This window comes from Thiovibrio sp. Mzg5 (assembly GCF_055379285.1).
Genome location: NZ_AP022872.1, coordinates 1,937,959 through 2,053,301, shown reverse-complemented (window position 1 = coordinate 2,053,301; position 115,343 = coordinate 1,937,959). Strand labels below are relative to the sequence as shown.

101 protein-coding genes and 5 tRNA genes (2 of these 106 only partly in view) are annotated in these 115,343 nt (G+C 57.1%); 85 read left to right on the top strand and 21 right to left on the bottom strand.

The genetic code is table 11. The annotated features are described in order from the left end of the window. The 3 genes in view from ACZ46D_RS09415 to ACZ46D_RS09405 are tightly spaced (at most 21 nt apart) and all read left to right on the top strand, a layout consistent with a single transcriptional unit that may run on beyond the window. A protein-coding gene (locus ACZ46D_RS09415; protein ID WP_464927183.1) for an LPS-assembly protein LptD crosses the window boundary here: on the top strand, positions 1-2,134 show its 3' portion. The gene continues 299 nt to the left of window position 1, outside the view; 2,134 of the gene's 2,433 nt are visible here — the last part of the coding sequence; the start codon falls outside the window, past its left edge; its stop codon occupies positions 2,132-2,134. 21 nt (positions 2,135-2,155) lie between these two features. Next, on the top strand, positions 2,156-3,118 hold the full coding sequence (locus ACZ46D_RS09410) for an acetyltransferase (protein ID WP_464927182.1): 963 nt from the start codon (positions 2,156-2,158) through the stop codon (positions 3,116-3,118). An 8-nt stretch (positions 3,119-3,126) separates the two neighbouring features. Further along, positions 3,127-4,221, top strand: a complete 1,095-nt coding sequence (locus tag ACZ46D_RS09405; protein WP_464927181.1) for a lytic murein transglycosylase — start codon at positions 3,127-3,129, stop codon at positions 4,219-4,221. 33 nt (positions 4,222-4,254) lie between these two features. On the opposite strand, the gene ACZ46D_RS09400 is transcribed toward ACZ46D_RS09405, so the two are convergent. Both ACZ46D_RS09400 and acs read right to left on the bottom strand, forming a co-directional pair. Further along, entirely contained in the window at positions 4,255-5,577 is a 1,323-nt protein-coding gene (locus ACZ46D_RS09400; RefSeq protein ID WP_464927180.1) for an alanine/glycine:cation symporter family protein, read from the bottom strand. A 208-nt stretch (positions 5,578-5,785) separates the two neighbouring features. Then, positions 5,786-7,777 (bottom strand): acetate--CoA ligase, encoded by a 1,992-nt coding sequence (acs, locus tag ACZ46D_RS09395; protein ID WP_464927179.1) that lies wholly within the window; start codon positions 7,775-7,777, stop codon positions 5,786-5,788. Positions 7,778-8,023: 246 nt separating this feature from the next. Between acs and mltA the strand changes: the two genes are divergently transcribed. The 3 genes from mltA to ACZ46D_RS09380 all read left to right on the top strand — a co-directional run bounded on the left by mltA (position 8,024) and on the right by ACZ46D_RS09380 (position 11,337). Beyond that, positions 8,024-9,217, top strand: coding sequence for a murein transglycosylase A (gene mltA / locus ACZ46D_RS09390; protein WP_464927178.1), 1,194 nt, complete (start codon positions 8,024-8,026; stop codon positions 9,215-9,217). A gap of 85 nt (positions 9,218-9,302) precedes the next feature. After that, complete coding sequence (locus ACZ46D_RS09385) at positions 9,303-10,481, top strand: type IV pilus twitching motility protein PilT (protein ID WP_464927177.1); 1,179 nt, start codon at positions 9,303-9,305, stop codon at positions 10,479-10,481. Between the two features lie 67 nt (positions 10,482-10,548). Continuing rightward, complete coding sequence (locus ACZ46D_RS09380) at positions 10,549-11,337, top strand: zinc ribbon domain-containing protein (RefSeq protein WP_464927176.1); 789 nt, start codon at positions 10,549-10,551, stop codon at positions 11,335-11,337. Between the two features lie 34 nt (positions 11,338-11,371). Here ACZ46D_RS09380 and ACZ46D_RS09375 read toward each other — a convergent pair whose 3' ends face one another. The 11 genes from ACZ46D_RS09375 to ACZ46D_RS09325 all read right to left on the bottom strand — a co-directional run bounded on the left by ACZ46D_RS09375 (position 11,372) and on the right by ACZ46D_RS09325 (position 25,879). After that, on the bottom strand, positions 11,372-13,435 hold the full coding sequence (locus ACZ46D_RS09375) for a GGDEF domain-containing protein (protein ID WP_464927175.1): 2,064 nt from the start codon (positions 13,433-13,435) through the stop codon (positions 11,372-11,374). Positions 13,436-13,558: 123 nt separating this feature from the next. Continuing rightward, complete coding sequence (gene cbiB, locus ACZ46D_RS09370) at positions 13,559-14,527, bottom strand: adenosylcobinamide-phosphate synthase CbiB (protein WP_464927174.1); 969 nt, start codon at positions 14,525-14,527, stop codon at positions 13,559-13,561. Next, positions 14,524-16,014 carry a cobyric acid synthase gene (locus tag ACZ46D_RS09365; protein ID WP_464927173.1) on the bottom strand — a complete coding sequence of 497 codons (1,491 nt, stop codon included), beginning with the start codon at positions 16,012-16,014 and terminating at the stop codon, positions 14,524-14,526. The genes cbiB and ACZ46D_RS09365 overlap by 4 nt, the downstream gene beginning before the upstream one ends. A 5-nt stretch (positions 16,015-16,019) precedes the next feature. Then, positions 16,020-16,703: a 16S rRNA (guanine(527)-N(7))-methyltransferase RsmG gene (gene rsmG, locus ACZ46D_RS09360; RefSeq protein WP_464927172.1), complete on the bottom strand. Its 684-nt coding sequence runs from the start codon at positions 16,701-16,703 to the stop codon at positions 16,020-16,022. Beyond that, complete coding sequence (locus ACZ46D_RS09355) at positions 16,700-18,664, bottom strand: glycoside hydrolase family 17 protein (protein WP_464927171.1); 1,965 nt, start codon at positions 18,662-18,664, stop codon at positions 16,700-16,702. The genes rsmG and ACZ46D_RS09355 overlap by 4 nt, the downstream gene beginning before the upstream one ends. A 104-nt stretch (positions 18,665-18,768) precedes the next feature. Then, on the bottom strand, positions 18,769-19,707 hold the full coding sequence (locus tag ACZ46D_RS09350; protein ID WP_464927170.1) for a cation diffusion facilitator family transporter: 939 nt from the start codon (positions 19,705-19,707) through the stop codon (positions 18,769-18,771). Further along, complete coding sequence (locus ACZ46D_RS09345; RefSeq protein ID WP_464927169.1) at positions 19,704-20,537, bottom strand: mechanosensitive ion channel family protein; 834 nt, start codon at positions 20,535-20,537, stop codon at positions 19,704-19,706. The genes ACZ46D_RS09350 and ACZ46D_RS09345 overlap by 4 nt, the downstream gene beginning before the upstream one ends. A gap of 116 nt (positions 20,538-20,653) precedes the next feature. Then, positions 20,654-21,235, bottom strand: coding sequence for a CAP domain-containing protein (locus ACZ46D_RS09340; protein WP_464927168.1), 582 nt, complete (start codon positions 21,233-21,235; stop codon positions 20,654-20,656). Beyond that, positions 21,214-21,408, bottom strand: a complete 195-nt coding sequence (locus ACZ46D_RS09335; RefSeq protein WP_464927167.1) for a hypothetical protein — start codon at positions 21,406-21,408, stop codon at positions 21,214-21,216. The genes ACZ46D_RS09340 and ACZ46D_RS09335 overlap by 22 nt, the downstream gene beginning before the upstream one ends. Positions 21,409-21,622: 214 nt before the next feature. Continuing rightward, complete coding sequence (locus ACZ46D_RS09330; protein WP_464927166.1) at positions 21,623-24,730, bottom strand: efflux RND transporter permease subunit; 3,108 nt, start codon at positions 24,728-24,730, stop codon at positions 21,623-21,625. An 18-nt stretch (positions 24,731-24,748) separates the two neighbouring features. Then, positions 24,749-25,879, bottom strand: coding sequence for an efflux RND transporter periplasmic adaptor subunit (locus tag ACZ46D_RS09325; RefSeq protein ID WP_464927165.1), 1,131 nt, complete (start codon positions 25,877-25,879; stop codon positions 24,749-24,751). Positions 25,880-26,327: 448 nt separating this feature from the next. Between ACZ46D_RS09325 and ACZ46D_RS09320 the strand changes: the two genes are divergently transcribed. From ACZ46D_RS09320 to ACZ46D_RS09310, 3 genes are all read left to right on the top strand, one after another. Beyond that, the gene (locus ACZ46D_RS09320; protein WP_464927164.1) at positions 26,328-27,962 is read left to right on the top strand and encodes an ammonium transporter; all 1,635 of its coding nucleotides are present in this window, start codon (positions 26,328-26,330) and stop codon (positions 27,960-27,962) included. Positions 27,963-27,975: 13 nt separating this feature from the next. After that, complete coding sequence (locus ACZ46D_RS09315) at positions 27,976-28,314, top strand: P-II family nitrogen regulator (protein ID WP_464927163.1); 339 nt, start codon at positions 27,976-27,978, stop codon at positions 28,312-28,314. A 92-nt stretch (positions 28,315-28,406) separates the two neighbouring features. Next, positions 28,407-29,126: a type 1 glutamine amidotransferase gene (locus ACZ46D_RS09310; RefSeq protein ID WP_464927162.1), complete on the top strand. Its 720-nt coding sequence runs from the start codon at positions 28,407-28,409 to the stop codon at positions 29,124-29,126. A 69-nt stretch (positions 29,127-29,195) separates the two neighbouring features. Here ACZ46D_RS09310 and nifA read toward each other — a convergent pair whose 3' ends face one another. After that, complete coding sequence (gene nifA / locus ACZ46D_RS09305) at positions 29,196-30,803, bottom strand: nif-specific transcriptional activator NifA (protein WP_464927161.1); 1,608 nt, start codon at positions 30,801-30,803, stop codon at positions 29,196-29,198. Between the two features lie 481 nt (positions 30,804-31,284). Here nifA and nifH point away from each other — a divergent pair, with 481 nt between their 5' ends. From nifH to ACZ46D_RS09260, 9 genes are all read left to right on the top strand, one after another. After that, entirely contained in the window at positions 31,285-32,109 is an 825-nt protein-coding gene (nifH, locus tag ACZ46D_RS09300) for a nitrogenase iron protein (protein ID WP_464927160.1), read from the top strand. A gap of 90 nt (positions 32,110-32,199) precedes the next feature. Further along, entirely contained in the window at positions 32,200-32,556 is a 357-nt protein-coding gene (locus tag ACZ46D_RS09295) for a P-II family nitrogen regulator (RefSeq protein ID WP_464927159.1), read from the top strand. Beyond that, a complete protein-coding gene (locus ACZ46D_RS09290; RefSeq protein WP_464927158.1) occupies positions 32,553-32,927 on the top strand; it encodes a P-II family nitrogen regulator in 375 nt (124 codons plus the stop codon). Before ACZ46D_RS09295 ends, ACZ46D_RS09290 begins: the two co-directional genes overlap by 4 nt. Before the next feature lie 20 nt (positions 32,928-32,947). Beyond that, positions 32,948-34,588, top strand: a complete 1,641-nt coding sequence (gene nifD / locus ACZ46D_RS09285; protein WP_464927157.1) for a nitrogenase molybdenum-iron protein alpha chain — start codon at positions 32,948-32,950, stop codon at positions 34,586-34,588. A gap of 46 nt (positions 34,589-34,634) precedes the next feature. Continuing rightward, positions 34,635-36,008 (top strand): nitrogenase molybdenum-iron protein subunit beta, encoded by a 1,374-nt coding sequence (nifK, locus tag ACZ46D_RS09280; protein WP_464927156.1) that lies wholly within the window; start codon positions 34,635-34,637, stop codon positions 36,006-36,008. 164 nt (positions 36,009-36,172) lie between these two features. Beyond that, positions 36,173-37,303: a NifB/NifX family molybdenum-iron cluster-binding protein gene (locus tag ACZ46D_RS09275; protein ID WP_464927155.1), complete on the top strand. Its 1,131-nt coding sequence runs from the start codon at positions 36,173-36,175 to the stop codon at positions 37,301-37,303. Positions 37,304-37,335: 32 nt separating this feature from the next. Continuing rightward, complete coding sequence (locus ACZ46D_RS09270) at positions 37,336-37,638, top strand: (2Fe-2S) ferredoxin domain-containing protein (protein ID WP_464927154.1); 303 nt, start codon at positions 37,336-37,338, stop codon at positions 37,636-37,638. A gap of 23 nt (positions 37,639-37,661) precedes the next feature. Beyond that, positions 37,662-38,114 (top strand): N-acetyltransferase family protein, encoded by a 453-nt coding sequence (locus ACZ46D_RS09265; protein WP_464927153.1) that lies wholly within the window; start codon positions 37,662-37,664, stop codon positions 38,112-38,114. Positions 38,115-38,128: 14 nt separating this feature from the next. After that, complete coding sequence (locus ACZ46D_RS09260; RefSeq protein WP_464927152.1) at positions 38,129-38,557, top strand: hypothetical protein; 429 nt, start codon at positions 38,129-38,131, stop codon at positions 38,555-38,557. A 150-nt stretch (positions 38,558-38,707) separates the two neighbouring features. On the opposite strand, the gene ACZ46D_RS09255 is transcribed toward ACZ46D_RS09260, so the two are convergent. From ACZ46D_RS09255 to ACZ46D_RS09240, 4 genes are all read right to left on the bottom strand, one after another. Beyond that, a complete protein-coding gene (locus ACZ46D_RS09255) occupies positions 38,708-38,971 on the bottom strand; it encodes a hypothetical protein (RefSeq protein WP_464927151.1) in 264 nt (87 codons plus the stop codon). Between the two features lie 140 nt (positions 38,972-39,111). Continuing rightward, a complete protein-coding gene (locus ACZ46D_RS09250; RefSeq protein WP_464927150.1) occupies positions 39,112-39,420 on the bottom strand; it encodes a type II toxin-antitoxin system RelE/ParE family toxin in 309 nt (102 codons plus the stop codon). Between the two features lie 2 nt (positions 39,421-39,422). Continuing rightward, positions 39,423-39,692, bottom strand: a complete 270-nt coding sequence (locus tag ACZ46D_RS09245) for a type II toxin-antitoxin system Phd/YefM family antitoxin (RefSeq protein WP_464927149.1) — start codon at positions 39,690-39,692, stop codon at positions 39,423-39,425. Positions 39,693-39,786: 94 nt separating this feature from the next. Continuing rightward, positions 39,787-41,814 carry an AsmA family protein gene (locus tag ACZ46D_RS09240; protein ID WP_464927148.1) on the bottom strand — a complete coding sequence of 676 codons (2,028 nt, stop codon included), beginning with the start codon at positions 41,812-41,814 and terminating at the stop codon, positions 39,787-39,789. Positions 41,815-42,227: 413 nt separating this feature from the next. On the opposite strand from ACZ46D_RS09240, the gene nifE reads away from it, so the two are divergent. The 14 genes from nifE (at position 42,228) to ACZ46D_RS09170 (ending at position 59,558) form a co-directional block, all read left to right on the top strand. Further along, complete coding sequence (gene nifE, locus ACZ46D_RS09235) at positions 42,228-43,592, top strand: nitrogenase iron-molybdenum cofactor biosynthesis protein NifE (RefSeq protein WP_464927147.1); 1,365 nt, start codon at positions 42,228-42,230, stop codon at positions 43,590-43,592. Further along, positions 43,585-44,943 carry a nitrogenase component 1 gene (locus ACZ46D_RS09230; protein ID WP_464927146.1) on the top strand — a complete coding sequence of 453 codons (1,359 nt, stop codon included), beginning with the start codon at positions 43,585-43,587 and terminating at the stop codon, positions 44,941-44,943. Before nifE ends, ACZ46D_RS09230 begins: the two co-directional genes overlap by 8 nt. A 72-nt stretch (positions 44,944-45,015) precedes the next feature. Then, complete coding sequence (gene nifB / locus ACZ46D_RS09225) at positions 45,016-46,290, top strand: nitrogenase cofactor biosynthesis protein NifB (protein WP_464927145.1); 1,275 nt, start codon at positions 45,016-45,018, stop codon at positions 46,288-46,290. Positions 46,291-46,537: 247 nt separating this feature from the next. Next, positions 46,538-47,314, top strand: coding sequence for a TorF family putative porin (locus ACZ46D_RS09220; RefSeq protein ID WP_464927144.1), 777 nt, complete (start codon positions 46,538-46,540; stop codon positions 47,312-47,314). Between the two features lie 126 nt (positions 47,315-47,440). After that, positions 47,441-47,851 carry a winged helix-turn-helix domain-containing protein gene (locus ACZ46D_RS09215; RefSeq protein ID WP_464927143.1) on the top strand — a complete coding sequence of 137 codons (411 nt, stop codon included), beginning with the start codon at positions 47,441-47,443 and terminating at the stop codon, positions 47,849-47,851. 39 nt (positions 47,852-47,890) lie between these two features. Then, on the top strand, positions 47,891-48,652 hold the full coding sequence (modA, locus tag ACZ46D_RS09210) for a molybdate ABC transporter substrate-binding protein (protein ID WP_464927142.1): 762 nt from the start codon (positions 47,891-47,893) through the stop codon (positions 48,650-48,652). 26 nt (positions 48,653-48,678) lie between these two features. Continuing rightward, positions 48,679-49,347 carry a molybdate ABC transporter permease subunit gene (gene modB / locus ACZ46D_RS09205; RefSeq protein WP_464927141.1) on the top strand — a complete coding sequence of 223 codons (669 nt, stop codon included), beginning with the start codon at positions 48,679-48,681 and terminating at the stop codon, positions 49,345-49,347. After that, entirely contained in the window at positions 49,344-50,135 is a 792-nt protein-coding gene (locus ACZ46D_RS09200; RefSeq protein WP_464927140.1) for an ATP-binding cassette domain-containing protein, read from the top strand. Before modB ends, ACZ46D_RS09200 begins: the two co-directional genes overlap by 4 nt. Before the next feature lie 10 nt (positions 50,136-50,145). Next, positions 50,146-51,264, top strand: coding sequence for a LeuA family protein (locus ACZ46D_RS09195; protein ID WP_464927139.1), 1,119 nt, complete (start codon positions 50,146-50,148; stop codon positions 51,262-51,264). Positions 51,265-51,313: 49 nt separating this feature from the next. After that, on the top strand, positions 51,314-52,612 hold the full coding sequence (locus tag ACZ46D_RS09190; RefSeq protein WP_464927138.1) for a hypothetical protein: 1,299 nt from the start codon (positions 51,314-51,316) through the stop codon (positions 52,610-52,612). 232 nt (positions 52,613-52,844) lie between these two features. Beyond that, complete coding sequence (locus ACZ46D_RS09185) at positions 52,845-54,749, top strand: pentapeptide repeat-containing protein (protein ID WP_464927137.1); 1,905 nt, start codon at positions 52,845-52,847, stop codon at positions 54,747-54,749. A gap of 393 nt (positions 54,750-55,142) precedes the next feature. Then, the gene (gene selA / locus ACZ46D_RS09180; protein ID WP_464927136.1) at positions 55,143-56,582 is read left to right on the top strand and encodes an L-seryl-tRNA(Sec) selenium transferase; all 1,440 of its coding nucleotides are present in this window, start codon (positions 55,143-55,145) and stop codon (positions 56,580-56,582) included. Continuing rightward, positions 56,579-58,711, top strand: a complete 2,133-nt coding sequence (locus tag ACZ46D_RS09175; RefSeq protein WP_464927135.1) for a tetratricopeptide repeat-containing diguanylate cyclase — start codon at positions 56,579-56,581, stop codon at positions 58,709-58,711. Before selA ends, ACZ46D_RS09175 begins: the two co-directional genes overlap by 4 nt. Positions 58,712-58,874: 163 nt before the next feature. Further along, positions 58,875-59,558 carry an LOG family protein gene (locus ACZ46D_RS09170; protein ID WP_464927134.1) on the top strand — a complete coding sequence of 228 codons (684 nt, stop codon included), beginning with the start codon at positions 58,875-58,877 and terminating at the stop codon, positions 59,556-59,558. A 102-nt stretch (positions 59,559-59,660) separates the two neighbouring features. Here the strand turns inward: ACZ46D_RS09170 and typA are convergent, their stop codons facing one another. After that, entirely contained in the window at positions 59,661-61,445 is a 1,785-nt protein-coding gene (gene typA / locus ACZ46D_RS09165; RefSeq protein ID WP_464927133.1) for a translational GTPase TypA, read from the bottom strand. 434 nt (positions 61,446-61,879) lie between these two features. Here typA and mraZ point away from each other — a divergent pair, with 434 nt between their 5' ends. From mraZ to ACZ46D_RS09080, 17 genes are all read left to right on the top strand, one after another. After that, the gene (gene mraZ, locus ACZ46D_RS09160; RefSeq protein WP_464927132.1) at positions 61,880-62,356 is read left to right on the top strand and encodes a division/cell wall cluster transcriptional repressor MraZ; all 477 of its coding nucleotides are present in this window, start codon (positions 61,880-61,882) and stop codon (positions 62,354-62,356) included. Positions 62,357-62,362: 6 nt separating this feature from the next. Continuing rightward, complete coding sequence (gene rsmH / locus ACZ46D_RS09155) at positions 62,363-63,250, top strand: 16S rRNA (cytosine(1402)-N(4))-methyltransferase RsmH (RefSeq protein ID WP_464927131.1); 888 nt, start codon at positions 62,363-62,365, stop codon at positions 63,248-63,250. A gap of 1 nt (position 63,251) precedes the next feature. Further along, on the top strand, positions 63,252-63,599 hold the full coding sequence (locus ACZ46D_RS09150; RefSeq protein ID WP_464927130.1) for a hypothetical protein: 348 nt from the start codon (positions 63,252-63,254) through the stop codon (positions 63,597-63,599). 8 nt (positions 63,600-63,607) lie between these two features. Then, positions 63,608-65,617, top strand: coding sequence for a PASTA domain-containing protein (locus ACZ46D_RS09145; protein WP_464927129.1), 2,010 nt, complete (start codon positions 63,608-63,610; stop codon positions 65,615-65,617). A gap of 22 nt (positions 65,618-65,639) precedes the next feature. Then, complete coding sequence (locus ACZ46D_RS09140) at positions 65,640-67,235, top strand: UDP-N-acetylmuramoyl-L-alanyl-D-glutamate--2,6-diaminopimelate ligase (RefSeq protein ID WP_464927128.1); 1,596 nt, start codon at positions 65,640-65,642, stop codon at positions 67,233-67,235. Between the two features lie 83 nt (positions 67,236-67,318). Then, complete coding sequence (locus ACZ46D_RS09135; protein WP_464927127.1) at positions 67,319-68,770, top strand: UDP-N-acetylmuramoyl-tripeptide--D-alanyl-D-alanine ligase; 1,452 nt, start codon at positions 67,319-67,321, stop codon at positions 68,768-68,770. Between the two features lie 11 nt (positions 68,771-68,781). Next, on the top strand, positions 68,782-69,861 hold the full coding sequence (mraY, locus tag ACZ46D_RS09130) for a phospho-N-acetylmuramoyl-pentapeptide-transferase (RefSeq protein ID WP_464927126.1): 1,080 nt from the start codon (positions 68,782-68,784) through the stop codon (positions 69,859-69,861). Positions 69,862-69,883: 22 nt separating this feature from the next. Next, positions 69,884-71,308: a UDP-N-acetylmuramoyl-L-alanine--D-glutamate ligase gene (murD, locus tag ACZ46D_RS09125; protein WP_464927125.1), complete on the top strand. Its 1,425-nt coding sequence runs from the start codon at positions 69,884-69,886 to the stop codon at positions 71,306-71,308. 81 nt (positions 71,309-71,389) lie between these two features. Continuing rightward, positions 71,390-71,581 (top strand): hypothetical protein, encoded by a 192-nt coding sequence (locus ACZ46D_RS09120; protein ID WP_464927124.1) that lies wholly within the window; start codon positions 71,390-71,392, stop codon positions 71,579-71,581. 21 nt (positions 71,582-71,602) lie between these two features. Beyond that, positions 71,603-72,679 (top strand): undecaprenyldiphospho-muramoylpentapeptide beta-N-acetylglucosaminyltransferase, encoded by a 1,077-nt coding sequence (gene murG, locus ACZ46D_RS09115; protein ID WP_464927123.1) that lies wholly within the window; start codon positions 71,603-71,605, stop codon positions 72,677-72,679. 27 nt (positions 72,680-72,706) lie between these two features. Next, positions 72,707-74,098: a UDP-N-acetylmuramate--L-alanine ligase gene (murC, locus tag ACZ46D_RS09110; RefSeq protein ID WP_464927122.1), complete on the top strand. Its 1,392-nt coding sequence runs from the start codon at positions 72,707-72,709 to the stop codon at positions 74,096-74,098. Beyond that, on the top strand, positions 74,085-75,086 hold the full coding sequence (murB, locus tag ACZ46D_RS09105) for a UDP-N-acetylmuramate dehydrogenase (RefSeq protein ID WP_464927121.1): 1,002 nt from the start codon (positions 74,085-74,087) through the stop codon (positions 75,084-75,086). The genes murC and murB overlap by 14 nt, the downstream gene beginning before the upstream one ends. 28 nt (positions 75,087-75,114) lie before the next feature. Next, positions 75,115-75,933, top strand: coding sequence for a cell division protein FtsQ/DivIB (locus ACZ46D_RS09100; RefSeq protein ID WP_464927120.1), 819 nt, complete (start codon positions 75,115-75,117; stop codon positions 75,931-75,933). Between the two features lie 99 nt (positions 75,934-76,032). Beyond that, positions 76,033-77,265 (top strand): cell division protein FtsA, encoded by a 1,233-nt coding sequence (gene ftsA, locus ACZ46D_RS09095; protein ID WP_464927119.1) that lies wholly within the window; start codon positions 76,033-76,035, stop codon positions 77,263-77,265. A gap of 67 nt (positions 77,266-77,332) precedes the next feature. Then, the gene (gene ftsZ, locus ACZ46D_RS09090; protein ID WP_464927118.1) at positions 77,333-78,502 is read left to right on the top strand and encodes a cell division protein FtsZ; all 1,170 of its coding nucleotides are present in this window, start codon (positions 77,333-77,335) and stop codon (positions 78,500-78,502) included. A gap of 270 nt (positions 78,503-78,772) precedes the next feature. Continuing rightward, a complete protein-coding gene (locus ACZ46D_RS09085; protein ID WP_464927117.1) occupies positions 78,773-80,500 on the top strand; it encodes a radical SAM protein in 1,728 nt (575 codons plus the stop codon). Further along, the gene (locus ACZ46D_RS09080; RefSeq protein WP_464927116.1) at positions 80,493-81,941 is read left to right on the top strand and encodes a two-component system sensor histidine kinase NtrB; all 1,449 of its coding nucleotides are present in this window, start codon (positions 80,493-80,495) and stop codon (positions 81,939-81,941) included. Before ACZ46D_RS09085 ends, ACZ46D_RS09080 begins: the two co-directional genes overlap by 8 nt. On the opposite strand, the gene ACZ46D_RS09075 is transcribed toward ACZ46D_RS09080, so the two are convergent. Beyond that, on the bottom strand, positions 81,942-82,910 hold the full coding sequence (locus tag ACZ46D_RS09075) for a YkgJ family cysteine cluster protein (protein WP_464927115.1): 969 nt from the start codon (positions 82,908-82,910) through the stop codon (positions 81,942-81,944). A 126-nt stretch (positions 82,911-83,036) separates the two neighbouring features. Beyond that, entirely contained in the window at positions 83,037-83,369 is a 333-nt protein-coding gene (locus tag ACZ46D_RS09070; protein WP_464927114.1) for a hypothetical protein, read from the bottom strand. A gap of 170 nt (positions 83,370-83,539) precedes the next feature. On the opposite strand from ACZ46D_RS09070, the gene aprB reads away from it, so the two are divergent. The 36 genes from aprB to rplN all read left to right on the top strand — a co-directional run. Continuing rightward, entirely contained in the window at positions 83,540-83,968 is a 429-nt protein-coding gene (gene aprB, locus ACZ46D_RS09065) for an adenylyl-sulfate reductase subunit beta (RefSeq protein ID WP_464927113.1), read from the top strand. Positions 83,969-84,019: 51 nt separating this feature from the next. Then, complete coding sequence (gene aprA, locus ACZ46D_RS09060; protein WP_464927112.1) at positions 84,020-86,035, top strand: adenylyl-sulfate reductase subunit alpha; 2,016 nt, start codon at positions 84,020-84,022, stop codon at positions 86,033-86,035. Between the two features lie 196 nt (positions 86,036-86,231). Further along, entirely contained in the window at positions 86,232-87,494 is a 1,263-nt protein-coding gene (locus ACZ46D_RS09055) for a CoB--CoM heterodisulfide reductase iron-sulfur subunit A family protein (protein ID WP_464927111.1), read from the top strand. A 5-nt stretch (positions 87,495-87,499) separates the two neighbouring features. After that, positions 87,500-89,758, top strand: a complete 2,259-nt coding sequence (locus ACZ46D_RS09050) for a hydrogenase iron-sulfur subunit (RefSeq protein ID WP_464927110.1) — start codon at positions 87,500-87,502, stop codon at positions 89,756-89,758. Positions 89,759-89,899: 141 nt separating this feature from the next. Then, entirely contained in the window at positions 89,900-91,114 is a 1,215-nt protein-coding gene (qmoC, locus tag ACZ46D_RS09045) for a quinone-interacting membrane-bound oxidoreductase complex subunit QmoC (protein WP_464927109.1), read from the top strand. A gap of 142 nt (positions 91,115-91,256) precedes the next feature. Then, a tRNA-Thr gene (locus tag ACZ46D_RS09040) sits at positions 91,257-91,332 on the top strand. A 72-nt stretch (positions 91,333-91,404) separates the two neighbouring features. Further along, positions 91,405-91,489, top strand: a tRNA-Tyr gene (locus tag ACZ46D_RS09035). Positions 91,490-91,573: 84 nt separating this feature from the next. Next, a tRNA-Gly gene (locus ACZ46D_RS09030) sits at positions 91,574-91,649 on the top strand. A 71-nt stretch (positions 91,650-91,720) separates the two neighbouring features. Continuing rightward, positions 91,721-91,796: transfer RNA gene (locus ACZ46D_RS09025), tRNA-Thr, on the top strand. Positions 91,797-91,877: 81 nt separating this feature from the next. Then, positions 91,878-93,068, top strand: a complete 1,191-nt coding sequence (gene tuf / locus ACZ46D_RS09020; protein WP_464927097.1) for an elongation factor Tu — start codon at positions 91,878-91,880, stop codon at positions 93,066-93,068. 38 nt (positions 93,069-93,106) lie between these two features. Beyond that, positions 93,107-93,256: a 50S ribosomal protein L33 gene (rpmG, locus tag ACZ46D_RS09015; protein ID WP_307632905.1), complete on the top strand. Its 150-nt coding sequence runs from the start codon at positions 93,107-93,109 to the stop codon at positions 93,254-93,256. A gap of 5 nt (positions 93,257-93,261) precedes the next feature. Then, a tRNA-Trp gene (locus ACZ46D_RS09010) sits at positions 93,262-93,337 on the top strand. Between the two features lie 148 nt (positions 93,338-93,485). Next, a complete protein-coding gene (secE, locus tag ACZ46D_RS09005) occupies positions 93,486-93,746 on the top strand; it encodes a preprotein translocase subunit SecE (RefSeq protein WP_464927108.1) in 261 nt (86 codons plus the stop codon). A 33-nt stretch (positions 93,747-93,779) separates the two neighbouring features. After that, positions 93,780-94,310, top strand: a complete 531-nt coding sequence (gene nusG / locus ACZ46D_RS09000) for a transcription termination/antitermination protein NusG (RefSeq protein ID WP_464927107.1) — start codon at positions 93,780-93,782, stop codon at positions 94,308-94,310. Positions 94,311-94,538: 228 nt separating this feature from the next. Further along, a complete protein-coding gene (rplK, locus tag ACZ46D_RS08995) occupies positions 94,539-94,964 on the top strand; it encodes a 50S ribosomal protein L11 (RefSeq protein WP_464927106.1) in 426 nt (141 codons plus the stop codon). A gap of 89 nt (positions 94,965-95,053) precedes the next feature. Then, complete coding sequence (gene rplA, locus ACZ46D_RS08990; RefSeq protein WP_464927105.1) at positions 95,054-95,764, top strand: 50S ribosomal protein L1; 711 nt, start codon at positions 95,054-95,056, stop codon at positions 95,762-95,764. Between the two features lie 276 nt (positions 95,765-96,040). Next, complete coding sequence (rplJ, locus tag ACZ46D_RS08985) at positions 96,041-96,568, top strand: 50S ribosomal protein L10 (protein ID WP_464927104.1); 528 nt, start codon at positions 96,041-96,043, stop codon at positions 96,566-96,568. A gap of 28 nt (positions 96,569-96,596) precedes the next feature. After that, positions 96,597-96,980, top strand: coding sequence for a 50S ribosomal protein L7/L12 (gene rplL, locus ACZ46D_RS08980; protein ID WP_464927103.1), 384 nt, complete (start codon positions 96,597-96,599; stop codon positions 96,978-96,980). Positions 96,981-97,238: 258 nt separating this feature from the next. Beyond that, positions 97,239-101,339, top strand: a complete 4,101-nt coding sequence (gene rpoB, locus ACZ46D_RS08975) for a DNA-directed RNA polymerase subunit beta (protein ID WP_464927102.1) — start codon at positions 97,239-97,241, stop codon at positions 101,337-101,339. Positions 101,340-101,399: 60 nt separating this feature from the next. Continuing rightward, the gene (gene rpoC / locus ACZ46D_RS08970) at positions 101,400-105,461 is read left to right on the top strand and encodes a DNA-directed RNA polymerase subunit beta' (protein WP_464927101.1); all 4,062 of its coding nucleotides are present in this window, start codon (positions 101,400-101,402) and stop codon (positions 105,459-105,461) included. 123 nt (positions 105,462-105,584) lie between these two features. Next, on the top strand, positions 105,585-105,956 hold the full coding sequence (gene rpsL, locus ACZ46D_RS08965) for a 30S ribosomal protein S12 (RefSeq protein WP_464927100.1): 372 nt from the start codon (positions 105,585-105,587) through the stop codon (positions 105,954-105,956). A gap of 35 nt (positions 105,957-105,991) precedes the next feature. Continuing rightward, the gene (gene rpsG, locus ACZ46D_RS08960; protein WP_464927099.1) at positions 105,992-106,465 is read left to right on the top strand and encodes a 30S ribosomal protein S7; all 474 of its coding nucleotides are present in this window, start codon (positions 105,992-105,994) and stop codon (positions 106,463-106,465) included. A gap of 118 nt (positions 106,466-106,583) precedes the next feature. Further along, positions 106,584-108,668 carry an elongation factor G gene (gene fusA / locus ACZ46D_RS08955; RefSeq protein ID WP_464927098.1) on the top strand — a complete coding sequence of 695 codons (2,085 nt, stop codon included), beginning with the start codon at positions 106,584-106,586 and terminating at the stop codon, positions 108,666-108,668. Between the two features lie 34 nt (positions 108,669-108,702). Then, positions 108,703-109,893, top strand: a complete 1,191-nt coding sequence (gene tuf, locus ACZ46D_RS08950) for an elongation factor Tu (RefSeq protein WP_464927097.1) — start codon at positions 108,703-108,705, stop codon at positions 109,891-109,893. A 15-nt stretch (positions 109,894-109,908) separates the two neighbouring features. Continuing rightward, positions 109,909-110,217 (top strand): 30S ribosomal protein S10, encoded by a 309-nt coding sequence (rpsJ, locus tag ACZ46D_RS08945; protein WP_307634065.1) that lies wholly within the window; start codon positions 109,909-109,911, stop codon positions 110,215-110,217. A 69-nt stretch (positions 110,218-110,286) separates the two neighbouring features. Then, positions 110,287-110,916, top strand: coding sequence for a 50S ribosomal protein L3 (gene rplC, locus ACZ46D_RS08940; protein WP_464927096.1), 630 nt, complete (start codon positions 110,287-110,289; stop codon positions 110,914-110,916). A 42-nt stretch (positions 110,917-110,958) separates the two neighbouring features. After that, positions 110,959-111,582: a 50S ribosomal protein L4 gene (gene rplD, locus ACZ46D_RS08935; protein WP_464927095.1), complete on the top strand. Its 624-nt coding sequence runs from the start codon at positions 110,959-110,961 to the stop codon at positions 111,580-111,582. Further along, entirely contained in the window at positions 111,579-111,869 is a 291-nt protein-coding gene (locus ACZ46D_RS08930; protein WP_464927094.1) for a 50S ribosomal protein L23, read from the top strand. Before rplD ends, ACZ46D_RS08930 begins: the two co-directional genes overlap by 4 nt. Before the next feature lie 72 nt (positions 111,870-111,941). After that, positions 111,942-112,763 (top strand): 50S ribosomal protein L2, encoded by an 822-nt coding sequence (gene rplB, locus ACZ46D_RS08925; protein WP_464927093.1) that lies wholly within the window; start codon positions 111,942-111,944, stop codon positions 112,761-112,763. 14 nt (positions 112,764-112,777) lie between these two features. Then, a complete protein-coding gene (gene rpsS / locus ACZ46D_RS08920) occupies positions 112,778-113,053 on the top strand; it encodes a 30S ribosomal protein S19 (protein WP_464927092.1) in 276 nt (91 codons plus the stop codon). Positions 113,054-113,102: 49 nt separating this feature from the next. Then, positions 113,103-113,435, top strand: a complete 333-nt coding sequence (gene rplV / locus ACZ46D_RS08915; protein ID WP_464927091.1) for a 50S ribosomal protein L22 — start codon at positions 113,103-113,105, stop codon at positions 113,433-113,435. Between the two features lie 69 nt (positions 113,436-113,504). Beyond that, the gene (gene rpsC / locus ACZ46D_RS08910; protein WP_464927090.1) at positions 113,505-114,152 is read left to right on the top strand and encodes a 30S ribosomal protein S3; all 648 of its coding nucleotides are present in this window, start codon (positions 113,505-113,507) and stop codon (positions 114,150-114,152) included. 54 nt (positions 114,153-114,206) lie between these two features. Continuing rightward, on the top strand, positions 114,207-114,623 hold the full coding sequence (gene rplP / locus ACZ46D_RS08905; protein WP_464927089.1) for a 50S ribosomal protein L16: 417 nt from the start codon (positions 114,207-114,209) through the stop codon (positions 114,621-114,623). After that, the gene (gene rpmC / locus ACZ46D_RS08900) at positions 114,620-114,808 is read left to right on the top strand and encodes a 50S ribosomal protein L29 (RefSeq protein WP_464927088.1); all 189 of its coding nucleotides are present in this window, start codon (positions 114,620-114,622) and stop codon (positions 114,806-114,808) included. The genes rplP and rpmC overlap by 4 nt, the downstream gene beginning before the upstream one ends. A gap of 79 nt (positions 114,809-114,887) precedes the next feature. After that, a complete protein-coding gene (rpsQ, locus tag ACZ46D_RS08895) occupies positions 114,888-115,148 on the top strand; it encodes a 30S ribosomal protein S17 (RefSeq protein WP_464927087.1) in 261 nt (86 codons plus the stop codon). A gap of 73 nt (positions 115,149-115,221) precedes the next feature. Further along, positions 115,222-115,343 carry the 5' end (the start) of a 50S ribosomal protein L14 gene (gene rplN / locus ACZ46D_RS08890; protein ID WP_464927086.1) on the top strand. The gene runs 247 nt beyond the window's last position, so the window shows 122 of its 369 coding nt (coding positions 1-122); the start codon lies at positions 115,222-115,224; its stop codon lies beyond the right edge, outside the window.

Genomic DNA, 115,343 nt, shown 5'->3' with positions numbered 1-115,343 from the left:
TTGGGCCCGTTATGATAAGGAGCGCGGCACGGTCAAAGCCCGGGGCAATGTCTACATCCTCTCGGGCCGCGACGAGATCACCGCCAACAGCGCGGATCTCAATCTTGAGGCCGAGACCGGCACCTTCACCGATTCCACCATCTTCATGGCCGAAACCCATATGTATGTCACCGGGCAAGAGGTGGTGAAAACAGGGGAGTTCAGCTACATCTTGAAAAAAGGTTGGGCCACCGCCTGTAAACCTGAAGAGGGCAAGAGTCCGCCCTGGTCGTTTACCAGCAGCACGACCAATCTCACGGTGGACGGCATGGCCCAGATGACCAACGCCGTCTTTCATGTCAAGAATGCACCGCTGGCTTACACCCCGTATTTCACCTTTCCCGCCAAGACCAAACGGGAAAGCGGCGTGCTCTTTCCGGAATGGTCGCATTCCACCCGGAGCGGGTTCGGCCTCATGGTCCCGGTTTTCCTCAATGTCTCCCCCAGCACGGATATCACCCTCTATCCCGGCTATCTCTCCGAGAGGGGCGTCCAATACGGGGGGGAGTTCCGCTATGTGAAAGGGCCTGAGTCCTACGGGACCTTCATGCTCAGTTATATGCACGATGATCTTGTCGACGGCGCGGATCTCACCAATGAATATAAAAGCGATGGGCTTATCCGGCGAGAGGCCAATCGTTACTGGTTGCGGGGTAAGGCCAACCATGATTTCGGCGACCACCTGACCGGCAGGCTTGATCTTGACCTTGTTTCCGACCAGGATTACCTGCAGGAATTCAAGGAAGGCTCCATGGGCTATACGGCGAGCAATCTCTTGTTTCTTGACCAGTTTGGCCGGGATCTGCGGGAGGAAACTATTTTTGAGCGGGAGTCTTCCTTGCAGCTGATCAAGGTTTGGCCGAACATGGTTGCCAGCGGGGAACTGCGGACCAGGCAAAATACGGCCAACGATATCCAGCTTGGCGCGGATAACGGAAATAACGTGCTGGAGGCGGGGGAATATTCGATTTTGTCCCGGACAACCAGCCCCTTGCAGGCGTTGCCCCGGCTTGATTTCACCGGGCGCATACCCATCAGCGGCACACGGATGAGCACCTCCTGGGAGTCGGAGTACGTCAATTACTGGCGGGAAGAGGGGGTCGGGACCCAGCGGTTGGATCTGCATCCCAAGCTGATCTCCTTTCTGCCCCGGGGCGGATGGGTCGAGGGTAAGGTCAGCGGCGGGGCACGGGAAACGGCGTACCAGCTTGAATCGTACGGGGATTCCTCTTGGGATAAGGATCATTTCCAGGACAGACAGGCCTATGATTTTACCGGAAACATGGCCACCATCCTTCTGCGCGATTTTGAGCTGGGGAATAGCGGTTGGCTTGAGCACATGGTGCGGCCCAACCTTTTGTATGAATACCTAACGAGAACCCAGGAGTTGGCAAGTTTTGGTGAAAACCCAACCTTTCCTGATAATACACCTGGTTATTTCGACAGCACGGACCGGTTGGAGAGAAGAAACTGGCTGACCTGGCAGCTCAATAATTATTTTGAAGTTGGCGGTAGCAGCGAGCGTGGAGGCTTTTGGAACCGCAATCTCGGGTTGTTCAAGATCTTGCAGACCTACGATTTGCGGCAGGAAAACCCGGAAAGTTTAGGCTTGACTGGGGAAGGCAAGCGGTATGACTGGTCCGATCTCAGATTTGAGGCGACAGTGTCTCCGGTGTCGAACTGGGCGCTCGGCTATCAGACCAACGTGAGTATGTACGGGAAAGGCGTGACTCGGTACGAGTTGCTCAATCAGTATAATTTTGCCGGCGGGCATACGCTTGGCCTCAATTACCGGTATCTGAAGGACAGCGGGATGATCGCCCCCTATTTTTATACCGATCTCGGAGAGTCGACCCATGACCTGATCGGCATGGCCGGGACGCGGCTGACCGAAACCCTCTCGGCCACCGCCTATCTGAACAAGTCATTTTCCGAGAAGCATACGGTGGAATCCCGGGTTATTCTGACCTATCAGCCCGCCTGCTGGATGATGGAGCTGGAGACAAGCAGGACTCCCGATGACCAGCGGGTGATGCTCATCTTCTCCCTTGATGGTGTCGGCCGCATTGCTCGCTGGGGTAAGGGCAATCTCTGATTCCGAGAGCAGGATGGCGGCATGACCACGGCGTATTACGACATCTTCAACGGCGATGCGGACGGCATCTGCGCCCTGCATCAGCTCCGGTTGGCCGAGCCCCGGGAGGCCACGCTGGTGACCGGGGTCAAGCGGGATATCCGGCTTCTTGACCAGGTGGCCCAGGTGCGGGGGGCTGAGCTTACCGTGCTGGATATCTCCCTGGACAGCAACCGGCTCTCCTTGCTGCAACTGCTTGAGTCCTGCCGGGTTTTTTACGTGGATCACCATTACGCCGGTGATTTGCCGCACAGCCCCAACCTGATTGCCCACCTTGATCCCAGCCCCGAGATCTGCACCTCCCTTATCGTCGATGGCTTGTTGGGCGGCCGTTTCCGGGGATGGGCCGTGGCTGCCGCCTTTGGCGACAATCTGCATGCTTCGGCCCGTAAAGCCGCAGCCACCTTGGATTTGACCGAACACCAGGTGGAGCGGTTGCGGGAACTGGGCGAGTTGATGAACTACAACGGCTATGGCCAAAAGGTGGCGGATCTGCATCTGCCGCCCCAGGCGCTCTATGCGGCGGTACAGCCCTATGTCGACCCCCTGGCCTTTTGTGAAGAGGCGGAGATTCTCGCCTTGCTGCGCCAGGGTTTTGCCGATGACCTGCGGCGGGCCAATGCGGTGAAGCCCTGGCGGGAAACAGCCCATGGCCGGATTTTCGTCTTTCCTGCGGAAAAATGGGCCAACCGGATAGCCGGGGTGTTCAGCAACGAAAAGGCCAGGGAAAAGTCGGACATGGCCCACGCCCTCTTGGTGGACAATGGCGACGATACCTTTATGGTCAGCGTGCGTGCGCCCCTTGTCCGGCGTGCCGGGGCCGACAGCCTGTGTCGCGCTTTTGCCACCGGCGGCGGCCGGGCTGCGGCGGCCGGGATCAATGCCCTGCCTGCCGTCCAGGTTGAGGATTTTTTTCAGAAATTTTTCGAGGTGTTTTCCCCATGAGGTTTTTCGTGTTGCATAGAACCGTTGTTGTTTTGTCTCTTCTCCTGTCCTGCACCATCGTGTCCTGTCGTCCGCCGAGTTTGGTCGGGACCGAGGCCAGGGAGCCGTCGCCGTTGGCTATTAAGCCGTCGCCGCTGCCAGCCGCCAAGCCGCCGTTGCTGCCTTCCGGGCGGGTTGAGGACGGGCAGGCCATCGATCTTACCACCCCGCGCTATCAGGAGTTGTTCCAGGAACTAGTGACGCACCACGGCTTCAGCCAGGAAGAGTTGGACCGTCTCTTTGCCGGGGTCACCATCAAGAAACGGGTGCTGGAGCTCATGGATACCCAGTGGGAGGCCAAGCCCTATTTCGAGTATTCGCCGCGTTTTATTACCCCGCAGATGATCGAACAGGGCAAGAGGCTTCTTTGCGAACACCGGGAGGTGCTGGACCGGATTGAAAAAGAGCTGGGGGTCGAACGGGAGGTTGTCGTGGCCATCTGGGGCATCGAAACTCAGTTTGGCAAGCATAAGGGGGCCTTCAGCATGTTTCAGACCCTCAATACCATGTTTGACGCCTATCCCCGCCGCAGCAAGTTCTATCGGGAGCAGTTGATCGAATACCTCCTGCTCTGTCGGGAAAACGGGGTTGATCCGCTGATCATCACCGGCTCCTATGGCGGGGCCTTTGGCCAGACCCAGTTCATCCCCTCAAGTTTTCGCCTCTACGCCGTGGATTTTGACGGGGATGGCCGCCGCGATGTCTGGGAATCCGTGCCCGATGTTCTGGCCAGCATTGCCAATTATCTCCATAGATTCGGCTGGACCTTCAAGGCTCCGATCTACCGGGAAATTGGCAAGAAGCTGAAGGGGGGGAAGCTGGAAAAAGCCTATGCCAAGGGGCGGAAAGGCTTTGTTTCTTGCGCGGAGGTGAAAAAGATTCAGGGGGTTGACCTGCCGCCGTCCCCGGAGAACAAGGAGCTTACCATTGTCGGCCTTGAGCTGCGGGACGGTGGCCTGCGGTATGTTGCCGGCTACCCGAACTTCCAGGCCATTACTAAATGGAACAACTCCAACCGCTACGCCATGGTGGCCGCCGAACTGGCGGAAAAACTCAAGGAATAGCGGGGTTGTTCTCTGTGGTCACCGGTCTGGAGTCTAGCCCTTAAAATACCGCTCGGTTTCTGCCTTGACCACCTGGGAGAGCAGCAGCAAGCCGACAATGTTGGGGATGGCCATCATCCCGTTCATCAGGTCGGAGAAATTCCAGACGAATTCCAGTTTCATCATCGCGCCCACGACCACCACCGCGACGAAGACCACCCGGTAGGGGGCAATGGCGCGGCGACCGGCCAGATATTCGATGGCCTTTTCCCCATAGTAATTCCAGCCGATCAGAGTGGAGTAGGCGAAGAGTGCCGTGGCAACGGCGACAATCACTACGCCGGCATGGCCCAGAGTTTCGCCGAAACTGACGCTGGTCAATTGCCCCGGCGCCACCCCTTCCAGCCAGGCGTGACTGGTCAGGATCACCATGGCGGTCATGGTGCAGACCACCAGGGTATCGATAAAGGTCTGGGTCATGCTCACCAGCGCCTGTTTGACCGGATCGCGGGTTCGGGCGGCGGCAGCGGCAATGGGGGAGGAACCCAACCCCGACTCATTGGAAAAGACGCCGCGCGCGATCCCGTAGCGCATGGAGGCGGCGACCACCGAGCCGGCAAAGCCGCCGGAGGCTGCGGCAGGGGTGAAGGCGTGTTGGAAAATTAGTCCCAGGGCGTGGGGGATTTCGCTGAGGTTGAGTGCCAGCACCACCAGGGCAGAGCCGGTGTAGCCGACGATCATGAACGGCACCAAAAGCGAGGTGAACCTGCCGATGGACTTGATGCCCCCCAGGATTACCAGCCCGGTGAGGAGCATCAGCACTGTGCCGGTGAGCCAGGGTTCGACGCCGAAGGTCGATTGGAAAATGGTGGCCACTGCATTGGCCTGGGTCATATTGCCGATGCCGAAGGTCGCCAGGGCGGTGAACAGGGCGAAGAGCCAGGCCAGCTTCGGCAGGCCCGCGCCTTTGGCCAGATAGTACATGGGGCCGCCGCGCATGCCGTGTTCGCCTTTTTCCCGGTATTTCACGGCCAGCACCGCTTCCGCGTATTTGGTGGCCATGCCGACCAGGCCGGTCATCCACATCCAGAATACCGCCCCAGGCCCGCCGAGGGTGATGGCGGTGGCCACGCCGACGATGTTGCCGATTCCCACCGTAGCGGCCAGGGCCGTCATCAGCGCGGCAAAATGGCTGATGTCGCCGTCGCCGGCGTGCTCCTTGTGCCAGATCAGGCGCAGGGCATGGGGCAGGGCGCGAAACTGCATGCCACGCAGGATTATGGTCAGGTACAGGCCGGTCCCCACCAGCAGCACCAGCATGGGTGGTCCCCATACCCAGCCGGAGAGGGTGGAAATCAATAATTCGATGGAAGCCATGGATGCGCCTTATGTGAAGGTTCTTGACGGGCAACGTGAATCTGCCCGGTCAAAATACCTGAAAAGGCGGGGGAAGCAAAGGGGATAAAGCGGGGGGTGTATGACTTGGTAAATATTCTGAAAGGTTGGGCGGGAAGCGCCAACAAAAAAGGAGCCGGGGAATTTTCCCCCGCCTCCTTTTTTGTTGTGATGCTATGAAGAGCTCCGTTTACTTGACGAAATCCTTGCTGCCGTCCACCAGGGTGGAAACCACGGAAGGATCGGCCAGGGTGGAGATATCGCCGAAGTCATGGGCCTCGGTTTCACCTGCCGAGATTTTGCGCAGGATTCTCCGCATGATCTTGCCGCTTCTCGTTTTGGGCAGCCCGTCGGCAAACTGGATGAATTCCGGAGTGGCGATGGGGCCGATCTCCTTGCGGACATGGGTGCGCAGGGCGGCGCGCAGTTCGTCGGAAGGTTCGATCCCGGACTTCAAGGAAACATAGGCGTAGATGGTCTGGCCCTTGATTTCGTGGGGCGCGCCGACCACCGCTGCCTCGGCTACCTGCGGGTGCGCCACCAGGGCGGATTCGATTTCGGCGGTGCCCAAGCGGTGGCCGGAGACATTGATTACGTCGTCCAGGCGGCCCATGACCCAGAAGTAGCCGTCCTCGTCCTTTCTTGCCCCGTCTTCCGGATCGTAGATGCCCTCGTAACGGGTGAAGTAGGTCTTTTTGTAGCGGCCTGGATCGCGGTAAACGCCGCGGAGCATGCCGGGCCAGGGTTTGCGGATCACCAGATGACCGCCCTCGTTGGGCGCCGCTTCGGAGCCGTCTTCGCGGAGGATGGCCGCGTCGATGCCGGGCAGGGGCCGGGTGGCAGAGCCGGGTTTGAGCGGGGTGGCAAAGGGCAGGCCGGAGATCATGATGCCGCCGGTCTCGGTCTGCCACCAGGTATCGACAATGGGCAGCTTGCTCTTGCCGATGTGCTCGTGGTACCACATCCACGCTTCCGGATTGATGGGCTCGCCCACCGACCCCAAGACGCGCAGGGAGGAGAGGTCGTATTTTTCCGTCCACTTGGAGCCTTCGCGCATCAGGGCGCGGATAACAGTGGGCGCGGTGTAGAAAATGTTGACCCGGAATTTCTCGCAGATATGCCAGAAACGGTCGGGTGCGGGCCAGGAAGGCACCCCTTCGAACATCAGAGTCGTCGCGCCCAGGGCCAGCGGCCCGTAGAGGATATAGCTGTGGCCGGTGATCCAGCCGATATCGGCGGTGCACCAGTGCACATCGTCGTCTTTGATGTCGAAGACCCACTGGGTGGTGTGCGCCACATAGGTCAGATAGCCGCCGGTCGTATGGACCACGCCCTTGGGTTTGCCGGTGGAGCCGGAGGTGTAGAGGATGAAGAGGTTGTCCTCCGCCTCCATGCTTTCCGGGGCGCACTGGCCGGAGATGCCGTCGGCGGCCATTTCCGTGTGCCACCAGAAATCACGGCCATCCTTCATGGCGATCTCGTTGCCGGCCCGTTTGACCACGATGCACTGTTTGACGGAATCACAGCCCTGGAGGGCATCGTCGGCCGCAGGTTTGAGGGGGATGGTCTTGCCGGCCCGCAGCACCGCGTCGGCGGTGACCAGCACCTTGGCCTCGCAGTCCTGGATGCGGCTCTTGAGGCTCTGGGCGGAGAAACCGGCGAAAACCACGCTGTGGATGGCGCCGATCCGGGTGCAGGCCAGCAGGGTGATGGAAAGCTCGGGGATCATGGGCAGATACACGGCAACCCGGTCGCCTTTTTTTACCCCCATCTTCTTGAGCACGTTGGCGAAGCGGCAGACTTCGGTGTGCAGCATCTGGTAGGTGTAGACCCGGACATCTTCTTCGGGTTCGCCCTGGAAGATGATGGCCGCCTTGTTGCGCCGGCCGTTGGTGAGATGGCGATCCAGGCAGTTGTAGGAAACGTTCAGCCTGCCGCCCTGAAACCATTTGATCTCGGGCTTGTGCATGTCCGCCTCAAGCACCTTGGTCCACGGCTTTTCCCAGGTGAGCAGCTCCTTGGCGCGGTCGGCCCAAAAGCCTTCCGGATCCTCCATGGAGCGCTTGTACAGGGCTTCGTAGTCAGCCATGCTCTTGACATGGGCCTGCTTCTGGCCCGCAGCCGGCGGGGCGAAAAGGCGTTTTTCCTGCATCATGCTTTCAATTTTTTTATCGTCGCTCATCAGTACCTCCGAAAGTTTCTAAAGCCGGGGATATAGGGGTATATACCTAAGTGGGTAGAAATATATAACGAGTGTAAGCGACAATTGCCACATTTTTTTATCATGGGCGGGACATGGCTCTGAGCCTGCGAAAGACCGGGCGGGGCAGAGGACCCCACCCTTGCGGATCGTGCTTCGGAGGTGCATTGCCGGGCATTTTCTGCTATGGTGCAACGCGTTCAAACACCATGAGGAGGCTAGGAGCGGATGCGGACCTTGACAGAGACAATACGGATTTTTTCCGGCCTGATTATTCTGGGTTGCGGGCTCTTTTTTGCCTTGCCCCAGCCCGTGGTTGCCCAATGCGGCCAGGCTGCCACCGTACCGCTTGCGGCGGAACCGCCTCTGTTTCAGGATGACCTGGCATATGAGTCTCTCGTTCCGGCCATTGACCGGAGTGTGCACTATCTCCGGCAGCTTCCCGGGGGAAAGGCCTTTGTCCTCTGCGGGGAAGAGTATTCGGTCAGCTGGCTCATCGAATCCCTGCTCGCCTTTCAGCGGATCATTGCAGAAAAACCCTCGGCCAAGGCCTTGACCGCTATCCTTAAAAAAGAGTTTACCCTGTGCCAGGCAACGGGGCGGGCCTCGGACCATAAGATGTTTCTCACCGGGTATTTTGAACCCCTTTTCAAGGCCAGTTTGGTAAAGACGGCTATTTACCACTATCCGTTATACCGTAAGCCCTTGGACCTGGTTTCCATTCCCGGCGGCAAGGGGAGGGAGAAGAAAACAGGCAGGATGGAGAACGGCAGCCTTGTCCCCTATCCTACCCGGGGTGAGATCGAGAAGGGCCGGTTACTGGCCGGGCAAGAACTGGTCTACCTGGCTGATCCGGTGGATGCCTTTATCCTGCATATTCAAGGGTCCGGCCAGATACAGCTTGCGGACGGTTCGTTGCGGCGGGTGCAGTTTGCCGCGAAAAACGGGCACGAGTACCGCAGCATCGGCCGGCTGTTGGTGGAAAAAGGGGTGATGCGGAAGGAAGAGGCGACCATGCCCAGGATCGTCCGCTATCTCAAGGAGCACCCCGAGGAGCAGGAGGGTATCCTGCACCATAACGACTCCTTTGTCTTCTTCCGCTGGGGGGATGATGGTGCGGTCGGCCCCTTGGGTTGCCTGGGAGAGCCCCTGACTCCTGGCCGCTCGGTGGCCCTGGATCAGGAATGTTTCCCGCCCGGTGGCCTCGCTTTTTTGACGACCCGCAAGCCAAGAGTCAATGCGGCCGGGGAGATTGTCGGCTGGGAGCCTTTGGGCCGTTTCGTGGTGAATCAGGATTCCGGTTCCGCCATCACCGGAGCTGGGCGGCTTGATCTGTTTTGGGGGGGTGGGAGTTATGCCGAGGTGGCGGCCGGCAACATGAAGCATCCGGGCAATCTGTATTTTCTGGTGAAAAAGAAATAGTTGTCAGAATCCGGCCCGTTCTTATACAATTCTTGCAGGGCATCGGGTTGCTCAGGCGACGGAACATGTTGGAGAGGGGACGGTCATGAAGCAGACGGAAATAGATTATTGGATCACCAGCATGTTGGAAACCTACGGCAATGTTTCCGACCTCAATATCACGGTGGGCAAGCCTCTGCAGGTGGAGACCTCCGGGCAGCTGGTGCCGGTGGTGGTGGAGCCGCCTGTCCCTTCGCTCACCCCTTTCCAGGCCGAGGTCTTTGCCTTGAATCTCATCGGCGGCAACAAGAGACTGCTCGATGATCTGGTCAAGCACGGCTCCTGCGATCTTTCTTACTGGTTGGGCCAGAAGGCCCGGTTCCGGGTGAATGTTTTCTCGCAAAAGACCAACCTTTCCACGGTGTTGCGGAAGTTGGAGATGCAGATTCCCACCATCAGCCAGCTGAACCTGCCCAAGCTCTTCCACAAAATGGCCGGGGAGCGCAACGGCATCATTCTCGTCACCGGCGCCACCGGTTCCGGTAAATCCACCAGTCTGGCCGCGTTGTTGGACAAGATCAACGACGAGAAGCCGGTGCACATCGTCACCCTGGAAGATCCCATCGAGTATGTGCACCAGCACAAGATGGCGACCTTTAACCAGCGGGAGTTGGGCAATGATTTCGACTCCTTTGCCTCCGGCCTGCGGGCCGCCTTGCGGCAGGCGCCCAAGGTTATTCTGGTGGGCGAGATGCGCGATCGGGAGACCATGGAGATCGGCCTTTCCGCCGCGGAAACCGGGCATCTGGTGCTCTCCACCCTGCACACCGTGGACGCGGGGCAGACCATCAACCGGGTCTTGGGTATGTTCGAACAGGAGGAACAGGCCCAGGTGCGCAACCGCCTGGTGGACACCATCCGCTGGATTGTCTGCCAGCGGCTTTTGCCCAAGGTCGGCGGCGGCCGGGTGGCGGCCTTCGAGATCATGGGCATGAACCTGCGGGTACGCGAGCTGATCATGAACGGGGAAACGGAAGACAAGACCTTCTATGACATTATTGCCGATGCCAAGGCCCTTGGCTGGCAGACCTTTGACCAGCACATCCTGGAATTGTACGAGGACGGTCTGATCACCGAGGAGACTGCGGCCAGCTACTGCACCCGGAAAACCGCGGTCAACCGTGGGTTGGACAGCATCAAGTCCGCCCGGGGTGAGTCCACCACCGGGATCACCGGCCTGGGCATGGATGTGAAGCAGGAAGAGAAGCGGCGCTCAGGGTTTTAGGAGCCGTTTTACAGCTTACAGCTGTTAGCTTATAGCTTTAAGCTGGCAGCTACTATCGGAGGAAATCATGCTTGTCCAGTGCCCCCAGTGCCAGCATACCCTCATGCTGAGTGAAGCCCAGCTTGAAAAAATCAAGAGCGCCCTTGCCTCGCTCTCCGTAGGGAAAACCCTGAAAATCGGCTGTCCGAAATGTAAACATCCCATCGAACTCAACAGTGACGGCTCGGTGGCCGGTCAACCGGCGGGCGCCTTGATGGATGTGCTTTTTGCCGAGCATACCGGCAATGAGGATCAGGCGGCGGTGGGGATGGTGGCTGCGGCCCAGAAAAAACCCCAGCCGGTGCGCCTGCCGCCAGCCGCGCCCAAGCCGCCTGATCTCGGCTGGCTCTCCAGCGGGGTGTACAGCGAAAAAGAGGCGGTTGAGAACGTGCCGCACGCCCTGATCATGATCGGGGACGAGGAGATAACCACCCAGGTGACCATGGCTTTCGGCGAGATGGGCTACCAGCCCACCTATGTCCGCTCTGCGGAAGAGGCCATCGCCAAGATGCAGTTTATGAATTTTGAGGCGGTGGTGCTGCACAGCAGGTTTGAGGGGGGAGGACTGGAAGGCTCCACGGTTCACCAGTATCTGCAGGAAATGGCCATGTCCCGGCGGCGCTATATTTTTTATATCCTCATCGGCCCGGAATTTCGTACCCTCTACGATCTGGAAGCGTTGGCCAACAGCGCTAATCTGGTGGTGAACGACAACGATGCCAGCCATTTTTCCATCATCCTGAAAAGGGGGATGAACGATTACAATGACCTGTTCGGACCATACCTGGAAGCCCTGGGGAATTATGGGGTGAAGTAAGTATTGCGACCCCCTCTGCTCCTCTTCGGGATGATCACCGCAAGGCCATAACCACCTTGTTGCGGCCCTGATCTTTCGCGGCGTAGAGGGCCATGTCCGCTGCGGCATACGCGGATTCCAGGCTGCCGGTCACGGGGTCAAGCCGGCTGATCCCGATGCTGACGCTGAGATTTTTCTCCATCTCATCCCTGGCAATGGTTTGTAAGGCAAAGTTTTTCCGGATCCGCTCGGCCACGGCCATGACCTCCCCTTCTCCCGTCTCCACCACAAGGGCGGCAAACTCCTCCCCTCCCATCCGACCGAAGATATCCGAGCGACGCAACCCTGCGGTGCAGATCGAGGCAAAATCCTGCAGGATCCGGTCTCCTGTTTCATGGCCGAAGGTGTCGTTGACCTCTTTGAAATGGTCAAGATCGAACATCAGGAAAAAAAGATCCTTGTTATAGCGCTTGCTCCGGGCCACCTCCTGCTCCGCCAGAAACAGAAAATGACGTCGGTTGAACACCCCGGTGAGGCCATCCATGGTGGCCAGCATCACCAGTTTTTCTTCCTTGACCTTGCGGTCGGTAATGTCGAGCACCGCGCCGACGGCCCAATAGGCGTCGTCCTTTTTTATCTTGGAGATAAACACCTCGGCAGGAAAGAGCCTCCCATCTTTTTTTCTGGCCATGAGTTCGCGGGAGGTGTCAATGATGGGCCCTTGGCCTGTCCGCCAGAATTCTGCCAAACCGTCCTGCGCGGCTTGTTGCATTTCTTCAACAACTATCAGCGGGTGGAACTTTTTGCCAAGAATCTCCCCGCGCTCGTACCCAAAAACTTGCTCAGCTGCCGGGTTGAAAAAACGGACTACATCATGGTTGTCGATGAGAATCACGGCGCTTTGTACCGAGTTGAAAACAACCCGGAAGATATCCTCGCTTTCCTGCAGTTTTCGCTGGGAATCCTGGCGTTCCTGCTCCATGGCCCCGTATCGGGCCAAGAGGGAATCCAGCTTTTTTGAGAACGCGGAAATTTCCAGAATCCTCGCGTTCTTGCTACACATGCTCTGTTGCTGCTGGAGGAGGGATTTTTCTAGGCAGGCAAGGAACTGCTGTGAAAGACGCCGCACATGTCTTGAAAAAAGGAAGGAGATGACCAGCCCCACAGTCAGCAGCAAAACAAGTCCCACCAGAACGGTGAACAAGATTTTTTCCCTGGCTGTCTGTACAGAGGCAAGATTAATCTTTTTCCCGGCCCACAGTGTACTTGTCGCGTCCTGTCCGGCAAGAAAGGGGAGCCAGGCCATTTTCTGGCCACCAATGTCCCAGATCGCGGCTTTTTTCGAGGCAAAGATCTGTTGGAGCCCAGGGTAATCGAGGAAGGCTGAGGGATTCCTTGTCTCCGCGGAGAGATAGCAACCATCATGCAAGACCCAGAGCATTCCGGGAAAGGCCTGAGTGAGTACACCCATATCAATGTCGGCAACATAGGCCCCGATCGTTTCTCCTTCCGACTGGATCGGGGTGAGAATGCGGAGCAACAGCTGGTGGGTCTGGTGATCCTCTCCTTGCTGATTATTTCGTAGAGGAATGATCAGAAAGCCCTTGTCCTGCATGGCAAGAGTCTTTTTGATTGACTCCGGCTCAACCGTGAGCGGAAGGTTTGTGGTCTGTTTATATTTCGTGGAGCCCGCTATCTTGATCAGGGAAAATTGCTCGATCGCATCCTGATCAAGGACATGGATGCTCACCACGTCGTTATTTTTGGCAAAGGCCCTGTTCAACACGTCGGTATAGCGGAGAAAGGCTTTCTCCTTGGGGATGTTGCCGGCTCCACTCTCCCCGCGATCCAGGATCTCCATGACCGCTGGCAGCTGCGAGACAAAGTCGATCATCTGCTGGTAATGCTCAATCCTTGTTTCAAGGTGATGCAGCTCATCCTTGATGAAGTGTAGCTCTTCGCTCTCTTCAATGGCGCTCAACTGAGAGATGATGCCATTCAGGGTAAAAAAGGAAAACGTAATCAAGGGGGTGAAGCTGAAAACAAGGAGAAATCCCAGAACAAGGGTGCCAAGGCTCACCTGTCGCGGGAAAAATGGTTTTTTTAGTATGCCTGCCATGCCATGGTCCATGTCTTGGGAAAGGGGCCAGCCCCTGCGGTGAGAAAGGATTTCTTTTAATCGTAGCTGTTGGAGTTGGAAAAATCCAGAGATATCCTTGGGCCGGGCTGGGGCCGAGGATGCTCAGGGAAGCATGGTGGGCAGGAGGGCAAGGAGGTGTCGGCGCAGGGCGAGGCAAATCAGCAGGGTCAAGGCGGAGGAGAGCAGCATCAAGCGGTTGGCGCGGAGGATGTCCTGGGGTTCCAGTGGCCGGATGGGATCGCCGATGGTCGGTTTTTCCAGCACCGTGCCGAAGTAGCTGTTTGTCCCGCCCAGCTGCACGCCCAAGGCGCCGGCCACCGCCGCCTCGGTATGGCCCGAATTTGGGCTGGCGTGGGCGAACCGGTCTCGGAGCAGGATCAGCAGGGAGCGTTTGGGGTCGAGGCGGAGCGGGAAGGCTGCGGCCGGAATCATCAGGGAGGTGAGGCGGGCAGGGATAAAATTGGCCAAGTCATCCAGCCGGGCCGCAGCCCAGCCGAACTTGAGATATTGCGCATTTTTGTAGCCGAACATGGAGTCCATGGTATTGACCGCCTTGTAGAGCATGGCAGCCACCGGACCGCCCAGCAGGGCAAAGAAAAGCGGGGCTGTCACCCCGTCCACCATGGATTCCGCCACCGATTCCACTGCCCCCCTCGCCACCCCGGCCTCGTCGAGATTGGCCGTGTCCCTCCCGACGATCATCCCCACCCGCCTGCGGGCCTCTGGGAGATCCCCGTCCCGCAGGGCGGCGTAGACCTCGGTGCTGTGGCGTACCAAATCGCGGGCCGCGATGGTGGTGTAGAGCAGGAGGATGGACGCCGCATTGCCCAACCATGGGTGGAGGATGGTTGCGCCTGCAACCACACCCCAGGTTGTTGCCCCGGTCAGTGCCAGGACCAGGACGACAGAGGTGATTCCGGCCGCAAACGGCGGCAGCACGGCGCGGGTGAACCGCTCGCAACCGGAGCAGGCCGCGCCGATGATCCGCACCGGATGGGGCAGCCAGCGCGGGTCGCCGAAAAGTTGATCCAGGAGGATGGCGATCAGTATCTGATATTCGAGGCCGATCATTTTTTCAGCAACCGGTAGATGGCGCTCATGTCGATCTGGCTGCGCACCGCCTCGGCCAGCCGGTCAAAGGCCGGTTCCAGGTCATAGGTGGCCTGCACCTTTTTAAGCGGGGCAAGCCCCTGTCTTTGCCGCAACCGGTCGATGAACCAGCGCCGGAAGGGGTCCGCGTCGAAGATGCCGTGCAGATAGGTGCCCCAGATGGTTTGGGCGGGGTTGCCTACCCCGCCGCTTTCCCCGTTGCTGAAGATGAGGATGTTGCCGGTCTCTTTCGCCCGGCTCTGGCCGTGGTGGATCTCGTAGCCGTGCACCGCAAGACCCGAGGCGAGATGGTGGCCCATCTGCCGGGTCAGGGTTTTGTCTTTCTCCAGCACCGTGGCAAGGTTGAGCAGACCGAGGCCGGGCAGGGTTTCTCCGCTGGACTCGATATGGTAGGGGTCGTCGATCTTCTGGCCCAGCATCTGAAAGCCGCCGCAGATGCCGATGATCTCCTTCCCCTGCTGGCTGTATTGTTTCAGTCCCTCGGCCAGGCCGGAGCCAAACAGCCACTTGAGGTCACCGATGACGTTCTTGCTGCCCGGCAGGATCACCGCGTCCGCGTCCGCGATATCGGCGGGAGTTCTGGCGATTTTGACAAAGAGGTCCGGCTCGGCCAGAAACGGCTCGAAATCAGTGAAGTTCGAGATATGGGGCAGGTCGATGAGCGCCACAGTGACATGCTCGCCCGCAGGTCGCCTTGGGCTGAAAAGCCCGGCCTTGAAGTTCACCGAATCCTCTTCGGGCAAACCCAGTTCGGGCAGATAATCCACCACCCCCAGCACCGGCTTGCCGGTTTTTTGCACCATGTAATCAAGCGCTTCGGTGAGCAGCGATTTTTGGCCCCGGAAGCGGTTCACCACAAAGCCTGCGATCAACTCCCGCTCCCAGTCGTCAAGAATCTCCATGGTGCCGACAAAGGAGGCGAACACCCCGCCCCGGTCGATATCGCCCACCAGCAGAACTGCGGCTTGGGCATACCGGGCCATGGGCATGTTGACGATGTCGTGGGCCTTGAGATTCACCTCGGCCGGGCTGCCCGCCCCTTCCAACACCATGACCTCGTATTCGTTGGCCAGTGAATCATAGGCCGCCTGCACCGTGAGAAAGGCCTGGGGTTTGTAGGCCAGATAGTCGTTCACCGTCATGTTGCCCACCGGCTTGCCCAGGACGATGACCTGGCTGCCCGTGTCACTGGAGGGCTTGAGCAGGATCGGGTTCATGCGCACATCCGGGTCCAGAAGCGCGGCCTGGGCCTGCACCACCTGGGCCCTGCCCATCTCGCCGCCGTCCCTGGTGACAAAGGAGTTGAGCGACATGTTCTGCGCCTTGAACGGGGCGACCCGCAATCCATCCTGCAAAAGGATGCGGCATAAGGCGGCGGTGAGCACGGATTTGCCTGCGTTGGAGCAGGTGCCCTGAAACATGATGGCCGGGGTTTTTGGGCTGGGCATGATGCTTACTCGCCTTCTTTGCGGAAGATAACCAGGTTGCGGACCTTGCCGGAAAAGGGCAGGGTCAGTTCGACGATCTCCTGCAACCGGTAGGGGCTCTCCGGCTGGGCAAGCCGCCAGGCCGCGATCTCCTCTTCGGCTCGCGGGCCTTTCATGCAGATGACCTGGCCGCCCGTCGGATTGACCGCAGCGGTGTGCAGGAGAAATTCACCGATGTTGGTGAAGGCGCGGCTGGTGATGAGCGGCACGGCAAGGGTTCTGCCATCCACCTCAGCGGAGTTTTTTTCCAGTCGGCCGCAGAGGACCTCGATATCCTTGAGGCTCAGGGTTCTGATCACATGGCGCAAAAAAGAGACCCGTTTCTGACGGGGCTCCACCAGGATGACCGGCAGTTCCGGTCGGGTAGCCTTGAGGGCCAGGCCGGGAAATCCGGCCCCTGTGCCGATGTCGAGGAGCGTTTTCTGCGGATCTCCCGGCGGGGGAAGAACTCGGAGCAGACTCAGGGAGTCGAGGAAATGGGTCTCCCAGATCTCGCGCAGCGGTGCCTTGGCCACCAGATTGATCTTGGTGCTCCAGCGGAGCAACTCCCCGCAGTAGATCGCCAGCCGCGCACACGCCTGCCCGTCAAGGGTGATGGACATGGCACCGAGGCCTTCCTCCAGAATCTTTTTGCCCTGGGTGTCGGTCATGGGGAAATTGTTTTGCTGTTTTTCCGGTGCACCAGGGTGAGCCCGGCCAGGACAAAGGCCAGGGCTGCCAGATTGACATTGTAAAAGGCCAGCCCGGCCAGGCTCGCGACCAGAGCCAATCCGCACAACCACAGCGCGTTGCGCCAGATGGCAAGGCCAGCAAGGATCAGGCTCGTCCAGGCAAAAACCTGATTGTACATCAAGCGGCCTATCATGGAGCGGACCAGGCAGATAGTCTTGTCCGGCGTGTCCGCGCATACCCCCACCAGCCGTTCCGAGATAAAGACCCCGTGGCGCAGGGCGGCAAAGAATCCAAAGGCACCAAGCACCAAAAGGCCAAAGGGCAGCAGGGGGCGCAGCGAGACGCCACGGCTTTGCCGCCAGAGGGGATAGGCCAGCAAGAGGCAGAGAGCCACCCAGATATCGGCCTGCCAGTTCAGCGGGGTTTCATTGATCAGGATAGCCACGGCTCCAGCGGCGAGCAGCAGCCCGCTGAGCCTTTCGAGCATGCCCTGGGGTGCCTGGCTGCTCTGCCGACGGGAAAACCAGGCATAGGCAAGGGCGGGGATGGCAAAACCGAAATTGTTAAAACTCCGGTAACGGGCGTCCAGTACCAAGCCAAGCACACCGATCAGGGCGCAGGTGATTACTCCCAGCCGCAGAGCCCCGTATACGGCTTCCGCGCTGAGGCGGACTTTGCCACGCAGGAAATCCAGGGACGCATCCAGGCTGAGGTGGGCGGGCGTGGTCCCGGAAGCGATGGCTTTCAGGGCCAGCAGGTAGACGCTGGCGCAAAGCGAGAGAACGACAAAACCCCAGATGTATTCATAGGTATTGGTGGAGATGATGGAAAACTGATGTCCCTGCAGCACAATAAGGATGGCGCCGCCGGCCATGGCTGCGGAAAATTGCAGCCAGCGGGTTGCGCCCATATCGCGGTGGCGGCGGGCAATGAGCAGGGTCATCAGGGCAATGGCTGCGGATTGGGCAAACAGGGTAAGCCAGTTGGGAAAGTTCGAGACCGGTCCGGAAAGGATGTGCTTGTCGGTCCGCTCCGGGCTGTACAACCCCCAATAGCCGCCCACCGCCCCTTCCTTGATGCGTTTCCACGGCTGGTCAAAGGCCTCGATCAGGTTGTACTGCCAATGCTCCTGCTCGGCCAAGGCGATGAAACCGCGGATGAAACGGGCCTGATTCTCCGGGCTGGGCAGCGCCCCTTCCCGCATCCGTCCCTGGGAGGGCCAGCCGGTTTCGCCGATGACGATCTCCTTGCCCGGGATCTTCTCGCCGATCTCTTCCCTGATCTTTTTGATGTGGACCATGGCCTGATCGATGCCAACCGGATTATCCTCCCAGTAGGGCAGGATGTGGATCATGACAAAATCGGTGGCCTGGGCCACCTCCGGATGCTTGAGCCAGAACTCCCAGACATCGGCATAGGTGACCGGCACCCCGGGCAGGGCATCCTTGATTTGGCGGATATACCCGGCCATCTGCTCCCCGGTGACTTCCCGGCGGAGCAGGGCCTCGTTGCCCACCACCACCGCCCGGACGCTTTTCGGGTACCGTTTGGCCAGCTCCACCACCTTGTGCAGCTCCTGTTCGGTGACCTTCTCATCCACCGTCACCCAGGCGCCAAGGAGCACCTGCATCCCGTATTTTTCCGCATACTCGGGCAAGGCCTCAAGCCCGGCCACCGAATAGGTGCGGATGCAGGAGAAACGTTGGGAGAGAATGGCCAGGTCCGCGTCGATCCGGGCGGGGGCAATGGTCATGCCCTTGGCAAAATCAAAGGGGGACTGGTCCTTTTCAAAGGGCGCGTAGGAGACGCATTGCAGGGTGTGATCGGCAGCCAGTTCCGCTTCCGGGATCGGGCGCGGCTGGCCGATCCCATACCAGAAGCAGAAGATCGCACCCAGGGCCAGGGTATAGGCAAGAGTCGTGCGTATAATTGTTTTCATAATCACCTGTGGGTGGGGCGCGGAAGAATTTCTCTCTTGTACCCTGCGTGGGTTTGGCGGTCAACGGCAAAGACGGGGCATGGTGGGGGATGTGGCCGAGCGGATCAATTTGGAGGAGTTGTCGGCAGCTCCTGGCATTCCAGGGGGTTACGGCGGTAACGGGCCGGATTGCGGGGATCCTGGTGGATGATCACATCGGCCTGGGGAAAGACACCCATGATGGCGTCCTCTACCTCATCTGCCACCCGGTGCGCCTCGGCAAGGGGCAGACTCTGGTCAAGGTCGAGATGGAGCTGGATGTGCATGGTCTGCCCGGACTGCCGGGTGCGCAGGTCGTGGATGCCGAGGACGATTGCATGGGCCAGGACGATGTCGCAGATGCGTTGGCGGGTTTCTTCCGGAAGTTCCCGGTCCATGAGGATCTGCATGGCCTCCTGCCCGATCTGCCAGGCGCTGTAAAGGATGTACCCGGCAATGGCCAAGGCGCCTAACGGGTCTAGCAGGGGCCAGCCTGAGGCGACAAAAAACAGAGCGAAGATGGTGGCCGTGTTGGTGAGCAGATCGGTTTTGTAATGGAGGGAATCGGCACGGATGGCGGAGGAATTGGTCCGCTTGATGACAAAGCCCTGAAAGGCCAGGAGCACCAAGGTGGCTCCAATGGCAAAGACCATGACCCACAGGCCGACATTGATTGCTTGCAGAGGTTGGGGGTGATTCAAGCGTTCGATGGCGTGCATGAGCAGAAAGATGGCTGAACCGGCAATAAAGCAGGCTTGGCCGAGCCCGGCCAGGGCTTCTGCTTTACCGTGCCCGAACTGGTGATCCTGGTCCGCGGATTTCAGCGAATAGCGCACGGCAAAAAGGTTGATCAGCGAGGCGGCGCCATCCATGAGCGAGTCCACCAGGGAGGCCATGACGCTCAAGGAACCGGTCATGAACCAGGCCACGCATTTGACACCGATGAGCACTACCGCCGTGGCGGTGGAGGCATAGGTCGCCAGCTTGAGCAGGGTTGCGGTATCGTAGGGCTTGTTTGCTTTCATGAAAGGTTTTGATCCTTGGCTATGGTAACCACCCGTTGCGGGTAGGGGATGGAGATTCCGGCCCGGCCCAATTCTTGATACACCGCCAGGTTCACCCCATGCATGGTTTCGATGTATCGCCCGGTGGGCGCCCAGTAGCGGTAGCCGATGGCCACCGAGGAATCCCGAAAATCATCGATGCCGATCTGCGGTGCAACCCCGTTCTTTAGCTGAGGAAAGGTGGAGAGGGCCTGGGTGATGACCCCGATGGCCTGGACGGGGTCGGCGTCGTAGCTGATGCCCACCGAACTTTCCACAATGCGGTACTCCCCGGAATTATGCAGAATCTCCCCGACAATATGCTTGTTGGGCACGGTGATCTTTACCCCGTCCTCGGTGCGCAGGGTGGTGTGGGCCAGGGTAACCTCCTCCACCACCCCGAAGACCCCGGCCACCGTAATGGTATCGCCTACGATAAAGGTGCGGCCCAGGATGATGGCCAGCCCGGCCCCATAGTTGGAGAGCGGCCCTTTGAGGGCATAGGTGGCCCCGAAGGCGACCGCGCCGATGGCCGCGATGAAGGGGGCAATGGTGATCCCGAACTTGCTGAGGGCAATGAGCACCGCAAAGGTGATCACCACGATCCTGGCAAGGGAGGAGAGGAAATGGCGCAGGGTGACATCAATCCCCCGCCTCTCACAGAGTTTGGCCACGGCAACGGCGATCCAGTTGCCAAGCAGGAAGCCACCAATGAGGATGATGATGGCCCCGACCACCTGAAAACTGTAGTCCACCAGAAAGGCGATGGCTCGGTCGGCGATAGTGTTCAGTGCGGCAAGTTGTTGGTCCATGCGTGTCCTCCCCTGGCTGACGAATCTGTCACATCATAACGGGATTGGGGGGTGCTGTCGAGGGGTTCACGAAGAGGCGGGCAAGATAGCGGTTGCGCGGCAAGGGGGTGCTGCTGTCAGTAAGGTCTTTGCCCGACCACATTTCCGGCCGGCGCATAGTTGCACACCCAGATCTGTGAGTTGTCGTCGCACACGGCTTTGGCGCAACCGATTTCCCTGGTGGTTTTCCAGACCATCTGGGTGTAATGGCCGCAGCTTTTTCCGGGGGGCGCGTTGCAGGAGTTGGTGGCCCGGGAGTACCACTGTTTTTCACCGGCCCAGCTGGCGGCAACGGCTTTTTCCTTGATGGACTGTGGCGCGCTCCAAGTCTTATTTCTGTTGCTTGTTGTCTTGGCGCTGGCCCAGTAGAGATTTTCCCCCAGCTTGCCCCGGCTGTGCTGCATGGCGCAGCCTGATTTTTTCAGCTTGCCGGCCCAGGTTGCTGCCTGCCGGGCAAGGGCGTCGGACCAGCGCAACTCCGGGGCGCCTACAGCGGCGCGCAGGGTATTGTGCTCTTCCACCATGCACATTGCATCGACCCCTGTGTCCTGTGCCGAGCTTGGTCCGGCAGGGACAAGGCAGATCAGGAGCAAGAACAAGGCGCTCAGCAGGGGATGCACGGACTGACTCCGGCGGGTTATCGTCTGTTGCTGTTGCATTGGCAGGTCTCGGTAAGGGCACGGTTGAGGTTGTTGAAAAAAAGCAAGGCCTCCGGGTCGTCGGGGTTCTGGTGGAGCCGGGCCTCGTACAGGGCAAAAAGCCGGGTGACCATATGGGGCATCTCTGCTTCGGGCAGGGAACCCAAGGCATCCCACAACTCCGAGGTATTCATGGGTAAACGATCACAGGGCACGACATCTGTTTTGTTATCGGCCTGTTCGCATACCATAGTATGCGCCCTGCGGGCATAAGTTTCGTTTGAACAGGCAAGCTGTTCAACTCAGCTATAGCTCTCAGGCCTCTGTCGCGCATCTGCCGCACCCTGTAATCGCTTACAGTTGGGGTGCAGCGTTGAACTTGGTCGCCTATCCTGTGGTCAGTTACATTCATGGGCGGGCAGCCTCCGCTTCGTTTGCGTTGGTCTCCGGCCTCCGGTCCTGCCCATGGTCGCGGGCCACCAGCATGTAGATCGAAGGCACCACGAAGAGGGTGAACAGGGTGCCTACGGCCATGCCGCCCACCAGCACGAGACCGATGGAGTTTCGGGCTGCGGCCCCGGCGCCGGTGACCAGGGTCAGGGGGAAATGCCCTGCCACCGTCGCGGAGCTGGTCATGAGGATGGGACGCAACCGGGTCATGGAGGCCTCCCGGATGGCGGCCAGCTTGGTATGTCCTTGTCCCTGGAGGGTGTTGGCGAATTCGACGATGAGGATGCCGTTTTTGGCGACCAGGCCGACCAGGGTCACCAGCCCAACCTGGGAATAGATGTTGAGGGTGGTGGTCCAGCCATGGGTCCAGAAGGGCACATTTGGGTTGGGGATCTTGAGAAAGGTGAAGATCAGGGCGCCGAACATGGCCAGGGGTACCGAGCCGGCCAGGATGACAAAGGGGTCGCGGAAGCTGTTGAACTGGGCGGCCAGGACCAGAAAGATCAGGACTACAGCCAGGCCGAAGGCGGGCAGGAACTTGTTGCCCTCGCTGCGCAGCTGCCGCGACTCGCCGGTGTAGTCAAGCACATAGCCCTGGGGCAGGATCTGGGCGGCCTCGTCCTCCAGATAGCGCAACGCCTCGTCCAGGGGGCGGATGGAGACGCCGCTGATCTTGACCGCGTTCAGCTGCTGGAAGCGGTTCAGGGAGCGGGGCACCGTGGAGTTTTCGATGGTGGCCACAGTGGAAAGCGGCACCAGCTGGCCGTTGGGTCCGGTGATGTGGATATTCTTGAGCTGTTCCGGGTTGAGCCGGTCGGTTCGGGCAATTTGGGGGATGACCTTGTAGCTGCGGCCGGCGATGTCGAAGCGGTTGACGAAGTTGCCGCCCACCATGGCGCCGAGGTCCGCGCCCACCTGTTCCAGGCTGAGGCCCATATCCGCCACCTTGTCGCGGTCGATGACAAATTCCGCCTGGGGGTGGTCGATCTTCATGTCGATGATCGGCGGGAAGGCGAACATCCCGCTTTGCATGGCCTTCTGCTGGATCTGCTGGGCGAATTCCAGGATCTGCGGAGCCTCCGCTGTGGAGGCGAGGATGAATTCCACCGGAAATTGACCGCCGCCGGGGAGCGAGGGCTGCAAAACCGGAAAAATCCGGATGCCCGGCAGGGCCTGGAGCTTCTGCTGCAATTCGGGCATGATCGCAAATACCGAACGTTGCCGCTGATCCCAAGGCTTGGTGACCAGGCCGCTGAACCCGGAGGTGGGCTGGGTGACCTGGAAGGTGAAGGCTGTTTCCGGTACCGAGAGAAAGATCTTGTTGGCGGCGGCGGTATAGGCGCTGGTCTGGTCCAGGGTGGAGTTGGCCGCCGCGTCCACGATGCCGAAGATGACTCCCTGGTCCTCGGTGGGTGCCAACTCTTTGGCCGACATGGTGAACATGGGGATGCTGAGCAGGCTGATGACGATCCAGACCGCGTATACGGCGGGCCTGGCCGCCAGGGTGGCGTCCAGCCAGCGGCCATAGGCGTTGCGCAGCCGGGCAAAGTCGCGGGCGATCCTGCCCGCAAAGCCATGCTCTTCGATCTCCGGTTTGAGCAGCTTGGCCGACATCATCGGCGATAGGGTCAGGGCCACCACCCCGGAGATGGTTACTGCCCCGGCCAGAGTGAAGGCGAATTCCCGAAAGAGCGAGCCGGTGAGCCCGCCCTGGAAACCGATGGGGGCATAGACCGCGGCCAGGGTGATGGTCATGGCGATGATAGGCCCCACCAGTTCGCGGGCGCCCAGCAGGGCGGCGTCCAGCGGAGACTCGCCCTTGCGGAGGTGACGTTCGACGTTTTCCACCACCACGATGGCATCGTCCACCACCAACCCCACGGAAAGGACGATGGCCAGCAGGGTGAGCAGATTGATGGAAAAGCCGAAAATCTGCATCAGGAACAGGCCGCCGATGAGCGATAAGGGGATGGCCACCACCGGGATCAGCACCGAACGGAAGGAGCCGAGGAAGAGGAAGATGACCACCATCACGATGAGCAGGGTGTCGCCCAGGGTCTTGAGGACCTCGTTGATGGCGTTGTCGATGTAGGCTGTGGAGTCGTAAGCGATGCGCCCCTGGAGGCCGGTGGGCAGATCTTTTTCAATGGCCGCCATTTCCGTGCGGACCAGTTTGATCACGTCCAGGGAGTTGGCGTTGGGCAGAGGCCAGATTCCCATGAAGGTGGCGGTCTGGCCGGAAAATCGTACCTCCGCGTCATAGTTTTCCGCGCCGAGCGCCACCTCGCCGATGTCTTCCAGGCGGACGGTGGCTCCGTCCTGCTCACGGATCACCAACCGTTTGAATTCGGCCACCGAACGGAGGTCGGTGTTGGCGGTGAGGTTGACCTGAATGAGCGAGCCCTTGGTGTTGCCGATGGCGGCCAGATAGTTGTTGGCGCCCAGGGCCTTGCGGACCTGGGCCGGACTGACGTTATAGGCGGCCATGCGTTCGGGTTTGAGCCAGATGCGCATGGCAAAGGTGCGGCCCCCGAGAACATCGGCGCGCTGCACGCCGGCGAGGGCGGAAAGACGGGGCTGCACCACCCTGGTAAGGTAATCGGTGATTTCGTTTTGGGTAAGAACATCGGAGGTGAAACTGAGATAGGCCGAGGCAAACTTGCTGTCCGCCGACTCGATGTTGATCACCGGCACCTCGGCTTCCGGCGGCAGGTCGCGGCGGACCTGATCGACCTTGGAGCTGATCTCGGCCAGGGCCTTGGTGGCGTCATAGTTGAGTTTCAGGCGGACGGTGATGGTGGAGACGCCTTGGGCGCTTTGGGATTCCAGGTAATCAATGCCGTCGGCTGCGGCAATGGCCCGTTCCAGCGGGGTGGTGATGAAGCCCCGGACCAGCTCGGCGTTGGCTCCGACGTAGACGGTGGTCACGGTAACCGCTGCGTTTTCGCTCTTGGGGAACTGGCGGACGTTGAGACTGCGCAATGCCTGCAATCCGGCAATAATGATGAGCAGGCTGATCACCATGGCAAGCACGGGGCGGCGGATGAAGAGATCGGTGAATTTCATGGGCTTTGGCGTGAACCCTTAACTGTTGTCTGGCTTGGGATGTAAACTGAATTTCGGGCTCAAGGCATTGTCCACCACCACGGACTGACCGTTGCGCAGCTTGAACACCCCGGTGCTGACCACGGTGGCCCCAGCCTCAAGACCCGAGGCAATGGCCACGAAGTCGCCACGCTTTTCCCCGAGGCGGATAAATTGCTGGCGCACCACCTGGTCGGGCTTGCCTGTTTTTTCATTCTTTTTCCCTTCCACCACGAAAACCGAATCGCCATAGGGGGCTGGGAGCACGGCGGTGGCGGGGATGGCCAGCACCTGATTCTTGCCCGGCAGCGCCACGGCCACCGTGGCGAACATGCCGGGGCGCAACCGTTCTTCCTTGTTCGTTGCCGTGGCCTGCACCCGGACGTTGCGGGTGGCATTGTCAGCCTGCGGGTTGATGGCGGTGATCTTGCCGGTCACGGTTTGGCCGGGCAGGGCGTCGGAGGTTATCTGCACCGCAAACCCCGGTTGGATTCGGGCCAGCTCCTGCTGGGGCAGCATGAAATTGATGAAAATCGGGTCCATGGCCTGGAGGGAGACAATGGGCTCTCCTTCCTTGAGGATCTGGCCCAGGTTGACCAACCGGATGCCGAGGCGGCCGGAGAATGGGGCGCGGATGGTTTTTTTGGCGATGGTGGCCCGGATCGTGTCGGCCTGGGCCACTGCCTGTTTGTGTTTCGCCTCGCCGTCATCGTAGACAGCCTTGGAAACGGCATCGGTTGCAACGAGGAGGCGGAGCCGCTCGAAATTGACCTTGGCCAGCGCTGCCTCCGCTTCCGCCGCCCGGAGTTGCGCCTCTTCGGAAGAGGTGTCCTGCTGGAGCAGAATGCTGCCCGCTTGCACTTGGCTGCCTGGGGCAAAGGCAATGTGTGCCACCTTGCCGGGCAGCTCCGCGGCAATGGTCACGCCCTGCACCGCTTCCAGTGAACCCACGGCGGGCAGGGTCGTCTCCCAGGATTCCGGGTGGGCCTGGGCCGTGGTCACCGTTTCCGGCGGCGGGACAAAGCTCTTGCCTGCGCCCACCATCTTGAAGATCTGTAAGCCCTTGATGCCGGCAAGGATGGCGATCACCAGCAGCAGGCCAAGAAGGGAGAGAAGGATGCGTTTTTTCATGGGCGGTATTCTTTCAGGAAGAGGGCGAATGGGTTCTTAAAGGATAAGTTAAATGCATATTTGACTTATACGCCTTGTTGCGTCAAGGGTTTTTTATTCTCCTGCGGAAACCCGCGAGGCATTCTTAATACATTTATGTAATATATATTCTGCACGCATTGTTTATTTTTGTCATAAATGTAATGTTTGTAAGGGTGATGATTCGATAATTCTTTTCTGGCTATCTTTGAGATAGCGCGTTGATACGGGGTAATAGTTGAAAAAAAAGCATCGAGGCCAAAGGCGGCATGCTTGTTGCTTTTGTTGTCTGACAACCGCCTGCCGGAAATGGGCACCGCCGAGGTCGAGTGGAAGGCTACTTCGGACAGGGCGGGGAGGAAGGAGAGATGAGTGGAGCGTTTATTGTTCGAAATACTATAGAGGAGATCAACATGGAAAGGAGAGAGAGATGAAAAAAAGACTACTGACATTTTTGCTGGTTACGAGCTGCCTGTGCGGTTTGCTATCGCCGGCGTTTGCAGAGGAAGGGCTCGGCGGGCCGCCACCCGAAGAGGCGACGGTAAGTCAAGTTGCGCTGGCTCCTGCTCCGGAGCCTGTTGCTGATTCCGCGGGAACCTTAACCGGGGGAGCGGCGGATGTGGTCGGCGTTACTGCCGCTGCGCCAACAGCTGAGGAATTGGCAACCCTGGGGCAGAGTGAACCCTTGGCCGCAAAGTTGGCGGACGTTGTCGGACATAACCGGATAGCGATCAATATGGTTTGGGTTCTGGTCTGTGGCTTTCTGGTCATGTTCATGCAGGCAGGGTTTGCCATGGCCGAGGGCGGCTTCACCAGGGCGAAGAATGCCGGGCACACCATGGCAATGAACTTCATGATCTACGCCATCGGCATCCTTGGCTATTGGGTATGCGGCTTTGCCATTCAGATGGGAGGCGTTGGCGGGGTGGCCACTCTCGGTGGGGCCGGGGTGCTCAACGGTGAGTTCGTGGTCAATCTGTTCGGCAAGGATTTCGGCCTGTTCGGGACCAAGGGATTCTTCCTTTCCGGGACCTATGATGTTGCGGTCTATGCGATCTTTTTGTTCCAGATGGTGTTTATGGATACCACGGCGACCATTCCCACCGGGTCCATGGCTGAACGCTGGACCTTTAAGTCCTTTGTGATCTATGGCTTTTTCATCACCGCCCTGGTCTACCCGCTCTATGCCAACTGGGTGTGGGGCGGCGGCTGGCTCTCGCAGCTCGGCAAGAATTTTGCCTTGGGACATGGGCATGTTGATTTCGCCGGCTCCTCGGTGGTCCATATGACCGGCGGTGTTGCCGCTCTTGCCGGGGCCATTGTTTTGGGGCCGCGGCTGGGCAAGTATAAGGCCGATGGCACGCCCAACGCCATCCCCGGACATCACATTCCCATGGCGATCGTCGGGTGTTTCATTCTTGCCTTTGGCTGGTTCGGCTTCAACGCCGGTTCCACCCTTGCAGGTGGCGATTTCAGGCTGGCGGTTGTTGCGGTCAACACCATGATCGCTTCGGCAGCCGGAGCCTTCGCCGCCATGACCTATATGTGGATTGTCTACGGCAAGCCAGACATCTCAATGATTGCCAACGGTTTTCTCGCCGGACTGGTGGCCGTCACCGCACCCTGTGCTTTTGTGGATTCCGGGGCAGCGGCTTTCATCGGGGCGATTGGTGGCATTCTCTTGTGTGTCAGTGTCTTTTTTGTCGAGCGGGTTCTGAAGGTTGACGATCCGGTCGGCGCGATCTCCGTCCATGGCGTCAATGGTGCCTGGGGTGTTTTGGCCTTGGGGCTGTTTGCGGACGGAACTTACGGCGACGGACTCAACGGAGTGAAGGGCACGGTCAAGGGTCTGTTTTACGGTGACTCGGGGCAGTTTCTGGCCCAGGTTATCGGCACGGTGACCAATATCATCTTTGTCTTCGTGGTCATGTACGTTTTTTTCCGGGTGCTGGACAAGATCGTGCCACTCCGGGTTTCGCCGGAAATGGAGCTGGAAGGCCTCGACCAGAGCGAAGTCGGGGTGAATGCGTACCCGGAATTCAATCTCAATAAAACCCATCGCTAAGGCTGGAGGCATCATGAAAAAGATAGAAGCAATCATCAAGCCGTTCATGCTGGAAGAGCTCAAGGAGGCTATGCATGCCATCGGGGTCCAAGGGATGACCGCCTCCGAAGTGAAGGGGTTCGGCCGCCAGAAGGGGCACACGGAGGTCTACCGCGGCGCCGAGTATGTGGTGGATTTTATCCCCAAGGTAAAGGTGGAGATCGTTGTCGCCGCAGAAATGGTCGACACGGTGGTCAATGCCATCATAGCCAGCGTCAAGACCGGAAAGATCGGCGACGGCAAGATTTTCGTCCTGCCGGTGGATTCGGTTTGTCGCATCAGGACAGGCGAAACCGGCAGGGATGCCATCTGATTCTTGCCTGACGAAAGAAGTAACAACCGGCGGCGGCTTGGTGAAAATCCCGAAGCCGCCGCCGGTTCTCCTCCATTGGTAAAAAACGACAGATGAAATTCCTGATCCTGCAACATACCCCCTGGGCCGGCCCAGGGCGGCTGCTTCTTGAGGCGTTCGCTAAGCATCGGGTGGATTTTGATCTCGTCAAGGTCTGGCAGGATTGGATCCCGGACTTCAACGGCTATGGGGCGATCATTCTCCTCGGGGGGGCTCCCAATGTCGATCAGGTGGAGAAATACCCGTTTCTCGTGGAGGAGAAACGGTTCATCAAAAGGGCGATTGGCGCGGACAAGCCGATTCTTGGCTTCTGTCTCGGTCACCAGCTGCTTGCTGCGGTGCTCGGCGCCCAGGTAGGGCCGAATTTCAAGCCGAGCATCGGCTTTGTGCAGGGGCACCTCACCCATGACGGCCGTGAGCATCCGGCCTTCAGGAATCTCGGAAAGACTATGCCCATGTTCAAGTGGCACAGCCAAACGGTGCTGGAGCCGCTGCCGAAACATTTTTCCCTGCTCGCCACTTCGGAGCAATGCCAGGTGGAGGCCTTTTCCCTTGAGCAGCGGCCCCATATCCTCGGGGTGCAGTTTGATAACCATGTCGCGGTGTTCGAAGATATCAGTCTCTGGCTGGAGCAGGATTGGCAATGGCTCGCCTCGTTCCGGTCCCTCGTGGTACGGCCCGGTGATTTGCTGGCGGAGGCGAGGCTCTTGCGGGCGGAAATTTCCGCTGATTTCCATCAATTTTTCAGTGATTACCTGGCCCTTATTTCCTGATGAAGCAGGGCATGGGGCGGCACAATGGAAGCCGGGTTTACCCTTGCGGGGGAAAACCCGGCGTTTTTCTCAATGGGGAAAATCAGGCAGGACAATATCGTATTTTTTGATGCGGTATCCCATCTGGCGCTGGGTGAGTCCCAGCTCCCGGGCAGCCCGGGCCTGAACCCAGCCGTGTCTTCGGAGGGCGGCCACCACCTCTTCTTTTTCCATATCCTTTAAAGACTTGGGCATGGAGTTTCCGGGCAGGGGTTCGCTTGCCGGTCCTGCTCCTTCGGGTGGTGGCGGGGCAAGGCGGCAGGATGGCGCGATCAGCGTCTCGGTTTCCGGTTCTGCGGTGATGTAGCTGGGCAGCTCACGGGAGACGATGGTTTCGCCGTCCGCCATGATCACCAGCCGTTCAATGAGGTTCTGCAGCTCGCGGACGTTGCCCGGCCAGGAGTAGCCGCAGAGGAGCTGGACCACGGAGCTTGACAGGCGTACCTTCCGTTCGTTCATGCGGTTGCTCTCCTGCAAAAAATGGTCGAGGAGCAGGGGGATGTCTTCCCTCCGTTCCCTGAGCGGCGGCAGGATTACGGGGACCACGTTGAGGCGATAGTAGAGGTCTGCCCGAAAACTTCCCTGCGCAACACATTCTTCCAGGCTGCGGTTGGTGGCGGCAATGACCCGGACATTGACCGTGATGGTCTGGGTGCCGCCCAGCCGCTCGAACATCTGTTCCTGCAGTACCCGGAGCAGCTTGGCCTGCAGGGGTAGGGGCAGCTCTCCCACCTCGTCGAGAAAGATGGTGCCGTTGTCGGCCAGTTCAAACCGTCCTTTCTTGAGGTTGGCCGCGCCGGTGAAGGCTCCCTTTTCATGGCCGAGCAGCTCGCTTTCCAGAAGGTTTTCCGGCAGGGCCGCGCAGTTGATCTTGATGAAGGGTTTGTTGGCCCGGGGGCTGGCCTGGTGGATGGCCCGGGCGACCAGCTCCTTGCCGGTGCCGGATTCCCCCAGAAGCAGGGCGGTGGCCCGGCTGGGCGCCACCTTGTCGATGTAGTTGTACACATCCTGAATCCGTTTGCACTGGCCGATGATGTTGTGCTGGCTGTAGCGGCTGCGCAGCTCTTTCTTGAGCAGCAGGTTTTCCTCCACCAGCACTTGCTGCCTGAGGGAAACCGTCTTGTGCAGCCGCAGGAACTGGGCGATGAGCATGGCGACCACGGTGAGAAAGCGGATGTCTTCCTCAAACGAAATCTCCGGGCCGAAGAGCCTGTCCACGGAAAGAACACCCACCGGTCCCTCGGGCAGCATGACCGGGACGCCGATAAAGGAGATCTCTCCCTTGGGGAGATTGGCGCGGGCGCCGGTCCGGTTTAAAAAAAGCGGTTCGCTGTGGATGTCCGGCACCACGAAGGGGTAGGCGGACTGGAAGATGCGGCCGATCACCCCTTCGCCCAGCCGGTAGATGCCGCGCCTCTCCTCCTCTTTGCTGAGGCCGTACGAGGCGGCGATGGAAAGATGCTCGCCGCCTTCTTCCTGGAGAACAAGGGTGGCCCGCTCCATCCGTAGGGTTTCGTGCAGGCTCTGTAGTATCTCGGCCAGGGTCTTCTTGATGTCCAGGGCGGAGCCGATGAGCTGGCTTATCTGATAGAGGGCCTGCAATTCAAGGCGCTCGGTGGGGTAGTCTGGTTTGCTCATGCGCTGGGTCCGCCTTTGGTTGTGATCGGTTGAGGGTGGCTTTTTTGGGGAAAGTCCTTGTGGTATTGGATTAGCAATAAATGTTCCAATGCTTCAAAAATGTAACATTGCAAGCGCGTAACCTTCTTAATAGCCTGAAATTATAAGTAAATATAATTGCCCCTTCCCTCTTGGAACTCCGCACTTCTGCGGTGGTCGTTTTTCGAGTTGCGACATTTTTGTAGTAAAATTTCTTTTTGGTCGATCTTCAATAACCGTCTCCAGTCTTCCCTTTTGTAGCCAAACTTACAAAATTGAGCAGACCGGACGGCGCCACCTGCGGCATATCCCCTAAACAAATCAAATAATATCGGAAAGTTATCCTGAAACTGAGAAGTTTGTTCCCGCTCTGGCACACCCCTTGCGATAGAGGCAACCGACGGCAGCGCAAGCCAATGGAATTTGAAACCCCATATTCAATACGAGCAAGGAGGAACATAAGATGCGCAAGGTGGCAATTTACGGCAAAGGCGGCATAGGCAAATCAACAACCACCCAGAACACCGTGGCCGGGCTGGCTCAGATGGGCAGAAAAGTCATGGTCGTGGGCTGCGATCCCAAGGCGGATTCCACCCGCTTGTTGCTGGGCGGCCTGGCCCAGAAATCGGTGCTCGACACCCTGCGCGAGGAAGGCGAGGACGTGGAACTGGTGAACATTCGCAAAAAAGGCTACGGCGACACCTGGTGCGTTGAATCAGGCGGGCCCGAGCCCGGCGTTGGTTGCGCTGGGCGCGGCATCATCACCTCCATCAACATGCTGGAGTCCCTCGGCGCCTATGAAGAGAGCGAAGGGTTGGACTATGCCTTTTACGATGTCTTGGGCGACGTGGTCTGCGGCGGTTTTGCCATGCCCATCCGCGACGGCAAGGCGGAAGAGATCTACATCGTCTGCTCCGGCGAGATGATGGCCATGTATGCGGCCAACAACATCTGCAAGGGGATCATGAAGTTCGCCCAGTCCGGTTCCGTCCGCCTCGGCGGGCTGATCTGCAACTCCCGGGCGGTGGACAACGAAAGGGAGATGATCGAGGAACTGGCCAAGATGCTCGGCACCCATATGATCTACTTCGTGCCCAGGGACAACGATGTGCAGCGGGCGGAGATCAACCGCAAGACCGTGATCGAGTGGAATCCGGAGGTTCCCCAGGCCGACCATTATCGGGGCTTGGCCAAGGCCATTGACGAGAACACGAATTTTGTGATTCCCAAACCCCTGGAAATGGAGCAGCTGGAAAAACTGCTCATGGACTACGGGCTGATGAATTAGCAACTGTCCGGCTGCCGGCGGCAAGCCCGAGGCAGTCAGCCACAACCAAACCGAAACAACGAATAGTTCCATAAAAATGGAGAAAATATCATGTTGACTATGATCAGAGCCATTGTCCGGCCGGAAAAAGCAGATAAGGTCCTCGCCTCCCTCATGGAGGCGGGCTTCCCGGCGGTTACCAAATATTCCGTGGCCGGGCGCGGCAAGCAGCGCGGCATCAAGATCGGCGAGGTTACCTACGACGAGATCCCCAAGGTGATGCTGCTGAGCGTCATCAATACGGCGGACAAGGATTTTTTCATCGAGACCGTCATGGGCACGGCCCGCTCCGCTGGCAAAGGGGCATTCGGCGACGGCAAGATCTTCGTTTCCGAGGTGGAGGAATCCTACACCATCAGCTCCGGGGTCAAGGAGACCGCCTACGCAGCGGAAGGGGTGGCGCCATGAAAGAGGTCATCGCCGTTGTGCGCATGAATATGATGAATCAAACCAAGCAGGCTCTGAGCGATGCCGGGATCGACGCCTTTTTCGCCCATGAGGCCCAGGGCCGCGGCAAGGGCTTTGCCAATCCCAAGATTTTGGAGGGCGCCCAGAAGGGCTACGAAGAGGCGGCTTCGCTCTTGGGTTCCAAGGGCCAGCTCTATCCCAAGCGGATGGTGACGGCGGTGGTTGCCGACAAACAGGTCAAGGAGGTGGTTGCCGCGCTCATCGCGGCCAACCAGACCGGCAAACCGGGCGACGGCAAGATCTTTGTCGTGCCGCTCGGTGACGCCGTCCGGGTGCGCACCGGGGAAAAGGGCGCCAAGTCGATATCCTAACCGAAACCAAGGAGAACCCAATGGCAACAACACAGAAAGAAAAGCTGGTGCAGTGGGACCCGGCGGACGTCAAGGCGCAGCTCCTTGAAAAGTATCCGGCCAAGGTCGCCCGCAAACGCGCCAAGCAGATAATGATCAACGAGGCCCTGGGCAACGAAACCCCGGAGATCTCCGCCAACGTGCGGACCACCCCCGGCATCATCACCATGCGCGGCTGCACCTATGCCGGCTGCAAGGGCGTGATCATGGGGCCGACCCGCGACATCGTCAATCTGGTGCACGGCCCCATCGGCTGTTCGTTTTACGCCTGGCTGACCCGGCGCAACCAAACCGACGCAGGCCCGGACGGCGAGAACTACATGAACTACTGCTTCAGTACCGACATGCAGGATTCGGACATCATCTTCGGCGGCGAGAAGAAGCTGACCGCCGCGATCCAGGAGGCCTACGACCTTTTTCATCCCAGGTCCATCGCCATCTTCGCCACCTGTCCGGTGGGGCTGATCGGCGACGACATCCATACCGTGGCCAAGCGGATGAAGGAAAAATTCGGCGACTGCAACGTCTACGCCTTCAGTTGCGAGGGCTACAAGGGGGTGAGCCAGTCCGCCGGCCATCACATCGCCAACAACCAGGTGTTCAAGCATATCGTTGGCGAGAACGACGTGCCCAAGGAGGGCAAGTACAAGATCAACCTGCTGGGCGAGTACAACATCGGCGGCGACGGCTTCGAGATCGACCGGATCTTTAAGAAATGCGGGATCACCAACATCGCCACCTTTTCCGGCAACTCGACCTACGACCAGTTTGCCTCGGCCCACCAGGCCGACCTGAACGCGGTCATGTGCCACCGCTCCATCAACTATGTGGCGGACATGCTGGAGACCAAGTTCGGCATCCCCTGGATCAAGGTGAACTTCATCGGCGCCAACGCCACGGCCAAGTCGCTCCGTAAGATCGCCGAGTACTTCGGGGATAAAAAGCTGATCGACACGGTGGAGGCAGTGATTCGGGAAGAAATGCCGCAGGTTGAGGCGGCCCTGGCTGAGATTACGCCCCGCACCGAGGGCAAGACGGCGATGATGTTTGTCGGCGGAAGCCGGGCTCATCATTACCAGGAGCTGTTCAACGAGATGGGCATGAAAACCATCTCCGCAGGCTACGAGTTCGCCCACCGTGACGACTACGAAGGCCGCCAGGTCATCCCGACCCTGGAGGTGGATGCCGACAGCCGCAACATCGAAGAGATCCATGTCGAGGCCGATCCGGACCGCTTCAAGCCGCGCAAGTCCGAGGCGGAGATGCAGGCGCTGGAAAAGGCGGGCTATCAGTTCAAACATTATGACGGCCTGATTCCGGACATGGAGAAAAACACCCTGATCATCGACGACCTCAACCAGTACGAGGCCGAGAAGCTGGTGGAGCTGATGAAGCCGGATATCTTCTGCGCCGGGATCAAGGAAAAATTCTCCATCCAGAAGCTGGGTGTGCCCATGAAGCAGCTCCACTCCTACGACTCGGGCGGTCCCTATGCCGGATTCAAAGGAGCGGTCAACTTCTATCAGGAGATCGACCGCTTGGTGAACAGCAAGGTCTGGAGCTACATGAAGGCCCCCTGGCAGGAAAACCCGCAGCTCTCGGCGACCTTCGCCTGGGAGTAGGAAGAAGGATCATGGCCTGTGCGGCCATTCAATCGAGGATACCACCATGTTATTACGACATACCCCCAAGGAAATAACCGAGCGCACGGCCTTGACCATCAATCCGGCCAAGACCTGCCAGCCCATCGGCGCCATGTACGCGGCGCTGGGCATCCACGGCTGTCTGCCGCACAGCCATGGTTCCCAGGGCTGCTGCGCCTACCACCGCTCCACCCTGACCCGGCATTACAAGGAGCCGATCTCCGCCGCCACCAGTTCGTTCACCGAGGGGGCCTCGGTGTTCGGCGGCCAGGCCAACATGCTCCAGGCCATCGACAATATCTTCACCGTCTATGACCCCGAGGTGATCGCCATCCACACCACCTGCCTGTCCGAAACCATCGGCGACGATCTCAAGCAGATCAAAACCAAGGCGGAGAAGGAGGGCAAGATCCCCGAGGGTAAAACGGTGATCGGTGCCAACACCCCGAGCTACGTGGGTTCGCACGTCACCGGCTTTTCCAGCATGGTCAAGTCCATGGCCGGGCTTTCCGAGCCCACCGGCAAGAAAAACGGCAAGGTGAACGTCATCCCCGGTTGGGTGGAGCCCTGCGACATGGAGGAGCTGAAAAGGCTGATGGGGCTGATCGGCGTCAAATACATCCTGTTTCCGGACACCTCCGGGGTGCTCAACGGCCCCCTGTCCGGCCAATTCACCATGTTCCCCGAAGGGGGCACCACGGTGGCGGAGCTGAAATCCACCGGCGACTCCATCGGTACCCTGGCCCTGGGCGAGTGGTGTTCGGCGGACGCGGCCCGCTGGCTGGATTCCAAGCGCAAGGTGCCCTGCCGGGTGCTGGACATGCCCTTTGGCCTCAAGGCCACGGACCGGTTCATCGACGCGCTGCGTACCATCGCCGGGGTCAACATCCCGGAGGAGATCACCCTGGAGCGCGGCCAGTTGGTGGACATGATCTCCGATATGCACCAGTACCTCTATCATAAAAAGGTGGCCCTGGTGGGCGACCCGGATCAGCTGATCAGCATGACCGAGTTCCTGGTTTCCCTGGATATGTGCCCCATCCACATCGTCACCGGCACGCCGGGCAAGAAGTTCGAGGCTCGGATCAGGGAGATCACCAAGGATATGCCGTACGAGGTCAATGTGAGGGCGGCGGGGGACATGTTCCTCCTGCACCAGTGGATCAAGAATGAGCCGGTGGATCTGCTGCTCGGCAACACCTACTGCAAGTATATCGCCCGGGACGAGGACATCCCCTACGTGCGGTGGGGATTCCCGATCCTGGACCGCCAGGGACACCAGTACTTGCCGACCGTGGGCTACAAGGGCGGGTTGCGGCTTCTGGAGAAGATCCTCGGCGTGCTCATGGACCGGCAGGACCGGGACGCCACGGAACAGCGGTTTGAGTTGGTGATGTAGTAAATAAACAAGCCGCCAGCCTTCAGCGGTCGGCGATCAGAGTGTCGCTGGGACTGAAAGCTGGCGGGTCACACAAAAAGCGTCCCAATGAGCTTCTTGTAAAAGTCCGCAAAGTTCCCTCTCCCCTTGCGGGAGAGGGCTAGGGAGAGGGGGAAATAGCTATCATGCCTGATTCTGCCAAAGCATCGCGCCGTCTTTCCCTGCCCGTGGCGACGCACGTCAACGCCAGGCTGCGTTTTGCGCCGGACCAGAAGTCTGCGGCGGCCATGTCGCCGGAAGAGGCCCTGGCTTGGGCTACGGAAGTGCTCGGCAGCACAGGAAAACCTGCGCAGGTGGTCATTGCCGGTCCCGGTGATCCCCTTGCCGCTATCAGTCCAACCCTGAAAACTATTCGTCTGTTCAAGCAGAAATATCCGTCCCTGACCGTGGAAATCGTCACCCTGGGCTTGGGCGGCGAGCAGTATGCGGAGATCCTGGAGGAAGAAGGCGTTGGTCTGGTGACTCTGCAGGTGGATGCGGTTGATGCGGAGATTCTCGCAAAGCTCTTTGCCTGGATTCGCCCCGGCAGAAAAACCGTGGTCCTGGCTGAAGCCGTAAAAATCCTTCTGGAGGAACAGGCCCTGGTCATTGGTGCTCTGCAAAAAGCAGGGATCAAGGTCAAGGCCAGAACCACCCTGTACCCAGGATACAACGAAGTCCATCTGGAACAGATCGCGCAACGCATGGCCCAGCTTGGCGTTGCCTCAATGACCCTGGTTCCGTTCAAGCCGGAGGCGGCTGAAGGCGGGATTTTGCCGCCGGAACCGGACAAGGCAATGCTGGCGGCGGCCAGGGGCCTGGCTGGAAAATATCTGGAGGTGTATGAAGAGCAGGAGGTTCTCGCGCCCGGTTGCTCCATGGCCGCGGCCATGGACAACAGTCATACAGCGGGAGGGCTGCCTAGGCCCACCACCAAACGGCCCAATGTGGCCGTGGTCAGCCTCGGCGGCATGGATGTGGATCTCCATCTCGGCCAGGCCTACCAGGCTCTGATCTACGGACCCAGGGAAGACGGCCTGCACTGCCTGCTCGGCCGCCGCGACCTGCCCGAGGCCGGTGGTGGCGGCCTGCGCTGGGAAAAGTTGGCGGAGACTCTGCCCGATTGTTTCGCGCTGCTTGCCGCCAGCGCCGGGGAAAACCCCAAGAAGATTTTGAAGGAGCGCGGCATTACGGTGCTGACCACCGAAGGGGAGATCGATGGCACCGTGGATGTCATGTTCGGTGGCGGCAAGAAAGGACCAAAGGGCCGCAGATAGGACAGCGGCTTCAATTCAAGGAGAAAATTACCATGGCAATTCCGAAAAAACAGATCCTCGTTTGCCAGAGCTTCCGCGTGGCCGGCGACAAGAAGGGCATCTGCCACAAGCAGACCGACGGCTTCCTGCAATATCTCGAAGAGGAGATCCTCGACCGGGGGCTGAACTGCCTGGTCACGGCCACCACCTGTCTCAAACAGTGCGAGGCCGGACCCATCATGGTGATCCAGCCTGAGAACTGGTGGTTCAAGGGGGTGGACAGCCACGATGCCATCGACGAGATTCTGGACAGCCTCGAAGAGGGGAGGCCGGCGGCGGAGTACCTGATCGCCTAGAAAACCCAAAGGAGAGCCGGACCATGGTGCGCATCCGCCCCGCCCTGCCTGCGGACCTCGACAGCCTTGTCGCCCTGCTGCAGATCCTTTTTGGTATTGAAGAGGATTTTTTCGGCGATCACGACAGGCAGCGGCGCGGGCTGGAACTGATGCTGGAAAACGAGCGCGGCTGCGTCCTGGTCGCCGAGGCTGAAGGCGCGGTGGTCGGCATGTGCACCGGCCAGGTGACGATTTCCACGGCCGAGGGCGGCCCGGCTCTGCTGGTCGAGGATGTGGTTATCCGGGAAGAATGGCGGGGGAAAGGCGTCGGGCGGCTCCTGATGGAACGCATCGGGATGTGGGCGCAAGAGCAGGGGATCGAGCGGCTTCAGCTCCTGGCGGACCGCAACAATGGTCCGGCCTTGGATTTTTATGCAGCTCTTGGCTGGCAGGGTACGGCGCTCGTTTGCCTCAGGAAAAATCTCACCCCGCGATAAAGGAGGGCGGACTCATGGGACTTGTTCAGCTTGAAGATTGGCGAAGGCTCCTCCAGATTGACGACTGGCGGCAGTATATCAAGGAGGGCGGCCAGTATCTGCACACCGCCGGTGAGGCCGCCGAGAAGCGCGCCGAGGTCTTCACCCCGGAGATCCTCTATAACCTCACGGCCATGGCCATTGAGAAATTCATCATGGGCTACCTCATGAGCCGCGGCGATCTGGCGGACAACCACACCATGCGCGACCTGGTGGACGCGCTGGAACGCAACGCCGGACCCCAGCCGGAGCTGGGCGCCAAGCTCCGCTATCTCGACGGGTTTCAGGAGATTTGCGATCTGGATACTTACAGCCGCAAGCCTGCGCTTCCCGAGGATATCCCGGAGATTTTGACCATCGGACAGATGGTCAGGGAGTTTGTTGTGCAGCGGGTTCCGGCTTGAGCGCAGCACCGTGGGCGCGGAGGCCGGTAAGGGAAGCGCCAAGAAAATATGGGAGATGGTGTTATTTTTCAGAGAGAGTCAGGCCGGAAGTGAATTAGATATATCCCCGGAATTCCTTGCAGCTTTGCTACATCGCTCTGGGCCAGATTGTTATGCGTTTTCAACGATTCTGATTAAAGCTTGAAGCATAATGGCGCAAGCCCCAAAAAATGCACCAAGAGCATTCCATTTGGTTTGTACTCTGAATGTTCCAGACATATCCCAACCGTCTAGTTCAACACCTGCGAGGTTTGGTTTTTCGCCGCGCTTTTTTGCTTCTTTTGTCCGCCAAGTAACCTCTTGTTCTCTTGTGATTTTTACTATGCTTGCTCGCAGCCAGCTAACTGCAGACGCCCAAAAATAATTGACAGCCATGTTAGATAAGTTATCCAGTGTTCAGTCATTGTTTATTCGATCATTCAAGTAGTTTTTTTACGTATCGGGGAATTCCGGGGACACAATACTTAATTTCTGCCAACCAGGGCTGTATTCAAATTATAAATGCGCCGTGCGCCTCAATCGTCTTGCGGCAACTTGAGCAATCTTTCACTACGCCAGACCCTGACGATCCGAACCTGATCTCTGTCCACCCGATAGACAATCCGAAAAGGGGGCCGGATCAACTCCAGTAGAAAATCCTGCTCAAATTCCGGCACCATGCGGCCCATGCGTGGCTGGCTGGATAGCAACTCAATTTCAGTGATAATTTCCGCGACCAATCGGCTGCCAACCTGCGGCATTGCCTGGTCGGCATAATAGGCAAGAAGGTCTTCCATATCCTGAACCGCGGATTCCGAGAAGGTTATGGGTATCGGACCGACCATTTCTAGGTTAGTCCCAACCGTTTTTTTACCTCGGCAAGGGATGTCTCGTGACCTTGCTCCAGTTCAGCCATGCCCTTGACCACGGCCCGCATGAAAGAACATTCCTCTTCGGTCTTTTCATAATCCCGCAGGTCCTGCACCACCGCCACCCCTCGCCCGCGGCTGGTCAACAAGACCGGTCGATGCGCCTCGGAAACATGCCGGATGACTTTGCCGGGGTTTGTTTTCAGGTCGCTTAACGGGATGACATCCTCTGAAAATCTAATATTCACGACATGGCCCTCCTTGGGGTGCTGTTAACGGGACTAAATGTAGCACCTCTTGGGAGTACTGTACAGCGGAAAATGTTGCCCTCTGTGCCTCTTATTATTTCCTCGGCTTCTTCGAAAACGGCTTGGACGGCGGCTTTACTGCCTCGCGCTGCGCCTCCCCCACCGTAGCCAATAGCTCTACGCAGTTGGCATCGGTTCCGGTTCCGGTTTCGACCAAGGGTATAAGCGCCGCCAGGGGATTGATCAACCCGAGCAAGACCGCGCTGCCGATACGCTTGATCAGGCCGCCCTTGTCGATGCTGACGTCCGGCTTGGCAAAGCTGCCGGTAATATGGATGGGGCTGCGCACCACCAGAATACTCACATCCTTGGGATGCGGCTTCAAAATGATGTCCAATTGCTCGTCGCGGAGGTTGACGTCGCCTGAGCCTTCGATTTGCGTGTCGGCCGTGTCGAGGACGATTGAGCGGCTGGTGGCCAAACCGGCTTGTATCTCGAAGGAGGCGGCCCCGCAGCGGATGGCGGTCTCGCGGTCGCCGACCACGAGGAATTTGATGATCTCGCCGCCGTCCAAGCCGAAAAGCTCCATCAGCAGATTGGAAACCGTACCGCCGGACATCGCGAAACTTCCTTCTCCGGTGGCGGTTGCCAGCATGGCGGCAAGGCTGTTGCCCCGCCCGGAAATTTTGATCTTGGCGCCCATCGCTCCTTCGCTCCCCTTCATCAACTTTACGGTGGGAAACAGTTTGTTGAGCCGCAGAGAGCGCATGGAAATCGTGGCCTGCGTAGCAATGGGATCTTGTTTTGCGTTGAGCGTGATATTCGAGATGATATTCCCGCCCGCGAAGCCGAAGTTGAGCGGCGCCAGGGTGAGTACGCCATCGGCTAATTTCAGGGTTGCCGTGAGATCTTCCAGGGCCAGCCCTTTCGGGCGGCGGATCTGGCCGGCTTTTAAGGTGATGTCGGCGTCGATGGCGTTCAAGCGTTCGACCCGGAATGGTTCCTTGGGCAGCACGCGGGCAGGTGCGGCAGGGGCCTCGGCCTTTTTGCGCTCGCTTGAGACCGTGCCGCGCCCCTTGTCGGCGGCGCCGCTTGAGTGAATCCCGATCATCGGGCCCAGATCCTTCAGGTCGAGGATTTTGCTGTGAAACGAGGCGGCAAGGTGGGGCCGCGGCTGCTTCGGGGTGAACACCGCAGTGCCGCCGATATCGCTGCCCCCGATGATTCCCTTGAAATTTTCATATGCATATTGCGCCCCCTGATTCTTAAAGCGGCCCTCGATGGAAAAAGGGGGCGAATGGGGCAGCGGGACCGGAACTAGCGGATACAGGCGAGACCAGTCGGGACCGGCGATTTTGACCCGCGCGTCGACCCCGGCCAACTGCCCGAGATCGATAAAAGTGCCGTCGATTTCAAATGAATTCTTGCCGATTTTTCCGCTGGCTTGCAGCGGAAAGGCCACGCCGGAATCGCGCAGTCCCAGCACACTGCCCGCTCGTGCCGACCCGGAAAAAGGCAGATTCTTATAGGTGCCGGAAAAAGCGATCACCGTGGGCAGGCGTTGCGGCCTGCCCTGCGCATCCTGCGCTTCGGTCCTGACTTCGGCACGCGCATCCAGATCCTCCAGTCCGTCGCGCCAGCGGATCACGCCATGGTCGATGGTCAGGCTGCGAATTTCCGGTACCGGCGCTGCGGGATCATCGGACCTGCCGAACACCCAGTTGCGCTTGCCGTCCTTGCTGCGCTCCAGCAGCACATCAGCACCCACCACGCGCAGCCGCTCGACAATAATGGCCCGGCCAAACAATGAGCGCAGGTTCGGCACAAACTCAAGGCCTTCCACGGAGGCCATCTGCTTCTCATCCGACCATTCCGGGTTTTCATAGCGCATCTTGCCGATGCGGATGGTGGGAGAAAAACCCAGCGCGACCTTGATCTCGCCCTCGATCTTCAGGTGCCGTCCGGTTTTTTTAAAGACGTAGCGCTCGATGGGCGCGCGAAACCAGTTCCAGTCGAACAATATCAGGAACAACAGAACGAGGATGCCTATTGCACCCGCCGCAATCAGGGTTTTGCGATATTTCAAGTTGTCGGACCAAGGTGAAATTTTTGACGGAGGCACAAGGGAATCTCCTGATTTAAAGTTTCGTGGAGTCCATTAAGTAGCTTCCTTGAGCATCCCACACTCCCCGGTTGATTGTCAATCCAAGGGGGAAACGAGTGGTTCGGTGGAGACAGATCGAAAGGATTATCGCGGCTGAAGCCGCTCCTACGGGCATGGCAACTATTACCTCCTCATGGTAGGAGCGGCTTCAGTCGCGATGAACCCCGCAGGGGCCGACAAAAATGTCCGGCCCTTTCTTTTTTGTCGCAAACATTACACAATCCTCTTCTGCCCCTGCCCCCTCTCGTTTCAGTCCATGAAACGTTGCCTATTTAAATGTTAGTAATTACACAACAAAATATTATATCCCCTGCTTGGCACACCCCTTGCTCTTACCCCTTTGCAAATCACCAGACAGGAGCACGGACGCCATGGAAGCAGCGTTGCAGGAACGACAAGATTCGATACACCGCACCGGGGAAGCTCCTTTTGCCATGGAGTGCAACAAGGACAGCCTGGCCGGGGCGGTGAGCCAGCGGGCCTGCGTGTTCTGCGGCTCCCGGGTGGTGCTCTATCCCATCGCCGACGCCCTGCATCTGGTGCACGGCCCCATCGGCTGCGCGGTCTACACCTGGGATATCCGGGGCGCCCTGTCCTCCGGGCCGGAGTTGCACCGCTTAAGCTTTTCCACGGACATGCAGGAGACCGACGTCATCTTCGGCGGCGAGAAAAAGCTCTACAACGCCCTAGTTGAGCTCATCGACCGGCATGCGCCCAAGGCGGCCTTTGTCTATTCCACCTGCATCGTGGGGATCATCGGCGACGACATGGCGGCGGTGTGCCGCAGGGTGAGCGAGGAAAAAGGCATTCCGGTGCTGCCCGTGCAGTCGGAGGGGTTCAAGGGCAACAAGCGGGAGGGCTACAAGGCCGCCTGCAATGCCATGCGACAACTGGTGGGCATGGGCGACATCAGCGGGATCTCCAAATACAGTCTCAACATTCTGGGCGACTTCAACCTGGCCGGGGAGATATGGCTGATCCGCGACTACTTTACCCGGATGGGCGTCGAGGTGGTGGCCAACATCACCGGGGACGGGAGGGTGGGGGATATCCAGCGGGCCCACGGGGCCGCGCTCAACGTGGTGCAGTGCTCCGGCTCCACCATGGATCTGGCTCGGATGATGGAAAAGGATTACGGCATCCCCTCGCTGCGGGTTTCGTATTTCGGGGTGGAGGACATGGCCGAGTCGCTCTATGCGGTGGCCGAGTTTTTTAAGGACGAGGAGATGATGCTCCGCACCAGGGAATTGGTCAAAGAGGAACTTTCCCTGCTGATGCCCGAACTCATGTGCTATCGCCAGGCCCTGGCCGGCAAGCGGGCCGCCATTTACGTGGGCGGCGCTTTCAAGGCGTTTTCCCTGGTCAAGGCCTTCCGCACCATCGGCATGCAGGTGGTTATGGTCGGCTCCCAGACCGGAACCCCGGAGGATTATCAGGAACTGGCCGAGATCACCGACCCAGGCACCATCATCGTGGATGATTCCAACCCCCTGGAACTTTCCTCGTTTCTCCAGGAAAAGGAGGTGGACATCTTCGTGGGCGGGGTCAAGGAGCGGCCCATTGCCTATAAGCTGGGCGTGGCCTTCTGCGACCATAACCACGAGCGCAAGGAGATGCTCGCCGGCTTTACCGGCATGCTCAACTTTGCCCGCGAGGTGTACGGCTCGGTGATGAGCCCGGTGTGGCGATTTGTGCCACGGAAAGCAGAAATCGTGCAGGAGGGAACCAATGACTAAGATGCCCCCCCAGTATGTCTCCACCACCAATGCCTGCAAGCTGTGCAAGCCGCTGGGCGCCAGCCTCGCCTTTCGGGGCGTGGAAGGGGCCGTGCCCTTTCTCCACGGCTCCCAGGGGTGCGCCACCTACATGCGGCGCTACATCATCAGCCATTTCAACGAGCCCATCGACATCGCCTCCTCCTCGCTGGGGGAGAAGAACGCGGTCTACGGCGGCGGGGCGAACCTGAAGCTCGGGCTGAAAAACGTGACGGAAAAGTACCACCCGGCGCTCATCGGCATCGCCACCACCTGCCTCACCGAAACCATCGGCGACGACGTGAAGATGCTGCTCTTCCAGTACAGCCAGGAGTTCATGCAGGATGGCGGCCCGCTGCTGGTACAGGTTTCCACCCCCAGCTATTCCGGCACCCATATGGAGGGGTTTCACGCGGCGGTGCGGGGGCTGGTGGAGCAGCTGACGGTGGAGTCGGTGCCGAACGGTACGGTCAACATCCTGCCCGGATTCCTCTCGGCTGCGGATCTGCGGAGCCTCAAGGAGATCGTTGCGGATTGCGGGTTGACTGCCACCGTGCTGCCTGATTTTTCCGAAACCCTCGACGGTCCGGCCCTGCGGGACTATCCCCTGATTCCCAAGGGCGGGACGAAGATCAGCGATATCCGCGCCATGGGTGGGGCCAAGGCAACCGTGGAGTTCGGCCATACCCTGCCGGACCAGCTCTCCGGGGGCAAATATCTGGAAAAAAGCTACGGCGTGGACCTGCACCGTTTGGGCATGCCGGTGGGCATCCGGGAAACGGACCGGTTTTTTGAGGTGTTGGCCGGGCTTTCCGGCAAACCCATGCCGGAGAAGTACGCTCTGGCAAGGGGTCGGTTGGTGGACAGCCTGGTGGACGGCCACAAGTACGTGTTCGGCAAACGGGCCGTGGTCTACGGCGAAGAGGATCTGGTGATCGGCCTGACCTCTTTCTTGGTCGAGATCGGGGTGCAGCCGGTGCTCTGCGCCTCGGGCGGCACCAGCGGCAGCTTTGTCAAGGCCATTGAAAAAGCGGTGGAAGGTTTTGGGGTGGAGATGCCTCGGATACACGAGGGCATGGATTTTTACGAGATCGGCGAGTTGGCCGGGGAGCTGAAACCGGATTTCTTCCTCGGCCACAGCAAGGGCTATGGACTGGCCCGGGGCTTGGGCCTTCCGCTTATCCGTGTTGGTTTTCCCATCCACGACCGGGTGGGCGGCCAGCGGCTGCTACATATCGGCTACCACGGGGCGCAGCAGCTTTTCGATCGGGTCGCCAATGCCATGATCGCGGCCAAGCAGGACAGTTCCGAGGTCGGCTACAGCTATATGTGAAAAAAGCAGCTATCAGCGGTCAGCTTTGCGCTGATAGCTGAAGGCTTACAGCTATCTAAATGGGAGAGAGTCATGCACGAGATACACAAAGACCTGAACAAGCACCCCTGTTTCAACCCGGCCATGAAAGGGCAGGCCGGCCGCGTCCATCTGCCGGTGGCCCCGAACTGCAACATCAAATGCAATTACTGCGACCGCAAGTACGACTGCGTCAACGAATCGCGGCCCGGGGTGACCAGCACGATCCTGAGCCCCGAGCAGGCCCTGGTCTACATGGGCAAGGTTCTCGAAAAAGAGCCGCGCATCACCGTGGCTGGCATTGCCGGGCCCGGAGATCCCTTTGCCAATGGTGAGGCGACCATGGAAACCATGCGGTTGATCAATAAGAATTTCCCGCAGATGATCCTGTGCCTGGCCAGCAACGGCCTGGCCATCACCCCCTATATTCCTGAGCTGGCCAATCTCAATGTCTCGCATGTGACCATCACCATCAATGCCGTTGATCCGGAGGTGGGGGCCAAAATTTATAGCTGGGTGCGGGACGGCAAGGTCGCCTATCACGGCCGCCAGGCGGCGGAGCTTCTGCTCTCCCGGCAGTTGGAGGCGGTCAAGGCCCTGAAGGCCCACGGGATCACGGTGAAGATCAATTCGATCCTGATTCCGGGGATCAACGACCAGCATATCCTCAAGGTTGCGGAAACCATGCGGGAGCTGGGCGCCGATCTTTTCAACTGCATGGCCATGTTTCCCAACGTGGGCACCCCCTTTGGCACGATCCGCGAGCCGTCCAAGGAGGAAGTCGGTGCGCTGCGCACCGAGGCGGAGAAGTTCCTGCCGCAGATGCGCCACTGCACCCGCTGCCGGGCCGACGCAGTGGGGTTGCTCGATCAGGACCGGACCGAGGAGATGCGGGGCTGTCTTTCCGCCTGCGCCCAGCTCCCAGCCCTGCCTCCGGAAATCCGACCCTATGTAGCAGTGGCCACCATGGAAGGGGTCTTGGTTAACCAACACCTTGGCGAAGCCAATCGCTTCCAGATTTATGAGCGGAAAGGGGACGAGTATCTGCTTGTGGAAGAGCGGCCCGCACCCAAGGTAAGCGGCGGCCTACAACGCTGGACCTCTTTGGCCAGGGCTTTGAATGATTGCCGGGCCGTACTGGTGAGCGGTGTGGGCGAAACGCCCCGCGGGATTCTTGAAAAAGCCGGGGTAAAGCCGGTGGAGATGGGCGGGTTTATTGTGGATGGGGTGAAGGCGATATTTGAGGGCGGCAACCCCGGGGCGTTGAAGGCAAGGAAGCAGTCTTGCACCAAGGGGGCGTGCGCTGGATCTGGCGGTGGTTGTCAATAAGAGGGGCTCCCCGCTTGGCGGCAACGCGATGTTGTACAATTTTGTCACCTTGATGGCGGCGTGTGATTCAAAAATGTAATTTTAATCAGGGCGGTGCCTTTTGGTAATATGTTTAATTTCAGGATGTTATATGCGGTTCTGGTTTTTTTGATCGTTGGCATGAAATTTGGATACACAGGAGTATATAGAAAACGGGCTTTGAGCCTTTAAGGGTAATTTTCATAATGTATAAAAAAGGAGAGAGAAGATGAGTAAAATCGCGAGGAAGTTGTTGGCCGGGGTTGCCGCCACAGGGGTATGTTTTTCCATGCTTTCCGGCATGGCTTTTGCCGAGGAAGACCAGATCACGACGAACCTGACTGTCGGTGCTTACAGCCAGTATATCTGGCGGGGATTTGAGTACAGCAAGGACAGCGTTGTGGTGCAGCCGGCCATGACCTTGGGATATAAAGGCTTTTCCGCAAACCTGTGGGGAAATTATGACACCGATCCGTATGTCGATGATACTCACAAGTGGACTGAAACCGACGTGACCTTGGCCTATGGTTGGGAGATGGGTCCCATGGCTTATTCCGTGGGCTATATTTACTATGCTAATGATTCGGCGAAGGATTCGCAGGAATTTTTCGCAAGCGCCGCGCTGAACACTCTTTTGAAGCCGACTCTGACCGTATACCGTGACACTGATTACTATCCGGGCTGGTACACGACCCTGGGAATCTCCCATTCCTTCCCGGTGCAGGGTGACATCACTCTGGATCTGGGTGCCCAGGTGAGCTACCTCAAGGCGAGTGAGGCCTCACCTTATAAAGAGGCCGATGGCAGCAAGTACAGCAATTTCCATGACGGGGTGTTGTCTGTGGGCCTTACCGTGCCGGTGAACAAAAATATCACCGTCGCTCCGAAGCTCAGTTATACCTTCGCCTTGAGCAATGATGCCCAGGATCTCATGAAGGCAAACAGCAAGAATGGGAATGACGACAGCTTCGTCTACGGCGGTGTTGCCGTGAGTATGGCGTTCTAACAGGGTTTCCCCCATCTTTTCCCCTGTTTGGCCCGTCTGTCTCGCCCCCTCCCTGGCTGAGACAGACGGGCTTTTTTTATGGAAAAAAGCATTGCGCAACCGTTATATTTTGATAAATATAACGCTATGAAAAACAACACATCGCAAGACAAGGGGAAAGCCGGCCTCAAATGGCGGGGGCGGCTTTGGCTCGAAGGGGAGGAGGGCACCTTTCTCGGCTATGGCCGGGTGGTCTTACTGGAGCGGATCAGGGAGCACGGTTCCCTTGCCCAGGCGGCTCGTTCCATGGAGATGTCCTACAAGCATGCCTGGGATCTTCTCGACTCCATGAACCGCCAGGCCGGGTGCAAGCTGGTGGAGACCTCCCGGGGCGGCAAGAGCGGCGGCGGGGCCAAACTTACGCCTACGGGCGAGAGGGCAATCGCCGTTTTTTGGCAGTACCATGCGCAGTTTCAAGATGTTTTGCAGAAAATGACCGCAAAGCTGGGGGAGGTGCTGTGTGATGCCGGGTGCGGGGACCCTGGCGCGGAACTGTAGTTCACGGTGTTTTATTCTTTATTGCACAGGAGCCTTGCCATGTTTTTAAGAACCTTACTCTGTCTGTTCATCGCGGTCCCTTCAATGTTTTGCTCACCAAGCCCTGCCCGCGCGGAAACCGAGCTGCTCGTCTCCGCCGCAGCCAGCCTGACCGAGTCCTTCAAGGAGATCGGCAAATCGTTTATGGCGAAAAATCCAGGGGTGAAGGTTAATTTCAATTTCGCTGCCACCGGACCGTTGTTGCAGCAAATCGCCCAGGGAGCACCGGCAGACGTCTTTGCCTCTGCCGACCAGGAGAGCATGGACAAGGCGGAAAAGGGTGGGTTCATTGTGACGGGGAGCAGAATCAATTTCGTGGGGAATTCCTTGGTGCTCATCGCCCCGGTGAATATGCCGGTGGTTACAGGGCTTGCTGAGCTGAAATCAGGCCGGGTGCAAAAGATCGCCATGGGTAATCCTGAGTCGGTGCCGGTCGGCAGATATACCAAGGCTGCCCTGGAAAAGCAGGGGTTATGGGAACCGTTGGCGCCCAAATGCGTCATGGGTATCTCGGTAAAACAGGCGCTCGAATATGTGATGCGGGGTGAGGTGGAGGCTGGTTTTGTCTATGCCACGGATGCCGCGGCAGCAAAAGACAGAGTGCGGGTTGTGGCTGAAATCCCCACCGATAAACCCATTGTCTATCCTGTGGCCGTTGTGGCGGGGAGTGCGAACAAGGAGAAGGGGCAGGCCTTTATCCTCTATCTGCGGAGCCCCGAGGCGCAGGGTATTTTGGCGAAATACGGCTTTAAAAGGCCATAGCCGGCTGTTCACTGAAGGAAGCGATCATGCCCGACCTGACTCCTCTCTGGCTTACTTTACGGATTGCCGCTTGCGCGACTGTGATCGCCTTTGGTTTTGCCGTGGCTTTCGCCTGGCTCACCGCCCGCTTCACTTTTTGGGGCCGGGATTTTCTTGACGCTATTTTGACCCTGCCCCTGGTCATGCCGCCTACGGTCCTGGGCTATTACCTCATCGTGGTCTGGGGCAGAAACGGCTGGCTGGGCGCTTGGCTCCATGCCCATTTCGGCATCAGCCTGATGTTTACCTGGCAGGGGGCGGTGCTGGCCGCGACGGTGGTCTCCTTTCCCCTGTTGTTCAAGTCCGCCCGGGCCGCCTTTGAAGGGGTCTCCACCGAGTACGAACAGGCCGCCCGTATCTTGGGCGACAACGAGCTGCGGGTGTTTTTCCGCATTACCCTGCCCCTGGCCGCGCGGGGGCTGCTGGCCGGAACCATGCTCGCCTTTGCCAGGGCCATGGGGGATTTCGGCGCCACCCTGATGGTGGCGGGCAATATCGAGGGCAAGACCCAGACCGCGGCCATGGCGGTGTTCGATGCGGTACAGGCCGGGGACTATACGTTGGCCAATACCCTGGTGGCCATCATGTCGGTGGTCTGCGTCACTATTCTCGTCATGACCAACAAGCTGGCAAACAGAGGGAGGGCAGGGCGATGAGGCTTGAGGTGGATATCCGGAAAACCCTGCAGTCCGGCGACCGGCGTTTTGCGCTGGAGGCGGCTTTCTCCTCGCATGATGATCTCACCGTGATCTTCGGCGCTTCGGGCTCGGGCAAGAGCCTCACCATCCAGGCCATTGCCGGGCTGGTTGCCCCTGAGCAGGGCAGGGTTGTGGTGGGCGGAGAGATTCTTTTTGATTCTCACGTGGGCGTCAATCTCCCGGCACGCAAGCGGGGGGTGGGGTATCTGTTTCAGGACTATGCCCTGTTTCCCCATCTCACGGTGCGGGAAAATATCGGCTACCCCCTGAAAAAGGGTTGGCGCTTCAACCTGTTCCCCGACGACCGGCAGGAGGTGGCGGAGATCATGGCCTCCTTTGAGATCACCCATCTGGCCGAAAGCTATCCGGCGGAGCTGTCCGGGGGGCAGAAGCAGCGGGTGGCCCTGGCCAGGGCCATGATCAAGAAGCCCTCCATCCTGTTGCTGGACGAGCCCTTTTCCGCCCTGGATTCCATGCTCCGTCATCGGATGCGCATGGAGTTGCTGGAGATCAGGCAACGGTTCGGGGTGCCCCTGGTTGTCATCACCCATGATCCGGCGGATGTGGAGGTGTTCGGCGACACCCTGGTCGTCTTTGCCGATGGCAGGGTGGAAGAGGTCAGCAGCAGAAAGGAGTTTGCCGCGCCGGAGGACGACGACGGCTGGCGGACAAAGGTCTGCCAGCGGGCGCAGTGGAAAAAAGAAGGCCTGGCGGCGCGTGGATTGGCCACCGCATCAGTCAGGTGAGGTGACGGTCATGGAGCAGGTACGCGGTTTGGTGGACAGCACCCTGCGCGAGGGCAGCCAGACGGTGGGGGTTGCCTTCACCCTGGAGCAGAAGGTGGCCCTTGCCCGGTATCTTGCACGGGTCGGGATCGAAGAGGTGGAGGTGGGGGTCGCCTCGCCGCTGGATAAAGAACTTCCCGCCTTGGTCGCCCGCTGTCGCGAAGAGGCCGGGGTGAAGCGGCTGTCCCTCTGGTGCCGCTGCCGCAAGGAGGACATCGCCTGCGCTCTTGGCCTGGCCCCGGAGGTGCTCTCCCTTTCCGTGCCGGTTTCTGATCTCCATATCACCACTAAGCTGAACCTGGGGCGTGCAGCGGTGGTGGAGATGGTGGCCAAGGCGGTCTCCAGGGCGGGGGCGGCGGTGGAGTATGTTTCCCTCGGGCTGGAGGATGCGACCAGGGCAGAGCCCGCCTTCCTACGCGAGATCGTCAGCGTTGCCTGTGAAAACGGAGTGAATCGTATCCGGATCGCCGACACGGTGGGCGTGGCCACCCCTGGCACCATTGGTGCCCTGGTCCGCGATCTGCGGAGCAATTTTGCGGTGGAGATCGGGGTGCACATGCACAACGACTTCGGCATGGCCACGGCCAATGCCATTGCTGCTTTGGAGGCAGGCGCCCATTGGGCCGACGTCACCGTCCTGGGGTTGGGAGAGCGGGCCGGGAACAGCCGGTTGGAAGAGGTGGCCGGTTATCTGGCCCTGCAAGGAACAAGGCCCTATGCGACCACTCTGTTTCCAGGCCTGGCCCGTTTGGCCGCCGACTGCTCGGGCCGGAATATCGAACCCCATCAGCCGGTAATCGGCGCGGGGATCTTTGCCTGCGAAACCGGCCTGCATCTGGCCGGGATCGCCAAGGATCCTCGGACCTACGAGCCCTACGAACCGAAGCTGGTTGGGGCTGAAAGGCAATTGTCGTATGGGGCCAAGGTGGGCAGGCAGGGCGTGGCCGAGCGGTTGCGGCAGTTGGGTGTGCAGGTCCAGGAGGCGCAGCTGGCCCGGCTGGCCGATTCCTTTCGGAGCCAGTGCCTGGCCCTGGGCAGGCCGCTTCATGATCTGGAAGTGCGTCGGTTGGTGGCCGAATATAGTTCTTGATCCCAGTGCCTCCCTGCCCGTACAGTGGAAAAAAAGTGGAGAAAGCATCATGACGCAAGAGAACATCTTTTCACTGCTGGCCAGGTCCGGTCCCTTCGCCACCGGAGACAGGCCGCCATCCCTGGCCTCGTTTTCCACGGAAGCGCGGCTTTTTGCCAAGGGGCTGGCCGAGGCTGGCATGGCCACCCGTTACCGGATTCTGCGCAACCAGATCTTCGAGTTTCTCGATGTCCGAACCTTCGCCGGAATCCAGGCGATCATCAACGATCCCGCCCGGCGGAAGCTGGCTAACGAGCGGGCCTACCGGCTGCTGGGCAACATGTTCGGCATCGAGGGCAACGCCCGGGAGGTGATCCTGCGGGTCAACACCTATTCCCGGACCGCCGACGGGGTGATCAACTATCTCAAGGCCAAGGTGCTGGCCAACTACGCCTCCTACATCGAGATGACCAACGAGATCGACTCCTGCAAGAGCCCGGTGGATCTGCTGCTCATCCTCTTTGACGACCGCTACCACAAAAAAGCGCGCTTCGAGGCCAAGCGCAAGCTGATCCTCATGAATCTGGCCGGCTCCATCGATCAGCGGGAACGGGAAACCGAGGTGGAGGGCAAGTTCGGCCAGTTTCTCGACTTTTTGAACGAATACGTCTGGAGCAAGAAAAGCAGAATCGGCGAGCTGGAGATTGTTTATCTTCTGAGCGACCACGACCCGGATACTTTTGCCTGCACCAAGGTTGAGGTCGTCAGCCGGGAGCAGGCCCGCGGAGTGGAAAGAAAGGCCAACCAGAAGCTCACCTTGATCAAGCGCCGCCGCTTCCAGGCCAATGGGGCCGAGGTGCCGATCTATGTCTCCATCCGCAAGAAGCAGTCCGAGGCCAAGGTGCTCAAGCTCCTGCGCAAGGGCGAGGAGAATCCGGCCGTGGCGGTGGACGATGAGCTGGGCCTCATGGGCGTGGTGGACTCGGTGGCCGAGGTCAAGGCCTTCCAGAAACACCTGACCCAGAGCGCCACCCGAGCCGGGTCGCTGATGACCCTGGAGGAGGTGAGCGACACCCTTTCCGGCGGTGGGCATCACAGCGGCAGCATCGGCAGCTCCGCCAAGACCCAGATGTTCAAGTTCTTCGCCCGCATGGGCGGCATGCGCGTGGAATTCATCGTCCACACCAACCGCTCGTACCTCAATTATATCTATGAGCGGGAGGTTTCCCACGACGAGTACGAGGTGAAGCGGATTTTCGACTCCGGGGTGGCGGAATTGCTGTTCCCGCAGGACATCTACGAGATCGACATCGCCGAGAAGAAGGAGGCGGTGCTCCGTTGGTTCAGGAAACGGATTGAGGAGTTTTGAGGAGAGGTATGCTATTATGATCTTCATAAGATGTTATGATAAATTGGTGCGAAGAGGCAACTGTCTAAAAATAAATGGATTAATGATTATCAGGGAAAGGTGAAAATGCGAAGGGATGTTATATGGACAGTAACCTAGGTTTCCGCATCTTCAGCGGATTCGTCTATTTTGATAGACGGCCTCCTGAAATCGCTAAGAGGGGGGAGATAACCATGCTGCTGGCTAGTAGGCCATGATGAATAAAGAGCACCCTCTGCCGCCCATCGAGAAGTTGCGCTGCTCAGTTGATGAGACTGCGAGGCGCCTTAGTGGCGTCTTCACCACCTACCTGCTTGCGGGCATCTACATTGCTGTTGCTATCGCTACTACCACCGATAAACAATTGCTTCTGGAAACCAAGCTGCAATTGCCGCTACTAACCGTTGAGTTGCCCGTCCGAAGTTTTTACATCTTTGTTCCGTTCGCACTATTAGTGCTCCATCTTTATTTGTTACTTAATATATATTTCCTGTCGATTAAGCAGGCGGCCTTCGAAGAAGCGCTACAAACATTACAAGACAAATCGGAGCAGAATTGGCAAAGAGGCTTACTGCTGCCGCTTGCTATCAGTCCTTTGTCGATTCAAGCGGAAAGATCGCTTGTCATTCGATCGGTATTACGTCTAATCATATGGGTAACCGTCATTGCCGCGCCGCCGGTCTTGCTGGAGTTCATACAATTGCGGTTTTTGCCCTACCACAGCGTGCCGATAACCTGGTGGCACAGGGCGATATTTTTGTTGGATTTAGCGGTGCTCTGGGTAATTTGGAGAATCATTCTCAACTGTCGGCCGAAAAAGCATGAGTCTAGATCATCGCGGACATCAAAGATTCTATGTCGCTTAAGGGTGGCAGCCATGTGCCTAATGATCATGACGTCTTGCCTGTTCTCGTTGGTCGTTGCAACCGTCCCCGGAGAGTCCTTGGATCGGCCCGCAAGATTCCTTGATCGGCTCAAGGATCAGCTGCACCGGAATCTAATAGTTAGGAGCACGACTCTGGTGGAAGAGGCGCCACCACCACAGCTTGTGGCCGTTTACATTCAACAAGGGAAAACAGTCGATGACGCATGGCTTGACCACGCCAAAGGCATCACACTTCAGGAACGCGACTTGCGCGGTGCTGACTTCAGTTATTCAAGCTTTTACAATGCTGACCTTAAAGGCGTAAGATTGGATTCTGCCACATTAGCGAGCAGCAATTTTCAGGGTGCAAATTTAAGTAGAGTGAAAAAACAGAGCGGAGGCTTCGTTCCCAGTAGCCTTCGAGGTGCAAATCTGTTTGATGCCGATCTGCAAGGTGCCAACCTCATGTACGCCGAGCTACAAGGTGCAGATTTAAGTGCGGCTAAGCTGCAAGGTGTAAATTTGTACATGGCCAACCTACAGGCGGTCAAAACGCCTGCGGTAACAACGCTCGGGAAAGCATTGGCTGGTGTCGATCTGCGGGGGGCGTCCTTGTTCGGTGTTAAACTACAAGCAGCAGATCTGCCGGGGGCCAACTTACAGGGGGTAGACCTGCGTACAGCGCAACTTCAGGGAGCAAATTTAGAGGAGGCCAACCTAAAAGGTGCCTTCCTCGCTTACGCGGAGTTTCGAGGTGCGAACCTTAAAGCAGCAATCCTAGATATCTGCGATTTGAGCAACGTGCAAGTTGGTCCCCTAACAGCAGGAGATGCGGACAACATTAGGAAGCAGCTCGCAGGGGCGCTCAGTGATTCCACGCTTGAGAGCGCATTGAGCTCCATACCTTTGCAAGGCAAGCCAACTAAGCTTGACTTGCCGGAAAAGTTGCGGGTAAGGGGCGCATTTTATGGTAAGGATTTCGCCAAAGTTGCGGCCATCCCCGGTCCTGTGCCAGTAGATCAATACTTGCAGGGGGTTGAATCTTTTCTGGTAAAACTTGCATGCAGTAGCCGTCCTATTGGGCAAGCTTTGGCTTATAGAACCGGCTTTCTTCTGAGAGATAATGACGAATTTGCCCCCGTACTTGCGCATGCGTTGTTGCAAGCAGAGTCAAAAGGCGAATGTGCCATCTTAAAAGATATCAAAAAAGACTACCACGAGCTTCTAGACAAGGCAGGAAAGATTAAAGATTAAAGTTAGAAAAACGAAGTAGGCGTTCAAGGAAATATACTTACGCTGCACGGATGCTCGAATCACGCGGGAATTTCCCATGCCACGAAGCTCGGCTATGCCTTTAGAGACAGTGACTATTGAAAAGTGCTGCCCAATAAGTCACTCTAGCGGACGCGGAATAACACTCATCTGATTTCAAGCGTTAGCCTTTTCCCGGTGGTGCCTGAGATTCGGACCTGATCCATTAGCCAGTGTGGCCAATGTCGTCCAGTCTTGGCTGCTTCGAATTTCAGTTGCGCCCTCCTTTGGCGCCGCCTCCCCCTTGACAGCTTTCCGGAAAAACGGTAAGTCCTTTCAGTATGTTATGGGTTTCTTGATCTCAAACCGCCGTTTTCTGCCTGAACTGGGGAGTGAATGACCACAAAACCTGAATCCGCCGGGCAATCGGCAGCTTCCACCCAACGCCTGCTTCGGGCTATTCCTAAGGTTGATGAATTTTTAGGCTGGCTGGACCCGCCTACCGATGCGCCTGCTTCGCTGGTGAAAAGCTCGGTGCGCCAACTGCTGGAGTCTCTCCGGCAGGAGATTCTCAAGGGTGCGCCCATCAAGCCCGGTGATCTGACCCAGGTCGCGCTGCTTCCCCGCCTATATAAACTCCTTGCCGCCCGACTCCGACCCAACTTCCGTACCGTGATCAACGGCACCGGCGTGGTGGTGCATACCAACCTTGGCCGGTCCCTGTTGCCCGAGGCGGTCATGGAAAGCCTGCTGGCCGTGGGCAGCCGCTATTCCAACTTGGAGCTTGATCTGGCCACGGGCAAGCGGGGCAGCCGGTACAGCCTGGTGGAGGAGATCCTCTGCGAGCTGACCGGGGGTGAGGCTGCCCTGGTGGTCAACAACAATGCCGCCGCGGTGATGCTGGTGCTGGACACCCTGGCCAAGGGGCGCGAGGTCATCGTCTCCCGGGGTCAGCTGGTGGAGATCGGCGGCTCCTTCCGGATTCCCGAGGTGATGAGCCGCACCGGGGCCAAGCTGGTGGAGGTGGGCGCCACCAACCGCACCCATCTCCGTGACTATGAGGCCGCGATTACCGAAGAAACCGCACTGCTCCTCAAGGTGCACACCAGCAATTACCGGATCATCGGCTTTACCTCCGAGGTCCCGCTGGCGGAGCTGGTCACGCTGGCCGGACGCCACAACCTGCCGGTCATGGAGGATCTGGGCAGCGGCTGTCTGATCGACCTTTCCCGCTTCGGCCTGGCCAAAGAGCCCACCGTAGGCGAGGTGGTCCGGGCCGGGGTCGATGTGGTGACCTTCAGCGGCGACAAGCTGCTGGGCGGCCCCCAGGCCGGGCTTATCGTGGGCAAGAAAGAGATCATCGAGCAGATCAAGGCCAACCCCATGAACCGGGCGCTGCGTATCGACAAGTTCACCCTGGCCGGGCTGGAGGCGGTGTTGCGTCTCTACTTTGACGAGGAAAAGGCCATCGCTGCCATCCCCACCCTGGCCATGCTGGCCATGCCCCTGGCTGCCATCGACCGGAAGGCCAAGCGGCTGCGCCGGTTGATCGGCAAGCCGCTTGGATCGGTCTGCCGGGTGGAACTCAAGAATATTACCTCCATGGTGGGCGGCGGTTCCCTGCCGGAACAACCCCTGCCCAGCCGGGGTGTGGCCCTGGCCCCCCTGGACCGGAGCGTCAATGAGCTGGAAAAGGGGTTGCGGGCGTTGTCCCTGCCGGTGCTCGGCCGCATCGAGGATGACCGGCTGCTCCTTGATATGCGCACCGTGGCGGACAAGGAAGTGCCCATGCTGGCCAACTGTCTGAAAGAAGTTTTTGAGGATAAGAAACGATGACCATCCCTTTGCTGTTTGAGGCCGGGCCTCTGACCCCTGCCGATCTTCGCCGGTTTTCCACGCTGTTCACCAAGACGGCTTTTGATTTTTTTCCCTGTGAGACCGCCAAGCTGGTGCCTCTGGGCGACGAGGAGGGCAAGCCGCCTGCGGAGCTTAAGGATGCGCTCAAGCAGATCCGCGACAACCATCTGCCCGTGGTCGAGGCAGAGCAGCAGGAGCTGCTGCTGCCCATCTGGGGCGGGGAAACGCTCTGCGGGCTACTGGTGGTGCAAGGCGGTGAGGCCCAGCTCTACGGGATGCCGACGGTCTGGCTCGACGAGCAGAGCCATATCATCTCCAGGGAATTTTATCTGCTCAAGCAGAGCTGCCAGGACCCGGCCACCGGGCTGGTGAACGGCTTTCATCTGCGGGGGGAGCTTGAGGCCCTTGGTCAGGAGGAGGACGCAGCCCTGTCGCCCCAAGTCCCGGCCACCCTTGCCCTGCTGGAGGTCTACCCGCGCACCCGTGACGCGGACCGGAGCCTGCGCTACATCGTGCGGGCCGGAAGCTGTCTTGCCTCTATGATCGGGGAGGACATGCATCTGCACCACCTCGGCGCCGGGATCTTCGGTCTGCTCTGGTATGGGGCGGATATGGAGCAGGCCCGTCAGTTGGGCGAATCGCTGCTGCTGAGGCTCAAGCGGGAAAATTTTGTCACCGCCCATCTCGGCATCACCACGGTGACGCCCCACGATCCCGAGGAGAGCGGCGCTCCGGAACAACTTCTGGAGCAGGCCTGGCAGGCCCTGCGCACCGCCCGCTTGCGGGGGCCTTTCAGTCTCTGCGGCCATGTAACGGCCCAGGATATAGAGTCCCACCCCTTTCGCAAGACCCCGGAATCGGCGCTGCGAAAATTGCGAGCCCTGTATCGCGGCAAAAGCCGATTATCCCTGGTCCTGCTCCGCATGGACCAGGAGCCGGCCAGCAACCATTTTTCCAAACGACTCAGGACATTGCTTGGCCAGGAGAAGGGGCTGGTGCTGGTCAATCAGCGGGAGGCGTTTCTCTTCCTCGACGGGCTTGATGGCAAGGCGGCCCGCGCCTGGCTCAAGGATTTTCGAGGCAAGATGGAGGGTATCGGCGGCAGCTCCTTTTCCATGGGGGTGGCCACCTTTCCCTATCATGAGTTCAAGAAATCGGACCTGCCCCTGAACTGCCGCAAGGCCTTGCAGCACGCAGCCTTTTTCGGCCCGGATTCGCTGGCTGTCTTCGACGCGGTGAGCCTCAATATCAGCGGGGATGTCTATTATAACGAGGGCGATCTGGTCAAGGCCCTTGGGGAATACCGGCAAGGTCTGCTCCTTGAGCCGGGTAATGTGAACATCCTCAACAGCATGGGGGTTGCCAACATCCAGCTCAATCGACTCAAGGCGGCCCGGGCCTGTTTTGTGAAGGCGCTGGGGGTTGAACCAAAGAGTTTCATGGCCCTGTTCAATCTGGGCTTTATCTGTCTCGACGACAATCAGGCTGCCGAGGCTCTGGCGCTCTGGGAAAGGGCGCTGGCCGTGGACCGCGATCATCCCGACCTCTTGCAGCATCTTGGCATGCTCTATTGTCGGCAGGGCAGATACGGTGAAGCCCGTGAGGTCTTGGAGCGTTGCGACAAGTTGATCAAAAAGAATCCCCAGCAGGGCGGAGAGCCCATGGTGGTGGCGCGCTGGCTGGGTCGGGCCTGTGAGGCCTTGGGGGAGAACGGCCTGGCCATTGCCGCCTATCAGCGGGCGGTCAGCGGCAACCCCAGGGATGCCGGTTCGTTGAGCAGGCTTGGCAGGCTCTATGCCCTGGAAAAACAGGGCCAGGATATCGCCCTGGCCCTGTGCGGGCAGGCGGTTGAACTGGATGGGGGCAAGGCTGCCCATTGGTATCGGTTTGGCCAGGTGCAGGCCTTGACCCAGGACCAGGAGGGGGCAAGGCAGTCCCTGGTGGAGTGTCTCCGTCTTGATCCGCGCCAGGCGGAAGCCGCGCTGTTGCTGGGCAGGATTTTTGAGCAACAGGGAAAACCCGGCCAGGCGAGAAGGCTCTATGCCAAGATATTGCGGTATTCCCCGGGGTTTGCCCCGGCCCAGGCGGCACTGGCAGCTCTTTCCTGATTGCGCTTCCGAGACTTTTTGTGCGATCATCTTTACTGAACTGTAAGCGATTGCAGGGTGCCACAGATGCACGAAAGAGGGGTGCGAAGTGTGCTATTGCACATGAGCAGCCCGATGACAAAGCAGATGTGGTGCCCTGTGATCGCTTTCGAGGAGACTGGATATGAGGTTGACTAAGGCCGGGGTCGTTGACGAACGGCAGCAGTATTCGCTGGATAATTTCCAGGTGGGTGATTCCTGGCGGTTGTTTCGGATCCTCAGTGAGTTTGTCGAGGGCTTTGACACCCTGGCCAACATCGGCCGGCCGGCGGTGTCGATCTTCGGCTCCGCCAGAACCGGCCAGGACGACCGTTACTACAAGCTGGCCGAGCAGATCGCCTTTGATCTGGCCACTGCCGGCTACGGGATCATCACCGGCGGCGGACCGGGGATCATGGCGGCGGCCAACAAGGGTGCGGCCATTGCCGAAGGCCTGTCCATCGGGCTTAACATCAATCTGCCCTATGAGCAGGAGCCCAATCCCTTTACCAACGTCCCCATGAACTTCAAGTATTTCTTTGTCCGCAAGGTGATGTTTGTCAAATATTCCATGGCCTTTATCGGCATGCCCGGAGGCTTTGGCACCTTGGATGAGCTGTTCGAGTCGTTGACCCTGATCCAGACCAAGAGGGTGAAACGTTTTCCGGTTATTCTGGTGGGTTCTGATTTCTGGGGCGGCCTGGTGGATTGGATCAAGGAGAGGATGTTGGCCGAGCGGTACATCGTGGAAGACGATTTGCTCTACTTCCAGGTCATGGACGACCCGGCGGAGGTGGTGAAGTATATCAAGCGGACCGTGGTGTTGTAGCGCGGTTGCTGCTTGCGCAAATAAAAAAAGGCCCTGTCGGATGTTGTCCGACAGGGCCTTTTTTTATGGTGCCTCAAGAGAAGAGGGGAGCGTACGCCCTTCTTATTTCACGTTGAGCGATCTCTTCCGCAACCGGATGGTCTTGGGGGTCACTTCCACCAGTTCATCATCATTGATGTAGGCGATACAGTCTTCCAGGCTCATCTGCACCGGCGGCACAAGAACCACATTTTCATCGGAGCCGGAAGCGCGCATGTTGGTCAGCTTCTTGCCCTTGGCCGGATTGACCACCATGTCCTGGTTCCGGGCATTCTCGCCGATGATCTGGCCGGCATAGATCCTGTTGCCCGGGCCGAGGAACAAGCGGCCGCGATCCTGCAGGTTGAAAAGGGCGTAGGCCACGGTGGTGCAGGTATCCATGCTGATGAGGACCCCGTTGACCCGATTGATGATGTCTCCGGCATAGGGGCCGTATTCGGCAAAAACGTAGTTCATCATGCCCAATCCCTTGGTGGCGGTCATGAATTCGGAGCGGTAGCCCAGCAGACCCCGGGTGGGGATCTTGTAGACCAGCCGGTTCATGCCGTTTGCTTGGGTCATTTCCTGCATCTGGCCTCTGAGCATTCCCAGCCGTTCGATTACCGCCCCGGCGTACTGTTCGTCCACGTCAATGGTCAGTTCCTCGTAAGGCTCGAGGGTGACGCCGCCTTCCTGTTTCATGATGACCTGGGGGCGGGTAACCTGGAGCTCGAAACCCTCGCGGCGCATCTTTTCGATGAGGATGGAAAGATGCAGCTCGCCACGGCCGGCAACCACATAGCCGACGCCTTCCGTCATGGGTTCGACCCGGAGGGCCACGTCGGCAAGGGTCTCTTTTCGGAGCCGGTCCTCCAAATGGCGGGAGGTGACAAATTTTCCTTCCAACCCGGCAAAAGGCGAGTCGTTGGGGATAAAATTCATCGAGATGGTCGGCGGATCGATCTCGATCAGGGGCATCGGCATGGGGTTGTCCGCATCGGTGAAGGTCACGCCGACGGTAACGTCGTCCATGCCTGCCACGGCAACCAGCTCGCCGACCCCGGCCGTATCGGTGGACACCTTTTTGTCGGACTCAAAGCGGAAGATCTTGGTGAGCCGGGCAGGGGTTACGCTGCCGTCGCGCTTGACCACGGCAATGGGTTTGTTGATGCTCAGGGTGCCGTTTGTCACCTTGCCGATGCCGAGCCGTCCCAGATAGGGGGAATGGTCCAGGGAGCTGACCTGCATCTGCAGGGGCGCGTTCGGGTCGCCGGATGGCGGGGGTACATGGGCGACTATGAGCTGGGAGATCGGCTCCATGGTGGTGGATTCGTCGATGAGGTGATGCTTGGCGTAGCCCTGTTTGGCCGAGGCGTAGACCACCGGGAAATCCAGCAGGTGGTCCGGGGCCTCCAGCTTGACAAAGAGGTCGAAGACTTGGTCAACCACCCACTCGCAGCGGGCTGCGGGCTTGTCGATCTTGTTGATCACCACGATGATGCGCAACCCTGCGGCCAGCGCCTTTTTCAAAACAAAATAGGTCTGGGGCATGGGGCCTTCCTGGGCGTCCACCAGAAGAAGGCAGCCGTCCGCCATGCGCAGGACCCGTTCCACCTGGCCGCCGAAATCGGCGTGTCCAGGGGTGTCGATGATGTTGATCCAGTAATCCTTGTAGCAATAGGAGCCATTTTTGGCGGTGATGGTGATACCGCGTTCCTTTTCCAGATCCATGGAGTCCATGAGGCGTTCGGCGACTTCCTGGTTTTCCCGGAACATGCCGCTTTGCTGGAAAAGTTGGTCGACCAGGGTGGTTTTTCCATGGTCAACGTGGGCAATAATGGCGACGTTTCTGATTATGCTTTGATCCATAACTTTGTGACTTCCATAAAGAAGGGTTCGTTCCCGGTTGGGGAAAAAAAGAGGCACCTTAAATGAAAATCGGGGGAAAGGCAAGGAAAAACCAAAAAATCAGCAAGATAAAGAGGTGGATTAGGTCGCGGCATGGCCTCGGCGGGAGGGTTGCTTTTTTCTGGGGAAAATCTGGCTGGCGGTGAAATTTCACCCCACCTTGCCCCACAAAAAAATATTTGATTGGGTGGAATATGGGTAATCTTTCCATGCAATACTTTCTGTAGTGCTTGTCTTCCAAGTGGAGTCCATATGTAGTGTTTTTAATGCTTTAATTAAGGTGAAAGAATAAGCTGTTCCGCTTGTTTTTTCCTTGACACTGATCCGTCCTTTTCACTATAAGGGTACATAAAGTGGTGCAAAGTGGGTAATAGGGGAGCAAGAAGGAGCTGCGTGTGGTTGAAGGGAATGTGAAAAATCCAGTCTGTCGTTTCCGCAGTCGCTCCGAGCATGTCCTCGACGCGAAGGGCAGGCTGAATATCGCGACCCGGTTCCGCGAGTCCCTGCGCAGCCAGGGCGATGAGCGGCTCATGGTCATTCCCTGGCACAACTGTATCCGGGCCTATCCGTTGCCGCAATGGGAAGAGCTGGAGGCGGCCCTGTTGGCCCAAGGCCAGAAGAGCCCGGAAACGGTCAAGCTGATCCGGTACATGATCGGTGGTGCCGAAGAATGCGCCCTGGACAAGCAGGGCAGAATCCTGCTTCCCGCGACCTTGCGGGAAGATTGCCGCATCAAGAAGGAAATCGTCGCCAACGGCATGATTACCTATTTTGAAATCTGGGACAAGGAAGTCTGGGAGGCTGAGAACAAGCCGACCGCCGAGAATTTCCAGGATTTCGAGCAGGTTCTTCAGGAATTGGGGCTGTTCTGATCCGGTATGCAGCCATCTCATCTCCCGGTCATGCTCGAGGAAGTGGTCACCTGTCTGGCCCCGAAAGATGGAGGTCTGTATGTTGATGGCAATCTGGGCCTGGGCGGCCATACGGAAAGAATACTTGAGACCTGCGGTCCCAGCGGTCAGGTTGTGGGGTTTGACTGGGATGCTTCGGCTCTGACCCTGGCGCAGGAACGGCTGGCCCGGTATGCAGGCCGTGTCCGTTTCGTGCATGAAAATTTCACCTCGATAAAGGAGACCCTGATGGAGCTTGGCATTGGCACAATTGATGGCCTGCTGCTCGATCTGGGTCTTTCTTCTTTGCAGCTGGATGCAAGCGGTCGTGGTTTCAGCTTTAAAGGCAGCGAGCCGCTTGATATGCGGATGGACCAGCGCCAGACCACCACGGCCGCCGAGCTGGTCAACGAGGCCTCCGAGGAAGAGCTAGCGGATATTTTTTTCTACTATGGCGAAGAGCGCCAGGCGAGAAGGATTGCCGAAGAGATTGTCGCGGCACGGCGGAAAGAGAAGATTGTTTCCACCGATCAACTTGTCGCCCTGGTGGATCAGGCCATTCCCAAACGGTTCCATCCCAAGAAGATCCATGTGGCCACCAAGGTTTTTCAGGCCTTGCGCATCGCCGTAAACCGCGAACTTGACAGCCTTGAGCGGATTCTGGCCGATGGCGCCACCCTGCTCGCACCCGGCGCCAGATTTTGTGTCATCTCCTTCCATTCCCTGGAGGATCGCCTGGTAAAACAGGCTTTCCGGGAAAACCCCCTGCTTGAGGTAATCACCCCGAAGCCCCTGACCCCTGGCCGCGCTGAATGCCTGCGCAATCCCAGGGCAAGAAGCGCCAAGCTGCGGGTTGCGGCAAGAGGAAGCACCTGAGATGCGGGATTACGCTAAAAAATATTCCGGCGCGGGCGGCAACAGGCAAAGGGTCGCAGGCAAACGGGCGGGCGGCTCGGATCGGGGGGAGCGGCCGTTCAGGATTATTGGGGTAATAACGGTTGTCGCCATGCTGCTGGGTGTCGTCAGTAGTCTCTGGTTCGGCGCTGCGTTACGGGATGGCCTCGGCAGGCTTGACAAGGGCAGGCAGGAAAAAGTCGAACTCACCGCTGCCAATGTGGCGCTCTCCGCGGAAAAAGAAGCGCTGCTGCAACAGGAAAAAATTGAAGCTGCGGCAGGGGGGCTGGGATTGTTCCCGCCTTCCGAAAAGCAGATGAGAAGGCCATAGGGCCCGGCATGAAGAAGCGGGCAATTGAGGGAAGAGACCGGCGGCCGGCCCTGGTGGGCGGATTTCTTTTGCTTCTGGCGATAGTGTTTGCGGTGGTGGCCATCAGAAGTCAGTTTTTTGGCGACAGCGGTCAGCAGACCCAGAGCGACGGGCAAAAAGAGGAACAGGTCAGCGCCGTCACCGGTGGTGGTCGGAGAAATATTTATGACCGGAACTTCATGGAGCTGGCAGTGAGCTTTCAGCGGAGTTCTTTATATGCAAGGCCTTTGGAGCTTGAGGCGCCCGAGGAAGTTGCCCGTGCGGTCGCAAAAATTCTCGAACTGGATGAGAAAAATATTCTTTCAGCCCTGAAGGGGGAAAGAAGTTTTGCCTGGCTTGGCAGGGATTTATCCCGGGAGAAAGCGGTGAAAATTGCCGATCTCAACCTGAAAGGGGTCTACCGTATCAACCAGGTGCAGAGGTTTTATCCGGGAAACCAGTTGGGCGCCCATGTCATTGGTTTTTTAAAGGATGAACAGGGGTTGGCCGGGGTCGAGTTTTATTATGACAGTGTGCTGCGGGGCGGCGGGGTGTACGATCCCAGACTGGCTGCGGCCGGGGTGAGCAGGAAAATAGCCGAGGGGAGCGACAGCGCCAGCCTTATCCTGACCATTGATATCCACCTGCAGAACATTTTGGAGCAAAAGCTGAAAGCCCTTGTCGGCAGCACGGGAGCCAAAGGTGGGGTGGCTGTGCTCATGGCCCCGGATACCGGGGAGATTATCGGGTTGGCCAGTCTGCCGGACTATGATCCCAATCGATTTTGGGAATTCAGCGCCGAGGCGCGGCGGAACCGGGCTGTGGAAGATATTCTTGACCTTGGTGCCATGGACCGGTTGTTCCAGGCAGCGGCGATCATGGATAACAGGAGCGCTCAGGAAAAAAGCGGGGTGCCGGCAAGCGAAGCAGGCCCGGTGGCAGGGCAGGAGCCGGAAGCGGTTCAGCGGGCTGCCTGGAATCTGGTGCAGGATGGCAGGTATATTTCCCCGGAGGGGGTTGGCTTTGGGCAGACCGTGGTGGGCCGTGACGAGTTCAATGCTTTTTCAGACAAAATCGGCTTGACCGTCAAGGGCGAGGTGGACTTGCCCGAGGCGTTGTTTGCCTTAAAGGATGTGCATGTCGGCCCGGCGAATAAGACCGTCGCGATTCCGGTGGGAAATCCCCCGGAATCGGCAAAGGCCATGGTCCCGCGCGCTGAAAAAGATTTTGGTCCGACAGCAACCCCTCTGGCGTTGCTGTCGGCATTTTGCCGGTTGTTTAACGGAGGTCAGGTGATGACCCCCCATGTGCTCCGTGCTGTCTGGCAGGATGAGCAGGTGTGGGATGTGCCGGTCCGGCAGGGAATTGGGGAGTTTGTCGTGCGACCCGAGGTAAGTACTGGCATGCGCAGCGAAATGAAAAAGGCTGCTGGGGCTGGCCGGACTAATTTTGTCATCGAATCGCTGCTGCAAAAAAATCTTGCTCCGCAGAACCAGGCGCAGCCGGGAAAAGAGGGCGGCGAAAATGCGGGCCCGGGCCAGCCGGTAATGGAGAGTATTCTCCTGGGCATGGCCCCGTTGGAACACCCTGAAATTGCCATGATTGTTGTGCTTGAGGGTGCTCATATCGACCCGTTGGCCAAGTCGCCGGTTCGGGATTTTGCGGAAGAGATGATGCCGCAGGCCAGAACTGCTCTCCAGAACAAGGTGAAGCCCCCCACCGCCAGGGAGTTGGCGGTACGGGAAACCGGTTACTACAAAAAAATGGAAATGATTCAAGCCAAATCCACCCTGCCCGCCGCTTTGGTCCAAGGGCCGCAGGGGCTCGTCATGCCCGATGTGCGGGGGTTGAGCGGGCGCAAGGCGATGCAGGTTCTGCAACCGTATGGGGTGCGGTTGCAGATCATCGGCTCGGGGCAGGTGGCAAGCCAGTATCCCCTGGCCGGTGCAGCCTTGCGGGGCGTTGAACAATGTGTGTTGCACCTGAAAACGATGCAGTAAGGGAAGAAGCCGGGTACTGGACATGGGAAAAAATAACAACCTTGCCGCAGTATCTTTACGGGAAATGGCCGAGGAGATGGAAATCGTGAACCTGGACAGGCTACAGGACAAAACGATACGCAGCATCACCGCCGACTCCCGCCAGGCTGGGCCGGGGGCGTTGTTTGTTGCGATCCCTGGGCTGACCGTGGATGGCCATGACTACCTGGAGGCGGCCGTAAAAAAAGGGTGCGCCGCCGTGCTGGTGGGCAAGGGGCGCTGCCGGGGCTGGAAGCATGCCAAGGTCGCTTGTCTCGAAGTTGCCGATACGCCAAAGGCCCTGGGGCAGGCGGCGGCCAGTTTCCATGGCCAGCCGGCCCGGCGGATGCTGATGATCGGCATCACCGGCACCAACGGCAAGACCACGACCACCTATCTGCTGGAGTCGATCATCCGCCGGGCCGGAGGCAACCCCGGGGTGATCGGCACCGTGAATTATCGGTACAACGCGGTGGAAATTCCCGCCCCGTTTACCACCCCTGATCCGGTGAGTCTGCACCGGATCCTGGCGGAGATGGCGGAGAACGGCGTTACCCATGTGATCATGGAGACCTCCTCCCATGCCCTTGAGCAAAAACGGGTGGCCGGCATCTTTTTCGATGCGGCGCTCTTTACCAATTTGAGCCGGGACCACCTTGATTTTCATGGGGATATGGCCAGTTACTTTGCGAGCAAAAAGATGCTCTTTACCGAGTACCTGAAACAGGACGGCAAGGCGGTGGTTATCTGCGACGAGCGGGATGATGCCGGCGCCGACTGGGGCAGGCGTCTGCTGGCTGACCTGCGGGCAGACAAATCCTTGGGCTACACGGGGAAAAAAGGGCGGACCCTGCTGGACTGCGGTTTTAGCGGGACCACGGTGGCCGTACGAGAGGCTCGGGAGAGTCTGGCCGGAACGGTGGCCTCTCTGGCAACTCCGGCCGGGGAATTGCAGGTCCGTTCCGATCTGGTTGGCACCTTCAACCTGAAGAATCTTCTCGGTGCGGTCGGGGTGGCAGTGGCCTTACGGATTTCCGGGGAAGAGATTGTTGCCGGGCTGGCGCAAGCCCAGGCCGCGCCCGGACGCTTGGAGCGGGTTCAGGCCCCCGCCGGGGTCAGCGTTTTTGTTGATTTTGCCCACTCCCCGGATGCGCTGGCCAATGTGCTGCAGACCATGCGCCGCCTCACCAAGGGCCGTCTGATCGTGATTTTCGGCTGCGGCGGAGACCGCGACCGCGGGAAACGGCCATTGATGGGCAAGGTTGCCGGGGCGATGGCCGATGTGGTGGTGCTTACTTCGGATAATCCGCGCAGTGAAAGGTCTGCCGATATCCTGCGGGACATTGAGGCGGGGATTTTGGAAACCACTTTGCCGCGCCTGCGGATTGAGGCGCTCCTGGCGCGGGGAGCAATGCAGGGCTACGACATTATCCCCTCCCGCCGGGAGGCGATCAGGGAAACCATCCGCCATGCCCAGCCAGGCGATGTGGTGCTGCTATGCGGCAAGGGGCACGAGACCTATCAGATAACCCCGGAGGGGAGATTTTTTTTCGATGACAGGCTTGAAGCCGCAGCCCAGGCTGCGGTGCTCAACTGGTAATGGTCGGAAGAAGTAGTCAAGCTCTCTAAAGAGGGGGATGGGTGATGGATTTGGCAATGGTGCGGAGAACAGGTGCTTGCGGTATGAAAAACGGAAGAACGGAAAAGAATCCTGGCTCTGGCCCCATGCAGAATCCGGTCTGGACGCTGTCCCAGGTTCTTTTGGCCACGGGGGGCAGGTTTCTTTCCGGCCGGACTGCGGCGGGATTTCGCCGGGTCTGCACGGACAGCCGGGCCATTGAACCGGGTGATCTGTTCGTGGCCCTGCGCGGAGAGACCTTTGACGGCCATATGTATCTTGCGCAAGCCGTGGAAAAAGGGGCTGCCGGGCTGGTGGTCGATATGGTGCCCGAGAAGATGCCGCCGGTGCCCGTAGTGTTGGTAACCGACACCCTTCGCGCCCTCGGGGATCTGGCCGCCTACCGGAGATCGCTGATGCCGGATCTGCAGGTGGTGGCGATGACCGGAAGCTGCGGCAAGACCACGGTCAAGGAGATGATTGCGGCGATCCTGAGCAGGGAATACAACGTGCTGAAGACCCAAGGCAACTTTAACAACCTGATCGGGCTGCCGCTTTCCCTGCTGCCGGTGGAATTTCACCATGATTTCGCGGTGATGGAAATGGGCATGAACCAGCCCGGAGAGATCGCCAGGCTCACCGAAATCGCGGACCCGGACATCGCCTGCATCACCAATGTTCAGGATGCCCATCTTGCGGGCTTAAGCGACATCTCCGGGGTGGCCAAGGCCAAGGGCGAGCTCTTTGCCGGGATCAAGGCCTGGGGCAAGCTGGTGGTCAACATCGATGACAAAAGGGTGCGGGGCATAGCCCGGCGCTGCAGTCAGAAAAAAATTACCTTTGGCCGCAGCCCCAAGGCGGATATCCGCAGCCTGCGGTTGCGCAGCCTGGGTGAACGCGGCATGGCCTTTACCTTGCAAATCGGCACCAACGAGGCCCGGGTGAAGATCCGGGGCTTGGGGGCGCATAATGTCCAGAACGCCCTGGCTGCGGCGGGCATGGCCCATGCGGCAGGGGTGAAGTTTGCCGATATCGTGGCCGGGCTGGAGAGCTTTACCCCCTTTGCAAACCGGCTCCAGGTGCAGAAGCTCACCGGCGGAATCAGGCTGGTGAACGACGCCTACAATGCCAACCCCTCTTCCGTGCTGGCTGCCCTTGAGACCCTGCACCACATGGACCGTACCCATAAAAAGGTGGTCATCCTGGGCGACATGCTGGAACTCGGGGCACAGAGTGTTGCGGCCCATCAGGCCATTGGCCGAGAGGTGGCTCGGCTCGGCTTCGACACCTTGCTGGCGGTGGGGGAATTTGCCGAACCCTTGGTTAACGCGGCCTGGAAAGCTGGGATGAACAGGAAGAAGGCCATGTTTTTTGCCAACAAGGAAGAGATCAGCAACTGGTTGCGCCAAGGTATCGCTGCCGGGGCCCTGCAACCGGGGGACTGGGTTTTGGTCAAGGGCTCGCGCGGGATGCGGATGGAAACAATCACTCACGATCTGCTTGAGAAGCAGGGCTAAGGACAACCACCATGCTCTATCATCTTCTCTATCCGCTCCACACCTACTTCAGCGCGCTGAATGTTTTTCGCTATATCACCTTCCGCGCCATCGGCGCCACGCTGACCGCATTTATTATCATGCTGCTGGTGAGCAACAGGTTCATCCGCATGATGCAGGAAAACCAGATCGGTCAGGTGGTGCGGGACGACGGCCCGGCCAGCCATTTCAGCAAGCGGGGGGTCCCCACCATGGGTGGGCTGCTCATCCTGTTTGCCGTGACGGTGACCACCCTGCTCTGGGTTGATTTGTATAATTCCTTTGTCTGGATCATTCTCGGGGTGACCCTCTGGTTCGGAGCAATCGGCGCGTATGACGACTACCGCAAGATAAAAAAGCAGAACAGCAAGGGGTTGAGTGCCCGGGGCAAGATCTTCTGGCAGATTCTCGGCGCTTTAGTGGCGGGATTGCTCATCTATTTCAACCCGGATTTTGACGGGCACTTGAGCTTCCCGTTTTTGAAAAATATCCAGCCCGACCTGGGCACCTTCTACGTGGTTTTCGCTACCCTGGTGGTGGTCGGTGCCTCCAACGCCGTGAATCTCACCGACGGTCTTGACGGGCTGGCCACCGGTCCCACGGTGGTGACGAGCAGTGTCTATCTGCTCTTCTCCTACCTGGCCGGGCATGCCGGGTTGGCGGCATACCTGCAGATCCCCTATGTGCCGGGGGCCGGCGAGGTTGCCGTTTTCTGCGGCGCCCTGGTGGGGGCCAGCCTTGGTTTTCTCTGGTTCAATGCCTACCCGGCCCAGATTTTCATGGGCGATGTGGGCTCCCTGAGCATGGGGGCCGCTCTTGGTATGGTGGCGATCATCATCAAGCAGGAGATGCTGCTGGCCATTGTCGGTGGGGTTTTTGTCATGGAAGCGCTTTCGGTCATCCTCCAGGTGGGTTTTTTCAAGATGACCGGCGGAAAAAGGATCTTTCTCATGGCTCCGTTTCATCACCATTTCGAGAAGAAGGGCTGGACAGAGCCCAAGGTCGTGGTCCGGTTCTGGATTGTTTCCATTGTCCTGGGCTTGAGCGCCCTGGCGACCTTGAAGTTGCGTTAGGAAAATAGAGGAAGATGAAAGGATGAACAGGAACCTCAAGGAAATACTGCAGCCGGGAGCCCACGTGGTGGTGGTGGGCCTTGGCAAGTCCGGTGTTTCCGCAGTGCGTTTCCTGCTCAATCTTGGCGTAAAAATATCGGTTTCAGAGGGTGGCCGTCAGGAGAACCTTGAAGGAGACTTGGTTCGGTGGCTGAAGGAGAAAGGAGTTTTTGTAGAAACTGGCGGCCATACCTCTGAGCTTTTAACTTCGGCAGATTGCATTCTCGTTAGTCCGGGCGTACCGCTGGGGATCGCGCCCCTTGCGGAGGCACAGCAAAAAGGGATTCCGGTGGTGGGCGAGCTGGCCCTGGCCAAGGATTTTCTAAAAGGTGCGTTGGTGGCGGTGACCGGCACCAACGGCAAGAGCACGGTCACCACCCTGATCGGTGATTTGCTCAAAGGCAGCGGCAAGAAGGTCTTTGTGGGCGGCAATCTCGGCACCCCCCTGGCCGAGTATCTCGCCGGGCCCCAGGATTGTGAGGCGGTGGTGCTTGAGGTGAGCAGTTTCCAACTCGACAGCGGTGGGGAGTTTCGGCCCCGGGTTGGGGTGCTGCTGAACATCACCCCGGACCATCTGGATCGGTATGCCTCCTACGAGGCCTATGTCGAGTCCAAGATGTCGCTCTTTAAAAACCAGCAGCCCGGCGATGTGGCGGTGGTCAACGGGGACGATCCTGTCATTGCCCGATGGCTTGGCAAAGAGGCAAAGGGGCAAAGCCCCTGGCCGCTGCGGGGAGAAATCCGGCAATACCGCTCCAGCAAAGCGACCGGGGTGGCAGCATATCTCAGCGGGACCAAGGTTCGCCTTGCCGCGGAGGGCGGAGCAGGCAAGGAAATCGAGGAGTACGAATTGGCGGGAACCCCGCTTGCCCAGGCGCCAAACAGCGAAAATGCCATGGCGGCGATTCTCGCGGCCCGGGCCATGGGGTGCAGCCCGACGGATATCCGGAAAAGTCTGGCCGGCTTCGCCCCGCTGCCGCACCGGCTGGCCCTGGTGGCGGAGATCGGAGGCATCACCTACTACGACGATTCCAAGGCCACCAATGTCGGCGCGGTCTATTCCGCCCTGGGCGGCATGCAACAGCCGGTGGTGCTCATCGCCGGCGGGCGGGACAAGGGCGGTGGCTACGAGATGCTGCTCCCCCTGGTAAAGGAAAAGGTCAGGGCCATGGTCCTGATTGGCGAGGCAAAGGAGGCAATTGCCAAGGCCTTTGCCAAGAGCACCCGGATCGCCTTTGCCGCGGAAATGGACGAGGCGGTACAGCTGGCCAGTTCAATGGCGGAGAAGGGCGACGCGGTGCTGCTGTCTCCGGCCTGCGCAAGTTTTGACATGTTCAGAAGCTACAGCCATCGGGGGGAGGTATTCACCCAGGCTGTCGGCAGGTTGGGGCGGCAGGAAGCGCGATAGCGCAACGGCCGAAAAAACGTCCGGCAGGTCTGGTGTCTGAGGGGCACGGCTTGGGGGCGACAACAAGGCGAGGACGGGTTGATGCAAACAGTGTGCTGTGTGTGCCGAAAAACCAAGAGTCAGGCCGGTTGGATCCAGGGACAGGCCGGCAAGGAAGCAAGGATTTCCCATGGCTATTGCCCGGACTGTTTTCACCAGACCATGGAACGGGCGCAAGACTGGCTCCTGGCGAGAAATGGCGGCAACCGCGGCTTGGCCGCCTGCGGCCGATAGATAAGGATTGGGTGACTGTCCATGCGGATGATCGTGACCGGAGGAGGAACAGGAGGGCATCTTTTCCCCGGCATTGCCGTGGCCGAAGAGATGCTGCGCCGGTTTCCCCAAGGCAAGATCCTCTTTGTCAGCACGGACCGTGCCATTGACAACAAGACCTTGGCTGGGCGCTCTTTTGAAAAGAAGGCCATCGCCTGCCTGCCCTTGAAGGGAAAATCCCTATGGGGAACACTCAAGAGTATGGCCCAGCTCCCCATCAGCCTCTGGCAGGCATTGCGGATCGTGCGCGCCTTTAAGCCGCAGCTGGTTTTGGGGGTGGGCGGCTATGTGACCGGGCCGGTGGTGCTGGCGGCAAGACTCATGGGGGTGAAGACCTGCATCCATGAGCAGAATTCAATTCCGGGAATGGCCAACAGGATGCTTGGAAAAATCGTTGACCAGGTATATATTTCCATCCCCGGCTCCGAGGGGTTTTTCCCCAAGGGGAAAGCGGTGCTCACCGGAAATCCGGTGCGGGCGGAGCTGCTCGAGACGGTAGGCCAGCAGACAAGTCAGGCCGCAGGCAAAACAGTGCTGGTGCTGGGGGGCAGTCAGGGCGCGCACCGGGTCAATGCTCTGATGGTGGAGGCCTTGAGCCCGAACCTCTCCGGCGGCGCGGTTCAGGTCCGGCACCAGACGGGAAACAGCGATGAAGCATGGGTACGAAAGGCTTACGCTGAGGCCGGGGTTACCGCCCAGGTTTCTTCCTTTATTAATGATATGGCAACGGCGTACCGGGAAGCGGATCTTGTTGTCTCGCGGGCTGGGGCAACTACCTTGGCAGAGCTGGCGGTATTGGGCAAGCCGGCCATTTTGATCCCTTACCCCTATGCCGCGGATGATCATCAGACGACCAACGCGGCTTACTTGGTGCAAGGCGGGGCAGCCCTGATGTTTCAGGAACGGGAGCTTGATGGCGCAAAACTGCGGGCGGAGATTCTGGGGCTTATAAACGATGCCCCCCGCTTGCAGGATATGGGCGCGCGGATGCAACAGTTCGCCCGGCCGGAGGCGACCGAGGCCATTGTGGAAAAGAGCATGGAGCTGTTGGCCGCCTGAGCGACCACGGATTAAGGACAAAAGTACATGTATAAGAAAACACAACATATCCATTTCGTGGGCATCGGCGGCATCGGCATGAGCGGCATTGCCGAGTTGCTTTTGAACCTCGGCTATACCGTGAGCGGCTCCGACCTGCGGGAGACCGAAATCACCCGGCGTCTGACGGGTTTGGGCGGCAAGGTGCACACCGGGCATCAGGGTCAGTGGATTGCCGGGGCGGACGTAGTGGTGACCTCTTCGGCCGTGCGGGAAAATAACCCGGAAGTCGAAGCGGCCCGCGCCGCCCATATCCCGGTCATCCCCAGGGCGGAGATGCTGGCCGAACTCATGCGCCTCAAAAAGTATGGCATCGCCGTGGCCGGCAGCCATGGGAAAACCACCACCACCTCCATGGTCGGCTGGCTGCTGGCCGAGGCAGGCCTTGATCCAACGGTGGTGATCGGCGGCAAGGTGAACAGCCTGGGCACCAACGCCAAACTTGGCGAGGGGGAGTTCCTGGTTGCCGAGGCGGACGAGTCGGACGGCTCCTTTTTGAAGCTCTCCCCGGTGCTTGAGATTGTAACCAATATCGACCTGGAGCATCTGGACCATTACCAGGATATCGAAGAGATCAAGGCGGCCTTCCTGGAGTTCATCGAGAAGCTTCCCTTTTATGGGGCGGCGGTGGTCTGTCTGGATGATGCCAATGTCGCTTCGGTCCTGGCCCAGATCCGAAAAAGGGTTATTACCTACGGCCTGACCAGTCAGGCCGATGTCCATGCCCGGGCCGTGGTAGCCCATGGCCTGACCTCGGTTTTTGAGGTTTGCCGGAATACGGAGGTGTTGGGGGAGATAACCCTCAATATCCCTGGCCAGCATAATGTCTACAACGCCTTGGCAGCCATCACCGTGGCCCTGGAGTTGGATATCCCCTTCGGGGTCATTCAAAACGCCCTGAAAACCTTCAGCGGGGTTCAGCGGCGGTTGCAGATCAAGGGGGAGGCAGGTGGGGTCATGGTCATTGATGATTACGGCCACCATCCCACCGAGATTCGGGCAACCCTGGCGGCCATGCGCTCGGCCTGGCCGAGAAGACGGCTGATCGTCATGTTCCAGCCCCACCGTTACACGCGGACTGCCGGATTGTTCAAGGAATTCAGTACCGCCTTTCATGAGGCGGATGTCTTGTTGCTCACCGAGATCTACGCGGCGAGCGAGACCCCCATCGAGGGAATAAGCGGCTCGGCGCTGTTGCAGGAAATCAAGCTGCACGGCCAGAAAAACGCCCATTTTGTCGCGGAGGTTGAATCCTTGGCCCATACGGTAAGGGCTATGGTGCAGCCGGACGATATTGTCCTGACACTGGGCGCGGGCAACATCTACCAGGCCGGTGAGGAACTCTTGCAGAAACTGGAGCAGGGGCATGCTGCCTGCTAGGGTCTGCAACCTGCAAGAGAGCCCCGGCAGGGGTGAGGTCTTGAAATTCCGGGGGCAGAAGCCGATGGACAAAGGACTGGACAACTGGGCGGAGCAATTGCGTGATCTCTGGCCCGGCGAGATCGAATGGGACAGCCCCATGGCCCGTTGGTGTACCCTGCAAGTGGGCGGTCCGGCCAGAGCCGTGGCTACTCCGGCCAGCCGGGAAGAATTACAGAGCCTTCTCGCCGTATTGGCGAAACTGGGCGTTTGCTGGCGGGTCATTGGCCGGGGCAGCAACCTGTTGGTTGCCGATGCGGGTTATGATGGAGTTATTGTCATGCTGGGCCGGAAGTTCGCGGCTATCGAACAGCTGGCCGGGGAAAAGGACGGCGAGGCCAGGGTCCAGGTTGAGGCCGGATGCAGTCTGATGAAGCTGGTTAACTGGTGCGCTGCCCAGGGCTTAGAGGGCCTGGAATTTGCTGCAGGCATCCCGGGTTCGGTGGGCGGGGCGGTGGTCATGAACGCCGGCGCCTGGGGCAAGGAGATGAGCGAACCCCTGTCTGCGGTGACTTTTTTGTGCACCTCTGGAGAGTTGGTGGAAAGAAAAAAAGCCGACCTGGACTTTTCGTATCGGCATCTGGAAACAGAGGGGATGATTGCGGTGGCTGCGGAGTTTTTGTTGCAGGTCGGGGATCGGCAGGCCATTGAAAGAAGATGCGCTCAGTTGATGCGCGACCGGAAAGAAAAGCAGCCGCAGGGTTTGGCCAATGCCGGTTCGTTTTTTAAAAATCCCGCAGGTTTGCCCGCGGCCGGAAAGCTCATCCAGGATGCCGGGTTAAAGGGCCTTACTGTGGGCGGCGCCGAGGTTTCCGAGGTCCATGCCAATTTCCTGGTGAATACCGGTTCGGCCACAGCCCAGGATTTTCTGGACCTGATGCGGCTGGTGCAGGAAAAGGTTTTTGAGCGGTTCGGGGTCCGGCTGGAGCCGGAAGTTCACCTCCTGTAAGCGGGAAGAAAAAAGGGGTAGAGACGGTTTGCGAAAGGGAAAGTCCATACAGCAGAGATACGGGAGCGGCAAGAAAAGCCGGACCCTGGATCTCAAGAAAAAACTGGCCATTCTTGGGGTTGGTTTTCTCTTGTTGGTTGCAGGCTTTGCCGTAGTCGGCTTCATCGTTTATAAGGCCATGAGCCGCTCGGATTTTTTCCAGATAACCGCCACCAACATCCAGGGCTGCCGTCGGACTACTAAGAACCTTATTCTGGAGATGAGCGGGGTGGATGTACACAGTAATCTGCTCGCCCTTGATCCTGCCAAGGTGAAGTCCGGAATCGAGGCCCATGAATGGATCGAGTCGGCGGAGATTACCCGGGACTGGCCCAACCGGTTGACCATCGTGGTCAAAGAGCGTTTACCGGTGGCCATTGTCAGCCTGGAGAACGGCCTGTTCTATCTTGACCAGAACGGCGTTGCCTTTGCCCAGGTGTTACCGCCCGAGGATATGGATTACCCCATTATCACCGGGCTGAAAAGGGATGAGTGGCCGCGGACCCTCAAGGATTCGCAACTGGGCGAGGCCCTGCAGTTCATTAAATACGCGGGTCAGGGAAGTTCCATCCTGCCCAAGCAGAATATCTCGGAACTCCATGTGGACGGGGAGGAAAATATTACCCTCTATTTGGTGGACCGGCCTTTTCCCATCCATCTGGGCGCAGGCAATGTCGGCACCAAATATTTCTGGCTGACCAAGGTGCTGTACAAGTTGTACAAGAGTAAGGAATTCGAAAAAGCCGCCTATGTCAGAATGGATTACGGGCGGAACCAGGTGCTGGTGGGTTTCGACGAGGCGGTGTAGGCGACCGTTTCTCCCGACCGGCCCAGGTTCGTAGCAAAGAAGCAAAAGAAATGTGATAACCGTTGATGGCGCATCGCGAGATCGACCAAAGGTGAACAAATGGCACATGAAGAACGTGGCGATCTGATTGTCGGACTGGATATCGGCACCACCAAGATCTGCGTGGTGGTGGGTGAGGTGCATGACACCAGGGTTGACATCATCGGCATCGGCAGGCACCCGTCGGTGGGGCTGCGCCGTGGGGTGGTGGTCAATATCGAAAGCACTGTCCACTCCATCCGACAGGCGGTGGAAGAGGCGGAACGCATGGCCGGTTGCGAGATCGGCTCGGTGTATGTGGGCATTGCCGGGAGTCATATCAAGAGCTTCAACAGTCACGGCCTGATCGCCATCAAGCATAACGAGATCAGGCAGGATGATATCGACCGGGTGGTGGATGCGGCTCGGGCCGTACCTATCCCGCCGGACCAGGAAGTGATCCATGTGCTGCCCCAGGAGTTCATGGTGGACGGCCAGGCTGATATCCAGGATCCCATCGGCATGACCGGGGTCCGCCTTGAGGCCGACGTGCATATCGTGACCGGTTCGGCCACCGCGGTGCATAACATCGTGAAATGCTGCAACCGCGCCGGACTTCAGGTGACGGATGTGGTGCTTGAACCCCTGGCCTCGGCGGGTGCGGTTCTGACCCGGGAAGAGATGGAGCTGGGCGTCGGCCTGCTGGACATCGGCGGCGGTACTGCCGACCTGGCGATTTTTGCCGATGGGACCATCAAGCACACCTTTGTCCTTGGTCTGGGCGGGCAGAACCTTACCAACGACCTGTCCATCGGACTGCGCACCCCGCAGAAGGAGGCGGAAAGGCTGAAGGAGGAGTACGGCAGTGCCTTGGCCTCGCTGATCGACAAGGATCAGGTCATCGAGGTTCCCAGTGTAGGGGGGAGAAAGAACCGGAAGCTTTCCCGGCGGGTCATGGGAGAGATCCTTGAGCCCCGGGTTGAGGAGATGCTCACCCTCATCAACCAGGAGTTGCTGGATTCCAAGTACAAGGAAATGGTCAATGCCGGCATGGTCTTGACCGGCGGCTCCTGCCTTCTGGACAATATGGAAGAGCTGGCGGAACAGATCTTTGACCTGCCGGTCCGCATCGGCCGCCCGGAAAATATCGGCGGGGTGGTGGATGTGGTGGGCACGCCGCAGTGGGCAACGGGCGTCGGGCTGGTTGTCTATGGCATGAAGAATGGGCCGGGGGAGAGATTCAAACGGCCCAAGGGAGGAGTGGTAGGGAGAGTCACCGGTCGGATGAAAGACTGGTTTAAGGGGATAGTATAAACACGCTTATCAAGCGCCAGGCGATGTTGGGGAGTAGGTCAATGACCTTGAACAGGGAGAGCAGGATATGACTTTTAAATTCGCGGAAGCAGAGTCTCGGGCAAAGATCAAGGTTTTTGGCGTTGGCGGCGGCGGTGGTAATGCGGTCAACACCATGGTGGACAGCAACATCCTTGGTGTGGAGTTCATTGCCGGCAACACCGATATCCAGGACCTGGAGAAATCCAAGGCCGATGTCCGGTTGCAGCTGGGCAAGAACATCGCCAAGGGCCTTGGGGCCGGGGCCAACCCGGAAAGGGGCCGCGAGGCGGCGGAGGAGTCCATCGACGAAATCAGAAAACAGTTGAAGGACTGTGACATGGTTTTTGTCACCGCCGGCTTGGGAGGCGGAACCGGGACCGGGGCCGCGCCGGTTATCGCCCGGATTGCCAAGGAATTGGGGGCCTTGACCGTGGGCGTCGTGACCAAACCCTTTGCCTTCGAGGGCAGGGCTCGGATGAAAAACGCCGAGCTTGGCTGGAAGAATCTCAAAGAGCATGTGGACACCATCATCACCATTCCCAATGACCGCCTGATCTCCATGAGCCAGAAGGGAACCCGTTTCATCGACGGGATGAAGATGGCCGACGATGTCTTGGTGCAGGCGGTAAAAGGCATCACCGATCTGATCAACCTCCCCGGCTACATCAATCCTGACTTTGCCGATGTGCGGGCGATCATGAACGAGATGGGCCAGGCGCTCATGGGTTCAGGTTATGGCGTTGGCGAAAACCGGGCCGTGGAAGCGGTGAACATGGCGATCAACAGCCCGCTCTTACAGGATATCAGCATCGATGGCGCCAAGGGCGTATTGGTCAATATCTCGGCCAGCCGGGAGACCTTGACCATGCCGGAAGTGACCGAGGCAACCACCAAAATCTATCAGGAAGTGCATGAAGACGCCAATATCATCCTGGGCGTTATCTTTGACGAGAACCTGGGAGACGAGTTGCAGGTAACGGTCATTGCCACGGGTATCCGCGATACCGTGGAGGAGGTCGAAGAGCTGTCCGACCGGGTGCAGCTCATGCCGAAAAAAAGGGAGCCGGCTGCGCAGCCGCTGCCGTTTAGAAAAGGCGAGCAGGGCATGGCCGCAGGCCGGGCGGTGGCCAACGGCATGCATCGGTCCTATGCCAACAATATCTTAAACGAGCAGGACTACGATCGGCCGACCTTCCTGCGCAGGAATGAGAGCTGAGCTGTAACTGTCCAGCAGCACCACATCTGCTTCGGAGTCTCGCCGGCTCGTGTGCAATAGCACACTTCGCAGGCCTCTTCCGCGCATCTGTGGCACGGCTGAACAGTTACCGGTGGAGGCTTGCGCCCTGCCTCTGCCTGGGGTAAACATACAAGGTGTTTCGCCTTCGCCTTTTTGAAAAATCAATACAAAGCGGTGCGCAGTGGCTGCCCGCTTTCAACCACTGCCGGGGTGTTTTGCCTCTCTCCGGCAGGTTCGAGATGGACCTCCATGCGCCAGCGCCAACCTGCATCCGGTGATTTTCTTGCCAGCGAAAAAGGGACGCAGCGCAAAAAATGGAAGGGGCTGCTGCCGGTTGCCCTCATCTTTCCTAATCGTTACGGCCTCGGTAACTCCAACCTGGGTTTCCAGCTCGTCTATGCCCTGGTAAACAGCCTGCCCGGCTTCGTCTGTGAGCGGTTTTTTTACCAGGACAACCAGCTCCCGGTTTCCCTGGAATCGGGGCGCCCCCTCCGCGATTTCCCGATTCTGCTCTGCTCCCTGAGCTTTGAACAGGACTTCCTCAACCTGTTGGCCCTTTTTTCCGCCGGGGGCATTGAACCCCTGGCGGAAAAGCGTTCCGCAAACACCAGCAGGTTCCGGCCCGGACAACCGCTGATTGTTGGCGGCGGGGTGGCCTCCTTCATCAATCCCGAGCCCCTAGCCCCCTTTGTGGACCTTTTTGTCGTCGGCGAGGCAGAGCCGATCCTGCCGCAACTCATGGCCCATCTTGCCGACCGTTTGAATGTCGAAGAGCCGGAAGCGCTGCTTCGGGGGATCGTTCGGGAATTCAGCGGCTGCTATGTTCCGCGCTTCTATACCATGCATTACGGGGAAGATGGGATACTGACCCGCATCGAGGCAGAGCCGGAAGCACCGGCCCGGGTGCGCCGCGTGGTGCTGGACCAATCCCCGGTGGCTGGACACTCGCAGCTGCTGAGTCCTGAAGCGGAGTTCGCCAACCTGTTCCTCACCGAGCTTGGCCGCGGCTGCAGCCGCGGGTGCAGATTCTGCGCCGCCGGGTTTGTCTACCGTCCTCCGCGCCTCTGGTCCGCGGAAAGCATCCTTGCCGGCCTGGCCGAGCGGCCTGAGGAGATAAAGCGGGTCGGCCTCCTGGGGATGGAGATGGCGCGGGGTGAGGATCTCACCCGGATTGCCGAATATTTGCTGGGCGAGGGGTGTGCTCTCTCCTTTTCTTCTTTACGGGCCGATGCCATCAGTAAGGAGCTCTGTCATCTGTTGGCGCAAAGCAATTTGAAAAGCGCGGCCATCGCCCCGGACGGCGGTTCGGAAAGGCTGCGGCGGGTAATCAATAAAGGCATCAGCGAGCAGGATGTGCTGTGTGCGGCAGAGGCGCTGGCCCGGGCGGGAATCAATCACCTCAAGCTCTATTTCATGATCGGTCTGCCCACGGAAACCGAGGAGGATCTGGCGGAACTTTTGCTTTTGACGGACAAGGTGCGCAAGACCCTACTGGCGGTAGGGCGGGAAACAGGGCGCATGGGCAACATCACCCTGAGCGTCAACAGCTTTGTGCCCAAGGCCTGGACCCCTTTCCAGTTCCATGGCTTTGCCCCCTTGGCAACGCTGAAAAACAGCATAAAATTTCTGCGCAAGGGCGTGGCCGGCATGGCCAACACCCGCCTGATTGTCGATCAGCCGGGGAACGCCTTCTATCAGGCGGTGCTGGCCCGCGGAGACCGCAAGGTCGGCTTGGCCCTGTATGCCATGCTGCAAGGGGGGCAAAACTGGCGGCAAACCATGCAGGGCTGCGGCATAAACCCGGAAGACTATGCCATACGCCAGCGCGGCCAGGAGGAGCTGTTTCCCTGGGAGATCATCGATCACGGCATCGACCGGCGGTATTTGTGGGCGGAGTATCAGAAGGCCTTGGAAGAAAAATCAACGATTGCCTGTGACCCTTTGCAATGCAGGCGATGCGGGGTATGTCATGGTTAAAGGAAAAAAAATGGAGGACGATGCGGCCAGTCTCGCCCGCCTGAAGCCGTTTCGACTGGTCAAGTTTTTTTCCTACAGCGGTCTGGCGGTGTTTCTTCTTTTTACCCTGGTCCTTTCCTGGATCATTTCGAACCACGCCAAAAAGGTTCTGCTGGAACGCAGCGAGGCCTATGCCTTTGTGGTCGCCGAGAACCTCAGCCATCAGGTGTTCCAGCAATTTGTCCTGCCCACCGTGGTGCGTTATGGGAAGATCGCCCTGCGCAACCCCGAACAGTTCGCCCGGCTTGATACCGTGGTGCGCAACGCCACGCATGGGATGCGGATTCAGGCGGTGACCATCTTCGACTCCAAGCAAAACATCATCTCCTACAGCACGGTGGCCACCCGCATCGGGCGCACCGGCGAGGGCGGCATTGAATACCGCAAGGCTCTGGCTGGGGAGAACAACTCCGTGGTCCGCTCAACCGGCTCCCTGCTGAACCTCCTGCCTGGGGCGCGGCCCATTTCCTCCCAGCTGAGCACCTTCATCCCCTTTCGGCAGTATCAGGCCAATAACCAGAAGGGGGACGTCATCATGGGGGTTATCGAGGTGGTGCAGGATCTCTCCGAGGATGTGGTGGCCATCACCAAGTTGCAGGGCTCCATCATCCTCACCTCCATGCTGATCATGTCCGCCCTTTTTGTGGTGCTCGGGTTCATCGTGGCGCGGGCGGACCGGATCATTGACGCCCGGGCCGAGGAGCGCCGACGCCTTGAGCAGCAACTCAACCAAAGCCAGAGGTTGGCCATTCTCGGCGAGATGGTGGCCTCGGTTTCCCATGAAATAAAAAACCCGCTGGGCATTGTCCGCAGCACCGCGGACATTCTGGGGAAACGCCTCAAGAGCGTGGCGCCTGGCAATGAACATCTGGCTGAAATTATCGTGGAGGAAACAGGCAGGCTGGATGGAATCGTGCGGGAGTTTCTGGATTTTGCCCGTCCCCAGGAGCTTAAGATGGCGCCGACCTCGGTGAATGAGATCTTCAGCAAGATCCTCACCTTCATGGAGCCGGAACTGGAGCGGAAGAAAATTGTCCTGCAAACCTCGCTGGCCCAGGATATGCCGCGAATTGCCCTTGATCAGGGTCTCATCCACAGAGCCTGTCTCAATATTCTGATGAACGGGGTGCAGGCCATGCCGGAAGGGGGAACGCTGACAGTGGAGACCAGATATGAGAAAGCTACAGGCAGGGCGCTGCTCGTTATCAGCGATACCGGGGAGGGGATGTCTCTGGAAAAACAGGGGCAGATCTTTACGCCGTTTTATACCGATAAAAATCGGGGAACCGGGCTTGGGCTGGCCATCGTCAAAAACATTGTGGACAGCCACCAGGGGACCATCTCCGTGGCGAGTAAAGAAGGGGAGGGCGCCACCTTTACGATTGCCCTCCCCGTGGGGTGATCAGCTTTTCTTGTCCGTCTCTTTCTGCACTTCGATTTTTTTCTTGAGCAGATCATGGTCCCGGCGAAGCGCTTCATAGGCTTCCATGGCCTGTTTTTCCACCTCGCCCTGATTGTTTTTGTTCTGCTCCACCCGCGCCTGCACTTTTTCCGCCTTTATCATCAGGTCCTTGGTCCCGAAGATGGAAGAGGCAAGATATTTGCAGGAAAATTTCATCAGGGCGATATCGTCGGTTTTGATCTTTGCCAGGGTTTCCGCATCGACTTCATAGGTCTCCAGAAAGGAGCTGTTGAAGACAAAATCCCGGAATTTGTCGAGATCGGTGCTGGCCAGGAAAAACATCTTCTGGGCCGGCTCGCTCAAGGTGGCCTGCAGGCCGAAAGACTTGCGGCGCATGACGATCTCCATCCATTCCCGGTTCATCTCGTCTGACTCGTCAATCCCCTGCTCAATCCGCCACTGGCGAATGGTTTGCTCCTTCGGTTCTTCGTGCCCCTTGCAGTAGGGCTCTTTCACCAGGAAGTAGAATTCCTCCGCCGCAGTTCCCTCGTTGCCGGCGGCGTGGAAATAAGACATCCCCACCGGATAATAGCGGCAGGTTGTCGGCCGGTAAGGATAAATGGTGCAGCCTTCTTCCGTGACAAAGGGGCAGCGGCCGTTTTCATCGAGATGGATCTTTACGCCGGGGAGATCCGTTTTTTCCAGGTAGACCGGGGTGGTAAAGCGCAGGAGGAATTCTTCGGCCGTGAGGTTTAAAGGCCGTCTGATGCGCAGGATATCATAAGGGGTCAAGATGATATTGATATTGCCGCAGCAGTTGGTAAAGCAGGAAACCCCGGGATGGCAGCTGAATTTCAGGTTGCTGTCAGCCGTAAGTTTGGCGGGCATGATATTGCTTGGGTTGTTGTCGGAGCCGAACAAGGACTTGGCAAAGGAAGGGGCTTGTGGCGTCTGTTGTGACTTGCTCATGGTAGACCTTCAAGGAATGTGTTATTGGGGCAGAAGAAGTGACCGCATTGTTGCTGTCAGGATGTGGGAAAGCATGGACCCTGATGCTGGAGTAGGAACGCTTCCAGCTCTCTCCTTTCTGTGTTTTTAGCCGGCTATATCGACAATGCGTGACAAGGCATAGGGCGATTTTGGCAACACAGTAACCACGGGAACGGTTTGTGTCAAATTCATTTCTCCGCGCCTCAAAAGAGGCGCGGCAAGCAGGGAAAATGATTTTCTCCAAGGCGCAATATTAGGGGAGTCTTCGGGTTTTGCGGGGAGGATGTGCGCAATGTTTTTTTCTTGACTTTTATCAGGTGAGAAATTATACAGACCAATGTTCAGAAAAATGAGTGGCTCTTCAGTTTTGTGCAAAAAAGAAGAAAAAATACGCTGAATTGACCGTTTGGGTGTACGGCGGGGAAAAAGAAGCGGCAAGTTGGGTTTCTTCTACGGTTTTGGTAGTCAGATGGTCAACGGGGTTAAGGTCTGCTTCTGAGGCGGTTGCTTCGAGTGGTTCCGGCCTGGACGGCTGTCCTTAATAAGGTAAACGCGAATTTCGTAAGATCGGAGTTCGGAAAATTCAATCCAAGTGAGGAGGTTAGTGAATGCCAAGTTACGTAGATCCTTCTAAATGTGACGGCTGCAAGGGTGGTGACAAAACCGCCTGCATGTACATCTGCCCCAATGACCTGATGGTCTTGAACAAAGAGGAGATGAAGGCTTACAATCAGGAGCCCGATGCATGCTGGGAATGTTACTCTTGCGTAAAGATCTGTCCGCAGGGTGCCATTGCCGTTCGTGGCTACAACGACTTCGTACCCATGGGTGGCCAGGTTCATCCGATGCGGAGTTCCGATTCCATCATGTGGACCGTTAAGTTCCGTAACGGCAACATGAAGCGTTTCAAGTTCCCCATCCGTACCACGGCTGAGGGTGCTGCCAATGCTTATCCCGCACTGAAATGCACAAACCTGGACGACGAGTTGCTCTCCACCGAGAAGCAGCTGCCTGTACCGACCATGGTTGCCAAGTAAGTTTTTTGGTTAATTAACTGATTTCAATACAATTGCTTAAGGAGATTTACTATGGCGTTACCTAATAAGCCGCTGGGTGAGTTACCCGCCGTTGCCAATCCTGAGGTTGTCGAGCACGATGTAGACGTTCTGATCATCGGTGGTGGTATGGCCGCATGCGGTACTGCTTTCGAGATCAAGAAATGGGCTCCTGCCGACATGAAGATCAAGCTGGTGGACAAGGCATCCATGGAGCGTTCCGGCGCTGTTGCCCAGGGCCTTTCCGCTATCAACACCTACATCGGCGACAACAAGATCGAGAACTACGTAAAAATGGTTCGTAACGATCTCATGGGCGTTGTTCGTGAAGACCTGATCTACGATCTGGGCCGTCACGTTGACGATTCCGTACATCTTTTCGAAGAGTGGGGCCTGCCCGTTTGGAAGCTCGATGCCGACGGCAACAACCTCGACGGCGCACAGCCTGCTCCGAAGTTGACCGAAGGCGGCAAGCCGGTTCGTACCGGCAAGTGGCAGATCATGATCAACGGTGAGTCCTACAAGTGCATCGTTGCTGAGCCCGCCAAGACCGCACTCGGCGATGAGAACATCATGGAGCGCGTGTTCATCGTTAAGCTGATCCTTGACAAGAACAAGGCCAACCAGATCGCTGGCGCTGTTGGTTTCAGCACCCGTGAGAACAAGGTTCACGTTTTCCGTTGCAAGACCGCTCTCTGTGCATGCGGCGGCGCAGTAAACATCTTCCGTCCCCGGTCCACCGGTGAGGGTAAGGGCCGCGCTTGGTATCCTGTATGGAATGCTGGTTCCACCTACACCATGTGTGCACAGGTTGGCGCCACCCTGACCATGATGGAAAACCGCTTCACGCCTGCTCGTTTCAAAGACGGGTACGGACCGGTTGGTGCATGGTTCCTCCTCTTCAAGGCCAAAGTACAGAACGGCCTGGGCGAGTTCTACGCTAACAGCGATTCAGTGAAAGGCGAGCTCGAGAAGTTCATGCCCTACGGCGCTTCTCCGGTAACCCCGACCTGTCTGCGTAACCACCTGATGCTCAACGAGCTGAAGGCTGGTCGTGGCCCGATCTACATGGCTACCGACGTTGCCCTGAACGCATTCTTGGATGCGAAAAAGGCTGCTGGCCTGGACGAGAAGGACGTCAAGAAATACTGGAAGCACCTCGAGTCTGAGGCTTGGGAAGACTTCCTCGACATGTCCGTTGGTCAGGCTGGTCTCTGGGCCGGTGCGAACATCGAGCCCGAGAAGGTTGGATCCGAGATCATGCCGACCGAACCATACATGCTCGGTTCTCACTCCGGCTGCTGTGGTATCTGGACCTCTGGTCCGGACGAGGCTTGGGTCCCGACTGTTGACGGTCCCCGTAGCCATCAGTACAAGTGGGGCTACAACCGCATGACCACCGTTGACGGTCTGTTCACCGCAGGTGACGGCGTTGGCGCTTCCGGTCATAAGTTCTCTTCTGGCTCCCATGCCGAGGGTCGTATTGTTGCCAAGATGATGGTTAAGTTCTGCCGCGACAACGCTTCCTTCAAGCCTGAGCTGCCGAAGTCTGCCCAGGAATATGCTGACGAAGTATACGCACCGGTTAAGCGTTACCTCCAGCATGTTGGCGCTTCCACCGCTTCTGACGTTAACCCCAATTACTGCAAGCCTGCCGGTATCATGATGCGCCTGATGAAGGCCACTGATGAGTACGGCGGCGGTGTTGCTACTTACTACATGACCTCAGGCAAGCTCCTGAACATCTGCTTGGATCTTCTCAAGATGCTGCGTGAAGATGCTGAGTTGATGGCTGCTGGCGATCTGCATGAGTTGATGCGCGCTTGGGAGAACTACCATCGTATTTGGTGTGTTGAGACCCACATCCGTCACATCGAGTTCCGGAAAGAGAGCCGCTACCCGGGCTTCTACTACCGGTCAGACTACCCGACCGTTGACGATGCCAACTGGAAGGCCTTTGTTAACTCCACTTTCGATCCTGCAACCCAGGAGTGGAAGTGTGAAAAGGTTAAATGTATCAACATCATTGAAACCGAGCCGTGGATCTAAGCTTCACCACGCAACTGGTATGATGTAAATTAGAAATCTCCAGGCACCCCAAAGGTGCCTGGAGATTTTTCTATGAGGTGGGCTCTTAAGTTTTTTTGGCTGAGCTGGCTAGGCAAAAGCAGGGTAATCCTGGTCGGTTGAGCCAAAAAAACTCGTTTTTGCAGATAAATACTACTTTACTCAAATGGAGGAAGGCATGACAGACGAACGCAGCGCACCCGCAGGTGCTGTACTTGTCGTTGGCGGTGGCATAAGCGGGCTTACAGCCGCCTTGGAAGCCGCTGAAGTCGGAAAAGATGTTTTTCTGGTCGAGAAAAATTCGTATCTGGGCGGTCGGGTTGCGCAGCTGAATCAGTACTTCCCGAAGCTCTGTCCGCCGACTTGCGGACTGGAAATCAATTTTCAGCGCGTTAAAAGCAACCGTCGGGTTCGGGTCTACACCATGACCGAGGTCAAGAGTGTAACCGGCGGGCCGGGCAACTATCAGGTTACCCTGACGACCAAGCCCCGCTTCATCAATAATAATTGTACCGCCTGCGGCGCCTGTGCCGATGCCTGTCCGGATGAGCGGGACAATGATTTTAATTTTGGCATGAATAAAAGCAAGGCGGTGTACAAGCCCCACGACATGGCTTTCCCCATGAAGTATGTGCTTGATAAAAACGCCTGCAGTGCAGCCGGTTTGCAGGCCATCAAAGATGCCTGCAAATATGATGCGGTTGATCTGGATATGGCAGCCAAGGAATTCACCGTTGACGTGAGCGCCATTGTCTGGGCAACGGGTTGGAATCCCTACGACCCGACCAAGATGACCAATCTCAAGTACGACTCCAGCAACGCCATCATCACCAACATGATGATGGAGCGTCTCGCTGCACCCAACGGTCCCACCGGTGGCAAGATTCTCCGCCCCGGCGACAACAAGGAGCCCGCAAGTTTTGCCTTTGTCCAGTGCGCCGGTTCCCGTGATGAGAATCATCTGGAGTACTGTTCCTATATCTGCTGCATGGCTTCCATGAAGCACATCAACTACATCCGCGAACAGTATCCCACGGCCAAGATCACCGTTTTCTACATCGATCTTCGGACCCCTGGCAAATACGAGAAGTTCCGCGAGAAGTTGATGGCCGATGCAAACATCACCTGGGTGAAGGGCAAGGTTGCTGATATTGTTGCCGAAGCCGATGGCAGTGTGACCCTGATTGCGGAAAATGCCGTGACCGGAGACAAGATCAAGGAAACGGTCGACCTGGCCATCCTGGCCACCGGCATGGAGCCTGCGGCCAAGGCCCAGGCTGCGGCGCTTGGACTTTCCGTTGACAGCAATGGATTTATTCTGGCCGATGCGAATGGCGGGATGGTTTCCGCCGGCTGCGCCAAAAAGGCAGCCGACGTCGTAACCTGTGCCCAGAGTGCAACGGCAGCAGCCATGAAAGCTATTCAAGCGTCCAGGAGGTAGGGTGAATGGAAAAAAAATACGGTGCATATATCTGCACAGGTTGTGGTATAGGAGATGCCCTCGATATTGCGGCGCTGACCAAGGCGGCTGACAAGAACGGCATGCAGACCAAGACCCACGAGGCGCTCTGTAGCGCGGCCGGACGGGAATTGATCCAGAACGACATCAACAATGACGGGGTGAATACCCTGGTTGTCTGTGCCTGTTCCCCTCGGGTCATGAAGGATGAGTTCAATTTCGGGGACGACAAGTACGTTACCCGCGCCAACCTGCGCGAAGGCGTTGCTTGGTGCGTAGAGGCAGTCACAGAAAAACACACCGCCGAGAAGGTGAAGGAATTCGCCACGGAAAAGGGCGAGGACTATGTGCGCATGGCCTGCGTTCAGGCAAAGAAAGGTGAATTGCCCGATCCCTACAAGCTTGAAACCATCAACAGGAAGATTCTCGTCATGGGTGGTGGTATTGCCGGCATGACCGCAGCCATGGATGCTGCCAAGGCCGGCTACGCGGTAACGATCATCGAAGTCCAGGATAAGTTGGGCGGCAAGGCCCTTGGCTGGCGGAAGCAGTTCCCCACCGCCGCGCCTTGGACCGACTTGGAAGAGCCCACGGTGCAGGCCATGGTTGCTGCTGTCCAGGCCGAGGCAGGGATCACCCTGAAGACTTCCACGGAAGTTGCCCGTATTGCCGGTGCCCCGGGTGCTTACAAGGTAACCCTCAAGGCCGCTGGCACCAAAAGCGAGTGGGATGCGCCGAAAAAAGTCGGTGTTGACGAGCAGGATAAAATCACCAAAGGGGAAATGGAAGATCCGAACCTGGGTCTACAGCCCTATATGGCAGAGGATACTGCGGCCGAAGATTTCGGCGCGGTTGTTCTGGCCACGGGCTGGAATCCGGCGGACGTTTCTGAATACGCCCATCTTGGTTATGGCAAGCTGAAAGGCGTGGTCACCAACGCCGAGTTTGAAAAGCTTGCCAAGAACGGCAAGGTTCCGGCCAATGTTGCCTTTGTTCAGAGCCCAGGCGGCGCTGAGCATGATCAGGACTTCCCTTACTGTAACTCGGTTACCAGCATGGTTGCCCTGAAGCAGGCCCGTTATGTCCGTGAGGATAATGCCTCCGGTAAGGCCTATGTCCTCTATCAGCACATGCGGACACCCGGCAACATGGAGATGTTCTACAAGGGTGCCCAGAATGACGACGGCATCTTTATGACCAAGGCCACCGTCACCCAGGTTGAAGAATCTGGCAGCGGCTTGGCTGTCCACCTGAAAGACACCCTGCTCAACGAGGATGTCACCCTGCAGGTGGATATGGTTGTTCTCGCCGCAGGCATGGTGCCGACCACCTCCGATAAGCCGACCATCAATCTTGCCTATCGGCAGGGTCCGGCCTTCCTTGATCTGGAGCTGTTCGACGGGTATGCTGATTCTCATTTCATCTGCTTTCCGTACGAAACCCGTCGGACCGGTGTTTACGCCTGTGGCGGTGTGCGCAAGGCCATGAACATGGAAGAAACCATCGATGACGCATGCGGCGCAGCGCTCAAGGCGATTCAGTCCATCGAATCGGCGGATCGTGGCGTGGCAGTGCATCCCCGTTCCAACGACGGCACCTATCCGGAATTCTTCTTCCAGCGCTGCACCCAGTGTAAGCGTTGTACGGAAGAATGTCCGTTTGGCGCCCTTGACGATGATGAGAAGGGAACACCCAAGCCCAACCCCACCCGGTGTCGCCGTTGTGGTACCTGTATGGGTGCATGCCCCGAACGGATCATCGGTTTCAAGAACTACAACATCGACCAAGTCGGTTCCATGGTCAAGAGCATTGAAGTGCCGGATGATGATGAGGACAAGTTGCGCATCATCGTTTTTGCCTGTGAAAACGACGCCTACCCGGCCCTGGATATGGCCGCCATGCGCAAGCTTCCGCAGAATGCCCTCATTCGGGTCATTTCCGTCCGTTGTCTTGGCTCGGTGAACATGGCTTGGATCAAGGATGCTCTTTCCGCTGGTATGGACGGCGCGCTCCTTCTGGGTTGTAAGTTCGGGGATGATTACCAGTGCCATTTCGTCAAGGGCAGTGAGCTGGCGGATAAACGTATGGCCAACATTGGCGAAACCCTGGGCAGCCTCGGTCTTGAGCCGGAGCGTTGCGCAGTGCGCCAGATTGCCATCAACGAGTACAACAAGGTTGATGAAGTTATCAACGAGTTCGTTGAGGCGATCATCGCTCTTGGCCCGAACCCCTTCAAGGGTTTTTAAGGTCTGCCTGGTCCGGAAAATATCGTTCAGCAGGCGTTTTTGCCTGCTGAACGATTTATATTGAGAAGGGATGCGTCTTGGCGCATGAGTCTTGGGTCAGTGTGAGCTGACATTTTGAGGGAGAATTACTGGAGGCGTGTCATGGCTGAAGGAATGAGGGTTGAACCTGATTTAGAGTTTATAAAGTATGTGAAAAATGCCGGCGGAGACACCTTGAAGAAGTGCTATCAATGTGCCACCTGTTCGGTTGTCTGCCCGTTGTCCACTGACAAAAAACCATTCCCCAGAAAGGAAATGATCTGGGCGCAGTGGGGGTTGAAGGACAAGCTGGTTGCCGATCCTGATATTATGCTTTGCCATCAGTGCGGCGATTGTACCGCCTACTGTCCGCGGGGCGCCAAGCCCGGCGATGTCCTTGGCGCGATCCGGGCCTATGCTTACACCCATTATGGGTTTCCTTCCGGCCTTGCCAAACTGGTAAGCAAGGGCAGCAACCTGCCGCTTATCATTGCCCTGCCGGCTTTGGTGATCCTCGCGGTGTGGTGGTTGTCCGGCGGTATGTCTCTGCCTGCGGCCGACGCCATTGATTTTGGTATGTTTTTTGACTCCCACAAGGATCATCCGACCCTTATCGGTGGCCTGACCCTGAACGTTTTGCTCATCGATGCCATTTTTGTTCCAGCCCTCGGCTTTGCAATTTTTGCAGCCTACAAGGGGGTTTCGAGCATGTGGAAGGCTATGGCGGCACAGCTTGAGGTGAAGTCGGAGTTCCGCCCATCGGTAATGCAGTTTGTTACCCAGTTCCTGGTGCCTTCGGTCAAGGAAATCCTTAGCCATAAGCGTTTCAGGGAGTGCGGCGCGAATCTGAACAGAGTAAACGGCCATCTGCCTCTGGTCCTTTCCTTTATCGGTCTGTTTGTGGTTACCACTTACGGCATGATTCGCAAGGATATCCTGGGCATGTTCATTGAAGGAATGCATGGTCCGATTCCATTGGCGGATCCCTTCAAGTTGCTGGCCAATATCAGCGCCATTGCCTTGATTGTCGGAGTCGGCATCCTCTGGATGAACCGCGCCCACACGGAAGAGGAAAACAATACCACCCCGACGTTTTATGATTGGTTCTTGATTGTCGAGATCATGACAGTGGGCATAACCGGACTTTCTGCGGAACTGACCCGGTTGATCGGCATCCCCGTGCTGGCGTATCTTTTCTATTACATGCACCTGGTCTCCGTGTTGATGCTGTTTATCTACATGCCATATTCAAAATTCGCTCACATGGTATACCGGACTTTTGCCATGGCCTTTGAGAGATACCGCGAAAGCGGATTTGCCAAAAAGATAGAAGAGTAAGCGAACCCCCTATTGTATCAATCAGGCACTCTGCTTCGTGGTGGAGTGCCTGATTGTATTTTGCCTTTTGTGAATGTCTGCGCCGGTCAAAAAATAAGTTGATATTTCGGAATGAAGCGATTAGTATTGCCCGTCTTATCAAGCTGGCGTAGCTCAATTGGTAGAGCAGCTGATTTGTAATCAGCAGGTTGCGGGTTCGAGTCCCATCGCCAGCTCCACCAATGCGAAGCTGGCGATGGCTTGATATAAGGAATGATTGGCTGCCGTAGGGCGGCCTTGTAGTTTTTCGTGGAGGGGTTCCCGAGTGGCTAAAGGGAACAGACTGTAAATCTGTCGGCAATGCCTTCGGAGGTTCGAATCCTCCCCCCTCCACCATTATGATTATGGTGGGAACGCGGCACAAGTAAAATGGTTGCCGTTATATTCCTGCTTTGTTTATCTGGTTAGCGATACGTATAAGCGGGGATAGCTCAATTGGTAGAGCATCAGCCTTCCAAGCTGAGGGTTGCGGGTTCGAGACCCGTTTCCCGCTCCAGTGATGGCACAACGGTGGCTCAGCGATAGGGTGAGCAAACTGGCTTCTTTTTTTGTTTGGACTGTTTGGCTGCCCACGTGGCTCAGTAGGTAGAGCACTTCCTTGGTAAGGAAGAGGTCACCGGTTCGAATCCGGTCGTGGGCTCCATTTGTTTGGCGATTTCAAACATTATTAGGTTGGGAAGTTAAGCGCAACCCTTGAGAAATCAGGGCGGAGGAGGATAAAGACATGGCAAAAGAGAAATTTGAGCGCAAGAAACCGCATGTAAATATTGGGACGATCGGCCACATCGACCATGGCAAGACCACCCTGACCGCGGCCATTACCCGGGTATTGGCCACCAAGGGCTTTGCCAAAGCGACAGCCTTTGACCAGATCGACAAGGCTCCGGAAGAAAAAGAGCGCGGTATCACCATTGCGACCGCCCATGTGGAATACGAGTCCAACAAGCGTCATTACGCCCATGTGGACTGCCCGGGCCATGCAGATTACATCAAGAATATGATCACCGGTGCGGCGCAGATGGACGGCGCTATCCTGGTGGTTGCCGCCACGGACGGCCCCATGCCGCAGACCCGTGAGCACATCCTGCTTGCCCGTCAGGTAGGTGTTCCCTCCATGGTCGTCTTCATGAACAAGTGCGATATGGTTGACGATCCCGAGCTCATCGAGCTGGTGGACATGGAGCTGCGTGAGCTTCTGACCAAATATAATTTCCCCGGCGACGACACCCCGATTATCCAGGGCAGCGCTTTGAAGGCTTTGGAGAATCCGGAAGACGAGGCTGCGGCCAAGTGCATCTGGGACCTGATGGATGCCTGTGATAGCTTTATTCCTGAGCCGGCCCGCGACATCGACAAGCCGTTTTTGATGCCGGTGGAAGATGTCTTCTCCATCTCCGGCCGTGGCACGGTAGCCACCGGTCGTATCGAGCGCGGTAAAGTAAAGGTTGGGGAAGAGATCGAGGTTGTCGGCATCCGGGCAACGGCCAAGACCACGGTCACCGGGGTGGAGATGTTCCGCAAGCTTCTCGATGAGGGCATGGCCGGCGATAACGTGGGCGTGCTCCTCCGCGGTCTGAAGCGTGAGGATATCGAGCGCGGTCAGGTTCTGGCCAAACCGGGTTCCATCACCCCGCATACCAAATTCGTTGCCGAAGCCTACATCCTGTCCAAGGATGAGGGCGGACGTCACACCCCGTTTTTCAACGGGTATCGCCCGCAGTTTTACTTCCGGACCACGGACGTGACCGGAGTAGTGCAGCTGCAAGAGGGCGTTGAGATGGTAATGCCCGGTGACAACGTGACCATCGAAGGACAGTTGATCACCCCGATCGCGATGGAAGAAGGACTTCGTTTCGCGATTCGCGAAGGCGGCCGTACCGTGGGCGCCGGCGTTATCAATAAAATTATCGAATAATCGCCTGTGCGGTTTTGACTGCGAAAAAAGGAAGCTAGATGCGAGACATTATTACTTTGGGTTGTCAGACCTGCAAGAGACGGAATTACACCACGACCAAGAATAAACGGTCTACTCCGAGCAAGCTGGAGTTTAAGAAATTCTGCCCTTTTTGCAGATCACATACCCTGCACAAGGAAACGAAATAGTTTTTAGGCCAGTAGCTCTAATGGTAGAGCATCGGACTCCAAATCCGAGGGCTGGGGGTTCGAGTCCCTCCTGGCCTGCCAGAGACGAGAGATTGTGATTGCTTCGCCCTTTTTCTGATGTGAGAGGGCGAAGTAGTTATTTGGATAATCGGTACCTGGTATCTGGACCGACTTCCTTTTCCCCTTCATGTGTAAGAAAGATCAGCCTGTGCAGGAAGAGACGATCATTATGGCAAGCAAGGAAGACCGATTGGCCAAAAGCAAAAAAGCAGAGGGCACAGATTCTGAACAGGGATCTGTATTTCGGCCGAGTCGGATTAAAGAATTTGCCACCGAAGTGAAAAATGAATTCGGCAAGATCGTTTGGCCGGCCAAAAAACAGACTGTTGGCACTACGGCGGTAGTTGTAGTACTGGTGATGATCATCTCCTTTTATTTGGGAGCTGTTGATCTACTGCTGGGAAAAATAATCGGTTATGTTTTGCGGTAGGAAACCAGCGTAAGCCGGGAGAGAGACAGCATTATGGCACGTCACTGGTATATTGTTCATACATACTCAGGCTTTGAAGAGCAGGTGAAGACCGGCATGCTTGAGCGCGTTAAAAATGCGGGCCAGGAAGAGATGTTTGGGGAGATCCTTGTTCCCACTGAGCAAGTTGTTGAAATGGTGAAGGGCGCCCGGAAAACATCATCCCGCAAATTTTTCCCAGGATATATTCTGGTGAATGTCGATCTCAACGATGAGACTTGGCATACAGTTCGTGATACTCCGAAGGTCACTGGTTTTGTCGGCAACGACATGAATCCGGTGCCTCTATCCGACGAAGAGGCCATGAAGATTATCGGCCGGATCAAGGATGGGGCTCTCAAGCCGAAGCCAAAGGTTTCTTTCGAGTATGGCGATGTTGTCCGGGTTATCGATGGGCCGTTCAATAATTTCCAAGGGGTGGTGGACGAGGTTTTTCCGGAGAAAGGCCGGGTTCGGGTGATGGTTTCCATCTTCGGCAGGGAAACCCCGGTTGAGCTTGAATATATCCAGGTAAGTAGAGGGTAATCGCGTTTTTGCAATTGTAACAAGAATTGCGTAGCATATAGAGGTAGTTTGTTCCGCTAAGCCGTTATGTGAGAATAATCGTAAAATTGTAAGATCGTGATCGGCATAAGTGGCCGTAACGAATTGAGTTACAATGTAATGGTTGTTTCGTAACGGCCACTAAATTTATGATGTCGTGCTCTCTGGCTCCTTGTAGCAGAGAAAAGCCGACATGTGGGAGTTCCAGCGATGGCTAAGAAGATTGAAGGATACATAAAGTTACAGATCCCAGCCGGCAAAGCGAATCCGTCGCCTCCAGTTGGCCCGGCCCTTGGCCAGCGCGGTGTTAACATCATGGAGTTTTGCAAGGCGTTCAATGCAAAAACCCAGGCGGAAGGCGATACGATTATTCCGGTGGTAATTACCGTGTATGCCGACCGTTCATTTACTTTTGTTACCAAGACCCCGCCGGCCTCAACGCTGCTTTTCAAGGCGTGCAGCCTGGGCAAGGGTTCGAGCAACCCCAAGAAGGATCGGGTGGCCAAGATTACCCGCGATAAGATTAAAGAGATTGCCGAGAGAAAACTTCCCGATCTGAACGCCTACGATATCGATGCTGCAATGCGGATTATTGAAGGAACTGCGCGGAGCTGCGGGATTACAATCGTCGATTGATCGTAAGTTTGACTGTTTTTCAATAGATGTATTAGTGGGTTAACCGTAGCACTTCTGATGTGTGAAGGCTTGAATGTTTGGAGAGCGCCATGGCAAAGAAAGGCAAGCAATATAAAAACAGTGTAGCACAGCTTGATCCGATGAAGGCTTATAACCTGGAGGAAGCTGTTACTCTTGCGTTGCAGGGCAAGTTCGCAAAATTTGATGAGTCGGTGGACCTGGCTCTCAACCTTGGCGTTGATCCTCGCCATGCAGAGCAGATGGTGCGGAGCAGCGTTGTCCTCCCTAACGGTACCGGGAAAACAGAGCGCGTTCTTGTTTTTGCCAAGGGCGAGAAAGTGCAGGAAGCTCTTGACGCTGGCGCGGATTATGCCGGTGGCGATGAGCTCCTTGAGAAAATCCAAGGCGGTTGGTTGGAATTTGACAAAACAGTTGCCACCCCCGATATGATGGGCACCGTCGGCAAGATCGGTAAGGTTCTCGGCCCCCGTAATTTGATGCCTAACGCGAAACTGGGCACGGTTACTTTTGATGTCGGCCGGGTAGTTAAGGAAATCAAATCCGGTAAGGTTGATTTCAAGGTTGATAAGGCAGGGGTTCTCCATTGCATGATCGGCAAGTCCTCCTTTGGCACCGAAAAATTGCAGGAAAATATTCTCGCCTTTGTTGACAAGGTTGTTCAGCTCAAGCCCTCTTCCAGTAAGGGTGTTTATTTGAAGGCCGTATATTTGTCCACCACCATGGGGCCGGGGCTAAAACTCGATCCCATGGAATTGCGAACCCTTTGTAAGCATGCCTAATAACCGTTGATCCCGCTGGTTGCAACCAGTGTTTATATATTTTGTATCAAGCAGTTAAGTCGTCAAAGACCGTGGGTACCAAGAGGTTTAATCAGCGCGCTAGTCTATAGTAAGACGCAACGCGTTGGCCTGCCGAGGCGAAATGTCATTGCTTTTCGCAGTGTCGTCACATGGGTTGTTTGTTTTAGGAGAAACAACTCATTCGTCTGTTCCCGGTCGACCTCGACTGCTTCTCGCTAACCCTAATATGTTGTTAGTTTAAAGGAGGTAGAGGAATTGAATCGAGACGATAAGGTTGCGGTAATCGAGGAACTCAGCCGCAGATTGGCCCATGCCAAGTTTGCCGTTGTTTCCGATTATCGTGGTCTGACCGTGCCTGTCATCTCACAACTCCGCCGTGACCTCAAGCAGAGCAACGCCGAAATCCGTGTCGCCAAAAACACCTTGTTGCGGCTGGCCATCAAAGGAACCCCCTTTGAGCCCATGGATCAGTTCCTTGTTGGAACAACGGCAGTTACTTTCGCGGATGGGGATCCGGTGGCGCCGGCTAAGGTTTTGGTCGAGTTTATCAAGACGAACCCAAAGCTTGAAATCAAGACGGCAGTTTTAGATGGCAAATTACTTACGGCAGACGATCTGAGGGCATTGTCCACATTGCCTGGCAAGGATGAACTCCGGGCGCAACTGCTTGCAGTTATGCTCGCTGTTCCGACCAGTTTTGTGCGGGTGCTCAGCGCTGTTCCGCAAAAGGCGTTGTACGCATTGCAGGCAATAAAGGACCAGAAAGGTCAGGGCGACAACTAAACAAGAATAGTATCTGGAGGATAAAGCAATGGCAGTATCAAAGGAAGATGTAATTGATTTTATTTCTAACATGACAGTTCTCGAGCTTTCCGAGCTCATCAAGGAACTTGAAAATAAGTTTGGTGTTTCCGCTGCGGCTCCGATGGCAATGATGGCTGCGCCTGCGGCTGGCGGCGATGCAGGAGCTGCTGCGGAAGAGAAAACCGAGTTTGACGTAATTCTTGTCACTGCTGGCGACAAGAAGATCGGGGTTATCAAAGAGGTTCGCGCTATTACCTCTCTGGGCCTGAAGGAAGCAAAAGACCTGGTCGAAGGCGCACCCAGCCCGATCAAGGAAGGCGTTTCCAAGGATGAAGCTGCCGATATCAAGGCCAAGATCGAGGCTGCTGGCGGAACTGTAGAGATCAAGTAGTGTGAACACCGTCCTGTTTTTTTGCTGATCTTCTCAGGTATCAGCAAAAAAAAATAGCATTTCCCTGGGGCTGACCAAGCCCCAGGGATCAACAAGAGATGCAGCGACGCTACGGGGGAATCCCCGTAGCGTTCTTGCGTTCTTATCAAAGGGAGAGAATTTGGCCTCCAAGATTTACGGCACAATGCATCTTCTGACGCTCCACACCGGGGATCCCGTTCCCATCCGCCACCGCTAAACTGATGAGGGTATTGCTGCATGCAAACTATCAAACGAGTTCGGAAAAGTTTCGCCAAAACCAAGAGTATTGTTGATATCCCACATCTCATCGAGATGCAGGGGCTGTCCTATGAAAAGTTTCTGCAAAAGGACACTGAGCCAGATCAACGTTCGGACAGCGGTCTGCAGGGGATTTTTAAAAGTATTTTCCCCATTCAGGATTTCAACGGCACCTGTTCTCTTGAGTTTGTGCGGTATAACTTCGGAGAGCCGAAGTATTCCGTGGAGGAGTGTATCCAGCGGGGGATGACCTACGAGGTTCCCGTCAAGATTACGGTGCGTCTTGTTTCCTACGATACCGATGCTGAAACCGGCGTGCAGAATATCCGGGACATCAAAGAACAGGCTGTCTACCTGGGCAGCATGCCGTTGATGACCAAAACCGGGGTCTACGTTGTCAACGGGACCGAGCGGGTCATTGTCAGTCAGTTGCAGCGTTCGCCCGGCCTTTTCTACAGCCATGACGGCGGCAAGACCCATTCCGGCGGTAAGCTGCTCTATTCGGCCCGGATTATTCCGGTGCGTGGTTCCTGGATTGATCTCGAGTTTGATGCCAAGGATATCCTGTACGTCCGTATCGACCGGCGCCGCAAATTTCCGGTAACCACCCTGCTCAAGGCCCTTGGCTACAGCGGGGATGAACTGTTGCGCTACTATTACGACACGGAAAAAATTTCCGTGAGCCGTAAAAAATTCAAGAAAGAATTCTCGTCCGAGGTCATGGTTGGACAAAAGGTAACCCATGACATTGTTGACCCGAAAACCGGAGAAATTATTGCCAAGGAAGGCCGCAAGATAGGCAAAGTTCTGGCCAAGAAAATTCTTGAGGCCGGGGTCACCCATTTTGATATCGAAGCGGAGAGTCTGGTCGGCAAGTTTCTTGCCCGCGACATCGTGGACCCGAAGACGAAAGAGGTCATTTTTCCCTGCAACACGGAATTGACCGAGACCATGCTGGACGACATAATCGCGGCGAAGGTCGCCGAATTTGAACTCCTCTTCATCGACGGCATCAAGGTTTCCGATTCTTTCCGCAAGACCTTGGCTCTGGACAAGGTCAATACCCCGGAAGAGGCACTGCTGGAAATATACCGCAGACTGCGACCCAGCAGCCCGCCAACCCACGAGATCGCCTCGGCCTTTTTCGAGAATCTGTTTTTCAGCGCCGACACCTATGATCTTTCCGAGGTCGGCCGTTTTAAAATCAATGCCCGATTGGGCCTGAACACCGATATCGAGCACCGTACCCTGACCAAGGATGATATCATGCTGGCGGTAAGGTATCTGGCGCGTCTCAAGGACAGCCAGGGCCCCATTGACGATATCGACCATCTCGGCAACCGTCGGGTTCGGACGGTCGGCGAGTTGGTGGAAAATCAGTACCGTATGGGACTTGTCCGCATGGAGCGCGCTATACGTGAGCGGATGAGCATTCAGGAGGTTGAGGCTCTGATGCCCCATGACCTGATCAATCCCAAGCCCATTACCGCCGCGATCAAGGAATTTTTCGGCACCAGCCAGCTTTCCCAGTTCATGGACCAGACCAACCCCTTGTCCGAGGTAACGCATAAGCGTCGGCTGAGTGCTCTTGGACCGGGTGGTCTTTCCCGTGAGCGGGCGGGCTTTGAGGTGCGCGATGTTCATCCGACCCATTACGGCCGGATCTGTCCGGTGGAAACGCCTGAAGGCCCGAATATCGGCCTGATAGTTTCGCTTGCCACCTATGCCCGGGTCAATGAATTCGGTTTTATCGAGACTCCATACCGGAACGTCAAGGGCCGGAAGGCGACCAAAGAAGTTTCCTATATGACGGCCCTGGATGAACAGGAGCATGTCATTGCCCAGGCAAAAACCGAGCTGAACAGCAAAGGTAAGATTGTGCCGGACACCCTTATTGCCCGGCAGGACGGCGAGGTGCTCTCCACCGAGGCTGATGCTGTGACGCAGATGGATGTTTCCCCCAACCAGTTGGTGAGTGTTGCCGCCTCGCTTATTCCCTTTCTGGAAAACGACGATGCGAACCGGGCCTTGATGGGCTCCAACATGCAGCGCCAGGGCGTTCCCCTTTTGCGCCCGGAGGCCCCGTTGATCGGAACCGGTCTGGAGTTGACTGTTGCCAAGGATTCCGGCGTCTGCTTGCTGGCCGGCGGTGATGGGGTGGTGGAAGAGGTCGATGCCAACCGGGTCGTGGTCCGTTACGACAAACCCGGCACAGACGGTTTTACCACCGGCATCGGGATCTACCGCCTGGAGAAATATAAGAAATCCAACCAGAATACCTGCTTTACCCAGCGTCCCCTGGTGAATCCAGGCCTGCGAGTGAAAAAGGGTGACATCCTCGCCGACGGCCCGGCCTGTGACCTGGGCGAACTGGCCTTGGGCAAGAACGTGACCATCGCTTTCATGCCGTGGCGGGGCTACAACTTTGAGGACTCCATCCTGATCAGCGAGAAGATGCTGAAAAAGGATACCTATACCTCTCTCCATATCGAGGTGTTTGAGACCGTTGCCCGCGACACCAAGCTGGGCAAGGAGGAAATCACCCGCGACATCCCCAATGTGAGCGAGGAAGCGTTGCGCAATCTCGACGAGTCCGGGGTTATCCGCATCGGGGCGGAGATCAAGTCCGGCGATATTCTGGTGGGCAAGGTGACACCCAAGGGGGAAACCCAGCTTTCACCGGAGGAAAAGTTGTTGCGTGCCATCTTTGGGGAAAAGGCCGGCGATGTGAAAGATACCTCCCTCCGCGTCCCGCCTGGGGCGGAAGGGGTGGTTATCGACGCCAAGGTCTTTTCCCGCAAGGGGGTGGAGAAGGATGAGCGCACCCTGGCCATTGACGAGTTTGAGATCAAGACCCTTGAGCGGGATATGGAAGACGAGGTCAACTGCCTGAAAAAGGGCGTCCGTAACAGCCTGGCCGATCTTCTGGACGGGAAGACCGTGAAAAACGCGGTCAAGGACAAAAAAGGGGAAACCTTGCTGGCCAAGGGAAAGAAACTCTCCCGCGACGTGGTTGAACGGTTGTCTCTCTCCGGCATCAAGCTTATTGACTATGCCGAAAAAGACAAGTTTGAAGGCGAGGTGGCCCTTCTTTTCGAGCGGTACGAAAGCCAGGTCAAACTGGTGCGCGACCGTTATGAAGCGCGGATCACTCGGCTTAAGAAAGGGGATGATCTGCCGCCCGGGGTTATCCGGATGGTCAAGGTCTATGTCGCCACCAAGCGCAAACTGTCCGTGGGCGACAAGATGGCCGGCCGCCACGGAAACAAGGGTGTTGTTTCCCGGATCATGCCCGAAGAGGATATGCCCTATTTTGCCGACGGCACCACAGTGGATATCGTTTTGAACCCGCTGGGTGTTCCTTCGCGTATGAACGTGGGGCAGTTGTTGGAGGTACATCTTGGCCTGGCGGCCAAACGCCTTGGGCAACAGATCCAGCACCTTGCCGATCTGCAGCAGGTTGCGGCGGTGAAGGAAAAACTGCAAAAGGTGTATTCCGCCGAGGAGTATGGGCAGTTGACCGAAGGGTTGACGGATGAAGAGCTGTTGACCCTTGCCAAGCGCATGGGCTCGGGGCTGCATATCGCCACGCCGGTATTTGACGGCGCCCATGAAAGCGAGATCCGGAATCTCTTGGTTGAGGCCGGCATGGACGAGGTTGGGCAGGCCACCTTGTATGACGGCTTGACCGGAGAAAAGTTTGACAACCCGGTAACCGTCGGCACCATGTACATCCTGAAACTCCATCATTTGGTTGATGACAAGATCCATGCCCGTTCCACCGGCCCCTACTCGCTGGTTACCCAACAGCCCCTTGGCGGCAAAGCGCAGTTCGGTGGACAGCGTCTTGGCGAAATGGAGGTCTGGGCCTTGGAGGCGTATGGTGCAGCATATACTTTGCAGGAATTTTTAACAGTCAAGTCGGACGATGTGGGCGGTAGAACAAGGACATACGAGCGGATCGTTAAGGGCAATAATTTTCTGGAGGCAGGCTTGCCGGAATCTTTCAATGTTTTGGTGAAAGAGCTTCAGGGACTTTGTCTGGATATGGAACTGCTTGACGAGAAACCGGAAATTTAGGTCCAAAGTCTTTTGCCGTTCGAAGTGATTTGATTATTCAACATAGATAAGGGTGCTGCCGTGGAAGAACTTTTCAGCTTTTTTTCCAATCCGAAAGGACCGTTAAAATTCAATGCCGTGCGAATCTCCTTGGCCTCGCCGGAAAAAATTCGCGACTGGTCTCATGGTGAGGTGAAAAAACCGGAGACCATTAATTATCGGACCTTTAAACCTGAACGGGAAGGGCTGTTTTGCGCCAAGATTTTCGGCCCGGTCAAGGATTACGAATGCAATTGCGGTAAATACAAACGCATGAAGCACCGTGGGGTTGTCTGTGAAAAGTGTGGGGTTGAGGTTATCCAGTCGAAGGTCCGGCGGGAACGTTTGGGCCATATCGAACTGGCCGCGCCCGTGGCCCACATCTGGTTTCTCAAGAGTCTGCCGAGCAAGATCGGCAACATCCTCGATATGACCCTCAAGGAACTGGAAAAGGTTCTCTACTTTGATTCCTATGTGATCACCGCTTCCGATGAGCCCTCCTTGCCGGTCAGCTCCTTGCTGACCGAAGAAGGGTATCGGCAAGCCAAGGAAGATTTCCCCGGCAAGTTTACCGTTGGCATCGGCGCGGCCGCCATCCAGCAGATGATGCAGAAGCTCGATCTTGAGCCCCTGTCCAAGGTGCTTCGCCAGGAGATGCGGGAAACAGGTTCCGAGGCCAAACGGAAAAAACTGGCCAAGCGGCTCAATGTGGTCGAGGCCTTTCATGAATCCGGCAACAAGCCCGACTGGATGATTTTGGATGTTATCCCGGTTCTGCCCCCTGATCTGCGGCCTTTGGTGCCTCTGGAAGGCGGACGTTTCGCCACTTCCGACCTCAACGATCTCTACCGGCGGGTAATCAACCGGAACAACCGGTTGAAGCGTCTGCTGGAGTTGGATGCCCCGGAAATCATCATCCGCAACGAGAAGCGGATGCTGCAGGAGGCGGTGGACGTTCTCTTCGACAATGGTCGGCGCGGCAAGGTTATCACCGGTCCCAACAAGCGGCCGCTGAAATCACTTTCCGACATGCTCAAGGGCAAACAGGGTCGTTTCCGGCAGAACCTGCTCGGCAAACGGGTGGATTATTCCGGTCGTACCGTCATCGTGGTCGGTCCGCATCTCAGGCTCCATCAGTGCGGTCTGCCGAAGAAGATGGCCCTGGAACTCTTCAAGCCCTTTATCTACAACAAGCTGGAGATGCTTGGTTACGTCACGACCATCAAGAGCGCCAGAAAGATGGTGGAAAAAGGGACCAAAGAGGTCTGGGACGTTCTCGACGACGTGGTCAAGGAATACCCCATCATGCTGAACCGGGCGCCTACCCTGCATCGTCTCGGCATGCAGGCTTTTGAGCCGGTGCTGATTGAGGGCAAGGCCATTCAGTTGCATCCGTTGGTCTGTGCCGCCTTCAACGCGGACTTTGACGGCGACCAGATGGCCGTGCATGTGCCCCTTACGGTTGAGGCGCAGATGGAAGCCCGGGTTCTGATGATGTCCACCAACAATATCCTTTCCCCGGCCCATGGTGAGCCGGTTATCATCCCCTCCCAGGATATCGTTCTCGGTCTCTACTACATGACCCGGGATCGCCATTTCGCCGAGGGCGAGGGCAAGGCCTTCAGCTCGCCGGTTGAGGTGCGGATGGCCTATGACCACGGGGCCGTGCATTTGCAGGCCAAGATCAAGGTGCGGCGTCAGGGTGAGTTCGTGGAAACCACGGTGGGCCGGGTTCTGCTCGGCGAACTTCTGCCGGAGAATGTGCCCTTCAGCCATGTCAACCAGGTGATGGGCAAAAAGCAGCTGGCCAAACTCATTGATCATACCTATCGTCATGCCGGCACCAAGGCCACGGTTATTCTGGCTGATCGCTTGAAGGACATGGGCTACGAGTTCTCCACCAGGGCCTCGATCTCCATCTGCATCAACGACATGATGATTCCGGTGACCAAGGATGACCGGCTGGCGCAAGCCGAAAGTGCGGTGACCGAGGTTGAGCAGCAATACCGGGACGGCTTGATCACCGATGGTGAAAAGTACAACAAGATCGTTGATATCTGGTCGCGCTCCACGGATGATGTGGCCAACGAAATGATGAAGGAGATGAGCGTCCAGTACCTGCGTGACAAGGATAACAAGCTGTTTGAGTCTCCCAGCTTCAATTCCATCTATATCATGGCCGACTCCGGCGCCCGCGGTAGCCGGGACCAGATCCGGCAGCTCGCCGGGATGCGCGGCTTGATGGCCAAGCCTTCCGGCGCGATCATCGAGACCCCGATCAAGGCAAACTTCCGGGAAGGTCTGAACGTTCTGGAATATTTTATTTCCACCCATGGCGCGCGGAAAGGTTTGGCAGATACGGCTCTGAAAACGGCCAACTCCGGATATCTGACCCGACGGCTGGTTGACGTGGCCCAGGATGCAACCATCATCGAGAAGGATTGTGAAACCCTGGACGGAATTTTGATGGAAGCCCTGCTCGAAGGCGGCGAGGTGATCCAGCGGGTGGGCGATCGGATTTTGGGGCGTGTCGCCCTGGAAGACGTGGTCGATCCCTTTAACGGCGAGATTCTGGTCGAGGCCAACGAAGAGATTACCGAAGAGAAGGTCAATCTTATCGAGCAAGCCGGCATTGATCGGGTCATGATCCGTTCCGTGCTCACCTGTCAGGCGCGGCGCGGGGTCTGCAGTTCCTGCTATGGCCGTGATCTTGGCCGTGGGCACATGGTCAACATGGGCGAGGCGGTCGGCATCATCGCGGCGCAGTCCATCGGCGAGCCCGGCACCCAGCTCACCATGCGGACCTTCCATATCGGTGGTACGGCAAGCCGGAGCGTGGAACAGGCCGAGGTCCGTTGCCAACATGGCGGGACCGTGCAGTTCCATAACATGCACTATGTTCAGAATATTGCCGGGACCATGATTGTCATGAACCGGAATGCGGCCGTGGTCATCGTCGGTTCCCAGGGCCGTGAACGGGAACGCTATCAGATAAACTATGGCGCGCAGATCTTTGTCAAGGAGGGTTCGGAAATCGAGCCCGACACCCTGATCGCCAATTGGGATCCGTACACCATTCCCATCGTCAGCGAGATCGGCGGTGTGGTTAAATTCGGCGACATCCTGGAGGGTGTCACCATGCAGGAGCGTGTTGACCCGGTTACCGGGAAATCAAGCCATGTCATCGTGCCTTCCCGCTCCGGGCAGCATAACCCGCGGATTACCCTGAAGGATGAGACCGGGAAGACGGCAAAACTGCCGAAAACTGGCTCTCCGGCTCGATATTCCCTGCCGGTTGGCGCCCTGATCGCGGTGGCGGAAGACACCGTCATTGAGCCGGGAACCGTGCTGGGCAAGATCCCGCGGGAAACCACGAAAACAAAGGATATTACCGGCGGTCTCCCCAGAATTGCCGAACTCTTTGAGGTTCGCAAGCCCAAGGAGTATGCGGTCATTACCGAGATCGACGGCCAGGTAAGCCTTGGCAAGGATCTCAAGGGTAAGAAACGGGTGGTGATTACCCCGGAGGTGGGTGAGGCCAAGGAATATCTCATCCCCAAAGGCAAGCACGTCAGCGTACACGAGGGAGACTATGTCAAGGCCGGGGAGGCGTTGATGGACGGCTCCCCTGACCCGAATGACATTCTCCGGGTTATGGGCGTCAAGGAGCTGGCCAAGTTCCTGGTGAATGAAATCCAGGAGGTGTATCGACTGCAGGGGGTAAAGATCAACGACAAACACATCGAGGTAATCGTCCGCCAGATGCTGCGTCGGGTTCAGATCACTGGGGTGGGCGATTCCACTTTCATGCTGGGTGAGCATGTCGAGTGGTGGCGTTTTAAGGAGGAGAACGAGAAACTTCTCCTGGAAGATGGCCGCCCGGCAACCGCAGAGCCGTTGCTCCTTGGGGTGACCAAGGCCTCCCTCAGCACGGACAGCTTCATCTCCGCAGCCTCCTTCCAGGAGACCACCAAGGTCTTGACCAACGCGGCCATGGCCGGGAAGATCGATACCTTGCGGGGGCTGAAAGAGAACGTGATCATGGGCCGTTTGGTTCCAGCAGGCACAGGCTTTGATGAGTACGTTACGGGCAAGGACAATTAATATATATTTGCCTTGACAAGCATTCGCCCTTCGAGTAAATATGCCGTTTTCCTATGCCGCGCAGTGATTTTGGGCAGCGGGAGATGCTACTAATTAATATCAGTAATAGGGGAGTCGATTTCAATGCCAACCATTAACCAGCTGGTGCGGCACGGACGGAAAAGCAAGATGAGCAAGACCAATACGCCTGCGTTGAAAGGTTCTCCGCAGAAGCGTGGTGTTTGCGTCCGTGTGTATACCACTACCCCCAAGAAGCCAAACTCGGCGCTGAGAAAGGTTGCCAGGGTACGGCTGACCAACGGGATCGAGGTTACCTCATACATCCCCGGTATTGGCCATAATCTTCAGGAGCATTCTGTTGTCCTGATTCGCGGTGGCAGGGTGAAGGATCTTCCCGGTGTCCGCTACCATATCATTCGCGGCACCTTGGACACGCTTGGCGTTGCTAACCGTAAGCAGGGTCGTTCCAAGTACGGAGCCAAGCGGCCGAAATAAGCGGTTTGCCTACTGCTTGAGAAGGAGTTTTAGAGATGCCTAGGAAAAGACTTGTAGCAAGGCGTGGGATTGAACCGGATCCGCGTTTCAATAGTGTGCTGGTTTCGAAGTTTGTCAACGCCTTGATGGAGTGTGGCAAAAAGAGCATCGCCCGCGGCATTTTTTACGGTGCCATGGATATGATCGAGAGCCGCATCACCGAGGCCGATCCTATTGTGGTGTTTGAGAAAGCCATGGAGAAGGTGCGTCCCCGTCTCGAGGTGAAATCCCGTCGGGTTGGTGGTGCTACCTATCAGGTGCCGGTCGAGGTTCGCCCTGAGCGGAGAAATGCCCTGGCAATTCGCTGGTTGGTTAACTTCGCCCAGAAAAGACCTGGGAAAACCATGGCTGACAAGCTGGCCGGCGAACTTGCCGATGCCTACAACAACCGTGGCGCTGCTGTAAAGAAACGCGAAGATACGCACCGCATGGCCGATGCCAACAAGGCGTTTGCCCATTACCGCTGGTAATTCTTGGGCTCTTGGTTTTCCTTGGTTGACAAAACGATGGGGAGGAGGTATTAACACCAATCCTTGTCGGACGGGCTGGGCTTGTGCAGCCTGTAAATAAGTGACCAGGGGAAAAAGAGTGGCTGGGAAAGATTCGCTGCAGTACCTGCGCAATATAGGCATCATGGCCCATATTGATGCAGGCAAGACAACAACAACGGAACGCATTCTTTTTTATACAGGGCGTTCACATAGGATGGGTGAGGTTCATGATGGCAATGCCGTTATGGACTGGATGGAGCAGGAGCAGGAGCGCGGCATAACCATTACATCGGCTGCCACAACCTGTGAGTGGAAAGGCCACACCATCAATATCATAGACACACCGGGGCATGTTGATTTCACCGTTGAGGTGGAACGGTGCCTCAGGGTTTTGGACGGCGCCATCGCGATTTTTTGTGCGGTGGGAGGGGTTGAGCCCCAGTCTGAAACCGTATGGCGGCAGGCGGATCATTACAAGATCCCCAGGATTGCCTACATAAACAAGATGGACCGGCTCGGCGCGGATTTTCAGCGTTGCGTTGTGATGCTGAAGGAGAGGTTGGGAGCAAATCCTTTCCCTCTCCAGCTCCCGGTCGGAAAGGAAGAGACATTTAGGGGCATCATTGATCTCGTCGAAGAGAAGATGATGCGCTTTGATGAAGATACAAAGGGATTCAAGGTTGAGTACGAGCCTGTCCCCGATGAATTCAAAAAAGAATCAACGGCCGCACGGATGGCCCTTATCGAGAAGTTGGCCGACTTCGATGATGGGGTCATGGAAAAATTTCTGAATGAGCAAGTTGTAACGGTTGATGAGATCAACCGGGCAATCAGGGCTGCAACGTTGAACCTTGATATCGTGCCAGTCCTGTGTGGCAGCTCCTTTAAGAATAAAGGGGTGCAGCCATTACTGGACGCAGTAGTCGCCTATCTGCCTTCGCCTCTTGATGCGCCTCCGGTGCAGGGAGTTAATGCAGATGGTGGGTTGGAAACGAGAAAGGCAAGCGACGATGAGAATCTGTCCGCCCTTGTTTTCAAACTGACATCCGATCCTTTTGTGGATATCCTTGCGTATGTGCGCGTCTATTCCGGCGTAATTAAAGTCGGGGATAGGGTGTATAACCCAGGGAAGAAGAAAAAGGAAAAGATTGGCCGAATTGTCAAGATGCACGCCAACAAAAGGGAAGAGGTTGGTGAGCTGAAGGCCGGTGATATTGGAGCAGTGGTTGGGTTACGCTTTTCCATCACCGGGGATTCACTCTGTGAGTCGGGAGATACCTTTACTCTCGATACCATGGATTTTCCCGAGCCGGTTATCAGCGTTGCCATTGAGCCCAAAGGGAAGGCGGACGAAGAAAAGTTGAGGGACAGTCTGGCGAAGATTGCCTTGGAAGATCCCTCCTTTACCGTGTCCATCGATCCTGATTCGGGCCAGACCCTTATTTCAGGGATGGGCGAGCTGCACCTTGAAATTATTGTTGACCGGCTTATCCGGGAGTTCAAGGTCGGGGCCAATATCGGCAAGCCACAGGTTGCCTATAAGGAAACCGTAACCGCTCTCGGCAAGGCGGAAGGAAAGTTTGAGCATCCGACCACCGCTGGTAAAAGCCAGTATGGGCATGTCTGGTTGCAGGTCGAGCCCCTTGAGCGCGGCGAAGGTTTTCGCTTTGAAAGTTGTATTGCCGAGGATGTTATCCCGCCGGCAATTATTCCGGCCATAGAAAAGGCGGTACACGATAGCCTGGATGCCGGAACCTTGATCGGCTTTCCGATTGTTGACCTGAAAGTCAGTTTGGTTGACGGTTCCTATCGCGATGAGGATTCGACCGAACAAGCCTTTGGGGTGGCCGCGGCCATGGCTTTCCGCAAGGCGGTGTCCGAGGCGGGCCCGGTTTTGTTGGAGCCGGTTATGGATGTGGAAATAATCTTGCCCGAGTCATATCTCGGCGAGGTAATTTCCGATTTGACTGCCAAGCGGGCAAAAATACACGGGATGGACAGCCGGGACGGTGCCAGGCAGGCAGTGAAAGCGCAGGTGCCTCTGGCTGAGATGTTTGGCTACTCAACGGATTTACGTTCCGCCACCCAGGGGCGGGCAAATTTCACCATGCAATTTGCCGCATATGACAGGGTGCCGGATCATATAAGTGGAAAGATAATTAAGCGGATTCGAGGCCTTTAAGTCGAGAGACGCAAGCAAAGAAAGAGGAAAAGACATGGCAAAAGAGAAATTTGAGCGCAAGAAACCGCATGTAAATATTGGGACGATCGGCCACATCGACCATGGCAAGACCACCCTGACCGCGGCCATTACCCGGGTATTGGCCACCAAGGGCTTTGCCAAAGCGACAGCCTTTGACCAGATCGACAAGGCTCCGGAAGAAAAAGAGCGCGGTATCACCATTGCGACCGCCCATGTGGAATACGAGTCCAACAAGCGTCATTACGCCCATGTGGACTGCCCGGGCCATGCGGACTACATCAAGAATATGATCACCGGTGCGGCGCAGATGGACGGCGCTATCCTGGTGGTTGCCGCCACGGACGGCCCCATGCCGCAGACCCGTGAGCACATCCTGCTTGCCCGTCAGGTAGGTGTTCCCTCCATGGTCGTCTTCATGAACAAGTGCGATATGGTTGACGATCCCGAGCTCATCGAGCTGGTGGACATGGAGCTGCGTGAGCTTCTGACCAAATATAATTTCCCCGGCGACGACACCCCGATTATCCAGGGCAGCGCTTTGAAGGCTTTGGAGAATCCGGAAGACGAGGCTGCGGCCAAGTGCATCTGGGACCTGATGGATGCCTGTGATAGCTTTATTCCTGAGCCGGCCCGCGACATCGACAAGCCGTTTTTGATGCCGGTGGAAGATGTCTTCTCCATCTCCGGCCGTGGCACGGTAGCCACCGGTCGTATCGAGCGCGGTAAAGTAAAGGTTGGGGAAGAGATCGAGGTTGTCGGCATCCGGGCAACGGCCAAGACCACGGTCACCGGGGTGGAGATGTTCCGCAAGCTTCTCGATGAGGGCATGGCCGGCGATAACGTGGGCGTGCTCCTCCGCGGTCTGAAGCGTGAGGATATCGAGCGCGGTCAGGTTCTGGCCAAACCGGGTTCCATCACCCCGCATACCAAATTCGTTGCCGAAGCCTACATCCTGTCCAAGGATGAGGGCGGACGTCACACCCCGTTTTTCAACGGGTATCGCCCGCAGTTTTACTTCCGGACCACGGACGTGACCGGAGTAGTGCAGCTGCAAGAGGGCGTTGAGATGGTAATGCCCGGTGACAACGTGACCATCGAAGGACAGTTGATCACCCCGATCGCGATGGAAGAAGGACTTCGTTTCGCGATTCGCGAAGGCGGCCGTACCGTGGGCGCCGGCGTTATCAATAAAATTATCGAATAAGGTGGAGCGAGCATGATTCAGACACAGAAAATACGCATCAGGCTTAAGGGGTACGACCATAAGCTTATCGATCAATCCACCTCTGAGATTGTCGATACTGCAAAGCGTACTGGTGCAACTGTTGCTGGGCCGATTCCTCTGCCGACCACGATCAACAAGTTTTGTGTGTTGCGGTCTCCGCATGTGGATAAGAAGTCCCGCGAGCAGTTTGAAATGCGCACCCACAGACGGCTGTTGGACATACTTGAGCCGACGCAGCAGACCATTGATGCACTTATGAAGCTCGAACTTTCCGCTGGCGTTGACGTCGAAATCAAGCTTTAGGATTATGAAACGGTTGTACTGGGTAACGGTACAGTTGCTGTCTAGAGAAGAAAAAAACAGGTAGGAACAATGCCTAAAAAATTAGGATTACTGGGGAAGAAGATTGGCATGACCCGGATCTATACCGAAAACGGCTCTGCCGTTGCGGTAACGGTCATTGAAACTGGACCCTGTGTGGTGCTTCAGAAGAAAACCGTTTCCGGGGAAGGATACGATGCCATTCAGGTTGGGTTTGGCTCCAAGAAAGAGTCTCGCTTGAATAAGCCGGATGCTGGACATGTTAAGGCATCCGGAAAAGGCGGCTTTTATCATATCAAGGAGTTCCGGGTTGCAGATCCCAGCCAGTTTGAAGTGGGGCAGGCACTCTTGGTCTCGGATCTTTTCAAGGTCGGCGACATCATCGATGTGAGCGGGGCTGTGAAGGGCCGTGGTTTTCAGGGTGTTATACGAAGGCATGGTTTTAAGGGCGGCCCCTCTGGCCATGGTTCCATGTTCCATCGTGCTCCCGGCTCCATTGGTTGTAGCGCCTGGCCGAGCCGGGTTATTAAAGGGAAGAAGATGCCTGGGCATATGGGCACGAATATGATCACCAAGAAAAACGTGACCATTATGGATATCCGGCCGGAGCAAAATGTGCTTGTCGTCAAAGGCGGCGTGCCTGGCGCAAAGCAGGGTTTGCTACATATTTATACAAAATAATGAGTCTTAGTTTCCTTAAGATTTATTTTGGGGGTGCCGGAAATGGCAGTTACTGAAATATTCAATGTAGACAATGTGAAAGTGGGTGATCTTGAGTTGAACGACAACTTGTTTGCCGTTCCAGTCAATCCCCATATTATCCATGAAATTGTGAGAATGCAGCGTGCTGCTCGCCGGGCTGGTACTGCCTGTACCAAAACCAGGACAGAAGTGCGCGGCGGCGGCAAGAAGCCTTGGAAGCAGAAAGGTACTGGTCGCGCTCGGGCCGGGAGTCGCACTTCTCCTCTCTGGCGCGGTGGTGGCGTAGTTTTTGGCCCCAAGCCCCGCGATTATTCCTTCAAGGTTCCCAAGAAGGTTAAGAAGCTCGGCCTGCGCATGGCTTTGAGCTCTCGCTTTAGCGATAATCTGGTATTGGTCCTTGATAATTTCAAAATTGATGAAATCAAGACCAAGCGATTTATCGGGGTGATGAACAACCTGAAGATCGAGAATGCCTTGATCGTAATTCCTGAGCGTGATGATCATCTTGAGCGCTCGTCTCGCAATGTGCAGGGTTTTAAGGTTATTCCGACGGCAGGGCTGAATGTTTATGACATTTTGCTCCACAAACATATTGTTCTACTGCAGCCTTGCATTGGCCAGCTGGAAGAGAGGTTGTTGTCATGAAAAACATGTTCAGCATTATTAAAAAGCCTTGCCTGACAGAAAAGGCTCTTGGCTTGCAGGAGACCAACAATCAGGTTGTTGTCAAGGTTGATCCCCGCGCCAATAAAATTGAGATCAAAGATGCCGTTGAAAGACTGTTCAGCGTCAAGGTCGCCAAGGTGCGAACCGCAAATATGCATGGCAAGAAAAAACGTGTGGGCAAGAGCTTCGGACAGCAGTCTGACTGGAAGAAGGCCATTGTTACTCTTGAAGAAGGGAATAAGATTGATTTCCTTGAGAAAATTTAAGGGAAAGTCTCGTCGGCAAGAGTTGTAATTTTTTGTTACGAATACGTAATTTAAATATTATCGGGGTTTGAAATGGCATTAAAGACCTATAAACCTACATCACCGGGCAGAAGATCACTGGTTACAGTTGTCAATCCCGAGTTGTCAAAGGATAAGCCGCAGAAATCATTGATTCGGCCCCTGAGTAAGACCGGGGGAAGGAACAACAATGGCCGCGTTACATCCAGGCATATTGGTGGAGGTCATAAGCGGAAGTATCGGTTGATCGATTTCAAGCGGGAAAAATTGGATATCCCTGCAAAAGTTGCAGCCATTGAATACGATCCGAATCGTTCAGCTAATTTGGCTTTGCTGAATTATGTCGATGGGGAAAAATGCTATATCCTTTCTCCGCTGGGCATCAAGATTGGCGATACCGTTGTTGCGGGCGAGACTGTTGATATCAAGCCAGGCAATTGTTTGCCCATGGGGAACATGCCGCTGGGCAGCATTATCCACAACCTTGAGATGAAAATCGGCAAGGGTGCGCAACTTGTGAGAAGCGCTGGTGTTTCCGCGCAACTTATGGCCAAGGAGGGTGAGTATGTAACGGTCAAATTACCCTCTGGCGAAGTGCGCAAGTTTCATCGGAAATGCCGGGCCTGTATCGGTCAGGTTGGAAATAAGGAACATGAAAGCCAGAAGCTTGGTAAGGCTGGCCGCAGTCGCTGGAAAGGGAACCGGCCCAAGGTTCGTGGTGTTGCCATGAACCCAGTTGATCATCCAATGGGTGGTGGTGAGGGTAAAAGCTCAGGTGGTCGCCATCCTTGTTCTCCGTGGGGTGTCCCCACAAAGGGCTATAAAACACGTGGCAAGAAGTTATCCGACAAATTCATTGTTAAGAAAAGATCATAATTAGGGGGTTACAAGTGGGACGTTCAGTTAAAAAAGGTCCATTTGTAGATGACCATTTGATGGCAAAGGTCATGAAGGCCAAAGACGAGGGCTCCAGAAAGGTTATCCAAACCTGGTCCCGACGCTCTGATGTAATTCCGGACATGGTTGGACTCACCTTTGCTGTGCATAATGGCAAAAAGTTCATCCCGGTTTTCGTGACCGAAAATATGGTGGGGCATAAGCTCGGCGAGTTTTCTCCGACCCGCACCTACCATGGTCACGCAGCGGATAGGAAGAAAAAGAAATAAAAGCTGCTAAGCCGGACACGGTTGTCAGGTAAAGAAAGGAGTTCATTCGATGGAAGCAAAAGCGCTTGCTCGTTATATAAGGATTTCGCCGCAAAAAGCCAGGTTGGTTGCTGATTTGGTGCGTGGGAAAAGTGTCGATTACGCAATAAACGCTCTGCGTTTTTTGCCTAAGAAAGGCGCCCGACTGCTGAAAAAGGTAATTGAATCTGCGGTGGCCAACGCTAGTCAGAATGAGAGTATCGATGTCGATACCCTGTATGTGAAAGCTATTTTCATAGACGGCGGGCCCATGTTGAAGAGAATTATGCCGCGGGCTCAAGGCCGCGCGAACAGGATTCTTAAAAGAACGAGCCATATAACTGTTGTTTTGGACGAGCAATAATTGAATACAGAAGCAAGAAGGTATTCGTTTGTACTTTGAGTTGCATATTAATGAGAATGGAGGAAGGTTTTGGGCCAGAAAGTTAATCCGATAGGTTTACGACTGAATATTATACGTACCTGGGACTCCATCTGGTACGCCGACAAGGATTATGCCAAAAAATTTCTTGAGGATCAGAGCCTTAGGAAGTTTCTCAAAAAGCGGCTCTTTCATGCTGGCATTTCCAAAATTCAGATAGCCCGCACCGGTGACAAACTCCGGATTAAGCTCCATACTGCTCGGCCTGGCATTGTTATCGGTAAAAAAGGGACCGAGATTGAAGTCCTGAAGGCTGAAATTGATAAGTTGACGGGCAAAGAGTGTGTCCTTGATATTCAAGAGGTCCGCCGTCCTGAGGCAGATGCGCAGTTGGTTGCTGAAAATATCGCCTTGCAACTCGAAAGACGTGTGGCCTTCCGTCGTGCCATGAAGAAGTCAGTAAATATGGCCTTGAAGTTCGGTGCCAAAGGTGTTAAGATCGCGTGTTCAGGCCGGTTGGGCGGCGCAGAAATTGCTCGTCAGGAATGGGTACGGGAGGGACGTGTCCCTCTGCATACTCTTCGTGCTGATGTGGATTATGGTATGGCGGAAGCCAATACCACCTATGGCAAAATCGGCGTTAAGGTTTGGATCTTCAAGGGTGAAGTTCTAAGTGCTGCCGACCAGATTGCCGAATAACTCGTTGCCGGGTGAAACGGCTTTAAAAAAGTCAGTCACAGATAGGATATACAGATGTTAAGTCCAAAAAAAGTAAAACACAGAAAGATGTTTAAGGGTCGCTTGACCGGCGCGGCGTATCGCGGGTCTGGCTTCTCTTTCGGTGAATATGCCCTGAAGGCTGTTGGCTGCGGCAAGATGACCGCCCAGCAGATTGAGGCGGCTCGTATTGCAATCAATAGAAAGATTAAGAGAACAGGGCAGTTGTGGATCCGTGTTTTTCCGGACAAGCCAATTACCAAGAAGCCTGCGGAAACCAGAATGGGAAAAGGCAAGGGAAATCCGGAATATTGGGTTGCCCAGGTAAAGCCGGGGCGTATCCTGTACGAGTTGGCCGGGGTTGATGATGATTTGGCCCGAGAGGCATTGAGATTGGCCGCCAATAAACTGCCTTTCCCGACTAAAGTGATTTATGTGGGGACGACTTTATGAAGATGAAAGATATACGTGAGCTTGGGCAAGAAGCGCTTGTTGCCAAGGTGCGGGAGTTGTCGGAAGAGCATTTTAAATTGAAATTCCAACACGGCATCCGTCCCTTGGAGAATACGGCAAAACTGCGGCAGTTGCGTAAAGAAATTGCCCGGATGCAAACTGCTCTTACGGCGCATACTGCGTAACAGGTAGTTTCTGGCCAAGAATACTGGTGTTTTTTTAGTGCTTGCGTCAATTGATAACGCTATCGGGTAGGATACATTCATGGTTGATGAAAAATCGAATAAGAAGACAAGGGTTGGTATCATTGTCAGCACCAAGATGGACAAGAGTGCTATTGTGCAAACCGAGCGCCTTGTTCCCCATAAACTGTATGGGAAGTTCATGCGTCAGCATGCTAAATGCATGGTTCATGACCCGGAAAACAGCTGCAGCGTTGGCGACAGGGTTCTGATTGAAGAGTGCCGCCCGCTGAGCAAGAATAAACGGTGGCGGATTATGGAAGTCATCGAGAAGGCCGTGTAATTAGCGGTTTTTGATAACTAAGTCCCAGGCATTTTGTTTGGTACTTGTAAAGTTTTCTGCGGTTGGTGAAGAAATGATACAAACAGAAACCGTACTTAATGTAGCAGATAATTCAGGCGCCAAGAAGGTTCTTTGTATAAGAGTTTTGGGCGGGACCAGGCGTCGGTATGCCTCGGTTGGCGATGTTATTGTTGT

Bases quoted from the DNA above. Each gene is read 5' to 3' on its own strand.
- cbiB (WP_464927174.1), bottom strand. From the start codon at position 14,527: ATGATCGGCCTCGAATATCAGATACTGATCGCCATCCTCCTGGATCAA.
- ACZ46D_RS09380 (WP_464927176.1), top strand. From the start codon at position 10,549: ATGCTTGTCCAGTGCCCCCAGTGCCAGCATACCCTCATGCTGAGTGAA.
- rpmG (WP_307632905.1), top strand. From the start codon at position 93,107: ATGCGAGACATTATTACTTTGGGTTGTCAGACCTGCAAGAGACGGAAT.
- ACZ46D_RS09325 (WP_464927165.1), bottom strand. From the start codon at position 25,879: ATGAAAAAACGCATCCTTCTCTCCCTTCTTGGCCTGCTGCTGGTGATC.
- ACZ46D_RS09355 (WP_464927171.1), bottom strand. From the start codon at position 18,664: ATGAAAACAATTATACGCACGACTCTTGCCTATACCCTGGCCCTGGGT.
- murG (WP_464927123.1), top strand. From the start codon at position 71,603: ATGCGGATGATCGTGACCGGAGGAGGAACAGGAGGGCATCTTTTCCCC.
- ACZ46D_RS09400 (WP_464927180.1), bottom strand. From the start codon at position 5,577: ATGGCTTCCATCGAATTATTGATTTCCACCCTCTCCGGCTGGGTATGG.
- ACZ46D_RS09270 (WP_464927154.1), top strand. From the start codon at position 37,336: ATGGCAATTCCGAAAAAACAGATCCTCGTTTGCCAGAGCTTCCGCGTG.
- ACZ46D_RS09085 (WP_464927117.1), top strand. From the start codon at position 78,773: ATGCGCCAGCGCCAACCTGCATCCGGTGATTTTCTTGCCAGCGAAAAA.
- rplB (WP_464927093.1), top strand. From the start codon at position 111,942: ATGGCATTAAAGACCTATAAACCTACATCACCGGGCAGAAGATCACTG.
- rsmG (WP_464927172.1), bottom strand. From the start codon at position 16,703: ATGACCGACACCCAGGGCAAAAAGATTCTGGAGGAAGGCCTCGGTGCC.
- ACZ46D_RS09385 (WP_464927177.1), top strand. From the start codon at position 9,303: ATGAAGCAGACGGAAATAGATTATTGGATCACCAGCATGTTGGAAACC.
- ACZ46D_RS09290 (WP_464927158.1), top strand. From the start codon at position 32,553: ATGAAAGAGGTCATCGCCGTTGTGCGCATGAATATGATGAATCAAACC.
- acs (WP_464927179.1), bottom strand. From the start codon at position 7,777: ATGAGCGACGATAAAAAAATTGAAAGCATGATGCAGGAAAAACGCCTT.
- tuf (WP_464927097.1), top strand. From the start codon at position 108,703: ATGGCAAAAGAGAAATTTGAGCGCAAGAAACCGCATGTAAATATTGGG.
- rpsL (WP_464927100.1), top strand. From the start codon at position 105,585: ATGCCAACCATTAACCAGCTGGTGCGGCACGGACGGAAAAGCAAGATG.
- rplP (WP_464927089.1), top strand. From the start codon at position 114,207: ATGTTAAGTCCAAAAAAAGTAAAACACAGAAAGATGTTTAAGGGTCGC.
- ACZ46D_RS09320 (WP_464927164.1), top strand. From the start codon at position 26,328: ATGAAAAAAAGACTACTGACATTTTTGCTGGTTACGAGCTGCCTGTGC.
- ACZ46D_RS09250 (WP_464927150.1), bottom strand. From the start codon at position 39,420: ATGGTCGGTCCGATACCCATAACCTTCTCGGAATCCGCGGTTCAGGAT.
- mraY (WP_464927126.1), top strand. From the start codon at position 68,782: ATGCTCTATCATCTTCTCTATCCGCTCCACACCTACTTCAGCGCGCTG.
- secE (WP_464927108.1), top strand. From the start codon at position 93,486: ATGGCAAGCAAGGAAGACCGATTGGCCAAAAGCAAAAAAGCAGAGGGC.
- rpsQ (WP_464927087.1), top strand. From the start codon at position 114,888: ATGGTTGATGAAAAATCGAATAAGAAGACAAGGGTTGGTATCATTGTC.
- ACZ46D_RS09315 (WP_464927163.1), top strand. From the start codon at position 27,976: ATGAAAAAGATAGAAGCAATCATCAAGCCGTTCATGCTGGAAGAGCTC.
- nifE (WP_464927147.1), top strand. From the start codon at position 42,228: ATGGAAGCAGCGTTGCAGGAACGACAAGATTCGATACACCGCACCGGG.
- nifA (WP_464927161.1), bottom strand. From the start codon at position 30,803: ATGAGCAAACCAGACTACCCCACCGAGCGCCTTGAATTGCAGGCCCTC.
- ACZ46D_RS09365 (WP_464927173.1), bottom strand. From the start codon at position 16,014: ATGCCCAGCCCAAAAACCCCGGCCATCATGTTTCAGGGCACCTGCTCC.
- ACZ46D_RS09255 (WP_464927151.1), bottom strand. From the start codon at position 38,971: ATGGCTGTCAATTATTTTTGGGCGTCTGCAGTTAGCTGGCTGCGAGCA.
- rpsG (WP_464927099.1), top strand. From the start codon at position 105,992: ATGCCTAGGAAAAGACTTGTAGCAAGGCGTGGGATTGAACCGGATCCG.
- ACZ46D_RS09055 (WP_464927111.1), top strand. From the start codon at position 86,232: ATGACAGACGAACGCAGCGCACCCGCAGGTGCTGTACTTGTCGTTGGC.
- rpoB (WP_464927102.1), top strand. From the start codon at position 97,239: ATGCAAACTATCAAACGAGTTCGGAAAAGTTTCGCCAAAACCAAGAGT.
- nifH (WP_464927160.1), top strand. From the start codon at position 31,285: ATGCGCAAGGTGGCAATTTACGGCAAAGGCGGCATAGGCAAATCAACA.
- murD (WP_464927125.1), top strand. From the start codon at position 69,884: ATGAACAGGAACCTCAAGGAAATACTGCAGCCGGGAGCCCACGTGGTG.
- ACZ46D_RS09230 (WP_464927146.1), top strand. From the start codon at position 43,585: ATGACTAAGATGCCCCCCCAGTATGTCTCCACCACCAATGCCTGCAAG.
- rplV (WP_464927091.1), top strand. From the start codon at position 113,103: ATGGAAGCAAAAGCGCTTGCTCGTTATATAAGGATTTCGCCGCAAAAA.
- ACZ46D_RS09260 (WP_464927152.1), top strand. From the start codon at position 38,129: ATGGGACTTGTTCAGCTTGAAGATTGGCGAAGGCTCCTCCAGATTGAC.
- ACZ46D_RS09135 (WP_464927127.1), top strand. From the start codon at position 67,319: ATGAAAAACGGAAGAACGGAAAAGAATCCTGGCTCTGGCCCCATGCAG.
- ACZ46D_RS09215 (WP_464927143.1), top strand. From the start codon at position 47,441: ATGAAAAACAACACATCGCAAGACAAGGGGAAAGCCGGCCTCAAATGG.
- ACZ46D_RS09350 (WP_464927170.1), bottom strand. From the start codon at position 19,707: ATGAAAGCAAACAAGCCCTACGATACCGCAACCCTGCTCAAGCTGGCG.
- ACZ46D_RS09170 (WP_464927134.1), top strand. From the start codon at position 58,875: ATGAGGTTGACTAAGGCCGGGGTCGTTGACGAACGGCAGCAGTATTCG.
- ACZ46D_RS09175 (WP_464927135.1), top strand. From the start codon at position 56,579: ATGACCATCCCTTTGCTGTTTGAGGCCGGGCCTCTGACCCCTGCCGAT.
- ACZ46D_RS09140 (WP_464927128.1), top strand. From the start codon at position 65,640: ATGGGAAAAAATAACAACCTTGCCGCAGTATCTTTACGGGAAATGGCC.
- nifB (WP_464927145.1), top strand. From the start codon at position 45,016: ATGCACGAGATACACAAAGACCTGAACAAGCACCCCTGTTTCAACCCG.
- rpmC (WP_464927088.1), top strand. From the start codon at position 114,620: ATGAAGATGAAAGATATACGTGAGCTTGGGCAAGAAGCGCTTGTTGCC.
- ACZ46D_RS09075 (WP_464927115.1), bottom strand. From the start codon at position 82,910: ATGAGCAAGTCACAACAGACGCCACAAGCCCCTTCCTTTGCCAAGTCC.
- rplD (WP_464927095.1), top strand. From the start codon at position 110,959: ATGGCAGTTACTGAAATATTCAATGTAGACAATGTGAAAGTGGGTGAT.
- ACZ46D_RS09195 (WP_464927139.1), top strand. From the start codon at position 50,146: ATGGAGCAGGTACGCGGTTTGGTGGACAGCACCCTGCGCGAGGGCAGC.
- ACZ46D_RS09345 (WP_464927169.1), bottom strand. From the start codon at position 20,537: ATGGACCAACAACTTGCCGCACTGAACACTATCGCCGACCGAGCCATC.
- nusG (WP_464927107.1), top strand. From the start codon at position 93,780: ATGGCACGTCACTGGTATATTGTTCATACATACTCAGGCTTTGAAGAG.
- ACZ46D_RS09185 (WP_464927137.1), top strand. From the start codon at position 52,845: ATGATGAATAAAGAGCACCCTCTGCCGCCCATCGAGAAGTTGCGCTGC.
- aprA (WP_464927112.1), top strand. From the start codon at position 84,020: ATGGCGTTACCTAATAAGCCGCTGGGTGAGTTACCCGCCGTTGCCAAT.
- ACZ46D_RS09310 (WP_464927162.1), top strand. From the start codon at position 28,407: ATGAAATTCCTGATCCTGCAACATACCCCCTGGGCCGGCCCAGGGCGG.
- ftsA (WP_464927119.1), top strand. From the start codon at position 76,033: ATGGCACATGAAGAACGTGGCGATCTGATTGTCGGACTGGATATCGGC.
- ACZ46D_RS09375 (WP_464927175.1), bottom strand. From the start codon at position 13,435: ATGGCAGGCATACTAAAAAAACCATTTTTCCCGCGACAGGTGAGCCTT.
- ACZ46D_RS09265 (WP_464927153.1), top strand. From the start codon at position 37,662: ATGGTGCGCATCCGCCCCGCCCTGCCTGCGGACCTCGACAGCCTTGTC.
- modA (WP_464927142.1), top strand. From the start codon at position 47,891: ATGTTTTTAAGAACCTTACTCTGTCTGTTCATCGCGGTCCCTTCAATG.
- ACZ46D_RS09050 (WP_464927110.1), top strand. From the start codon at position 87,500: ATGGAAAAAAAATACGGTGCATATATCTGCACAGGTTGTGGTATAGGA.
- ACZ46D_RS09200 (WP_464927140.1), top strand. From the start codon at position 49,344: ATGAGGCTTGAGGTGGATATCCGGAAAACCCTGCAGTCCGGCGACCGG.
- murB (WP_464927121.1), top strand. From the start codon at position 74,085: ATGCTGCCTGCTAGGGTCTGCAACCTGCAAGAGAGCCCCGGCAGGGGT.
- rplK (WP_464927106.1), top strand. From the start codon at position 94,539: ATGGCTAAGAAGATTGAAGGATACATAAAGTTACAGATCCCAGCCGGC.
- typA (WP_464927133.1), bottom strand. From the start codon at position 61,445: ATGGATCAAAGCATAATCAGAAACGTCGCCATTATTGCCCACGTTGAC.
- ACZ46D_RS08930 (WP_464927094.1), top strand. From the start codon at position 111,579: ATGAAAAACATGTTCAGCATTATTAAAAAGCCTTGCCTGACAGAAAAG.
- ACZ46D_RS09080 (WP_464927116.1), top strand. From the start codon at position 80,493: ATGGTTAAAGGAAAAAAAATGGAGGACGATGCGGCCAGTCTCGCCCGC.
- rsmH (WP_464927131.1), top strand. From the start codon at position 62,363: ATGCAGCCATCTCATCTCCCGGTCATGCTCGAGGAAGTGGTCACCTGT.
- selA (WP_464927136.1), top strand. From the start codon at position 55,143: ATGACCACAAAACCTGAATCCGCCGGGCAATCGGCAGCTTCCACCCAA.
- rplC (WP_464927096.1), top strand. From the start codon at position 110,287: ATGCCTAAAAAATTAGGATTACTGGGGAAGAAGATTGGCATGACCCGG.
- ACZ46D_RS09295 (WP_464927159.1), top strand. From the start codon at position 32,200: ATGTTGACTATGATCAGAGCCATTGTCCGGCCGGAAAAAGCAGATAAG.
- ACZ46D_RS09150 (WP_464927130.1), top strand. From the start codon at position 63,252: ATGCGGGATTACGCTAAAAAATATTCCGGCGCGGGCGGCAACAGGCAA.
- ACZ46D_RS09330 (WP_464927166.1), bottom strand. From the start codon at position 24,730: ATGAAATTCACCGATCTCTTCATCCGCCGCCCCGTGCTTGCCATGGTG.
- ACZ46D_RS09410 (WP_464927182.1), top strand. From the start codon at position 2,156: ATGACCACGGCGTATTACGACATCTTCAACGGCGATGCGGACGGCATC.
- ACZ46D_RS09275 (WP_464927155.1), top strand. From the start codon at position 36,173: ATGCCTGATTCTGCCAAAGCATCGCGCCGTCTTTCCCTGCCCGTGGCG.
- ACZ46D_RS09145 (WP_464927129.1), top strand. From the start codon at position 63,608: ATGAAGAAGCGGGCAATTGAGGGAAGAGACCGGCGGCCGGCCCTGGTG.
- ftsZ (WP_464927118.1), top strand. From the start codon at position 77,333: ATGACTTTTAAATTCGCGGAAGCAGAGTCTCGGGCAAAGATCAAGGTT.
- rplL (WP_464927103.1), top strand. From the start codon at position 96,597: ATGGCAGTATCAAAGGAAGATGTAATTGATTTTATTTCTAACATGACA.
- murC (WP_464927122.1), top strand. From the start codon at position 72,707: ATGTATAAGAAAACACAACATATCCATTTCGTGGGCATCGGCGGCATC.
- tuf (WP_464927097.1), top strand. From the start codon at position 91,878: ATGGCAAAAGAGAAATTTGAGCGCAAGAAACCGCATGTAAATATTGGG.
- ACZ46D_RS09190 (WP_464927138.1), top strand. From the start codon at position 51,314: ATGACGCAAGAGAACATCTTTTCACTGCTGGCCAGGTCCGGTCCCTTC.
- rplA (WP_464927105.1), top strand. From the start codon at position 95,054: ATGGCAAAGAAAGGCAAGCAATATAAAAACAGTGTAGCACAGCTTGAT.
- ACZ46D_RS09340 (WP_464927168.1), bottom strand. From the start codon at position 21,235: ATGCAACAGCAACAGACGATAACCCGCCGGAGTCAGTCCGTGCATCCC.
- ACZ46D_RS09120 (WP_464927124.1), top strand. From the start codon at position 71,390: ATGCAAACAGTGTGCTGTGTGTGCCGAAAAACCAAGAGTCAGGCCGGT.
- nifK (WP_464927156.1), top strand. From the start codon at position 34,635: ATGTTATTACGACATACCCCCAAGGAAATAACCGAGCGCACGGCCTTG.
- modB (WP_464927141.1), top strand. From the start codon at position 48,679: ATGCCCGACCTGACTCCTCTCTGGCTTACTTTACGGATTGCCGCTTGC.
- ACZ46D_RS09220 (WP_464927144.1), top strand. From the start codon at position 46,538: ATGAGTAAAATCGCGAGGAAGTTGTTGGCCGGGGTTGCCGCCACAGGG.
- mltA (WP_464927178.1), top strand. From the start codon at position 8,024: ATGCGGACCTTGACAGAGACAATACGGATTTTTTCCGGCCTGATTATT.
- aprB (WP_464927113.1), top strand. From the start codon at position 83,540: ATGCCAAGTTACGTAGATCCTTCTAAATGTGACGGCTGCAAGGGTGGT.
- ACZ46D_RS09335 (WP_464927167.1), bottom strand. From the start codon at position 21,408: ATGAATACCTCGGAGTTGTGGGATGCCTTGGGTTCCCTGCCCGAAGCA.
- nifD (WP_464927157.1), top strand. From the start codon at position 32,948: ATGGCAACAACACAGAAAGAAAAGCTGGTGCAGTGGGACCCGGCGGAC.
- qmoC (WP_464927109.1), top strand. From the start codon at position 89,900: ATGGCTGAAGGAATGAGGGTTGAACCTGATTTAGAGTTTATAAAGTAT.